The sequence below is a fragment of the Erythrobacter alti genome, from assembly GCF_037996805.1.
Lineage (GTDB): Bacteria > Pseudomonadota > Alphaproteobacteria > Sphingomonadales > Sphingomonadaceae > Alteraurantiacibacter > Alteraurantiacibacter alti.
This window is the reverse complement of the sequence record NZ_JBBNAX010000007.1, coordinates 165,893-281,235: the sequence shown is the minus strand read 5'-3', so window position 1 is coordinate 281,235 and position 115,343 is coordinate 165,893. Positions and strand designations below refer to the sequence as shown.

Annotated in this window: 108 protein-coding genes, 1 tRNA gene and 1 pseudogene (2 of these 110 running past the window's edge); 52 read left to right on the top strand and 58 right to left on the bottom strand. The window is 59.9% G+C overall.

Features of this window, described 5'->3' with window-relative positions:
- The 4 genes from AAC850_RS09135 to recQ all read right to left on the bottom strand — a co-directional run.
- On the bottom strand, positions 1–360 hold the beginning of the coding sequence (locus tag AAC850_RS09135; protein ID WP_340588414.1) for a right-handed parallel beta-helix repeat-containing protein. Its footprint begins 627 nt before the window's first position; only the first 360 of its 987 coding nucleotides appear in the window; the start codon lies at positions 358–360; its stop codon lies off the left edge, out of view.
- Between the two features lie 52 nt (positions 361–412).
- Positions 413–625, bottom strand: coding sequence for a type II toxin-antitoxin system antitoxin (locus AAC850_RS09130; protein WP_340588412.1), 213 nt, complete (start codon positions 623–625; stop codon positions 413–415).
- Positions 626–644: 19 nt separating this feature from the next.
- The gene (locus AAC850_RS09125; RefSeq protein ID WP_340588411.1) at positions 645–1,553 is read right to left on the bottom strand and encodes an SPFH domain-containing protein; all 909 of its coding nucleotides are present in this window, start codon (positions 1,551–1,553) and stop codon (positions 645–647) included.
- 77 nt (positions 1,554–1,630) lie between these two features.
- Positions 1,631–3,430 (bottom strand): DNA helicase RecQ, encoded by a 1,800-nt coding sequence (gene recQ, locus AAC850_RS09120; RefSeq protein WP_340588410.1) that lies wholly within the window; start codon positions 3,428–3,430, stop codon positions 1,631–1,633.
- A 120-nt stretch (positions 3,431–3,550) separates the two neighbouring features.
- Between recQ and AAC850_RS09115 the strand changes: the two genes are divergently transcribed.
- The 3 genes from AAC850_RS09115 to phhA are packed head-to-tail and all read left to right on the top strand — an operon-like array spanning position 3,551 to position 5,064.
- Complete coding sequence (locus AAC850_RS09115; RefSeq protein WP_340588409.1) at positions 3,551–3,865, top strand: hypothetical protein; 315 nt, start codon at positions 3,551–3,553, stop codon at positions 3,863–3,865.
- A 5-nt stretch (positions 3,866–3,870) separates the two neighbouring features.
- Entirely contained in the window at positions 3,871–4,077 is a 207-nt protein-coding gene (locus AAC850_RS09110; RefSeq protein ID WP_340588408.1) for a hypothetical protein, read from the top strand.
- Between the two features lie 39 nt (positions 4,078–4,116).
- Positions 4,117–5,064, top strand: coding sequence for a phenylalanine 4-monooxygenase (phhA, locus tag AAC850_RS09105; protein WP_340588407.1), 948 nt, complete (start codon positions 4,117–4,119; stop codon positions 5,062–5,064).
- Between the two features lie 81 nt (positions 5,065–5,145).
- Here the strand turns inward: phhA and AAC850_RS09100 are convergent, their stop codons facing one another.
- The 5 genes from AAC850_RS09100 to AAC850_RS09080 form a co-directional block, all read right to left on the bottom strand.
- Positions 5,146–5,397: a hypothetical protein gene (locus AAC850_RS09100; protein WP_340588406.1), complete on the bottom strand. Its 252-nt coding sequence runs from the start codon at positions 5,395–5,397 to the stop codon at positions 5,146–5,148.
- Between the two features lie 81 nt (positions 5,398–5,478).
- Positions 5,479–5,751: a GlsB/YeaQ/YmgE family stress response membrane protein gene (locus AAC850_RS09095; RefSeq protein ID WP_340588405.1), complete on the bottom strand. Its 273-nt coding sequence runs from the start codon at positions 5,749–5,751 to the stop codon at positions 5,479–5,481.
- Between the two features lie 95 nt (positions 5,752–5,846).
- Positions 5,847–6,692, bottom strand: a complete 846-nt coding sequence (locus AAC850_RS09090) for an undecaprenyl-diphosphate phosphatase (RefSeq protein WP_340588404.1) — start codon at positions 6,690–6,692, stop codon at positions 5,847–5,849.
- Positions 6,693–6,812: 120 nt separating this feature from the next.
- Positions 6,813–8,921: a M13 family metallopeptidase gene (locus AAC850_RS09085; protein WP_340588402.1), complete on the bottom strand. Its 2,109-nt coding sequence runs from the start codon at positions 8,919–8,921 to the stop codon at positions 6,813–6,815.
- Between the two features lie 149 nt (positions 8,922–9,070).
- Complete coding sequence (locus AAC850_RS09080) at positions 9,071–10,855, bottom strand: ABC transporter transmembrane domain-containing protein (RefSeq protein ID WP_340588401.1); 1,785 nt, start codon at positions 10,853–10,855, stop codon at positions 9,071–9,073.
- A 232-nt stretch (positions 10,856–11,087) separates the two neighbouring features.
- Here AAC850_RS09080 and AAC850_RS09075 point away from each other — a divergent pair, with 232 nt between their 5' ends.
- Positions 11,088–12,308: a polyhydroxyalkanoate depolymerase gene (locus AAC850_RS09075; protein WP_340588556.1), complete on the top strand. Its 1,221-nt coding sequence runs from the start codon at positions 11,088–11,090 to the stop codon at positions 12,306–12,308.
- A gap of 261 nt (positions 12,309–12,569) precedes the next feature.
- Here AAC850_RS09075 and AAC850_RS09070 read toward each other — a convergent pair whose 3' ends face one another.
- Genes AAC850_RS09070 through AAC850_RS09060 form a run of 3 tightly spaced genes read right to left on the bottom strand, consistent with a single transcriptional unit; the run spans position 12,570 to position 14,756 of the window.
- Positions 12,570–13,187, bottom strand: a complete 618-nt coding sequence (locus tag AAC850_RS09070) for a DUF4126 domain-containing protein (RefSeq protein ID WP_340588400.1) — start codon at positions 13,185–13,187, stop codon at positions 12,570–12,572.
- A 50-nt stretch (positions 13,188–13,237) separates the two neighbouring features.
- Positions 13,238–14,605: a putative O-glycosylation ligase, exosortase A system-associated gene (locus AAC850_RS09065; protein WP_340588399.1), complete on the bottom strand. Its 1,368-nt coding sequence runs from the start codon at positions 14,603–14,605 to the stop codon at positions 13,238–13,240.
- Positions 14,598–14,756, bottom strand: coding sequence for a hypothetical protein (locus AAC850_RS09060; RefSeq protein ID WP_340588397.1), 159 nt, complete (start codon positions 14,754–14,756; stop codon positions 14,598–14,600). Before AAC850_RS09060 ends, AAC850_RS09065 begins: the two co-directional genes overlap by 8 nt.
- Before the next feature lie 85 nt (positions 14,757–14,841).
- On the opposite strand from AAC850_RS09060, the gene AAC850_RS09055 reads away from it, so the two are divergent.
- The 5 genes from AAC850_RS09055 (at position 14,842) to AAC850_RS09035 (ending at position 23,946) form a co-directional block, all read left to right on the top strand.
- Positions 14,842–16,071, top strand: a complete 1,230-nt coding sequence (locus AAC850_RS09055; RefSeq protein ID WP_340588396.1) for a TIGR04063 family PEP-CTERM/XrtA system glycosyltransferase — start codon at positions 14,842–14,844, stop codon at positions 16,069–16,071.
- A 44-nt stretch (positions 16,072–16,115) separates the two neighbouring features.
- Positions 16,116–17,639 carry a hypothetical protein gene (locus tag AAC850_RS09050; protein WP_340588395.1) on the top strand — a complete coding sequence of 508 codons (1,524 nt, stop codon included), beginning with the start codon at positions 16,116–16,118 and terminating at the stop codon, positions 17,637–17,639.
- Positions 17,640–17,711: 72 nt separating this feature from the next.
- Entirely contained in the window at positions 17,712–17,876 is a 165-nt protein-coding gene (locus tag AAC850_RS09045; RefSeq protein ID WP_340588394.1) for a hypothetical protein, read from the top strand.
- 28 nt (positions 17,877–17,904) lie between these two features.
- On the top strand, positions 17,905–22,497 hold the full coding sequence (gltB, locus tag AAC850_RS09040; RefSeq protein ID WP_340588555.1) for a glutamate synthase large subunit: 4,593 nt from the start codon (positions 17,905–17,907) through the stop codon (positions 22,495–22,497).
- A gap of 12 nt (positions 22,498–22,509) precedes the next feature.
- The gene (locus AAC850_RS09035) at positions 22,510–23,946 is read left to right on the top strand and encodes a glutamate synthase subunit beta (protein WP_340588393.1); all 1,437 of its coding nucleotides are present in this window, start codon (positions 22,510–22,512) and stop codon (positions 23,944–23,946) included.
- Positions 23,947–23,963: 17 nt separating this feature from the next.
- Here AAC850_RS09035 and AAC850_RS09030 read toward each other — a convergent pair whose 3' ends face one another.
- From AAC850_RS09030 to ung, 3 genes are read right to left on the bottom strand one after another with little or no spacing between them, the layout of a single operon-like run.
- The gene (locus tag AAC850_RS09030) at positions 23,964–24,503 is read right to left on the bottom strand and encodes a hypothetical protein (RefSeq protein ID WP_340588392.1); all 540 of its coding nucleotides are present in this window, start codon (positions 24,501–24,503) and stop codon (positions 23,964–23,966) included.
- Complete coding sequence (locus AAC850_RS09025; RefSeq protein WP_340588391.1) at positions 24,500–24,826, bottom strand: TraR/DksA C4-type zinc finger protein; 327 nt, start codon at positions 24,824–24,826, stop codon at positions 24,500–24,502. Before AAC850_RS09025 ends, AAC850_RS09030 begins: the two co-directional genes overlap by 4 nt.
- A 52-nt stretch (positions 24,827–24,878) precedes the next feature.
- Complete coding sequence (ung, locus tag AAC850_RS09020; RefSeq protein WP_340588553.1) at positions 24,879–25,568, bottom strand: uracil-DNA glycosylase; 690 nt, start codon at positions 25,566–25,568, stop codon at positions 24,879–24,881.
- A gap of 178 nt (positions 25,569–25,746) precedes the next feature.
- Here ung and AAC850_RS09015 point away from each other — a divergent pair, with 178 nt between their 5' ends.
- The 4 genes from AAC850_RS09015 to AAC850_RS09000 all read left to right on the top strand — a co-directional run bounded on the left by AAC850_RS09015 (position 25,747) and on the right by AAC850_RS09000 (position 28,326).
- Entirely contained in the window at positions 25,747–26,205 is a 459-nt protein-coding gene (locus AAC850_RS09015; protein ID WP_340588390.1) for a hypothetical protein, read from the top strand.
- A 210-nt stretch (positions 26,206–26,415) separates the two neighbouring features.
- Positions 26,416–27,033, top strand: coding sequence for a ribonuclease D (locus tag AAC850_RS09010; protein WP_340588389.1), 618 nt, complete (start codon positions 26,416–26,418; stop codon positions 27,031–27,033).
- Between the two features lie 25 nt (positions 27,034–27,058).
- On the top strand, positions 27,059–27,730 hold the full coding sequence (locus tag AAC850_RS09005; RefSeq protein WP_340588388.1) for an LPS export ABC transporter periplasmic protein LptC: 672 nt from the start codon (positions 27,059–27,061) through the stop codon (positions 27,728–27,730).
- 50 nt (positions 27,731–27,780) lie between these two features.
- The gene (locus AAC850_RS09000) at positions 27,781–28,326 is read left to right on the top strand and encodes an LptA/OstA family protein (RefSeq protein ID WP_340588386.1); all 546 of its coding nucleotides are present in this window, start codon (positions 27,781–27,783) and stop codon (positions 28,324–28,326) included.
- On the opposite strand, the gene AAC850_RS08995 is transcribed toward AAC850_RS09000, so the two are convergent.
- From AAC850_RS08995 to AAC850_RS08980, 4 genes are all read right to left on the bottom strand, one after another.
- Positions 28,323–29,030 (bottom strand): hypothetical protein, encoded by a 708-nt coding sequence (locus AAC850_RS08995; RefSeq protein ID WP_340588385.1) that lies wholly within the window; start codon positions 29,028–29,030, stop codon positions 28,323–28,325. The two genes, AAC850_RS09000 and AAC850_RS08995, sit on opposite strands and share 4 nt — an antisense overlap.
- Entirely contained in the window at positions 29,027–30,307 is a 1,281-nt protein-coding gene (locus AAC850_RS08990; protein WP_340588384.1) for an O-antigen ligase family protein, read from the bottom strand. The genes AAC850_RS08995 and AAC850_RS08990 overlap by 4 nt, the downstream gene beginning before the upstream one ends.
- Before the next feature lie 91 nt (positions 30,308–30,398).
- On the bottom strand, positions 30,399–30,671 hold the full coding sequence (locus tag AAC850_RS08985) for a hypothetical protein (RefSeq protein ID WP_340588383.1): 273 nt from the start codon (positions 30,669–30,671) through the stop codon (positions 30,399–30,401).
- A gap of 158 nt (positions 30,672–30,829) precedes the next feature.
- The gene (locus AAC850_RS08980) at positions 30,830–31,222 is read right to left on the bottom strand and encodes a lasso peptide biosynthesis B2 protein (RefSeq protein ID WP_340588382.1); all 393 of its coding nucleotides are present in this window, start codon (positions 31,220–31,222) and stop codon (positions 30,830–30,832) included.
- Between AAC850_RS08980 and AAC850_RS08975 the strand changes: the two genes are divergently transcribed.
- From AAC850_RS08975 to AAC850_RS08955, 6 genes are all read left to right on the top strand, one after another.
- A complete protein-coding gene (locus tag AAC850_RS08975; protein ID WP_340588381.1) occupies positions 31,221–32,279 on the top strand; it encodes a hypothetical protein in 1,059 nt (352 codons plus the stop codon). The two genes, AAC850_RS08980 and AAC850_RS08975, sit on opposite strands and share 2 nt — an antisense overlap.
- A gap of 25 nt (positions 32,280–32,304) precedes the next feature.
- Positions 32,305–34,173 carry an asparagine synthetase B family protein gene (locus AAC850_RS08970; RefSeq protein WP_340588380.1) on the top strand — a complete coding sequence of 623 codons (1,869 nt, stop codon included), beginning with the start codon at positions 32,305–32,307 and terminating at the stop codon, positions 34,171–34,173.
- Positions 34,174–34,197: 24 nt separating this feature from the next.
- Entirely contained in the window at positions 34,198–34,341 is a 144-nt protein-coding gene (locus AAC850_RS13975; protein WP_422723189.1) for a lasso RiPP family leader peptide-containing protein, read from the top strand.
- Between the two features lie 169 nt (positions 34,342–34,510).
- Complete coding sequence (locus AAC850_RS08965) at positions 34,511–35,638, top strand: 50S ribosomal protein L11 methyltransferase (RefSeq protein ID WP_340588379.1); 1,128 nt, start codon at positions 34,511–34,513, stop codon at positions 35,636–35,638.
- An 11-nt stretch (positions 35,639–35,649) separates the two neighbouring features.
- Positions 35,650–36,483: a hypothetical protein gene (locus tag AAC850_RS08960; RefSeq protein ID WP_340588378.1), complete on the top strand. Its 834-nt coding sequence runs from the start codon at positions 35,650–35,652 to the stop codon at positions 36,481–36,483.
- Complete coding sequence (locus AAC850_RS08955) at positions 36,467–36,769, top strand: PqqD family protein (protein WP_340588377.1); 303 nt, start codon at positions 36,467–36,469, stop codon at positions 36,767–36,769. Before AAC850_RS08960 ends, AAC850_RS08955 begins: the two co-directional genes overlap by 17 nt.
- Here AAC850_RS08955 and AAC850_RS08950 read toward each other — a convergent pair.
- A complete protein-coding gene (locus tag AAC850_RS08950; protein ID WP_340588376.1) occupies positions 36,766–38,421 on the bottom strand; it encodes an ABC transporter ATP-binding protein in 1,656 nt (551 codons plus the stop codon). The genes AAC850_RS08955 and AAC850_RS08950 overlap by 4 nt on opposite strands.
- Positions 38,418–39,569, bottom strand: coding sequence for a nucleotidyltransferase family protein (locus AAC850_RS08945; protein WP_340588374.1), 1,152 nt, complete (start codon positions 39,567–39,569; stop codon positions 38,418–38,420). Before AAC850_RS08945 ends, AAC850_RS08950 begins: the two co-directional genes overlap by 4 nt.
- Before the next feature lie 234 nt (positions 39,570–39,803).
- Between AAC850_RS08945 and rfbA the strand changes: the two genes are divergently transcribed.
- From rfbA to AAC850_RS08900, 9 genes are all read left to right on the top strand, one after another.
- A complete protein-coding gene (rfbA, locus tag AAC850_RS08940; RefSeq protein WP_340588373.1) occupies positions 39,804–40,664 on the top strand; it encodes a glucose-1-phosphate thymidylyltransferase RfbA in 861 nt (286 codons plus the stop codon).
- Positions 40,664–41,209: a dTDP-4-dehydrorhamnose 3,5-epimerase gene (rfbC, locus tag AAC850_RS08935; protein ID WP_340588372.1), complete on the top strand. Its 546-nt coding sequence runs from the start codon at positions 40,664–40,666 to the stop codon at positions 41,207–41,209. Before rfbA ends, rfbC begins: the two co-directional genes overlap by 1 nt.
- Complete coding sequence (gene rfbD, locus AAC850_RS08930) at positions 41,206–42,054, top strand: dTDP-4-dehydrorhamnose reductase (RefSeq protein ID WP_340588371.1); 849 nt, start codon at positions 41,206–41,208, stop codon at positions 42,052–42,054. The genes rfbC and rfbD overlap by 4 nt, the downstream gene beginning before the upstream one ends.
- Positions 42,047–43,099, top strand: a complete 1,053-nt coding sequence (rfbB, locus tag AAC850_RS08925; RefSeq protein ID WP_340588370.1) for a dTDP-glucose 4,6-dehydratase — start codon at positions 42,047–42,049, stop codon at positions 43,097–43,099. Before rfbD ends, rfbB begins: the two co-directional genes overlap by 8 nt.
- Before the next feature lie 63 nt (positions 43,100–43,162).
- Positions 43,163–43,942 (top strand): glycosyltransferase, encoded by a 780-nt coding sequence (locus AAC850_RS08920; protein ID WP_340588369.1) that lies wholly within the window; start codon positions 43,163–43,165, stop codon positions 43,940–43,942.
- A 36-nt stretch (positions 43,943–43,978) separates the two neighbouring features.
- The gene (locus AAC850_RS08915; RefSeq protein ID WP_340588368.1) at positions 43,979–44,614 is read left to right on the top strand and encodes a class I SAM-dependent methyltransferase; all 636 of its coding nucleotides are present in this window, start codon (positions 43,979–43,981) and stop codon (positions 44,612–44,614) included.
- A gap of 23 nt (positions 44,615–44,637) precedes the next feature.
- Positions 44,638–46,107, top strand: a complete 1,470-nt coding sequence (locus AAC850_RS08910) for a flippase (RefSeq protein ID WP_340588367.1) — start codon at positions 44,638–44,640, stop codon at positions 46,105–46,107.
- 116 nt (positions 46,108–46,223) lie between these two features.
- Positions 46,224–47,279, top strand: coding sequence for an acyltransferase family protein (locus AAC850_RS08905; protein WP_340588366.1), 1,056 nt, complete (start codon positions 46,224–46,226; stop codon positions 47,277–47,279).
- A gap of 254 nt (positions 47,280–47,533) precedes the next feature.
- Entirely contained in the window at positions 47,534–48,844 is a 1,311-nt protein-coding gene (locus AAC850_RS08900) for an O-antigen ligase family protein (RefSeq protein WP_340588364.1), read from the top strand.
- Between the two features lie 88 nt (positions 48,845–48,932).
- Here the strand turns inward: AAC850_RS08900 and AAC850_RS08895 are convergent, their stop codons facing one another.
- The 5 genes from AAC850_RS08895 to AAC850_RS08875 form a co-directional block, all read right to left on the bottom strand.
- The gene (locus AAC850_RS08895; RefSeq protein ID WP_340588363.1) at positions 48,933–49,760 is read right to left on the bottom strand and encodes a glycosyltransferase; all 828 of its coding nucleotides are present in this window, start codon (positions 49,758–49,760) and stop codon (positions 48,933–48,935) included.
- Between the two features lie 33 nt (positions 49,761–49,793).
- A complete protein-coding gene (locus AAC850_RS08890) occupies positions 49,794–50,792 on the bottom strand; it encodes a glycosyltransferase family 2 protein (protein ID WP_340588362.1) in 999 nt (332 codons plus the stop codon).
- Complete coding sequence (locus AAC850_RS08885; protein WP_340588361.1) at positions 50,785–51,981, bottom strand: glycosyltransferase family 4 protein; 1,197 nt, start codon at positions 51,979–51,981, stop codon at positions 50,785–50,787. The genes AAC850_RS08890 and AAC850_RS08885 overlap by 8 nt, the downstream gene beginning before the upstream one ends.
- Before the next feature lie 50 nt (positions 51,982–52,031).
- A complete protein-coding gene (locus AAC850_RS08880) occupies positions 52,032–54,149 on the bottom strand; it encodes a GumC family protein (protein WP_340588360.1) in 2,118 nt (705 codons plus the stop codon).
- Between the two features lie 116 nt (positions 54,150–54,265).
- Complete coding sequence (locus tag AAC850_RS08875; protein ID WP_340588359.1) at positions 54,266–55,126, bottom strand: polysaccharide biosynthesis/export family protein; 861 nt, start codon at positions 55,124–55,126, stop codon at positions 54,266–54,268.
- Between the two features lie 51 nt (positions 55,127–55,177).
- On the opposite strand from AAC850_RS08875, the gene AAC850_RS08870 reads away from it, so the two are divergent.
- Complete coding sequence (locus AAC850_RS08870; RefSeq protein WP_340588358.1) at positions 55,178–55,792, top strand: hypothetical protein; 615 nt, start codon at positions 55,178–55,180, stop codon at positions 55,790–55,792.
- Here AAC850_RS08870 and AAC850_RS08865 read toward each other — a convergent pair.
- Together AAC850_RS08865 and AAC850_RS08860 are read right to left on the bottom strand one after the other, a co-directional pair.
- Complete coding sequence (locus tag AAC850_RS08865; protein WP_340588357.1) at positions 55,734–56,975, bottom strand: glycosyltransferase family 4 protein; 1,242 nt, start codon at positions 56,973–56,975, stop codon at positions 55,734–55,736. The genes AAC850_RS08870 and AAC850_RS08865 overlap by 59 nt on opposite strands.
- Complete coding sequence (locus AAC850_RS08860; RefSeq protein ID WP_340588356.1) at positions 56,972–58,237, bottom strand: nucleotide sugar dehydrogenase; 1,266 nt, start codon at positions 58,235–58,237, stop codon at positions 56,972–56,974. Before AAC850_RS08860 ends, AAC850_RS08865 begins: the two co-directional genes overlap by 4 nt.
- 150 nt (positions 58,238–58,387) lie before the next feature.
- Between AAC850_RS08860 and gmd the strand changes: the two genes are divergently transcribed.
- Positions 58,388–59,464 (top strand): GDP-mannose 4,6-dehydratase, encoded by a 1,077-nt coding sequence (gmd, locus tag AAC850_RS08855; RefSeq protein WP_340588355.1) that lies wholly within the window; start codon positions 58,388–58,390, stop codon positions 59,462–59,464.
- On the top strand, positions 59,464–60,402 hold the full coding sequence (fcl, locus tag AAC850_RS08850; RefSeq protein WP_340588354.1) for a GDP-L-fucose synthase: 939 nt from the start codon (positions 59,464–59,466) through the stop codon (positions 60,400–60,402). Before gmd ends, fcl begins: the two co-directional genes overlap by 1 nt.
- Positions 60,403–60,408: 6 nt before the next feature.
- Here fcl and AAC850_RS08845 read toward each other — a convergent pair whose 3' ends face one another.
- Together AAC850_RS08845 and AAC850_RS08840 are read right to left on the bottom strand one after the other, a co-directional pair.
- On the bottom strand, positions 60,409–61,887 hold the full coding sequence (locus AAC850_RS08845; protein WP_340588353.1) for an exopolysaccharide biosynthesis polyprenyl glycosylphosphotransferase: 1,479 nt from the start codon (positions 61,885–61,887) through the stop codon (positions 60,409–60,411).
- A gap of 266 nt (positions 61,888–62,153) precedes the next feature.
- Positions 62,154–62,836: pseudogene (locus AAC850_RS08840) on the bottom strand (IS6 family transposase).
- 351 nt (positions 62,837–63,187) lie between these two features.
- Here AAC850_RS08840 and AAC850_RS08835 point away from each other — a divergent pair.
- The 5 genes from AAC850_RS08835 to AAC850_RS08815 all read left to right on the top strand — a co-directional run bounded on the left by AAC850_RS08835 (position 63,188) and on the right by AAC850_RS08815 (position 65,788).
- The gene (locus tag AAC850_RS08835; RefSeq protein ID WP_340588351.1) at positions 63,188–63,763 is read left to right on the top strand and encodes a helix-turn-helix domain-containing protein; all 576 of its coding nucleotides are present in this window, start codon (positions 63,188–63,190) and stop codon (positions 63,761–63,763) included.
- A 68-nt stretch (positions 63,764–63,831) separates the two neighbouring features.
- Positions 63,832–64,161 carry a hypothetical protein gene (locus tag AAC850_RS08830; RefSeq protein ID WP_340588350.1) on the top strand — a complete coding sequence of 110 codons (330 nt, stop codon included), beginning with the start codon at positions 63,832–63,834 and terminating at the stop codon, positions 64,159–64,161.
- 45 nt (positions 64,162–64,206) lie between these two features.
- Positions 64,207–64,680: a hypothetical protein gene (locus AAC850_RS08825; protein WP_340588349.1), complete on the top strand. Its 474-nt coding sequence runs from the start codon at positions 64,207–64,209 to the stop codon at positions 64,678–64,680.
- Positions 64,656–65,240, top strand: coding sequence for a JAB domain-containing protein (locus AAC850_RS08820; RefSeq protein WP_340588348.1), 585 nt, complete (start codon positions 64,656–64,658; stop codon positions 65,238–65,240). The genes AAC850_RS08825 and AAC850_RS08820 overlap by 25 nt, the downstream gene beginning before the upstream one ends.
- Positions 65,237–65,788, top strand: coding sequence for a hypothetical protein (locus AAC850_RS08815; protein ID WP_340588347.1), 552 nt, complete (start codon positions 65,237–65,239; stop codon positions 65,786–65,788). The genes AAC850_RS08820 and AAC850_RS08815 overlap by 4 nt, the downstream gene beginning before the upstream one ends.
- Before the next feature lie 17 nt (positions 65,789–65,805).
- Here the strand turns inward: AAC850_RS08815 and AAC850_RS08810 are convergent, their stop codons facing one another.
- The 5 genes from AAC850_RS08810 to AAC850_RS08790 all read right to left on the bottom strand — a co-directional run bounded on the left by AAC850_RS08810 (position 65,806) and on the right by AAC850_RS08790 (position 71,143).
- Positions 65,806–66,342: a hypothetical protein gene (locus AAC850_RS08810; RefSeq protein WP_340588346.1), complete on the bottom strand. Its 537-nt coding sequence runs from the start codon at positions 66,340–66,342 to the stop codon at positions 65,806–65,808.
- Between the two features lie 269 nt (positions 66,343–66,611).
- The gene (gene holA / locus AAC850_RS08805) at positions 66,612–67,646 is read right to left on the bottom strand and encodes a DNA polymerase III subunit delta (protein ID WP_340588345.1); all 1,035 of its coding nucleotides are present in this window, start codon (positions 67,644–67,646) and stop codon (positions 66,612–66,614) included.
- Positions 67,643–68,140, bottom strand: coding sequence for an LPS assembly lipoprotein LptE (lptE, locus tag AAC850_RS08800; protein WP_340588344.1), 498 nt, complete (start codon positions 68,138–68,140; stop codon positions 67,643–67,645). The genes holA and lptE overlap by 4 nt, the downstream gene beginning before the upstream one ends.
- Entirely contained in the window at positions 68,137–70,656 is a 2,520-nt protein-coding gene (gene leuS, locus AAC850_RS08795; RefSeq protein WP_340588343.1) for a leucine--tRNA ligase, read from the bottom strand. Before leuS ends, lptE begins: the two co-directional genes overlap by 4 nt.
- Before the next feature lie 19 nt (positions 70,657–70,675).
- A complete protein-coding gene (locus AAC850_RS08790; RefSeq protein ID WP_340588340.1) occupies positions 70,676–71,143 on the bottom strand; it encodes a DUF3576 domain-containing protein in 468 nt (155 codons plus the stop codon).
- On the opposite strand from AAC850_RS08790, the gene AAC850_RS08785 reads away from it, so the two are divergent.
- From AAC850_RS08785 to AAC850_RS08770, 4 genes are all read left to right on the top strand, one after another.
- Entirely contained in the window at positions 71,143–71,409 is a 267-nt protein-coding gene (locus AAC850_RS08785) for a hypothetical protein (RefSeq protein ID WP_340588339.1), read from the top strand. The two genes, AAC850_RS08790 and AAC850_RS08785, sit on opposite strands and share 1 nt — an antisense overlap.
- A 101-nt stretch (positions 71,410–71,510) precedes the next feature.
- The gene (locus AAC850_RS08780; protein ID WP_340588338.1) at positions 71,511–72,275 is read left to right on the top strand and encodes a hypothetical protein; all 765 of its coding nucleotides are present in this window, start codon (positions 71,511–71,513) and stop codon (positions 72,273–72,275) included.
- 122 nt (positions 72,276–72,397) lie between these two features.
- Complete coding sequence (gene phbB, locus AAC850_RS08775) at positions 72,398–73,120, top strand: acetoacetyl-CoA reductase (RefSeq protein ID WP_340588337.1); 723 nt, start codon at positions 72,398–72,400, stop codon at positions 73,118–73,120.
- 24 nt (positions 73,121–73,144) lie between these two features.
- Positions 73,145–73,390 carry a ribbon-helix-helix domain-containing protein gene (locus AAC850_RS08770; protein ID WP_340588336.1) on the top strand — a complete coding sequence of 82 codons (246 nt, stop codon included), beginning with the start codon at positions 73,145–73,147 and terminating at the stop codon, positions 73,388–73,390.
- A gap of 9 nt (positions 73,391–73,399) precedes the next feature.
- Here AAC850_RS08770 and AAC850_RS08765 read toward each other — a convergent pair whose 3' ends face one another.
- Positions 73,400–73,642, bottom strand: a complete 243-nt coding sequence (locus AAC850_RS08765; RefSeq protein ID WP_340588335.1) for a hypothetical protein — start codon at positions 73,640–73,642, stop codon at positions 73,400–73,402.
- Between the two features lie 116 nt (positions 73,643–73,758).
- On the opposite strand from AAC850_RS08765, the gene galU reads away from it, so the two are divergent.
- A complete protein-coding gene (galU, locus tag AAC850_RS08760; protein WP_340588333.1) occupies positions 73,759–74,634 on the top strand; it encodes a UTP--glucose-1-phosphate uridylyltransferase GalU in 876 nt (291 codons plus the stop codon).
- A gap of 86 nt (positions 74,635–74,720) precedes the next feature.
- Here the strand turns inward: galU and AAC850_RS08755 are convergent, their stop codons facing one another.
- The 4 genes from AAC850_RS08755 to glnE all read right to left on the bottom strand — a co-directional run bounded on the left by AAC850_RS08755 (position 74,721) and on the right by glnE (position 79,509).
- Complete coding sequence (locus AAC850_RS08755) at positions 74,721–75,386, bottom strand: M23 family metallopeptidase (protein ID WP_340588332.1); 666 nt, start codon at positions 75,384–75,386, stop codon at positions 74,721–74,723.
- A gap of 149 nt (positions 75,387–75,535) precedes the next feature.
- A complete protein-coding gene (locus AAC850_RS08750; RefSeq protein ID WP_340588331.1) occupies positions 75,536–76,327 on the bottom strand; it encodes a ferritin-like domain-containing protein in 792 nt (263 codons plus the stop codon).
- Positions 76,328–76,354: 27 nt separating this feature from the next.
- Positions 76,355–76,852, bottom strand: a complete 498-nt coding sequence (locus AAC850_RS08745; RefSeq protein WP_340588330.1) for a peroxiredoxin — start codon at positions 76,850–76,852, stop codon at positions 76,355–76,357.
- Positions 76,852–79,509 (bottom strand): bifunctional [glutamate--ammonia ligase]-adenylyl-L-tyrosine phosphorylase/[glutamate--ammonia-ligase] adenylyltransferase, encoded by a 2,658-nt coding sequence (gene glnE, locus AAC850_RS08740; protein WP_340588329.1) that lies wholly within the window; start codon positions 79,507–79,509, stop codon positions 76,852–76,854. Before glnE ends, AAC850_RS08745 begins: the two co-directional genes overlap by 1 nt.
- A 107-nt stretch (positions 79,510–79,616) precedes the next feature.
- Here glnE and AAC850_RS08735 point away from each other — a divergent pair, with 107 nt between their 5' ends.
- Entirely contained in the window at positions 79,617–81,260 is a 1,644-nt protein-coding gene (locus AAC850_RS08735) for a M28 family metallopeptidase (RefSeq protein ID WP_340588328.1), read from the top strand.
- Entirely contained in the window at positions 81,241–82,248 is a 1,008-nt protein-coding gene (locus AAC850_RS08730) for an agmatine deiminase family protein (RefSeq protein ID WP_340588327.1), read from the top strand. The genes AAC850_RS08735 and AAC850_RS08730 overlap by 20 nt, the downstream gene beginning before the upstream one ends.
- 168 nt (positions 82,249–82,416) lie before the next feature.
- On the opposite strand, the gene AAC850_RS08725 is transcribed toward AAC850_RS08730, so the two are convergent.
- From AAC850_RS08725 to thrS, 3 genes are read right to left on the bottom strand one after another with little or no spacing between them, the layout of a single operon-like run.
- Positions 82,417–83,154: a sulfite exporter TauE/SafE family protein gene (locus AAC850_RS08725; protein WP_340588326.1), complete on the bottom strand. Its 738-nt coding sequence runs from the start codon at positions 83,152–83,154 to the stop codon at positions 82,417–82,419.
- A 3-nt stretch (positions 83,155–83,157) separates the two neighbouring features.
- On the bottom strand, positions 83,158–83,901 hold the full coding sequence (locus AAC850_RS08720; protein ID WP_340588325.1) for a TSUP family transporter: 744 nt from the start codon (positions 83,899–83,901) through the stop codon (positions 83,158–83,160).
- 15 nt (positions 83,902–83,916) lie between these two features.
- On the bottom strand, positions 83,917–85,944 hold the full coding sequence (gene thrS / locus AAC850_RS08715) for a threonine--tRNA ligase (RefSeq protein WP_340588324.1): 2,028 nt from the start codon (positions 85,942–85,944) through the stop codon (positions 83,917–83,919).
- An 86-nt stretch (positions 85,945–86,030) separates the two neighbouring features.
- Here thrS and AAC850_RS08710 point away from each other — a divergent pair, with 86 nt between their 5' ends.
- The 3 genes from AAC850_RS08710 (at position 86,031) to AAC850_RS08700 (ending at position 92,923) form a co-directional block, all read left to right on the top strand.
- The gene (locus AAC850_RS08710) at positions 86,031–86,771 is read left to right on the top strand and encodes an alpha/beta hydrolase (RefSeq protein ID WP_340588323.1); all 741 of its coding nucleotides are present in this window, start codon (positions 86,031–86,033) and stop codon (positions 86,769–86,771) included.
- A gap of 141 nt (positions 86,772–86,912) precedes the next feature.
- Positions 86,913–91,643 (top strand): NAD-glutamate dehydrogenase, encoded by a 4,731-nt coding sequence (locus AAC850_RS08705; protein WP_340588322.1) that lies wholly within the window; start codon positions 86,913–86,915, stop codon positions 91,641–91,643.
- A 56-nt stretch (positions 91,644–91,699) separates the two neighbouring features.
- Complete coding sequence (locus AAC850_RS08700; protein WP_340588321.1) at positions 91,700–92,923, top strand: NAD(P)/FAD-dependent oxidoreductase; 1,224 nt, start codon at positions 91,700–91,702, stop codon at positions 92,921–92,923.
- Here AAC850_RS08700 and queG read toward each other — a convergent pair.
- On the bottom strand, positions 92,907–93,968 hold the full coding sequence (queG, locus tag AAC850_RS08695; RefSeq protein ID WP_340588319.1) for a tRNA epoxyqueuosine(34) reductase QueG: 1,062 nt from the start codon (positions 93,966–93,968) through the stop codon (positions 92,907–92,909). The genes AAC850_RS08700 and queG overlap by 17 nt on opposite strands.
- A gap of 51 nt (positions 93,969–94,019) precedes the next feature.
- Between queG and AAC850_RS08690 the strand changes: the two genes are divergently transcribed.
- From AAC850_RS08690 to msrB, 3 genes are read left to right on the top strand one after another with little or no spacing between them, the layout of a single operon-like run.
- Positions 94,020–95,009 (top strand): ABC transporter ATP-binding protein, encoded by a 990-nt coding sequence (locus AAC850_RS08690; RefSeq protein WP_340588552.1) that lies wholly within the window; start codon positions 94,020–94,022, stop codon positions 95,007–95,009.
- Positions 95,006–96,274, top strand: coding sequence for an ABC transporter permease (locus AAC850_RS08685; RefSeq protein ID WP_340588318.1), 1,269 nt, complete (start codon positions 95,006–95,008; stop codon positions 96,272–96,274). The genes AAC850_RS08690 and AAC850_RS08685 overlap by 4 nt, the downstream gene beginning before the upstream one ends.
- A 10-nt stretch (positions 96,275–96,284) precedes the next feature.
- Positions 96,285–96,785: a peptide-methionine (R)-S-oxide reductase MsrB gene (msrB, locus tag AAC850_RS08680; protein ID WP_340588317.1), complete on the top strand. Its 501-nt coding sequence runs from the start codon at positions 96,285–96,287 to the stop codon at positions 96,783–96,785.
- Positions 96,786–96,798: 13 nt separating this feature from the next.
- On the opposite strand, the gene AAC850_RS08675 is transcribed toward msrB, so the two are convergent.
- From AAC850_RS08675 to AAC850_RS08645, 7 genes are all read right to left on the bottom strand, one after another.
- Complete coding sequence (locus AAC850_RS08675) at positions 96,799–98,544, bottom strand: hypothetical protein (RefSeq protein ID WP_340588316.1); 1,746 nt, start codon at positions 98,542–98,544, stop codon at positions 96,799–96,801.
- Positions 98,545–98,556: 12 nt separating this feature from the next.
- Entirely contained in the window at positions 98,557–98,958 is a 402-nt protein-coding gene (locus AAC850_RS08670) for a GtrA family protein (RefSeq protein ID WP_340588315.1), read from the bottom strand.
- Positions 98,959–98,960: 2 nt separating this feature from the next.
- Entirely contained in the window at positions 98,961–100,544 is a 1,584-nt protein-coding gene (locus AAC850_RS08665) for an NAD(P)/FAD-dependent oxidoreductase (protein WP_340588314.1), read from the bottom strand.
- 90 nt (positions 100,545–100,634) lie between these two features.
- A complete protein-coding gene (locus tag AAC850_RS08660; RefSeq protein ID WP_340588313.1) occupies positions 100,635–101,261 on the bottom strand; it encodes a PilZ domain-containing protein in 627 nt (208 codons plus the stop codon).
- Positions 101,262–101,512: 251 nt separating this feature from the next.
- A tRNA-Leu gene (locus AAC850_RS08655) sits at positions 101,513–101,599 on the bottom strand.
- A 91-nt stretch (positions 101,600–101,690) separates the two neighbouring features.
- Complete coding sequence (locus tag AAC850_RS08650; RefSeq protein ID WP_340588312.1) at positions 101,691–101,972, bottom strand: integration host factor subunit beta; 282 nt, start codon at positions 101,970–101,972, stop codon at positions 101,691–101,693.
- Between the two features lie 181 nt (positions 101,973–102,153).
- Complete coding sequence (locus AAC850_RS08645; RefSeq protein WP_340588311.1) at positions 102,154–102,492, bottom strand: GntR family transcriptional regulator; 339 nt, start codon at positions 102,490–102,492, stop codon at positions 102,154–102,156.
- 182 nt (positions 102,493–102,674) lie between these two features.
- On the opposite strand from AAC850_RS08645, the gene AAC850_RS08640 reads away from it, so the two are divergent.
- From AAC850_RS08640 to AAC850_RS08630, 3 genes are read left to right on the top strand one after another with little or no spacing between them, the layout of a single operon-like run.
- A complete protein-coding gene (locus AAC850_RS08640) occupies positions 102,675–104,342 on the top strand; it encodes a peptide MFS transporter (RefSeq protein WP_340588309.1) in 1,668 nt (555 codons plus the stop codon).
- A gap of 8 nt (positions 104,343–104,350) precedes the next feature.
- Positions 104,351–105,754, top strand: a complete 1,404-nt coding sequence (locus AAC850_RS08635) for an amidohydrolase (protein WP_340588308.1) — start codon at positions 104,351–104,353, stop codon at positions 105,752–105,754.
- A complete protein-coding gene (locus AAC850_RS08630; protein WP_340588307.1) occupies positions 105,751–107,043 on the top strand; it encodes an amidohydrolase family protein in 1,293 nt (430 codons plus the stop codon). The genes AAC850_RS08635 and AAC850_RS08630 overlap by 4 nt, the downstream gene beginning before the upstream one ends.
- A 9-nt stretch (positions 107,044–107,052) precedes the next feature.
- On the opposite strand, the gene AAC850_RS08625 is transcribed toward AAC850_RS08630, so the two are convergent.
- From AAC850_RS08625 to rpe, 7 genes are all read right to left on the bottom strand, one after another.
- A complete protein-coding gene (locus AAC850_RS08625; protein WP_340588306.1) occupies positions 107,053–107,859 on the bottom strand; it encodes an alpha/beta hydrolase in 807 nt (268 codons plus the stop codon).
- Between the two features lie 9 nt (positions 107,860–107,868).
- A complete protein-coding gene (gene dxs, locus AAC850_RS08620) occupies positions 107,869–109,803 on the bottom strand; it encodes a 1-deoxy-D-xylulose-5-phosphate synthase (RefSeq protein ID WP_340588305.1) in 1,935 nt (644 codons plus the stop codon).
- Between the two features lie 75 nt (positions 109,804–109,878).
- Entirely contained in the window at positions 109,879–110,343 is a 465-nt protein-coding gene (locus tag AAC850_RS08615; protein WP_340588304.1) for a Fur family transcriptional regulator, read from the bottom strand.
- Between the two features lie 46 nt (positions 110,344–110,389).
- Positions 110,390–111,064: a peptide-methionine (S)-S-oxide reductase MsrA gene (gene msrA / locus AAC850_RS08610; RefSeq protein WP_340588302.1), complete on the bottom strand. Its 675-nt coding sequence runs from the start codon at positions 111,062–111,064 to the stop codon at positions 110,390–110,392.
- Between the two features lie 266 nt (positions 111,065–111,330).
- Positions 111,331–112,920, bottom strand: coding sequence for a bifunctional phosphoribosylaminoimidazolecarboxamide formyltransferase/IMP cyclohydrolase (gene purH, locus AAC850_RS08605; protein WP_340588301.1), 1,590 nt, complete (start codon positions 112,918–112,920; stop codon positions 111,331–111,333).
- 10 nt (positions 112,921–112,930) lie between these two features.
- Entirely contained in the window at positions 112,931–114,844 is a 1,914-nt protein-coding gene (locus tag AAC850_RS08600) for a heparinase II/III family protein (protein ID WP_340588300.1), read from the bottom strand.
- Positions 114,841–115,343 carry the 3' portion of a ribulose-phosphate 3-epimerase gene (gene rpe / locus AAC850_RS08595; protein WP_340588299.1) on the bottom strand. The gene runs 163 nt beyond the window's last position, so the window shows 503 of its 666 coding nt (coding positions 164–666); its start codon lies off the right edge, out of view; the stop codon is at positions 114,841–114,843. The genes AAC850_RS08600 and rpe overlap by 4 nt, the downstream gene beginning before the upstream one ends.

Genomic DNA, 115,343 nt, shown 5'->3' with positions numbered 1-115,343 from the left:
TGACACCTCCGCGCCGCGCCCGCGCAGCACGAGTGCGGCCTTGCCCTCGCAGGTCACGCCATCGAAAATCACCGAACCCGGCTCGCTGGCGAGATAGCTGATGTTACCCGATGTCTGGACCGCGCATTGCGTGTGGCGGCCCGGCGCGATGTTTATCGTCCCGCGCGCATTGCCAATCGCGTTGACGGCATCCTGCAGCCTGTCGAACCCTCGCCCGGTTTCAGCGATCGTGTAAGGCGCCCCACGTTCTTGCGCGAGCAAGGCTGCGGTCGGGATCGCAGCGATTGCCAGAGTGGCGACAGTCCATGTCAGCCGGACAGAGAGGCACGTGTGCAACGAACGCGAATGGACTTTTGTCATGTACGCATGCCTAGCCGGAGATTGATTAATGCCAGTTCAACACATTCGCTTTTCAGCTCTCCTTGGGTCGCCCACGCTTGGGCCGCTGGCTAAGCGGGACTTCGATCCCGCGCCGCTTCATCGCCTCGCGTATCAGCACCTCAAGCTCGGCATTGACCGAGCGCAGCTCCTTGGCCGCGAGGCGCTCCACCGCATCGTGGAGCGCCGGATCGAGGCGTAGCGCGAAGGCCTTCTTCGCTGGCGCTGGCTTTCTTGCCTGGGGCATGATCGTTCAGTGTGTAACCTTACTGGTAGAGCGAACCGGCGTTTACGACCGGGTTCACATCCCGCTCCCCGCACAGCACGACCATCAGGTTTGATACCATCGCCGCACGGCGTTCGTTGTCGAGGTCGACAATGCCGTCGGCAGAGAGCTTTTCGAGGGCCATTTCGACCATGCTGACCGCACCGATCACCAGCTTGGTGCGCGCGGCAATCACGGCTTCGGCCTGCTGGCGGCGCAGCATGGCACCGGCAATTTCGGAGGCGTAGGCAAGGTGCGTCAGGCTGGCTTCGTCGACCACCACGCCGGCGGCGGAAAGCCGTTCGTTGAGTTCGGCCTGCAGTTCGGAATTGACCACATCGGGGCTGCCACGCAGCGTCGTCTCGTCTTCCTCGAAATCATCGTAAGGATGGCGCGCGCCAACGGTGCGCAACCCTGCCTCGATCTGGATGTTCACGAATTCCTTGTAGTCGTCGACGTCGAACACGGCTTGCGCAGTATCCTTCACACGCCATACGACGTTACATGCCACATCAATGGGATTGCCGCGCTTGTCGTTGATCTTGATGCGTTCGGAATGGATGTTGTGCGAGCGCACGCTGACCTTGTTCTTGCCCATCCACGGCCACACCCACCGCAGGCCCTCGGTCCTGTCGGTGCCGCGATATTCGCCAAACAACGTGATGACCACGCCCTGGTTGGGCTGGATCATGTAAAAGCCGATCCACAGGATCAACGTGAGGACACCGCCCACGATCGACAACAGCACCGTAGCCGGGGATCCGCCCGCGTCGGCAATTCGCACACCGTTGATTACGCCAAATGCGCACAATCCCAGCAACACCAGCGAAACAAACAGCATAAGAAAGCCGTTGAAACCGCTGGCCGCTTTCTCGTGACTGCGCACCATCGGGATATGTTCTTCACTCATCGAAACCCTCCTGTTGATATAATTATGATATCATCTTTATATCAATTCGGGCCTGCGCGCAATCAAAACCGTAGCGCTCAGTTTTGCTGGATTGCCTTGAGGAAGGCGTCGCCATAGGCGGCGAGCTTCTTCTCGCCGACACCGGGTATGCCGGACATCTTCGAGAGGGAGGCGGGTCGCTGGCTCGCCATGGCGCGCAGGGCGGCATCGTGGAAGATGACATAGGGCGGCACACCGGCCTCGGCGGCAAGGTCGCGGCGAAGCCCGCGCAATGCCTCGAACAGCGGATCGCCAACCGGGTTGGGCGTCGCATCGCGCCCCCCGCGACGGGTGCGACGCTGGCGGGGCGGGGGAAGCACGATCTCGACCGCCTGCTCACCTTTCAGGATGGCTCGCGCATCGCCGGCCAGCTCCAGCCCGCCATGCGCGTTGGAGACAAGCGCGCCGGTAGCCTGCAGGGCGCGTGACAGCGGCCGCAGCATGGCTGCATCCTCGCCATCGACGATCCCGAAGACCGACAGTTCATCGTGCCCGCGCTGGCGCACGCGCTCGTCGGCATCGCCGGTCAGCACCTTGGACAGATGGCCGAAACCGAAGCTCTGCCCCGTGCGATAGGCGGCGCTGAGCAGCTTGCGCGCAAGTTCGGTGGCATCGGTGACTGCGGGCGGATTGCAGCAATTGTCGCAATTGCCGCAAGATTCGGGCGGGTCCTCGCCAAAGTGGCGTAGCAGTACAGCGCGGCGACACCCCGGCGTCTCGACCAGCCCCGCCAAGGCATCAAGCCGCGCATGTTCGCCCTTGCGGCGGTGCTCTTCCACTTCGGACAGGCGTTGGCGTGCGGTGGCAAAATCGCCCGCGCCCCACAGCATCACCGCCTGCGCTGGATCACCATCGCGCCCGGCGCGGCCCGTTTCCTGATAGTAGCCCTCGATCGATTTCGGAGTGGCTGCGTGGGCGACAAAGCGCACATCGGGCTTGTCGATCCCCATGCCAAAGGCGACCGTGGCCACGATCACCATGTCCTCGCTGGCGACAAAGGCGGCTTGGTTGTCGCGGCGAACCTCGGGAGCCAGCCCTGCATGGTAAGGCAAAACGCGCCGTCCCGTACGCTGTGCCAATTGCTCGGCCAGCTTTTCGACCTTGGCGCGGGTGGGTGCATAGACGATGCCCGGCCCCGGCTCCTTGGCCATAAGGTCGGTCAACTGTGTAACGGGATTGTCGCGGTGGGTGATGGTGTAACGGATATTGGGCCGGTCGAAGCCTGCCAGCACCAGTCCGTCATCGGGGATGCCAAGCTGGGCAAGGATATCGCTGCGGGTATGCGCATCAGCGGTTGCAGTCAGCGCCAGTCGTGGCACTTGCGGAAAGGCATCGAGCAGTCCGCGTAGCTGGCGGTAATCGGGCCGGAAATCATGACCCCATTCGGAAACGCAATGCGCCTCGTCCACCGCGAACAGGGCAACCCGTGCCGAATCCAGCAACTCGCGGAAGCCCGGCTGACTTGCACGCTCTGGCGCGACATACAGCAGGTCGAGCTGGCCACTGCGGAAAGCGTCGATCGTCTCGCGCCAATCGTCATCGACACTGGTGAGCGTGGCGGCGGCAATGCCATTGGCGCGGGCGCTGCGAAGCTGGTCGTGCATCAGCGCGATCAGCGGAGAGATCACGACGCACGTCCCCTCCAGCATGGTGGCGGGCAATTGGTAGGTTAGCGACTTGCCCGCGCCCGTGGGCATCACCGCCAGCGTCGATTCGCCTGCCAGTACGCGCGCCAGCACCTGTTCCTGTACGCCGCGAAAGCTGTCGAACCCGAAAATCCGGCGCAATTCGGCACGTGCGGCGGGCAAATCGGGACGGGTGGAGGGAAGCGAAGCCATTGCCGCCCGTCTGGCAGATCGCACCGCGCGCCACCACCCGCGATAAAGCGCATTTCCACGTGCGCCTTACTGCGCTAATATGCGCACTTCCGATATTCTTGAGACAAAGGGTCAATCCCCATGAAGAAACTTGCTTTCGTTGCCGCCACCGCGGCATTCGCTCTCGCTGCCTGCGGTGAAACCACCGATGCTTCCGAGGAAGCGGTGGCGGACACGGTCGAAGTCCCTGCCGATGAAGCGATGGCCGATGTGCCCGCGCCGGTCGTCGACGAAGAGGTCATGACCGAAGAAGAGGCCGAAGAATCGATGAATGTGACCGAAGAAGCGGCCCAGTCCGCTGCCGACCGTGCAGAAGCGACCGCGAACCGCGCACTCGACGCTGCTGCGGCGGCCGAAGCGGCAGCAGCCGAGCTGGAAGCTGCCGAGGCCGAGTAAGGCCGATGACCGGGAAGGTGCGCGCCGGGATGCTCCTGGCAACATGCGGCGCGCTTTCCGCCTGTGGTAGTGGCGGGGGCGAGCCAGAGCCCCCGCCCGTCACATCGAACGAGCAGCAAGCCATTGCCGAAGCTGCCGAGATGCTCGACGAACGCCTTCCGGAAGTTGAAGCGGACAGCGCCGAAACTCCCGCGCCAGATGGTAACGAGTGAAACTGGATTGCCGGCGCGCTCTGTGGTATGAATCCGCCCATGACGCAAACCGCTGAAATTTCGCGCGAGACAGAGGACTTCTCGACGCTTCCCGAAGTGTCCTCCGATGTCTTTACAGCCCCGCTCAAGCGGCCCGCACACGTTGGCACCGACTGGCTGGAGCCTGCGCAGACGCAATACACTTCCGAAGACGATCGAATCTGGGACGATTTGTTCGCCCGGCAGATGGATATCCTGCCCGGCCGCGCCTGTTCGGCCATGCTCGACGGGCTCGAAAAGCTGGATCTGGGCAAGGGCGGCGTGCCCGATTTCGGCGAATTGTCGGAAGAACTGGGCAAGCGCACCGGCTGGAGCGTGGTGCCCGTGCCCATGCTCATCCCCGACCATGTGTTTTTCTGGCACCTCGCCAATCGTCGTTTTCCGGCGGGGAATTTCATCCGCACCCGCGAAACCTTCGACTACATCCAGGAACCCGACGTCTTCCACGACGTGTTCGGCCACGTTCCGCTGCTGACCGATCCGACCTTTGCCGACTACATGCAGGAGTATGGCCGCGCCGGCTGGAAAGCGATGCGCTACAACCGGCTGAAGGCGCTGGGCGCGCTTTACTGGTACACGGTCGAATTCGGCCTGATCATGGAACAGGGCGAACCGCGCATTTTCGGTGCCGGCATCCTGTCCGGCCCGACCGAAGCGGTTTTCGCACTCGAGGGGCAGTCGCCCAACCGCATCATGCTCAATGTCGACCGGGTCATGCGCACCGATTATGTGATCGACGATTTGCAGCCGACCTATTTCGTGATCGAGAGCTTCGAGAATCTCTATCGCCAGACGGTGGAACGCGATTTCGACAAGTTGTATAACAACCTCGGCCCCAGCTTTACCTATGCCAATTCGGCGGTGATCGATGTCGACAATGTCGTGCATCGCGGGACGCAGGAGTATTTCCTGCGCGGTGGCCGCGGATCGAACGCCGCGCCAGTCTAACCACGCACCAGCCGATACCAAGAAAAAGGCCGGCCCTCCCGAAGGAGGACCGGCCCTTTTTCGTTCCGAATGGAAAGCGTCTTAGTTGACGGCTTCTTCCATGTCTTCGGTCATCGCATCGGTGTCGCCTTCGGCGGCATCTTCGATGTTGTCAGCCTGGGCTTCCATGGCGTCGGCTTCTTCGTCCGAGATCATGCCGGCGTCTTCCATGGCGTCAGCCTGGTCTTCCATGGCTTCAGCTTCTTCTTCAGCTGCTTCTTCAGCAGGGCTGTCACAAGCGGCGACACCAAGGCCGAGAACGGCGGCGGATGCAAAAGCGATAATCTTCTTCATTTTGAATTCCCCTTCATGAGATAGGGCGACCACATGGATCGCCCCCGGAAAGAATGACCCTTAAGTGCATTCGCGACTCGCTTAACGCAAAAATCGCCATTGCAACAGGTTTAGTGGAAAAAGCAGCGCTAACGACCCGATCATGCACACCATGATTGCGCCTACGCTGTAGTGAGAACCGAGCAAGGTGCCGGCCCCGACCGCGGGACTGACCGCCAGCCCCCCGATCAACGCACCGATTATTCCGCCTACGAAATTGATTCGCAAACCATATTCCACCTTGTCCGCGCGCACCACGAACGCCACCAGCCATCCAAGGACGGCTCCGACAACGATCATGAATACAATGCCCACGGGCGGGTTTCCTTGCTAACTGTGCGTTACTTCATTGAACCCACAAGGTTCGCCTTGGTTCCGCCACAATTTAACGAATCGCGGTCGACCCCAAGTCAGAACAGGGCGAGCAATGCCACGCCCATCGCCACGCGGTAGATGACGAATACGAGCATCGAGGCGCGCTTCAGGAAATTCATCAGGAAGGCCATGGTCGCGAAAGCCGCGATGAAGGTCAGCACGCCCGCAATAAGCGCTTCCATCGCCAGCCCGCCACCTGCTTCGAAGATCTCGGGCACGATCAGCACGCCGGCACCCGCCACGGCGGGAATCGAAAGGAGGAAAGAGAAGCGCGCGGCTTCGACCCGGCTGTAACCCAAGGCGCGCGCCGCCGTCATTGTGACGCCCGACCGGCTGGTGCCCGGAATGATCGCAAGCGCCTGTGCAATGCCGACCAGCAGGCCGTCACGCCAGGTCATGTCCTCGAAGCTCTTGTGCTCCTTGCCGAAGAAGTCCGCGATGCCCAGCGCAACGCCGTAAACGATAAGATTGACCGCGATGAGGTCCGTAAAGCGGATCGAGGACATCAGGTCATCATCGACCACGGTAATATTGAACCATGTCTCGGCAATCGTGTTGAACGCGCCCAGCTTGATCGCAAGACCGAACGCGACGGCAGGGATCGTGCCCAGCGCGATCCACCAGAACAGCCGCCGTTCAGCCGGGGCCGAACCGATACCGATGGAGGCAAAGCCTCCGCGCGCCAGCACGACCACGTCCTTGAAGAAATACACGATGATCGCCAGCAGCGATCCCACATGAACCGCGACATCGATCAGTGGTCCCTGGTCGGGAAAATCGGTCAGGTGCGGGATCAGGATGAGATGCCCCGACGAGGAAATCGGCAGGAACTCGGTAATCCCCTGGACAATGGCGATCAGCAGCAGCTGGAGGATAGTCATGCGGACATCCCCATGCCGCGTGGCTCTCGCAAGTCAAGCGAATGACGCGGCGCGGGGCATGAAAAAACCCGCCCCCGTCGGTGTGACGGAGGCGGGCAATTTCTCCTCTTGCGCAGATGCTTACCAGATGCGCACGCGCTCTTCCGGCGGCAGGTAGAGGGCATCATCTTCGGTGACGTTGAAGGCATCATACCACGCGTCGAGATGGCGCACGGCGTTGTTCACGCGGAATTCGCCCGGCGGGTGGTTGGCGGTCATCACTCGGTTGCGCAGGCTTTCCTCGCGCTCCATCCCGCGCCAGATCTGGGCGAAACCGAGGAAGAAGCGCTGGTCGCCGGTCAGGCCGTCGATCACCGGAGCTTCCTCGCCGTTGAGCGAAAGGCGATAGGCGCGATACGCCATCTGCAGGCCGACCACGTCGCCCAGTGTCTCGCCCATCGACTGGCCGCCGCGCAGGCAGACCGGGCCCTCGGGGCTGTCGACCGGGCAATAAGCTTCGATGAATTCGGCCATGCGCGCGGAGAACTGTTCGAACCCTTCGCGGTCCGAATCCTGCCACCAGTTGCGCAAAGTGCCCGTGGCATCGAATTGCGAACCCTGATCGTCATAGCCGTGACCGATTTCATGGCCGATGACAGCGCCAATCCCGCCATAATTCACCGCAGGATCGGCTTCGGCATTGAAGAACGGCGGCTGCAGGATCGCGGCCGGGAAGACAATGCGGTTGGTCAGCGGCGAGTAATAGGCGTTCACCGTCTGCGGCAGCATGCCCCACTCGGTCGGATCGACCGGCTCGCCAAGCTTGCCGAGATTATCCGCAATGGCCCAGCGGATCGCGCTGATGCGGTTGCCCAGCGGATCATCGGCAGCGATTTCGAGGCCTTCGTAAGTCTCGAATTCCTCGGGGTAGCCGACCATCGGCACAAAGCCTTCCAGCTTGCCACGCGCCTCGGCAATGGTGTCCGGCGACATCCACTCGTTATTGTCGAGCGCGATGTTCATCGAGCGGGACAGGTTGGCGACCAGCTCTTCCATCTGCGCCTTGCTTTCGGGCGGGAAGTACCGCTCGACATAAAGCGCGCCCAGCTGCTCGCCCAATTGGCCCTGCACGGCTGCTATGGCACGCTTCCAGCGTGCCTGCTGCTCTTCGGCACCGTTGATCGTACGGCCGAAGAAATCGAATTGCGCCTCGTCCAGCTCGCTCGACAGCACAGCTGCGTTCGAGCCAAGGAAGCTGACAGCCATATAGGCCTTGATCGTCGCCAGCGGCGTTTCGGTCAGCAGTTCCATCATCGCCGGCAGTCCGCCACCGATCATGCCGAGCTGCGCCGGGGTCAGGCCGAGCGCGGCGATCTCTTCTTCGGTGGGCGGCAATTGCGATGCGAGAAAACGCGTCTGGTCAGAGAACTGGCCCGCTTCGAGCAATGTGTCGATCGGGAAATCGCCAGAAAGCGCGCGCAAATCGTCCCGCGACAATTCATTGTAGGTCAGCTGCGGCATGCGCAGCATCTGGCGTGCCCATTCCAGCTTGGCGACATCATGTTCGAACGCATAGACCGCGCGCGCGGCACCTTGCGGATCGGTATAGCCAGCCGCGCCCAGCATCGTGGCGAGATATTCCATATAGGCTTCGCGAATCGCGATATTGCTTTCGGAATCGACCAGGTAATAGTCGCGATCGGGCAAGCCCATGCCGTCGAAACCGATGCTGACGACATGCTGCGTGGGGTTGCGTGCATCGATGCCGACGCCAGCGCTCACCAGCCCCGGATAACCGGGTTCTTCGAACAGCTCAACCAGGCGGTTGAGGTCGGGAGCCGAGAAAATCTCGTTCAGGTAAGGCTGTGCGGGAGCGAGGCCCGACGCATCGATAGCCTCGACATCGTAGAAAGCATTATAGGCATCGACAATACGGCGTGCGGTGGTGCCGGGCGCCGGGTTGGAAGCGACAAGGTCGTTGATCAGCGTACGCACGTCATCGCGCGATTTCTCACCGAGGACATCGAACGCGCCGAACCGCTGGCGGTCGGCAGGAATGGTGTTTTCACGCACCCACTTGCCATTGACATAGGCGTTGAAGTCATCGCCGGGATTAACCTGCGTATCGATGCCTTCAAGGCCAACGCCCCATGTGCCGAAGTCCATCGTCGGCGTATCGGACGCCTCATCCTGCGCCATGGCGGGCGCGGCGAGTACCAGCCCGATGGCGGATACAGTTGTAGCAAGCATTGTGCGAATCATGCGATGTCCCCAGAAATTTTGAAATTGCGACGCCTCGTCCAGAACGGACTGACTGTTTCTGTCGTTACCAACTCGATTAAGAGCCGATTCCCCTCGACGCAAGACTTGGCTGCGCCTCCTCGCCGAAGGAAAGGCCTTCAGGCGAGCGCCGCGTCGTCGAATTGCAGCGCTGCCAGCCGCGCATAAAGGCCGCCGGCAGCTGTCAGGCTGGTGTGGTCGCCCTGTTCGACGATACGCCCGCCATCCATCACGATGATCCGGTCCGCCGCGCGCACGGTTGCCAGACGGTGGGCAATAACAAGCGTAGTCCGGTCTTGCATCAGGTGCTCCAGCGCATCCTGCACAAGCCGCTCGCTTTCGGCATCGAGCGCACTGGTCGCCTCGTCGAGCAGGAGGATCGGGGCATTGCGCAGCAGCGCACGGGCAATGGCGACGCGCTGGCGCTGTCCGCCCGAAAGCCGCGCCCCGCCCTCGCCGAGGAAGGTATCGAGGCCGTCAGGCAAATCGCGCAGGAAATCTTCGGCATTGGCGGCGCGGGCCGCATCCCAGATCGCCTCTTCGGACGCTTTCCATGCACCGTAGCGCAGATTGTCGCGCGCGCTTGCGGCGAACAATATGCCTTCCTGCGGCACCAGCGCCATGCGGCGGCGGATGTCCGCCGGATCGGCCTGCGTCAGCGGCACGCCATCGAGCTTGATCGCGCCTTTCTGCGGATCGTAGAACCGCTCCGCCAGCTGGAAGATCGTTGATTTGCCCGCGCCCGACGGGCCGACGATGGCGACTGTTTCGCCTGGTTCGATCGTGAGGCTGAAATCGGCAATCGCCCTTTCGCCGGGCCGTGTGGGATAGCTGAAGCTGACATTGTCGAACGCCAGGCTGCCGCGCGGTGGCTGCGGCAGGGCCTGGGGCCGTGCAGGCGGAGCAATGGCGGGCTGTTCGTTCAGCAATTCGTTGAGGCGTCCCGCTGCACCGGCGCCGCGCAGAAGATCGCCATAGACCTCGGTCAAGGACCCGAACGCGCCTGCCGCGATCATTCCCCCCACAACGAAGGAGGTAATAGTGCCGCCGGTAATTGTCCCTTCGCTGACAAGGATCGCGCCGCGCCACAACAGCAGCGTGATCGACCCGAAAATGAGCGTCATGACCGTGGCGGTCATCACCGCGCGGATCAGGATGCGCTTCTTGGCCATTGCGAAGGTTTCATCCACCGCCACGCGGAAGCGACCCGCTTCGCGCTCTTCCTGGTTGAAGCCCTGCACGATCTTCATGGCGGAAAGGATTTCGGTGGTGATCCCGCCAACTTCGGCAACACGGTCCTGGCTGGAGCGGCTGACATTGCGCAGCCGCTTGCCGAACAGCGCAATCGGCACGATGACGACCGGAATTCCCGCCAGCAGCCAGACGGTCAGCTGCGGGGCGAGCCAGAAGAGGTAGCCGGTGCTCAGGACAGCCATGATCAGATTGCGCAAGGCGACCGATACCGTCGTGCCCACGACCGTTTCGATGATCGCGGTGTCCGATGTCATCCGGCTGCTGATTTCCTTAGGGCTGTTTTCCTCGAAGAAGGAGGGCGAGAGCCGCAGGAGATTGGTGTAGACCGCCTCGCGAATATCGGCGACGACGCGTTCACCGATCCAGCTGACGAAATAGAAGCGCAGCGCGGTCCCGATACCCAGCACGCCGACCAGCAGCAACAGGTAGCGAAACCAGCGGTCGATATCGCCGTCACCGCCGAAGCCGCGGTCGATCACCAGCTTCAGGCCATAGGGTATTGCAACCGACATCACCGCTGCCGTGACCAGCAAGGCAATGGCCGCAAGGGCGATCTGGACGGGGTATTTCATGGCCTGGCGGAAAATCATCCGCAGCGGGCCGAGCGTCTTGGCGGGGTTGGCCTGATCGATGGGATGAAGGTCTGCCATGCGTGGATGTCGCCCTACCCCAATCGCCGTTCTGGTCAAGCCAGCCCGCCACCGCCCTACGTATGCATTGGCAAATGGAACTCATGCCGCGTTGCAACATTGGGTAAAACAGGGCATGTCCAGCCCACACAGCGCCGCAGGCTTGCCGCAGAACACACGATAATGGCAGCAGCAGGCACCATCTGGCCACCGTTGCGACAGGCGGCCACTACTTACGTTGGGACGCAAACACTTGCTCTATTCCGCTTACGAAATGCAAAAGGCCTGGTTCACCTCGGCCAGCAATTGGGCCACGGTGGGCGCCAATTTGCTGGACAATCCGGCCCTGCCTATGGGCTATTTCGGCATGGGTCCGGCCGCTGCCAGCGCGCTGAAGGTCTTTGCCCACGTCTATGAGGATCGCGGCAAGCCCGATTTCGATCTCGATCCGGTCGAAATCGATGGCGAAATGAAGCCGGTGTCCGAAAGCGTGGTGTTCGAAAAGCCGTTCGGCAATCTGCGCCGTTTTGCGCGTGACGATCTTCCCGAAGATGCTCCCAAGCTGCTGATCGTTGCCCCGATGAGCGGGCACTACGCCACATTGCTGCGCGGAACGGTGCAGCGGATGGTCGAAAACCAGCAGGTGTGGATTACCGACTGGGCCGATGCGCGGCAGGTCCCCATGTCAGCCGGTCGCTTCGATCTCGACGATTACATCGATTACCTGATCGAATTCCTGCAATTCATCGGTCCGGGTGCTCATATGCTGGCTGTCTGCCAGCCGTCCGTACCCGCATTCGCGGCGACTGCCGTGATGGCTGCCGAGGATGATCCGTGCCGTCCCAAGTCGCTCACCATGATGGGCGGCCCGATCGACACGCGCGCCAGCCCGACCAGCGTGAACGACCTGGCGATGGACAAGCCGCTGAGCTGGTTCGAGAACAACGTCATCGCCACGGTGCCGTTCAACTATCCGGGTGCCGGACGCGAAGTCTATCCCGGCTTCCTGCAGCTCGCTGGCTTCATAAGCATGAACCTGTCCGATCACATGATGAGCCATTACGAGATGTTCAAGCACATGACGCTTGGCGACCAGGACAGCGCCGACCGCACCAAGCAGTTCTACGACGAATACCTCTCGGTGTGCGACATGACGGCGGAATTCTATCTCCAGACGATCGAGCATGTGTTTCAGGAGCATTCGCTGCCCAAGGGTGAATTCGTGCATCGCGGCAAGGCCATCGACCCCGATGCGATCAAGGATACCGCATTGCTGGCTATCGAAGGCGAGCTGGACGATATCTCCGGCATTGGCCAGACCCGCGCCGCGCTCGACCTTGCAGAGCACCTGCCGCTAGCAAAGAAGAAGTATCACCTCGCCCGCGATGTCGGCCATTACGGCATCTTCAACGGCAGCAAGTGGAGAAACCGCATCGCTCCGGTGGTCGAGGAATGGCTGCGGGCGAATAGTTGATTTCGGCCCGCCCATCCGGGCGTGCCATCCTCGGTGCTGTTCCCTCCGCTCCGCTGCGGAACACCTGCGGGCGGCCAGTCGGCCTTTGTCGTTCGCTCGACGCGCCCGAGGCTAGCGCTAAAAAGCTATTGTTATGCCAGAACCGTCGCTCTTGCGACGGCAAGTGCGACTGCGCGCCCGCAGCGGGGCCAGCTTGCTGGCCATCTAGCGAGGACGAAGTCGCGGATGCGACTTCCTGAAAAGAATCCCTTCCCCCGGGAGCTATCCCTCTGCCTTCTTCTCCCGCCCAAAGACCTTCCGGAACAGCCTGCGGACCGCGAGCATCAGGCCGATGGCGAGCGCCAGCAGCAGAGCCGCCACGCCCGCTGCGGCCCAGGGATATTCGTAGACGAACCACATCAGCCCGACGGTCGCGACATCCTCTGCCGTGGACATGGCGATGTTGCTGACAGGTTCGGGGCTGGTGTTTATCGCCGCGCGCGCTCCGGCCTTGCCGCCGTGCGCCAGCAACGCGCCGCCTCCGCCAAGCAGGAAGGCAATCACCTGCATCGCAGGATCGCCCGGATCGACGATGGCAAGCGCCAGCATGGCTCCGCCCACTGGCCGGACCAGAGTGTGAACCGTGTCCCAAGCGCTATCGAGCCACGGCACCTTGTCGGCGAAAAACTCTGCCAGCGCGCCGAAACCGGCGATGCCCAGCACCCAAGGATTGGCGAGCACCTGCAGCGATTCGAGATGCTCGGGTAGCGGCACAACACCGCTGCGCATGGCCAGGCCAGTTCCCAGGATAACGATGTAAAGCCGCCATCCCGCAAGCAGGCTGGCGCTACCGGCTATGCCGATGATTTCCATGATGCCAAGGCTTGCTGCGGTGTCCATGGTGCGGGACTATCCCGCAGCCGCGCCTGCTTGTCGAGGGCGGCGGCGGTTCAGGTGGCGGCAGGCTGCTGTATGGATGCGATCTTCGTGGCAGCCGGAGAAGGATCGGACCCCTCGCGTGCCAGCTTCCATTGGCTCCACACTGCACATTGCATGGCGATCAGGATGAAAACGAAGGACTGGAACGCGATACCTACGAACAGCGCGCCGACAAGGAATATGATCTGCGCGTGCTGCAGCGCAGTGGCGAGATCATGCATGAATGCGTCACGATCGCTGCGATGCGCCTTCTCCCGCCACCGGATGCGTTCCATCTGCCACAGGCCAAGCCCTTGCAAGGCGAGCCAGAGAAACAGGCCGAGCCAGCCTTGCTCGCCCAGCACTTCGAAATAGGAAGAATGGTAGGCGCGCGCCTCGTCTGTCACCTCGCTATAGGTAATCTGCCGGTTGCTCCCCTCTCCAGTGATGGCGGGCAGGTCATAGGTAAAGCTGTTGCCGCGATAGGCATCGAAGCCGCCACCAGCCGGATTTTCGAGCGCGTAATTGTAGGTCCATTTCCACACTTCGATGCGGGTCGAGGCGCTTTCGTCAGTCCGGAAACCGGTGATCGTCTGCATCCGCTCGACATATTCGCTCGGCAGGAACGGAACGGAAGCGATCATGGCGATGCCCGCCAGCCCGGCGAACAGGAAGCGATGTCGCACCTGCCGCAGCATCAGCACGCCAAGCACCGCGATGCAGACGAGGCCGGTGCGCGCATTGGCACCTATGGGGATCAGCAGGCAGGCGAATATGAGCGCGACGGAAAAAATCCACACGGTCCAGTGCGGCTTGAAGATCGTTCCGCGACGGGCAAGGAACAGCACCAGCGGGATCGTCGCGATGGCGGCGGTCGACATGATGGACCCTTCGTAAAGGCCCGAATCCTGGTCCACGAGCATCGTGAACGAGCCGTATCCGCCACCTCCGAACACGGTTTTCATCCCGCCATTGATTGCATTGGCCCCGATCGACAGCACGAACACCAGCACAGCAGCTTCCAGTCGCAGCCTTGTGCGCAAGGTGAGCGGGAGGAAGGCGGCGAAGAACATGCCCTTCCACACCCAGTCCCATTTTTGCCAAGCGAATTCCTGGAATACCGCGCCCAGCGTCGTGTAACCGCACCACGCCAGCAGCGCGACGATCAAGCCTTGTCGCAAGGTAAAACGGCTGCCTTCCTTGCTGTCGAGCAAGACATATCCGGCAAAGGCGGCGACAAAGACGACCAGCGACAGATGCAGGCTGCGGATCAGCCCCCAGCCGATCAGCTGGGGCGAGACGATATCGACATAGATATAGAGCAAGACCCAGAGAAACGGGCGCTTGAGGCCCATCAGCAGGATGGCGCCGATAAATCCGAGGAGGACAAGATCACGCATCGCCGGTCCCGCTTTCGCGGTTCTTCAGCCACGGCCTGTCCGGTTCCGCTTGCACCGCTTTCTCGTCATCGAGCTCGGCACGGAACAGCAATCGCCAAACGGCGACCATGATCAGGCCGTGTGTCAACACAATGGAGAAATAGTCGATCAATGGATACGTCCGGCAGTTGCTCGATCTTGCCATAGGGACAAGCTCTTGACGGCCCGTTAAGCACAATATGGCAGGGGGAATGTCGATGACCCGGATTCTGCACGTTCTCGACCATTCGCTGCCGCTGCACAGCGGCTACACCTTCCGCACGCGCGCCATACTGACGGCGCAGCAGGCGCTGGGCCTCGAGGTGCGCGGCATTACCGGGCTGCGCCATGGCGCCGATGGCCCACCGGTCGAAAAGGTGGACGGTTTCACCTTCCATCGCACGCCGGGCGAGGCGCACGGACCAGCGGGCCTGAAAGAATGGCGCGAAATCGGTGCCTTGGCCGATGCGATTGTTGCCTTGGCACAGGATTGGCGCCCCGATGTGCTGCACGCACATTCGCCGGCGCTTGACGGGCTGGCCGCCGTTCGCGCTGGCAAGAAACTCGGCATTCCGGTCGTATACGAGATCCGTGCATTCTGGGAGGATGCCGCTGTCGGCAATCTGACCTCGCGCGAAGGCTCGCTCAAATACCGCCTAACCCGCCATTTGGAGAACATGGCTGTAAGGGGCGCGGATGCTGTCATGACGATTTGCCAGGGCTTGAAGGACGATCTCGTGTCGCGCGGCGTTGCTGCAGCCAAGATCGGCATCATGCCCAATGGCGTCGACCTGACGATGTTCGGCGAAACGGCTGCGCGCGACGATGCTCTGGCGGCGGAACTTGGCTTGGGCAATGGTCCGGTGATCGGCTTCATCGGCAGCTTCTACGATTACGAGGGGCTGGACGATCTGATCGCCGCCATGCCCATGCTGGTCGAGCGCCACCCCGACGCACGCTTGCTGCTGGTCGGCGGGGGGCCGATGACCGATATGCTGCAGGCACAGGCCGAAGCCTCGCCCGTCGCCGATGCGATCCGCTTTACCGGACGTGTGCCGCATTCCGAGGTCGAGCGGTATTACGCGCTCACCGATATCATGGCCTATCCGCGCAAGCGCAGCCGCCTGACCGATCTTGTGACCCCGTTGAAGCCGCTTGAGGCCATGGCGCAGATGAAGCTGGTGGCAGCGAGCGATGTCGGCGGACACCGCGAGCTGGTGACGCACGGCGCGACCGGCGCGCTGTTTGCGCCCGACGATTCCGCCGCCTGCGCCGCCGCGCTTGCCGACCTGATTGACCGGCGCGGAGAATGGTATGCCATCCGCACCCGCGCTAGAGCCCACGTGCAGGACGACCATGACTGGCACAAAAATGCCAATCGTTATCTTGGCGTTTACCAAACCCTGCTAGCCAAAGCGCCGAATGGCCTCATTTCCGACGCCGCCTGAGATTTCGGGTGGTTTCGCACAGGGGCGCGGAACAGGATATTATCGTGGCGACACTCCCGATGGACCAAGCTGGGCACAATAGCGGCGGAGGCAAGCCTCCGGTCAGCGCGCACCGGCTGTTTCCGGCAATTGTAGGCCTTTGGTTTGCTGCCCTTCTGGGCCTTGGCAGCCTTATCGCGCCAATGCATGTGATAGAGCGGCTGGTCGGCATGACCGGCCTCGCCAATATGCTCCCCGCGGCCCAAGCTCCGCTCGGCGGAACTGCGGTTGCGATCGTGGCACTAGTTGCCGCGATTTTCGGCGGCCTCGCCGGTTTCGCGATTGCGCGCCGGATACAGGCGCGGATTCTGGAGTCCGCCATGGCAGACGATGATCCCTATGACGACGCCGACACGCTCGACCTCGTCGTGGCCGAAACGGCGGATGATGTGCAGGACGAGCCCGTCGAAACCATCGAAGCGACCGAAGACGACGCTGATGATCGCCCGCGCCGGCGTCGCCCGCTGACCCTCGCTGAGAATGCTCCCGAAAGTGACCTCCTGCTCGTCGTGCCGCTTCCCGGTGACAGCGACCAGGATGCCGCGTTTGACGAGTATGCCGAGGTCGAAGTGCTTGACGCTTCCGAGATCGAAGCTCCGGTCGAGTTCGAGAATGAACAGGAAGACGAAGCCGGTTACGAGCACTCCGGCGAGGACGCCTTCGCTGAAGACGAGATCGACGAGGTCGACCCCTTCCCGGGCGCCCTTGATGACTATTTCGATGGCGAGCCGGATGATGCACCGGAAGACGACGCCGCTGCCGAAATTCTCGCCCCGATCGCAATTACACAGGAGGACATGGTGCCGCCCGTACAGGATGACGAGGCTGCACCGCCGCTGGCATTCTCCCCGCCCTCACTCGCACGTACCGGCGATGAACCGGTGGAAGATGGGCAGGAACCCGTCGAAACCAATGACGAGTGGCCCGAGGCCGAAGCGGCATCAGTGCCTGATTCAAGCGATGTCGAAGACGTGCCCTTAGAGCCGGTCAGCACGTCCACGTCGGACGATCTGGCCGAGATGGGTCTGGTGCAGCTCGTCCAGCGGCTCGAAAAAGTACTCGACGAGCACCGCGCATGGAGCGCTGCGCGTGCTGCCGAGCGGGAAGCGGGCACACCTGCCGAGCAACCCGTTGCACGCGAAGTGGCGCCAAGCTTCACGCCCGCACCGCCAGATGAGGCTGCCTGTGCGATGGCTGAATATTTCGGTCGCGCGCAAGGCACTCCCGCTGCCGTTACTTACAACGAGCAACCGGAAAGCGTAGTCGAACCAGAAAACACCGCCGACGCGGAGATTGCAGAGCCGGCGGACGCCCCCGATCCGGTCGAAGGCACTGCAATTTCGGAACGCGATGCCAGCTATCGCGCCTTGTCATCGATTGACAATCCCTTCAGGCCGCAGGCCGGAACGGTGCAACATGCCCGCGCACAGCAAGTCTCGCATACAAATGCGCAAAAGGCGCCGGCGGTGGCCGACAATGACGTGGCGCTCCGCGATGCGGTGCTGAACCTCCACCGAATGCTGGATTAAGGCACGCTCGCCGCGCCTGCGAAGCTGTCTTGTGCGGCGCACAAGACCTTGCAATATTCCCTTCCTGTCGCCATGAGGTCGTTTCGCGACATTTTCGTGCAGCTTTGGGCTGTTGATTCGCGTTTCGTTACCGATGAAACCGGTTTCGAGGCGCGCTTCACATCCGGCCCGGGACTGGACGAGCAACAGGAAGAGTTGAAGATTGACCGAGTATCCCGCGCCACGTGGCCTGTATGATTCCGTAAACGAGCATGACAATTGCGGCATGGGCTTTGTCGCCCATATCAAGGGCGTCAAATCGCACGGAATTATTACACAGGCGCTGGAAATCCTCGCCAATCTCGACCACCGCGGAGCGGTCGGCGCGGACCCCTTGCTGGGTGATGGCGCAGGCATTCTGGTGCAGATTCCCGACCGGCTCTATCGCAAGTGGGCGGACGGCGAAGGGCTGACCCTGCCGCCAGCGGGCGATTACGCGGTAGCCATGTGCTTCATGCCGCAGGATGATGCGGCACGCGAATTCATCAGCAACCAGTTCGAAAAGTTCATTGCCAAGGAAGGCCAGAAGCTGATCGGCTGGCGCGATGTGCCCACTACGCAGGACGGACTGGGCAAGGCCGTGCTCGATTCCATGCCGGTGATCCGCCAGTGCTTCATCGCGCGCGGCGACAATTGCGCCGACCAGGACGCGTTCGAACGCAAGCTGATCGTAATCCGCAAGCAGACGCAGAACCCGCTCGCCGAGCTGGCCGAAAAGCACGACATGCCGGAGCTGACCAAGCTCTACATGCCCAGCTTCTCCAGCCGCACCGTGGTCTACAAGGGCCTGCTGCTGGCAACGCAGGTCGGCAGTTTTTACGACGATCTGCGCGATCCCGATTGCGAGAGCGCATTGGGCCTCGTCCACCAGCGTTTCAGCACCAACACCTTCCCCAGCTGGCGGCTTGCCCAGCCGTTCCGGCTGATCGCGCATAATGGCGAGATCAACACCGTGCGCGGCAATGTGAACTGGATGAACGCCCGCCGCCGCACGATGGAAAGCGACCTGCTGGGTGCCGATCTCGACAAATTGTGGCCGATCGTGCCGCACGGCCAATCGGACACCGCTTGTCTCGACAACGCGCTCGAATTGCTGCTGCTCGGCGGATACAGCCTCGCCCATGCGATGATGATGCTGATCCCCGAAGCCTGGGCACGCAACGAGCTGATGGAGCCGGGGCGCCGCGCCTTTTACGAATATCATGCCGCGCTGATGGAACCATGGGATGGCCCTGCCGCCGTCGCCTTTACCGATGGCCGCCAGATCGCCGCCACGCTCGACCGCAACGGCCTGCGCCCGGCGCGCTACTGCGTGACCAAGGACGATCTGTGCATCTGCGCTTCGGAAAGCGGCGTATTGCCGGTGGCGGAAGAGGATATCGTGCGCAAATGGCGGCTCCAGCCGGGCCGCATGTTGCTGATCGACCTAGAGGAAGGCCGCATCATCGAGGATGAGGAGCTAAAAGCCCAGCTCGCCGCCGCGGAACCTTACGAGGAATGGCTCGACCAGGCGCAATACAAGCTGCGCGACCTCGAAGCGATCGAGACCGACCGCGAGGCGGTGCAGGAAAATCAGGTAAGCCTGCTCGATCGCCAGCAGGCCTTTGGCTACACGCAGGAAGATATCTCCCGCTTCCTCGAACCCATGGCAGTGACGGGCGATGATCCCATCGGATCGATGGGCACCGATACCCCGATTGCCGTGCTCTCCAAGCGTCCGCGCCTGCTGTACGATTATTTCAAGCAGAATTTTGCGCAGGTCACCAATCCGCCGATCGACCCGATCCGCGAAGAGCTGGTGATGAGCCTGCTGACCATGGTCGGCCCGCGCCCCAACCTGCTCGGCCGCGATGCCGGCACGCACAAGCGGCTCGAAATCAGCCAGCCGATCCTGACCAATCGCGGGATGGAAAAGATCCGCTCGGTCGAAGCGAGTCTCGATGGCGCGTTCCGCACCGAAACGATCGACATCACCTGGGATGCGGAAAGCGGGGCCGAAGGCCTCGACATGGCGATCAAGGAAATGTGCTGGGCGGCAACCGAAGCGGTGCTGCAGGACAAGAACATCCTGATCCTGTCGGACCGCAAGCAGGGCCCGGACCGTGTTCCCATGCCCGCACTGCTGGCCACCGCCGCCGTGCATCACCAGCTTACCCGCCAGGGTTTGCGGATGCAGACCGGCATCGTGGTCGAAACCGGCGAAGCGCGCGAAGTGCATCACTTCTGCGTGCTGGCGGGTTACGGCGCCGAAGCGATCAACCCCTATCTCGCCTTCGAAACGCTGGAGGACATCCGCCAGAAGAAGGCTCCCGAACTCACCGTCGAGGATGTCGAGAAAAATTACATCAAGGCGGTCGGCAAGGGCATCCAGAAGGTCATGTCCAAAATGGGCATTTCGACCTACCAGTCCTATTGCGGCGCGCAGATCTTCGACGCGGTCGGCCTGTCCACCGCGTTTGTCGACAGCTACTTCACCCGCACTGCCACCACGATCGAGGGCGTCGGCCTGGCCGAAGTGGCGCAGGAAACCGTGCGCCGCCACGCAGCGGCCTATGGTGACAATCCGATTTATCGTAACATGCTCGACGTTGGCGGCATCTACCAATACCGCCTGCGCGGCGAGGAACACGCCTGGACGCCTGCCAATATCGCGCAATTGCAACACGCAGTGCGCAGTGAACAGGGTGGCGATGCGAAGGATCAGTACGATGCCTTCGCCAAGAGCGTGAACGACCAGGCCGAACGCCTGCTCACGATCCGCGGGCTGATGGAATTGCACAAGGCGGACGAGCCGATCCCGCTCGATGAGGTCGAACCCGCTGCCGAAATCGTCAAACGCTTCAGCACCGGCGCGATGAGCTTCGGCTCGATCAGCCATGAAGCGCATTCGACGCTGGCCGTGGCGATGAACCGCATCGGCGGGCGCTCGAACACCGGCGAAGGCGGCGAGGAACCGTTCCGTTTCAAGCCCCTCGACAACGGCGATTCCATGCGCAGCCGCATCAAGCAGGTGGCGTCTGGACGCTTTGGCGTCACGACGGAATATCTCGCCAATTCGGACGATATCCAGATCAAGATGGCGCAGGGCGCAAAGCCCGGCGAAGGCGGCCAGTTGCCCGGTCACAAGGTCGACAAGCGTATCGGCAAGGTGCGCCATTCGACACCGGGCGTGGGCCTCATCAGCCCGCCGCCGCATCACGACATCTATTCGATCGAAGACCTCGCGCAGCTGATCCACGATCTCAAGAACGTGAACCCCGGAGCGCGCGTATCGGTCAAGCTGGTGTCCGAAGTGGGCGTGGGCACGGTGGCCGCAGGCGTTTCCAAGGCGCGTGCCGACCATGTGACGATTTCCGGTTATGAAGGCGGCACCGGCGCTTCGCCGCTCACCAGCCTGACCCATGCGGGCAGCCCGTGGGAAATCGGCCTTGCCGAAACGCAGCAGACGCTGCTGCTCAACGATTTGCGCAGCCGCATCGCGGTGCAGGTGGATGGCGGGCTTCGCACGGGCCGCGACGTGGCCATCGGCGCGCTGCTTGGCGCGGACGAATTCGGCTTCGCCACCGCTCCGCTGATTGCCGCGGGCTGTATCATGATGCGCAAGTGCCATCTCAACACCTGCCCCGTCGGCGTCGCCACGCAGAACCCGGAACTGCGCAAGCGGTTCGTCGGCACGCCAGAGCATGTGATCAACTATTTCTTCTTCGTGGCAGAGGAACTGCGCGTCATCATGGCCGAAATGGGCTTCCGCACGGTCGAGGAAATGATCGGGCGCGTGGACCGGATCGACATGAAGCGTGCCATCCGTCACTGGAAGGCCGACGGCATCGATCTGACGAAGCTGCTGCACTCGGTGGAAATCCCCGAAGGCAAGAAGCCCTACCAGACAGAGGTTCAGGACCACGGCCTTGGCGCGGCGCTGGACAACCAGCTGATCGAAGCGTGCCAGCCCGCGATCCAGCAGGGCGAAAGCATCCAGCTCGACCTGCCGATCAAGAACCTCAACCGCACGACAGGAGCCATGCTGTCGGGCGTGATCGCCAAGGCGCATGGCCATGCCGGCCTGCCGGTCGATACCGTCCGCGTGAACTTCACCGGCACCGCCGGGCAGAGCTTTGCCGCATGGCTGGCACACGGCGTGACGCTCGACCTGGTCGGCGATGCCAATGACTACGTCGGCAAGGGCCTGTCAGGTGGCCGCGTGATCGTACGTCCGCCCGAGGGCGTGGACCGCAACCCGCTCGAAAACATCATCGTCGGCAATACCGTGCTCTACGGCGCGATTTCGGGCGAGGCATTCTTCAGCGGCGTTGCCGGTGAACGCTTCGCCGTGCGCAATTCGGGCGCGGTCGCGGTGGTCGAGGGCACAGGCGATCACGGCTGCGAATACATGACCGGCGGCGCGGTCTGCGTGCTCGGCCCCACGGGTCGCAATTTCGCTGCCGGGATGAGCGGCGGTGTCGCCTACGTCTACGATCCGGACGGCACTTTCGCGCAGCACTGCAACATGGCGCAGGTCGATCTCGAGCAGATCAATGCATCTGCCGACGACCCCGAAGGCATGGGCCTGCCGCAGCAGCGCCCCTCCACGGTGGACGATCTGGGCATGGGCGATCCGCTGTATCACGATGCCACGCGCATCAGGATATTGCTGGAACGGCACAAGCTGCATACCGGCTCTGCCCGCGCCGCCGCGCTGCTGGAAGATTTCGACAACACGCTGGGCCACTTCGTGAAAGTGATGCCAAAGGATTACCGCCGTGCGCTGGAGCAGCTCGAAGCAGAGCGCGATCAGGCCGCCTCGGTCGCAGCGGAATAAGGGTCAGGACTGATGGGTAAAGAAACAGGCTTCCTCGAAGTCGACCGCGAAGAGCTGGAATATGCCGATCCCAAGGAACGGGTGAAGCATTACAAGGAGTTCGTTATTCCGCCGAGCGAGGAGCGGCTGAAAAACCAGGCCTCGCGCTGCATGAATTGCGGCATTCCCTACTGCCACAACGGCTGTCCGGTGAACAACATCATCCCGGACTGGAACCACCTCGTTTACGAGGGCGACTGGCGCAATGCACTGGAAGTGCTTCACTCGACCAACAACTTCCCCGAATTCACCGGTCGCATCTGCCCCGCGCCATGCGAGGCGTCGTGCACGCTCAACATCACCGACGAGCCGGTGACGATCAAGAACATCGAATGCGCGATTGTCGATCGCGGGTGGAAGGAAGGCTGGATCAAGCCGCAAGTGCCTGCTCGCCAGACGGGCAAGAGCGTGGCGGTGGTCGGTTCCGGCCCGGCAGGTCTCGCCTGTGCCCAGCAGCTTGCCCGTGCAGGCCATTCGGTCACCGTGTTCGAAAAGGCCGACCGCGTCGGCGGACTGCTGCGTTACGGCATCCCCGACTTCAAGATGGAAAAGAGCCAGATCAATCGCCGTGCGGTGCAGATGGAGGCCGAAGGCGTCACCTTCCGCACCAGCACCGAGGTTGGCGTCGATATCTCGATCAAGTCGCTGAAGGAAAATTTCGACGCGGTCGTGCTCGCCGGCGGTGCCGAACATCCGCGCGTGCTGGAAATTCCCGGCGCAGAATTGCCCGGCGTACGCCTCGCGATGGAATTCCTCACCCAGCAGAACAAGCGCAATGCAGGCGATGACGAAACCCGCGCCGCGCCGCGCGGGACGCTGACCGCGACCGGCAAGCACGTGATCGTGATCGGCGGCGGCGATACCGGCAGCGACTGCGTGGGCACGTCCAACCGGCAAGGTGCTGCCTCGGTCACGCAGATCGAGATCATGCCCCAGCCACCCGAGAAGGAAAACAAGCTGCTGACCTGGCCCGACTGGCCGATGAAGCTGCGCACCTCCTCCAGCCACCAGGAAGGCGTGGACCGTGACTGGGCCGTGCTGACCAAGGAAGTTGTCGGCGAAGATGGCGAGGTCACCGGCCTCAAATGCATGCGCGCCGACTGGTCCGAAGGCCAGCTCAAGGAAGTGCCCGGCAGCGAATTCACGCTGAAGGCCGACCTGATCCTTCTCGCCATGGGCTTCCTTGGGCCCCGCAAGCAGGGCATGATTGACCAGTCAGGCGTCTCGCTCACCGATCGCGGAAATGTCGATGCCAACACGCAAGACTATCGCACGTCGGACGATCACATTTACGCTTGCGGCGACATGCGGCGCGGCCAGTCACTGGTCGTCTGGGCCATCCGCGAAGGCCGCCAGTGCGCGGCCAGCGTGGATGAGGCGTTGATGGGTGTCACAGAGTTGCCGCGCTAGGCGCGGGCGAACGCGGATCAGGAAATCACGCCAGTTTTTGGCAGGCGCCTAAAACGCGATCCGATGGCAAGGACAAGCTTCACCAGAGAAGCTACCAGAAGCCCAATGAGCGGGATGGTGGCGAGGAGCTCTTTCCACCATGGCGTCCAGCTGCCGCAACCATCCAATATGAGAAATTCCGGGTCAGGAAACCGCTCGGGGCACCCCAGATCATTCAGGAAGCTAGATTGGTTGAAGAAAGCAGCTGCATCGTGAAAACAGAGCAGCCCCAATGGCAGTCGGTAACTGGCGGCAAGCTTTAGTGCGTGGTTCCTGCTCTCACCGCGCTGGATGAAATCCCCCAAGTGCCAAAGCCAGAGCAACGCGAAGAGGAGAATATATACTTCGATTGATTGGTTTATCGGCCAAATCCAGATCGAAGAATTTTCAGAGCTCAGCGGAAGATCAGGAAGCGCTCGGGCGAACCACTGAAACCCGGCGAAGGTCAGCACGAACAGGTGCAGTACCAACATGCTCATCAGCCAATGCCGCAGCTTGCACCGATAGGCTGCGCTCATGCTGCACACTTCACGCAGCGCGCAAGGCTCGGGTCGCCGCTCAGACGTCCTTCCGCGATCTCTTCGCCGCAGCCGGCGCAATAGCCCCACTCGCCTTCGTCGAGCCGCTTGAGCGCCGCGCCAATCCGGGCGCGTTCGGCTTGGCGGCGGCGCTCTTCGGCCTGCGCCATCGCCTGCTGCTGCATCGCGTCCATGCGCGACAAGCGCCCGACGCTATCCTGTTGCAGCGTGACAGGCTCGCGCGATTGACCGCTCAGCGCGTCGAGCCGGTCCAGCTCTTCAAGGCGCGCGGTGAGCGCGGTGCGGGCGTCGTCTACGTTCATGCGGGCACATGGCCGTTTTTTCGCATCAGGACTGTGCTCCATGTGCTCCACATTAGCTTTCCAATCGCCAGTCGATGCCGCCCCGGCCATGCTCCTCCAAGAAAGCATTGGTGCGGCTGAAAGGCCGGGAACCGAAGAAACCGCGATAGGCCGACAGCGGGCTGGGGTGCGGGCTTTCGATGAGCAAATGCGGCCCGTCCTTGCGCAGCGACGCAATCCGCTTGCCCTTGGCCTGTGCATGGCTGCCCCAGAGGATGAAGACGCTCGGAACGCTACGCTCGGCCACCGCAGCCACGCAGGCATCGGTAATCGTATCCCAGCCGCGCCCGGCATGGCTTCCCGCCTGCCCCTGCTCGACTGTCAGCGTATTGTTGAGCAGCAGCACGCCCTGCCTCGCCCAGCGTGCCAGATTCCCGTGATCGGGCCGCGCCATTCCAAGGTCGGTTTCAAGCTCCTTGAAGATATTGGCGAGCGATGGCGGCGGTTTGACGCCTTCGGGTACCGAAAAGCACAAGCCGTGTGCCTGGCCCGGCCCGTGATAGGGGTCCTGCCCGAGGATCACGACTTTCACGCTGTCCAGCGGAGTCAGTGCGAGCGCCTTCAAGCGGCAGCCGCGCGGCGGATAGACCTGCTTGCCTGCATCCTCCTCCGCGCGCAGCCAGCTTCCCAGTTGGCGTGCTTGCGCGGTTGCCAGCACAGGCTCCAGCGCGCCGCGCCAGCTATCGGGAATGGTTTCGAACATTTGAGCAGTCATACGCAGCAAATCATTAGTTCACAAAAACGGAATTTCGTTTGGAAATACGGACAATTTCGTTTGGAAAAAGTCTCATCTCATTCGCTTACGTGCAAAAGTTCTTGCAACCGGTTGCAACCAAAGACAGTCGCCGACAGTCGATTAAGCAGTTGGAAAGGATAGTTAAATGATATCAAACGCTGGAGATAACGACGGCAGTCCGAATACACCTCCTACGCCGAGGGTGCGCCAGCGCGTGCGCACGTTAGTCGGGAGACAGCAAAGCGCCAGAAATGCCACCCGTCACGGCGCATTGAGCCAGCAAATCGTTGGAGAGCTCGAGGAGATGGAGGCCTACGACGAGTTGCTCAATGAGCTTGAGAATGAATACGTCCCTGAAACAGCGACGGAATATTCGCTCGTTCAGCGGCTGGCAACTTTGATCTGGCGGGAACGCAGGCTTGCTAAATCAGAGGCGCAAAAGTTGCGGCAGTATGAATGCGAAATAGTTCCGGGCGGCCAACGAACACCATTCCCGATAGAGCAACAATTACTAGTCGGAAGATACCAAACGATGTTATCTAACCAAATAACGAAAACAATTGAGCAGATAATAGTAATGAAGGACGCTCGCAGAAACACCTAGTTAACGCGATTTTTTAAATGAGGGATACCTTCAAGTGATAACATAGATTGAGTTCTAATTTGGAAAACTTCCGCTTTTTGCTCGCGGTTTTAAGGCCATCCTATCTGGGTGATTTGTTTTGGCTTGCTGTTGTAGCGGTCGCGATCTGTCTTGTATCCTCTTTGGTCGCTCTTCCCTCCAACCCCCAATCCGCCTAAGAGCTTTCCCACAATGGCTGTACATTATCACGAAGAAGACCTTCCCGAAGGCGTGCTCGCCGATGGCCCCGTGGCTGTCGATACTGAAACCATGGGCCTGATCACCGCGCGTGATAGGCTGTGCGTGGTGCAGATCAGCGATGGCAATGGCGATGAGCACCTGGTGCGCTTTGCCAATGGCAGCGCCTATGATGCTCCCAACCTTAGAGCCGTGCTGGCCGATACGTCGCGGGTGAAGATCTATCACTATGCGCGCTTCGACCTTGCTGCGATCGAATATTACCTTGGCGTCGAGGCGGGGCCGGTGTTTTGCACCAAGATCGCCAGCAAGATGACCCGTACCTATACCGACCGGCACGGATTGAAGATGATCGTGTCCGAATTGCTGGGCGAGGATATCTCCAAGCAGCAGCAATCATCCGATTGGGGCGCGCCCGAACTGAATGACGCGCAGCGCGAGTATGCCGCTTCCGATGTGCGCTATCTGCACCGTTTGCGCGATGTCTTGCAGGAACGGCTCGAACGCGAAGGGCGCTCTGACATGGCGCAGGCCTGCTTCGATTTCCTGCCGACCCGCGCGCGGCTCGACATTGCGGGCTGGGCCGACAAGGACATTTTCAGCCACGAGTAATGCGCTCGTGCGTTAAGGTAAGGATATGACGCTCGCCGCCGACCAGATGCGCACCAAGCGCCAAGCATTTGCCGCACCGGGCAGCGCGCTCGACCGGATCGTGCGCCTGCTTGCCGTGGGGCTTCCTGCACTGGTCGGCGTGATCGCCGCGCTGATGATCATCACGCCGCTCAGCCCGCGCGGCGAAGTAAGCTTCTTGCTCGATCGCAACAAGGTGGCAATTGCCGATGACCGGTTGCGCGTGGACGATGCCATGTACCGCGGGCAGGATGACAAGGGCCGCCCGTTCTCGCTGATGGCAGGTTCCGCCGTGCAGCGCAGCAATTCGGTCCCGGTCGTGGCAATGGAAGAATTGATCGCCCGGATCGTGCTGCCCGATGGGCCAGCGGTGCTATCCGCCGCTGCCGGATCGTACGAAATGGATGACGACAAGGTTCGCATTCCCGGCATCGTGCAGTTCACCGCTGCCGACGGGTATGAAATTGGCGCAAACAACGTGACCCTCGACCTCGCCAACCGCGTCCTGCTCGGCGAAGGTCGGGTTAGCGGGGTTATCCCGGCAGGCCGGTTCCAGGCGGACATGATGAGCGCGGACCTTTCCGCACGCACATTCTCGCTGGTCGGCAATGCGCGGCTGGTGATGGTGCCGGGGCAACTGCGCTTGCCCAGCGGCATGACTATGAGCGATTTCGAATGAGACGGCACGATATGATGGATAAGACAATGCAGCAGCATAGCAGCACCCGAATGCCACTCCGCAAACTCGCGCTGCGCGGGCTGTGCGCCGGACTGCTGGCTGGTGCCGTTTCGGCAGTCGGGTTCGGATCGGTTGCCGGAGCGCAGAATATCGCCGGTTTCAACTCCAACCAGCCGGTATCCTACGCCGCGGACCGGATCGAACTGCAGGACCGACAGAACCGCGTAATCCTTTCGGGCGATGTGGTGATCCAGCAGGGCGATCTGCGCCTCACGTCGGCACGCACGACCGTTGCTTATACCGACGCTGGGACCCTGCGCATCCAGCGCATCCAGGCGAGCGGCGGTGTGGTCGTTACCCGCGGTAGCGAACGGGCGCGCGGCGATGTGGCGGTCTATGATTTCAACCGCCGCGTGATCATCATGTCGGGCGGCGTCTCGATCAACCGCGCGGGTGATACGCTCGACGGCGGTCGGCTCGTGATCGACCTCAATTCGGGTGTCTCAAGTGTCGATGGCGCAGGATCGCGGCCTGCCAACGGTCAGGATGCGGGCCGAGTGTCGGGGACTTTTGCGATTCCTGAAAGCGGCAACTAGGCCGGGCAGATTTCGCGCAAGCGTGCGGCTGCGGAGTCTTCGTTCTCAAGTACGTAGTTTTGGATTACACGTTCAACAATTCTGCAATCGAGGGTGGCTCCCTGCTTCGCGGCGAGCACCAGTGTGGTGGAATACTTGTCCGGCGGCACAGTCCCGGCAAGCGATCGCAGGGCATTGTCCTGCCAATGGCCGGGCGCGGCAAAACGCCGGGCGAGCGCAACTTGACCGTCGGGCGTAGCGACAAGCTGACCGGCTAGGACTAGCGCAGCTTCGCGCATTTCTCCGATGGAAAGCAGCGCGCTGATGCGTTGCGCTGCAATGTCGTGATTGCCCTGTTCGATGGCGGCCTGCGCAACTGCCTGTTGGATGATGGGCGCACGCCAACCGCGAGTACTGGCCGCTTCGATAGCTGCGATCGATTGCTCATTGCGCTCACTCAAAGCGGCCGCAATTGCCAGCAATTCGAGATTTTCGGCTGGGAGGGGCCGAGCCGTCACCAGTGCCTCAGCCTCGGCGATTGCACGCTCGCCCTGCTGCGCCGCGATGGCCTGACGTGTACGCTGCTCTGCCGCGAAGCCGGAGAAAGCCGGGGGCACAAATCGGGCAAGGTGCGGTGCAAAGCGCGACGACCGGTCGAGCTGAGCGAAGCTGGCGACAACAAAGACTGCGGCCAGTAAGCCCCACCAGAGGAACCGCCCCATCATGGCAACGCCTTTTTCTCGCGCACGAGCATTACGATGAGCAAGGCAGCAAAGCACAGCAGAGTCTGATTGCGCAACGGATAGTCGAACGCAGATTGAAGCGCGATGCAAGCGACTCCTGTGCCCGCAGCGAGCGGCGGCCAAACATTAGCCGACGCTCGGCGCGGGATTGCCGAGACTAGAGACCATATCAGCCAACCGGCAGCCAGCAAGAGCGAGCCGAGGCCACCCTCGATGGCAATCTCCAGCCAGTCGCTGTGCGCTCGTCCTGCCTTTCGCGACGAGACATATTCCAGCGATTCATGCAGTTGGAAGACTTCGTCAAACGTACCCATGCCGCTGCCCACGGGCCAATATTGGCCTACTGTGTATGCGCCATCTTCCCATATCTCGGGTCGATCAGCCGCCCCGGTTGAGAACCGCTTAACGCTGTCAGCAACGCGTCCCCCTGACACGAAGGACGCGCCTAGCGCTCCGCCGAGCAACGCGACGCCCGCCAAGGCGATAACGAGCGTCCTGACCTTTGGCGCGTCGCTGCCATTGCGTCTGGACAAGTGACTATATGCCAGCCGCATGAGCCAGAGGACGGCGACTAACAGCAACAGTGCCATTCCAGTGCGTGACTGCGTCAAGACCACGCTGAGGGCAAACAAGAGTGCTACCGCGCCAACTCCCCAGGACCAGATCACGTTGCGCGGGCGAGGCAGGGCGGCGAGCAGCGCCGTTGCCATCACAAACAGCAGAGCAGTCGAGTTACGATTGGTGAAGGTTGCATAGAATGTGTTTGGCGAGGTGCGCTCAGCATACAGGAGGCCTACGTTATTCGCTGAAGCCAATTGTACGGCCCCCAGCGCAAATGCGGCAAGAGACGCCCACAATGCAGCGCGCACAAGAGACAACTTCTGCTCCTGGGCAAGAAGACTACCAAGAATGATAATCGTTGCGGGTGCTAATGTGCCGCAGAAGGCGACCAGCGTGCGCGCCGGATCGACGCTGGCGGGGAACCAGTCCTGTGCGCCGGTCCCGACAAGGTTTAAAGTGGCAGAGATGGGCTCGCGGCCGGGCAGGTTTTGCCAAATTAACGGCGGAAGCGGAACGAGTTGCACCAGCGGGAGCGCAACGCTTGCAAAAACCAGCGCACGAAGTGCCGTGGGCGCCTCTCGCACGAAGCGAAGCACCTGATCGGGATGCACCGCAAGAATAATCAACGCGCAAAATTGGATCGCGAGATTGCGCAGGCCATAGGCCACGCCCCCGCCGCCGAGGAACAGCGAAAGCACTATCAGAATGTGAAGATGGAGAAGCGGGGAGAAAAATCCTCCCCCGATATTCGCAGGCAGTCGAGCAGGAGCGACTTGCACCCTTGCTGGATCAGCCACCCGTACCCGGCGAAGCATCATTACCTTCGGACGCATCACCAGCAATGATAAAAGCGATCCCCGCCCCGATCAGAAGCAGTGTGAGAAGCAGGTAAATGCCTGTATCGTCATCATCATCGTTGGCAAGCAATTCGCTGCTCGAAACAGCGGTTGGCGCACGATCTATCATCACACCGGCCTCCATGGCGCGAGTGTTGGCTTGCGCCGCAATCGGCGCGAAAACCAAACCAGCAGCGGCAACGGACGCTAGGAATTTCTTCATCATGTAAAACCTCATACGGAGCGCTTGCAGCGTCCCTAGACTATAAATTACACTGGCCGAATATCGGAACGCAGCTTGCATGACAACACCTAATAAGCACGATACGTAAAGAGTTTCTTTTCATGGGCTTGGCTGTTGTACTGCAGTCACACCCTGTGCGCCTAGCCGAGGATGGGTCTGAAAGCATCAACCATTCCACCGGTGACTACATTCGGCCCATAAGTCAGCCACGCATGCGATTCAAAGGGGCGGTCTTCACTGCTTACCACTCCGATGACAATGCGGCTGGCTATGCCACGACCGAGTAGCCAGTCTTGCGCTGCCATTGCTTGGACAAGGCAATCGGACCGGAAAGGCATTCGGTGCGCTACACGCGGGATCACCCAAGCAACATGAAGCACCATGGTTTGGTCATGAGGGCGAGCATCGGCGAGAGCGCGCCCCAGCGCGGCCGCTTCTGAATTGCGCTTATCGACGTCACTTGTTTGAAAACCTTCGTGCTGCAATCGGGCGGAAACGAGGCGTGTGAAGGCATGCCAGGACAGCTTTGCCATGCCAATCGATCCCAATGTCGGCCTTGGTGCCCGCAGGGGTCGCGGCGTCGCTTCGCTCGGAATCTCAGAACGCATACGTCGCCTATGTCATGCGTTGCCACGCGGGCCAAGTATCGACATTCGCGCATCAATGTCTCACGAGTGGCAAGAGCCCGAGCATTTGGCCAATAATCGGCAGGAGAAACCAATGTTGTCGCACGCAATGAGAGAGAGGTTGGCCGATCCCGCCTATCTCGACCTTCATCTTGTTGCCTCGTCAATCCTGCGCGATATTCAAAAAGTCCCATGGTACGATGCCCACTTCTTGCGCCGTTTCGCAGCCGCGCGCCAGTACTTGCAAATTGTCAAGCCTGAAGCGCTGGAACGCTTTTCGGCGGGTTTTGCCAAGCTCCAGCCGCCGCGGGATTTTAGTCCGATAAAATTGGAAAGATTATTTTCAGATGAAGTCCACCAGCGCATCCGCGATACGGCTGCATCCATACCGCGTGACGATCTGAAGGACTATGAAACCAGTGATTTCGGAAGGCTAATCTACCACGATCAGCCCTATTTTCTCGAGTTGCAAAGGGAATTGGTTCCGTTAGTGTCGAAGCTGGTCGGTCAGAAGGTCGAAACGGGCTACAATTTCCTGAGCCTTTATGGCGGCAGCGGCAAATGCGATCCACATATGGATGAGCCTGTATCAATGTACACGCTCGACTTCTGTATCGACCAAGGCGTTAACTGGCCTATCTATTTCAGTCAGATCGTTGACTGGCCAAATGTCGAGAACCTTGCCGACTGGCACCCGCGTCAGTTGTTGCAGGACCCGAAGATAACCTTCTCGTCCTTTGAACTCCATCCGGGCGAAGCACTAATTTTCGCTGGCAGCTCGCAATGGCATTATCGCGATTCCATCCCAGCAGGCGGCTATTCCAACTTGTTGTTCTTTCATTATTATCCGGACGGCACGCACGATCTGGTGAACTTTGAACATTGGCCTCGCCATTTTGAAATTCCCGAGCTTGCCCCTCTTTGCGATCTCATCGCTGAATCAAGCTCAGATATGGCCAAATGATGCAGGGGCTAATGCTGTGAGTGGATTGGCCGGCATTGTCAGGTCGGGCGGCGTGACAACTGTAGAAGCTGTAGCCCGCACCATGAGCGCTGCGTTGCCTGCACCCTCCAACATTGTTTGCGGCTTATGGAAAGGCAATGATGTCGCCATGAGTTACCGCGGCCTTTGCACGACATCACAGTCGTTGGGGGCAGTTCAGCCAATTGTTAGCGAGGATAGCAGGCTGGTTGTAATATTCGACGGGTATTTGGCGAATTATTGCGAACTGCGCACCATGCTTGAGCAAAGTGGCGCGCGTCTGCGCAGTGATGCCGACGCAGAACTTGTGTTGCACGCTTTTTCTTTATGGGGGCGAGCCTGTCCGCGCCAAATTGATGGCGAGTTTGCCTTTGCCATCTGGGATACAAGCCAACGCGAGCTGTTCTGCGCGCGCGATCATCAGGGTTTGCGCCCGTTCTATTACCATTATGACGATACTCAAATCGCATTCGGTTCGAGCACTGGCGCGGTGTTGGCAGCGTTGGCTCGCAAGCCACATCCAAATGCCGGGTTCATGGCGGAGATCATGTCGGATCGCTGGTACACTTTAGATGAGACGGTGTGGCGCGAAGTCAAACGGCTTCCACCTGCCCATAGTCTGCATTATTCAGGCGGACGCCTTACGTTGGAACGATACTGGACGCTATCGACCGAGGTGACCCTGAACTATCGCCGCGACGAGGAATATTTCGAGCACTACCGCGAAATCTTTGCCGGTTGCGTAAAGAGTGCGTCACGCACTAACTCCACGCTGGCCGTGGAAGTGAGCGGTGGCCTCGATTCCTCGGCTGTATTCGCGATGGCTGATGCGCTACACTCGGCTGGCGAATTGGGCGCGCCCGATATCAAGGGGTATTCCATATATGGCCCCCCAGGCTCAGCGTCGGATGAAAGACATTTCGTCGATGCTGTCGCGCGTAAGACAGGCCGTACGATATCTTCCTTCCCGCTGTTCATCCCTCCGCTTGCCTGGTTCAACCGGCAGATTGAGGAACACATCGATGTTCCAACCTATCCTAACGGGGCGATGTCAATTAATCTTGACCGCCAGTTGATAGCGGACGGCTGCCGTGTGAAGCTTACAGGGATAGGCGGGGACCAGTGGCTGGATGGATCGCGCCGCTATTATGACGAGGCCTTGGCGCGCGCCGATCCAGCCGCATTCCTGACCAGCCTGCGCGCCGACCTACTCGAGCTTGGTGTGGTGCAAACCGCACCCCTGCTGTTGCGGGCGCTTGTCAGGTCCTTTGTGCCCAAGACAATACGCGCATTGCTGCGACCGCACTCTATACCCGAGCATGGCGGTAACACGACGGATAGCTTCTGGCTCGACGGCGATTTGCAAGAGGAACTTGATCGCCGTAAGGCAGCTTACCTCGCTACGCTCCCGGGTTCGGATAGAGACCGCTATAAAATTCGGAAATTGGCGTTCCCTAATCTTCCGCACGCTCTTGAGTTATTGAGCCGGCAATTGACAAGTTTTGGCGTTGAAGCCCGCCATCCGTTACTGTCGCGTAGATTCATCGAGTTTTCCGCGACTACCCCGGAACGCATGCGTTTGAGGGGAAGCACTGGAAAATATATGCACAGAATGGCGCTGACCGATCTTTTGCCGAGCGAGGTGTCTCGACGCACAGACAAAGGTGAATTTAGCGTTACTTTTGAAAAGCTTTTGCCGGTTATGTGCAAGCGATTGTCCTGCGAACGGGCCACCGCATTTAACTCCTTGGTGAATGATGACGCCTTGCATAAGCTGATCGACAACTGCCGCAAAGCAGCATTTGACGACGCGCCCTTTTGGGAGCTATGGGGATATTACGTAATTTCAACACTGTTCAACCAGTTAGAGCGATGATCACTCAAGTTAGGAATACGTAGAATGACTAGTGAGCAAAATAGCTGCAGTAAGAAAGCTTCATATAAAGCGCCACGGGTCACGGAATTTGGCTCGGTCCGCAACCTTACAGGTGGTAGCGGGGGCCAGGCTTCCGATGGTGGCGGCCTTATGACCATGATGTTATAGTTAGTCCTGCTCGACATTTTAAGTATTCGCGCAATGAATTACGCTGCGCCTTCTTAAATTGGGTCTTAACTTCCGGGTGGTTACAAGGCCTTTCTGGAAACAATTCGTTGGCTCTCGCTGTTCCGGAATCCTGGCGCAGGCAAGAGACACTTGCTAAGCAAGGCAAAGCATGTCCAGCACCCTTGCAGAACATCTCAGCTATTTAAAACTTCCACGGCGGCACGATGCCTATTCCCAGGCTATCAAGTGTGTGCTGTCTGGCGGCGAGACTGTTGCGGACCTTGGTTGCGGCGTTGGCGTCCTAGGTATTCAGTGCCTCCAACATGGTGCTGCTCATGTTTGGGGAATTGACCATTCCGACGCGATAGAAATTGCTCGAGAAACCGTGGACCGCGAAGGCTTTTCTGATCAATATACTTGCCTACGCGATGCCACTTTTCGCGCTAAGCTCCCTGATAGGGTCGATCTGATAATCTGCGATCACGTGGGATTTTTTGGGATTGACTACGGCATCATCGACATGCTGGAAGATGCCAAAGCGCGCATGTTAAAACCCGGCGGTACGGTGATGCCCCGGTGCATCGCGCTAAAGATTGCTGCCGTGTCGTCAGAGGAATGTCATCAGCTCGCGCACAGCTGGACAAAAGAACCGATTCCGCAAGAATTTGCTTGGTTGGATCAGTACAGCGTCAACTCTATCCACCCAGTCAAACTGAAACTCGAAGATCTGTGCGCGACCGAAACCGCATTGGGCGAAGTGCGTCTTGATCAAAGAGTGGATGATACCCTCTTGCTTTCAGCCAAAATCATAGCGACACGAGACGTAACGATTAATGGCCTTGCCGGGTGGTTCAATTGCGAGCTAGCCGAGGGTGTGTGGATGACCAATTCACCAATAGCCGCGGAAAGCATCGAGCGACCGCAGGCATTCTTCCCATTCAGCAATCCGATCGAGGCCGCGAAAGGTGACAGCTTCGATGTGTCTTTTCGCATCCGCCACGACAAGTCGATCTTCGCTTGGACTGTGACCCCCTGCAACGGATCTCCTGCGCAACGTATGACGAATTGGAAAAGCCTAATTCTAACTGGGAAAGACCTCGAAACGCGGCTTGATGTGCCGTTGGCGCTAAATGCACAGGGCGATGCACGCCTCAAGATACTTTCTTTGGTAGACGGCAAACGCACCGCTCGGGAAATTGAAGCGCTTGTGCTTGAACAGTATCCTGATCTTTTTGCATCTGGAGCTGCAATCACGCGTTTTCTGCGTTCCGAACTCGGCGATGGAGCCGACTGTTGACGCCTTTTTCCATGTTGAATCAACAGCCGCAGGATGAAATTCCTGCATCACCTTATGATTGTTGGGTCACGCCCGATGGGGACGAGACTGCGCAATTCTATCGTACCGCCACCGGATATTGCGTGCGTTTTCCTGACCAGGCTGATTTCCTGATTGATGTCGACAGTCTGAGCGTGCAATGCATCCCGGCTGATGGCATGGCGCAGGACGATGCGCTCATCCTGTATTACAATTCGATCCAGCCGATGCTCGGCAACTATCGCGGGCAATTACACATGCATGCCAGCGCAGTTCGGTGCGGCACAGGCGCCATCGGATTTCTTGGCTTATCTCGCCGTGGCAAGACAACCCTTGCAGGTGCATTTGCAAGTGCAGGACACCCCTTCCTCACCGAAGATGTGCTTTCGATAACAATTAGCGAAGATGGCTATTTGGTCCAGCCGAGCCGCCCGGTTTTGCGGCTATTCAGCGACAGCGCTGCTCTGCTAGCCCCTCACGAACCGGAAGCAGAAAGCGGCAAGAAGATCTCATTCTCGGCGCAAACCAGTCTGCCGCACTGGTCCCGACCATGCCCGCTGACGGCGCTGTTTTTGCTAGGCCCCGGCGAAAGCGAGATCACGAGCATCGAGAGATTGCAGCCAGCTGATGCGCTTACGCAGCTCATGCGGCACTCATTCATACTCGATGTCGAGGACCGCCCGCGCCTGAAGGCGCATTTCGACCGCATTGCCGCGCTTGCAAGAGCAACAAGTTGCTTCGCGCTTGACTATCCGCGTCGTTATGGCGAACTGCACAAGGTGATTGAGACGGTTTCAACCATGGTGACAGGTGAGCAAATTGACTAAGGTTTTTGATTTGCAAGACCGATTTGCGCCGGGGGCAGATGTTGTTGCTCGGGAAGTTGGTGGCGAAACTATCCTGCTCGATCTCGGCACTGGTACCTATTTCGGCTTAAACGAAGTTGGAGGGAAGTTGTGGCAATCACTCGAAGCCGGGCAACGCTCGATCTCCGAACTGTGCGACACAGTTGAGCAGACCTTCGATGCAAAACGCGATATCATCGAGCGTGATGTTGTTGCTTTGGTTCAGGATCTCGCCAACCGAAATCTCATAATACTAGAATCAACCTAGAGGGTAGGAATTTCCTCAAAGCGCCCATCAACCATTCTCACAATGCGATCGGCCAAAGCCAGCAAAGCTTTACGGTGGGTTATGATGATGATGGTATGTCCCGATAGAGAACCCTTGATTGTCTCCACTAGAAGCGCCTCATTCTCGAGATCGAACATGGATGTGGCCTCGTCAAATATGACGACCGGTGGATGCATAATCAGTGCGCGGGCGAGAGCCAGTCTTTGACACTGGCCGCCCGATAAGCGCACCCCGTGATCGCCAATCTGCGTCTCTAGACCTTTTGGCAAAGCCGCGACAAAATTCTTCGCCTGGGATAATCGAAGCGCGCTGGCAATTTGCTCATCGGTGGCCTCAGAGTTGCCGAACACAATGTTATCTCGCACACTGCCACTGAACAATAGGCTACGCTGAGGAACATAACCAATCAGGCGGCGAAGCGATTGAACCTGAAGTTCTTCAATGGGTGTTTCGTCAAGCGTGATCTCGCCCGCATCAGCTTCGTAAAAGCGCAGAAGCAGATTGACGAGCGTCGACTTACCAACGCCGTTTTCGCCTGTCACTCCGATAACCTCGCCTGGTCCTATTTCCAAGCTTGCGCCCTGCAACGTTGGCGCGCGACCAGAATAAGAGAAATGGATATCCTTGAAGGCTATGGCACCGCGTACTATTTTTGGCTCCGCGCCTTGAAAATAGCCCGGTTCAGGCTCCTCCGAAATCACCGCGTGTAAGCGCGCAAGTGCTCCCCGCGCCATTTGTAGTCGGCCATACATTTCTGCCATCGCGCCAACAGGTCTGGTGAGGAGTACTGCATAAAGGAGAACGGTGAAAAGCTCGCTCGCCGACCGATCGCCCTCACCGATCTGCAGACCTGCTACAAGAATGACAGCCAATGCTGCCAAGGCGGCTATCAGCCCCACTACCGGTCCTATTGCCGAATGTATTTGCTCATTCAGCACACTTAATCGCCGTGAATTATCGACTGCCGCCGAATAGCGATCAAATTGCGCGTCCTCGACCGCGAAAGCCTTGGTTGCGGGCAGCATCTCTAGATGGGCTTCCGCCTCATTGATCACTTTTGACTCAGCGTCTCGCATGCTTGCAGCGCCCACGCGGAGCCTCCGACCAGCCAACCGCAAGACAATAAAAAAGATAGGTACGAGGATTGGAAGAATGACAGCAAGCATGGGGTCGATCACAAATAGCATGATCACCGAACCAACCACTGTAAGCATCATTGCTGGGACAGTAGCAATGGTATTGGTCAAAAAGTCGCTGAGACGCCCAATCTCGAATGTCATAAGCGAAAGCAATTCGCCCTGATCGCTGCGATTGTGAAACTTCATCGGCAATCGCTGGACGCTGCGGTAAGTATCGAGCCGCAGCTGACTGAAGATGCGCCCAGATGTCTTGACAGACACCATAGCGCCCGAAATTTTGAAAGCCGTAGCCAACACAAGAAGGGCTACCAGCGCCAAGACAATCGTGGAGGTGTTGGCGATGTCTGCCTCCGCTACGCCGCCTAGTAATTGCCCCGCCAGCCAGGGAAGTGCCAATGTGGTGAGTGCACCCAAAGCCTGCAGGATGCTGATGCGGATGAGTCCTCCGCGATATTGCAGGGCTCGTTCCGTAAGAAAACTGCGCTGCGTCATGAAGAATAAGGCTTCACATGACGGCTAATTGTGCGCGCGAGCCAGCGTAAGCGCAACGCAAAAGTAGGCCATTTTTTCGCTTCAGGGAATGTAGCGCGCAGATGGTCATCATCCGGCAGTGCCAGACGGGCGATGAAGGAAACTTTTTCGCCAGCCCCCTTGCACGCAGCGAGGTCACTCGCAAAGCGGCGGCGGCGGCTGGTTTTGGAAAGATAAGCCATGACATTGCCGCTCCGCCGACTGTCCAATTGCGCGAGTGCCACCAGTGGTACACAATCCGCACAAAGCGCCTGCGCTGTCTTCAGAACCGAGCTAATCAGCTCGGCAATTTTATGTTGATCCGCGAGCTGAACGAGCCGCTGCCAATGGTGCTCATCCATGGCCCTGCACAGATACCAATAGTCCATGGCCCAGATCAGCCGATCGCCTTCCGGTTTTGCTTTGCCTTCCACGCCGTAGCCGAACAGACTGTGTTCGCGCTGGTTGAAAGCGCCTTGCACAAGAGCGCGCACCGGATCGACTGCACGCGCCACCGGATGCAAACGGGTAAGAGGTATACTGTGGTGAAGCACGTCATCGACTTGAAGAACAGTCTGAAGTCTGGGTGAGTCCAGCACCCGCCAATGAAGATCTACGACATGTTCAAACCCGATCCCCGTGTCAAAATACCAGCTTTCCTGAAAAAGGAGGCCGTGTGGAGGCTTCAACAATCTAAATCCAAGGGCCTGCAACACGGATCGTGCGTCGTCCAACCGGTCTTCGGAAACTAGCAAGTCGGTGTCTCCACGCCGCCGCCATGCGGGATTGGCGTAAATACTATAGGCGAGGGCAGTGCCCTTCATAGCGGCAGTGCGAATATCGTTCTCGGCCAACCGATCAAACATCGACACAAGCGTACGGCGGTGCGTTTCCTCCCAAAGAGCCTGCATCTGCGCTTCGTCCACAGTTGTTTCGCGAAGAGCCGCAGGCCAACCGTCGAGCCCAACCCGGGTTTCAACCAATGCTAGGGCAATTCCATGAAATCTAATCCGGCTGCTGGCCAGCTCCGCGAAGTCAGAGCGATCGGCCTGCATTGGCAGAGCAGCTCCTCTCCCGACAAGCTCTCTGGCAAGCCAATTGTCGATTTCCAGCACGACGCTCGTTTTCATCTGACATCCGCTAACCCGGCAGACCGTCCCGCCCTGCGCATCTTCACTGCAATGCACGAAATGTATTTGCAAGCGGCTTACGTGAGGCACCAGATTTCGTTATGCGCCTAATTAGCGGTTGACGCAGAGGTAAGCCATTGCGATGCCGCCTGCGGATTCCACCCCACAATCAAAACACTATTATTCTTCTTAATTTTCAAAGGGCGATAAGGTTTGCAACGCAAGGGCATCATTTTGGCCGGAGGGTCTGGAACGCGGCTCTATCCGCTGACGCGCGGTGTCTCCAAGCAGCTTATGCCTGTCTACGACAAGCCCATGATCTACTTCCCGCTGTCCACGCTCATGTTGGCGGGCATTCGCGACATTCTGATCATCACCACGCCCGAAGATCAAGCGCAGTTCCAGCGCCTGCTCGGCGATGGTTCGGATTTAGGTATCTCAATTAGCTATGCAGTTCAGCCCAATCCGGAAGGCTTAGCGCAAGCTTTTCATATTGGTGCTGACTTTGTTGGCAGCAATCCTAGCGCGCTTGTATTGGGCGATAATCTTTTCTACGGACATGGCCTACCTGAACTTCTCTCCAGCGCAGCTGGCCGCGAGAGCGGGGCGAGTGTTTTTGCTTACAGGGTGAACAATCCGAAAGAGTATGGTGTTGTTGCCTTCGGCGAGGATGGCCGCGCCTCCTCTATCGAAGAAAAACCTGCCATGCCCAAATCGCATTTTGCGGTCACCGGCCTGTATTTTTACGACGAAACCGTAGTCGACCGCGCGCGCGACCTGAAACCCTCGCCGCGTGGAGAATTGGAAATCACCGACCTTAATCGTCTCTATATGAACGAGGGGCAATTGTCGGTTGAGATCATGGGCCGCGGTTTTGCATGGCTCGATACAGGCACCCATGCTTCGCTGCTCGATGCCGCCACATATGTGCGCATCACCGAGGAACGGCAGGGGCTCAAGATCTGCTGCCCCGAAGAAATCGCATGGCGCAAAGGCTTCATTGACGGAGCGCGGCTCGAAGCGATTGCAGCGCCGCTGCGGAAATCCGGATATGGAGATTACCTGATGGCCTTGCTGCGCGAAGGCCAAAGCTGATGGATATCATCGAATGTGACATTGAAGGCCCTCTGATCATAGAGTCCAAAGTGTTTGGCGATGAACGCGGCTTTTTCATGGAAAGCTGGAATGCGGCCGCTTTCGCTGCTGCCGGGCTGGATATTTCTTTTGTCCAGGACAATCACTCCCGTTCGCAGAAGGGCGTGCTGCGGGGCATGCATTTTCAGCAGCCCGGACCACAGGGCAAGCTGGTGCGCGTGGTCGCTGGCGCCGTGTATGATGTGGCCGTTGACATGCGCCGGTCGTCCAGCACCTTTGGCAAATGGGTGGGCGTTGAACTGTCCGCCAAAAACAAGCGCATGTTTTGGGTGCCACAGGGTTTTGCGCACGGCTTTTTGACATTGGAAGACGACACCGATTTTCTTTACAAGTGCGATGCGCCCTATGCGCCCGATACCGAACATTCGCTGGCTTATGACGATCCCGACGTGGGCATTGAATGGCCGCTGGCAGGACTGGAGGTAAAGCTTTCGGCAAAGGATCGGGAAGGCAAGCGCCTAGCGAATCTGGAGCCATTCTCGTGAAAGTCTTGATTACCGGCGCGAATGGACAATTGGGCGGTGCCCTCACGGCGTCCGCGCCGGAGGGCGCCTCTTTGCACACGGTCGATATCGACGATTGTGATTTGACCGATGCCGGCGCAATCAAGGAACTGGTGGAACAAGCTGCACCCGATCTTATCGTCAATGCCGCAGCCTATACCTCTGTCGACAAGGCCGAAGGCGATGAGGCTGCAGCACGCGCGATTAACTCGGGCGCGGTCGCGGCGCTGCGGCAGGCCCATGCGGGCAAGCTAGTGCATATCTCAACCGATTTTGTATTTGATGGCACGTCCAGCCGCGCCTATCGTCCCGAAGACGAGCGCAGGCCGATTTCCGCCTATGGTCGCACCAAAGCCGAGGGTGAGGATCATTTGGCCCACGGTGACATCTTGGTGCGGACGGCATGGGTGTACACGGCCGGAGGTGTCAATTTTGTTCGTGCCATGTTGCGTCTGATGCAGGAAAAGCCTGCGCTTGGCGTTGTAGCTGACCAGATTGGCGCACCGACCTGGGCATCCGATCTCGCGCGCACGATCTGGGCCTTGGTCGCCGCAGAAGCCACCGGGACATTCCATCACAGCGACGCCGGCGTTGCTAGCTGGTATGATTTCGCGGTCGCAATCCAGGAAGAGGCGCTCGCGCTCGGTTTGTTGAAGAAGACCATTCCCATTACGCCGATACCGACAAACGCCTATCCCACGCCCGCTGCCCGCCCTGCTTTTTCCCTGCTCGACTGCAGCAAAACGCGAGAGCTGTTGGGCGATGGCCATACACACTGGCGCGTAAACTTGCGCCGGATGCTCGAAGAGGAAAAAAATCTTGTCTAATTTGCTCGTCACAGGCGGGGCCGGCTTCATCGGCGGAAACTTTGTACATTATTGGGCCGATAACTATCTTGATGACGCGGTGATCGTGCTGGATTGCCTGACTTATGCCGGCAATGAATCCACTATTGCAGGGATCGAGCAGGCCGAGCTGGTGAAAGGCGATATCCGCGACACTGATCACGTCGAAAAATTGCTGCGAGAGCGCGACATTGAAACAATTGTCCACTTCGCCGCCGAAAGCCATGTGGACCGCTCGATCAGTGGGCCTGACGCCTTTATCGACACCAATATACTTGGCACCAACAGTCTTCTCAAAGCTGCACGCGCAGTATGGCTGGACGAGGGCAGTGGCCGCCCTCACAGGTTCCATCACATCTCGACCGACGAGGTTTACGGTTCGCTTGGTCCGAACGATCCGGCATTCAGCGAAACAACGCCTTATCAGCCCAATTCGCCATATTCGGCGTCCAAAGCTTCGTCTGACCATCTGGTGCGTGCGTATCACCACACCTTTGGGCTGGAGGTAACGACCAGTAATTGCTCGAACAATTACGGCCCCTATCAATATCCTGAAAAGCTCATTCCGCTTTTCCTTCTCAACGCACTACATGGCCGCGCCCTGCCGATCTATGGCGATGGGATGAACGTGCGGGACTGGCTGCATGTAGAAGATCACTGCCGCGGCATCGAGGCATGTCTTTCCTACGGCAGAAATGGGGAAACCTACAATATCGGCGGCGGTGCTGAACTGCCGAATATGGCTGTAATCGACCGCATCTGTGCCGAAGTTGACCGAGCATTTGTCGAGATCGACGGATTAGCCGATCGCTATCCCGATGCGCCTGCGGCAAAGGGCAGGCCGACCAGCGAGCTGAAGGAATTCGTTATCGATCGCAAGGGCCATGATCGCCGCTATGCCATTGATGAAACCAAGGCGCGCGGTGAGCTTGGCTATGCGCCTTCACACGATTTCGAAAGCGGGCTTGCCGGAACGCTGCGCTGGTATCTCGATAATGAGGGCTGGTGGCGGGCATTGCAGCCCTAGGGCGCTTGGAGATGTCGAATAAGATTATGCCAATAGCGTCATCAGCATTTGCGGTGGGCCAAGATGCAATATAGCCCGGGTGACTTCTGCGTAATCGCTGCAGTCGACGATGATGCGGTCCTCGAACAATGTCTGGCTCGATCGCCTGACATTGCCGATGGAACCTTGCGCCTAATCACCCTGCGCAATGCCAAATCCATGGCTCAAGCCTATAATGACGGGCTAGGACAGACCTCGGCAACCATTTGCATTTTCGCTCATCAGGACGTTTATCTACCTCTTGGATGGCTTGATCGCACCGTAAAAGTGCTTTCGGACCTTTCAAACTCCCATCCCGACTGGTTGGTGTGTGGACCGTATGGTGTGCGCAAGAATGGTAATCATGTTGGGCGGGTCTGGGATGTGAACATGGGTCGCGAACTGGGGGAAGCTGGATTCGCGCCAACTGCCGTGGAGTCGCTGGATGAGCTCCTGCTCATCCTTCGCCGAGAGCCGCAGTTCCGCTTCGATTCCAAGCTCCCGCATTTTCATCTTTACGGCACAGATCTGGTGCAGACGGCCTGGACAACCGGACATAGCGCACTCGCGGTCGAACTGCCGGTGGTTCATAACAACCGGCCGTGGGCCTCCTTGGGAGGCGGATATGTCGATGCATATCGTTACGCTGTGAGGAAATGGCGCAAGCGGCTGCCAGTCTTTACCACTGTCTGCGAGCTTTCACGCAACCCCCTCCCTTTGCTACGCGTGCGTTGGCGGCGCAGACACATTAATTCGCGTGGCGAGGGACTTTTGGGTGATGCTAAAAGCGTAGCGTGTGAAGCGGGATATGAGCGTGAGAAATAGACTTTAATCACAAGTAACTAGAAAGGGGTAAGGCTCTTGACATCTACCTACCATTCCAACGTCAGAACGGATATTATACCGCTGGTCTTGCCAAGCAAGCGACTTCTGGATGTTGGCGGTGGCATTGGTACTACTGCTTTACACCTCAAGGAGATTGGTCGCGCAGAGCAGGTCGGGGTTATCGATGCGGTGATCAAGCCGGGTACTGCTGGTGTGGACTTTCAGTCCAACGCCAATTTGGATAAGCGCTCCGAGGTCGAACCATTTCTCACGGAAAATGGGCCGTTCGATACAATCCTCTTGCTCGACGTTCTGGAACATCTTGTCGATCCTTGGGACCGCGTTGATCAATTCGCAAAACATCTTTCCACTGGCGGAGCACTGATCGCCAGCATTCCGAATGTGCGGCACATTTCGCTTTTGCGTGACCTCATTTTTCGTAACCGCTGGAATTATGCGGATGCTGGTTTGCTCGACCGGACGCACTTGCGGTTTTTCACTAAAGAATCTGCGCTAGAACTGTTGCAGCGCGCCGGACTTACAATAGAGACGGTACGATCCTCTGCAATTGGCGCCCCCAAACAGCGTCTGTTCAACAAGCTAACCTTTGGTCGCTTTAGATCATTCTTTACCACGCAATACCTGATCGTCGCCCGGCGCGAGCAATCCTGACGTGATGGCTGGGGGTTTTGACGATGAAACTCGTCGGTAATGTCCTTTATTCCCTTACTGGCACTGCGGCGCCAGCAATTCTCTCAATAGTCACAGTCCCTTTTTACATAGCCCAGATCGGGGCTGATCGCTATGGAACGCTGGCAATCGCGTGGGTGCTTCTCGGTTATTTCGGAGCGGCAGATTTCGGTATTGGCCGTGCGATCACTCAGCGTATTTCGACGCTTCGACAAGCCGATACTCAGGAACGAGTAAACGCGGTATGGTCAGCTCTGACAGTCATGGTCGGTTTTGGTGTGATCATTACGGCGGTCGTTTACTTTTTTGCCAAATGGTATTTCGCTGGTCCGTTTGACGTAGATAGCGAAATCAGACGCGAAGCTGGCTCTGCCGTCCTTACGCTTGCACTGTGCACTCCTGTCGTGGCAATCGGCGGAGTGCTGTCCGGGTCGCTCATGGGATTGGAACGGTTCCGCGCAGTTTCCTTCGCGACGCTGATTGGCAACCTCGGAGTGTTGCTCCTACCGCTTGCCGCCTCCTATTTAATATCGGTTGAGATATCTGTTTTAGTGCTCGCTTCGCTGCTGGCACGGCTTGTTGGCGTGATAGTGCTGGCGATAAATGTATGGGCGACTTTTTTCCGAACCTCGCTGCCATCTTTTTCGCGCGCTGATGTTAAAGCACTCTTCAATTTTGGTGGCTGGGTAATGGTCAGCGCGCTCATGGGACCATTAATGCTGATCGCGGATCGATTTGCCATCGGCATCATGCGCGACGCAGCAGCAGTCGCCGCATTTACAATCCCGTTTCAGGTTGCCAATCGGACCCTATTATTTCCGATAGCCGTCGGACAGGCGCTTTTTCCCCGGTTCGCCTCACAGGGGGATGTCGAGTCACGAAGCGACTGCCTGCAGTATGCCTGTTTTTTAGGGCAGATTTTCGCTCCGGTTATCGTTGCGCTTATCTGCCTCGCAAAGCCTCTACTAGAGCTTTGGCTGGGCAACCAGCTTGACCCTCGCTCTATTTCAGTCGCCCATATCGTGCTCGCAGGATGTTGGGTGAACGCCATTGCTGTGGTTCCGTTCGCTTTCGTCCAAGCGCGCGGCAACCCACGCTTCACGGCATTGCTTCATACTGCCGAGTTGCCGATATTCATCGTCGCCATGGTGATTCTTGGTTGGAACTTTGGTCTGTCGGGCTTCGCTGCTGCATTTGCCCTCCGTTGCCTGATCGATTGTTTGATTCTCCTTCGCAAAGCGGGCTTTAGTCACCGCGCGGCGTTTACTGGATTAGCAGTGCCGGCCTTATTGGTGATACTGGCATTAAGTGTCGGAACGCTGGTTACGGATCTTCGTGTATTGCTTGCGTTCGCCGCGGCTCTATTTCTTCTGACGAGTACGACGGCGTGGCTCCAGTTACCTGATCAGGTATGGCAACGGGTGCAGTCACATCCGTTGACAGCTAAGATCTGCGCGCTTTCGTCGCGACAGTAAGCAGTTGTCGCGTCACTAATTGACAGGCATGGCGAGTTCGCAGGGTCGTGACCAAAAAAACGAGCCCGCCGATAGCCTTACTTGCTAAGGGTCGGCGAAAGGGGCAGAGGGGACGAATGGTAAAAGTCGGTGAGATCAGGGAGCTTACGTTCCTTCGCGCAATTGCCGCATGGTGGGTTGTAACATACCATTTTAAAGCGTTTCTACCGACCTTGGACAGTACCCGAATCTGGGTGATTGATTCAGGCTCGCTTGGCGTTGATATCTTTTTCGTCCTTAGCGGTTTTGTCCTCGCCTATGTTTATGCGACAAAGGTGCTCGATCGCACCTTCAATTATCGCGAGTTTCTGATTAACCGGATAGCAAGGGTGTATCCCCTGCACCTTGCAACAATGTTCGCCCTTTTGCTGCCACTGACATTGTTTCATGCATTAGGGCTACAAATTTCCGGGACCCAGCAGTTGGATGGACGCGGTAGTTATGATCCTGTGCTGACCATTTTCACGCATCTTTTTGCAGTTCATGCGTGGGGTTTTGACCCGATTACTTATTTTAATGGTCCTTCTTGGTCGATTAGTGCTGAATGGTTTGCCTATCTGCTCTTTCCCGTGTTTGGTGTTGCATTTTTGCGGACAGGTTTGATGGCGAGCACAGTGATGGCGAGTGCCTTGTTGATCGCAGTATCAAGTGTAGCGTTCGGGTGGCTAGGGGTCAGTCCCGCAGCTTTGCCATCAGGATATGGGATATGGCGGATTTTGCCTGAATTCGCTATTGGGTTAGTTGCCTATCGGTACTGGCGCGAAGCGAAATCCTCCTGGGGATGGGTTTTGATAGGATTAGGATTTGCTACGCTCATTCTCGATCCCACTAAATTCACGGTGCCGCTCGGTGCTGCTGGCGTTGTGGTGGGTTTCGCCATGGTCAGGTTTGATTCAAGGGTTCTGCATTTCCTAGGCAAGATTTCTTATTCTACCTACATGATCCATGCGCTGGTTATATTCGCGCTTCTCCCGGTGATAAGTCGGTTCCCGACATACCAGATTGGCGTGCTAGCCTCAGCGATAGTCGTCACGCTGATCGGCTCCATCGCTTCATATTATTGGGTGGAGGTGCCGGCTCGAAATTTACTACGCAATATAGTCCGGGCGCGAGCAATTTCCTCACCAGCTTGATCAAGGCATTTTCATAGTGTTCCACTATCTTGTTGCGAGAGTTAAGTGCGGCAAATCCATCTATCGCCTGCGAAGGACCGTCCAGCTTTCCCAAAAAGGCTATCAAGCGAAAGCTCTTCAATCTGTTGAGCAAATCGAGTGCCTTCGTTTCTGGGTGCTATGTGCAGGACAAAAGAAAAATTTAGGTATTGGTCTATCCAAGCTACGGCGCGTAATCTAATGCCTCGCACACGCAATAATTTCCGGATAATCTGATGATTTCTATGCCGCAACAGCTGCCGGCCGCGAATATTCCTTTAGCGGTCAGCGCGGCCAGTACATCAGGTGGGAAAGCAATCTTTTTGGCGGTTGCACTCATTTACAGCTTGTTGCTCCCCCCACAGACACATCTCAACTTGGGCGGGTTTGTACTGCCGCCTTACCGATTGCTGCTTATACCTGCGACCATCTTCATCATCAGGGAACTTCTGACGGGCCGAACAAGGTTCAGATCGCCCGACATGCTCGTAGTCATCGCGGTATTATGGATTGGTATTGCCCTCATCAACACGATGGGCATGAACAGGATGGCTCCAGGTGCTGGGGCGCAGTTTATCGACATTGCGCTGGCATATTTTCTCGCTCGAACAACCATCAAGTCGCCCCGGGATATGAGGTTGTTGCTGATCTATTCTGTGCCCGGACTGTTTTTAGCGGCTATGTCAATCATCGCCGAGTCGGTGTCTCATCGCATCATAGTACAGTCCTTTGCGGGATCACTTCTCGGTGGCGGCTTTCTTGGTGAAAATACTGTGCGCCTGGGATTACTAAGGGCCCCTGGACCCTTTCCTCATGCCATCCTCGCTGGCCTGTTTCTTTCCAGCTTCCTTCCACTCTTCTTTCTTTCGCGCCTGAGAGGAATGCCAAGATTCCTAGGGATCCTCGCCGCCCTTGCAAGCTTCTTCACCGTCAGTTCTGCAGCTATCCTTGCCCTTGTTGTTGGCCTTGTATTGCTAGGATATGACTGGATCACGCGGGTCGTGGATTTTCTGACATGGCGTATTTTCCTGATATTCGCTGGCATCACATTTTTTGTATTGGAATTTGCGACACAGGGCGGAGCGATCAGTATTATTTCACGAGTTGCAGCGCTCAATTCATGGAATGCTTTCTATAGAACTCTCATCTGGCGCTATGGCTCAGAATCGGTCCAAAATTATCCAATCTTCGGCATCGGATATAATGAATGGGTCCGGCCGATGTGGATGACCTCGTCGGTCGACAATTTCTGGCTAATGCTGGCTATGCAATATGGATTGATCACTCCCATCGCGCTTTTGGTAGCTGTTCTAATTGCCACGGTCACAGTCGCACGGAGTTCCCCCCACTTGAATGAGGCCGATTTAATGATGAAACGGGGTGTCGCTATGGCCTTAGTGATTTTCACTTTCGGGATTTACTCGGTTTCCGTATGGCTTTCTGCGCAGGTCTGGTATTTCATGCTGTTGGGCATTGCAGTCACTCTGGGGATAGACGGGCTCCAATCGGCCTCGCCTCAACGTCTTCAAAAATCCCGCAAACGATGAGAATTCCTCATTAAGGTTTTTGTAGGCATGTCTCTATCCCTGAAAGTTAATGCGCCACGTGCTGAACATCGGCAAACGCAATTCTCCGCTAGCTGCGCAAACTGTCGCCCCTAATTAGCACCCGGACAGGTTTCAGCGTGGTGATGATCAGTTCGCGCAAGCTGCGCAAGGGATAGAAGACGAGCCTATCGAGCAAAATTGCTCCCCTGTCTGATCTAACCAGAGGGGTGGATGGCCGCATGTTAAAGCTGGCAAGAACTTTTGCGCTTCCAAGCCGTTTGCCTTTGATCCGATTGGTAACATTGTCGCCATGCACGACCTGAAGCCAAAGCGGCTTGGTGTTGACCTGCTTTACCGAGAAGGTTTTGGACAGGAGATGGTGCGGGACGGACCAGATCGTGCGCAAATCATCAACCTTTTCGACGAGAGAGGCAAATGGGTTGCTATCGTCTGCTGCCCCGTAAACGCGTCCTGCACGAAGCGCGACGCCGTGCCGAAAATTAATGACAGTCCCATCTCCAGCATCGTCAGCCGCAATTCGTACTTGAGCGAGATAATCTTGTGAAATAGCATCGTCATTGTCGAGACGGGTCGTGACAACGCGCCGCGTGCCTGGCTGGAGAAGTGCTGCGATATCTCCCGCAACTTGCGACATTTCCCGCACTCTGACGAAATGTGGAACGAAAGGCGTCACGATTTGCGCTGCCTTGATGCGGCGGCGGAACTCGTCAGGCGTCGCTTCGTCGAAATAGATCAGCCATGTAAATCCCTCAGCGTTTTGTGCCGCCATGCTTGGTAGGCAATATCTTTCAAAGAGGTCAAACCTGCGGGCTAGCCAACCCGGAGAATTTCGGATGGCCATTTCGCGTCCGGGCGTTGCAATGTTGAACCGGGTGAGGACGAAATGTTCAAGCACGCAGACACGCTCCTTGCAAATTTTGTCGCCACGTCATGTAGACACGGACCTTCCAGTTTCCAGCGCCCCTTCAGAAAGTCTGGCGGTCAGGCCGCGCTGCGGATCATAGCCTGCCAACCAGAGCTCGGGGCGTGTAGCCATCAATCGATACGCTTCGCCCAAGCGCGCCAGATCCGGCCTTAAGCGTCCCAACAGTTTTCCAGCAAAGTACCGTTCAAACGCCGCCAGCCAGAGCAAGCCTGCCCCCAAAAAACGGGCCGGGGGCGACCAGTGTTTGCGCAGAAATTGCATCGTACCCGCAGAGCGATAGAGCAAGCGCCGAGCGGAAAGATGATCCCCATGAGCCATCTCATGCATGGCTCTAGCATGGCTGATATGCCAGAGATCATACCCTTGGCGTTCAAGGCGGTAGAACAGATCGACCTCTTCGCAATAAAGAAAAAACTTCCCGTCGAGACCCCCCGCTTCGTCCCATGCCTCCCGACTCAACATGACAAAGCCGCCTGAAAGCACCCTCACCTTGCGGTCTTGGTCATAGTCATGGCTCGCGCGGTGTCCCGCCAAGGAGTGTCCGAGGGCTGCTGAGGCGAATTCGAGTAAGGACGGTATGGCTATTGCATTGCCAACGTCGGGTTGCCCGGCGTCATCCATCGTCACCCCGCCCCACGCAGCAGCTTCGGAGTGCCGTCGTGCCGCATCGACGAGGATATCTATCGCTTCTTCGCAAAGAAACATGTCTGGGTTGAGCAACAGCAGATATGGCGCGCAAGCATGCTCGGCGAGTAAATTATTGCCTCGTGCAAATCCAATGTTCCCCTGGCTTGTTATGATGCGAACATAGGGAAAGCGTTCTTCTACAAGCGCCTGTGATCCGCCATCGCCATTATCGACAAACAAGATTTCAACACGCGTCCGCTGCGATGCATGCGCAACAGCTTCGATACAGCGCTCGATAAGCTTCTGCGAATTGTAGGCTACTACCAGAATTGATACTTCCGGCACGTCAAGCGGTTGATCGTGAGAATCAGACACTGCCTTCCCCCACAGCTTCCATCAGTGCGCGGGTGTAGTTCTGCTTTATGGATGTACGGGCGAAAATCTGCGGCCCGCCCGCATCCTGCCACCTTCGCAGCGCGGACTTTGTCTCAGCTTCGTGATCAATCATGCGCTCAATCGCTGCTGCAATCTGATCCGCTTTCATCGGGTCGACAAAAAGGGCGAATGCACTGTCTTTGAAATATCCGTCAACGGCCCTGCCTTCGGGATATATGATCGGACATCCGGCGAACAGCGCCTCGGTGAAGACGAGACCGAAGGATTCCCTTCTTGAAGGCAAGACAAAGGCCGAAGCAGAGTTGAGCCTTTCGCCAATCGCATCGCGAGACAATGCGCCTTCGAAAGTCACGTTTTCGAGATCGCCCACCAGCGCTTTAGCAGCGGCACGATCGGCATCGTTTCCGTCTCCCACAATAGCGAGAGATATTTTTCGTCCCCGTCGCTCAAGAATGTGCAACGCAGCTACCAGCCCAGAGAGGTTCTTGTTCTTCAACCCGTGCAGATGGAAGATCGTGAGAAGGCCATTACCGCCTGTCTTTGGAGGCAGAATTGCATCGAGTTCGGTCGGAGGGGGAACGATTGTGCTCGAACCGGCTCGCGAACCAAGTCGCGCCTCAATCGCCTCAAGCGACCATGGCGCGAAACTCATGACCTGCGCCGCACCATGAAATATCCGTCGGAACAGGGGGCGCAAGTCCGGCCGTGCGCGCAGGATCTTCACATCCGTATTGCCCTGGATTGTCAGGGCGTAAGGCCGATCAACTATGGCGGCGGCGTGCGCAACCGCAATACCCTCCACCGTCAGCTTGTGTCCGATCAGCAGGTCCGGCAATTGCTTTTCCCGAAGCATGTCTTGGGCGATCACATTTCCAAGCTGGCGCAGCATTGTAGCGTGCATGATCCCGCGCGGAGGAGCACGATAAGACAGCGCGACACCATCGGCAAAAGCACGGCGCTCATATTCGAGTTCCGGCGTACCCGCTCCTTTTATCGCTGCGAGCGCAGTTCGGAAGGGCGCAACGGCCCCGCGGTTGATCGACACGACGCGGTGGGTGAAACTATCCTTCGTCAGTTCGAGCAAGGCGCGAATTACCGGCGTCTTACGCTCGATGAAAGGATCCGGAAAATCCGCTGAAAGGTGCGCGATGATCGGCTGTCGGGTCATGTACATCAGTCGTCCGATAGCGGCCCGAAAGGACCGACGCTTCAGCTACGTCAAGATTTGGAATCGTAGGCGTAGTAGCTGTATTGATAGCTGTAGCTTTGGCCGGCATCGAGCGCGCGGAACTTTGTCACGACAGCACCAACCAGATTTGCATCCACGTCGTTAAGGCGACGCACGGCCGTCCGCACTCCGCGCGATTTTGCCTGATTTGCCTCGACGATGAAAACAACACCCTCGACGAACCGTGTCAAAAGGGGCGCATCGGCAATCCCCAACACGGGCGAACCATCGATGATGATGAGATCGTAATGCGGTCTGACCTTCTTGAGAAATTCAGGGATCAGCCCCGACGAGAGGATGCCGATGGGATCCCCAGGAACTTCGCCGACGGGCACAAAATGGAGATTGTCCACGCCTACATCGATTAGCACTTCGCTTAATTCGACTCGGCCGAACAGGACTTCAACGATACCCTTTTCCTGACGCGATTTCCCAAATAGCGAATGAAGAGCCGGACGGCGGAGATCCATATCAATCAGCAAGACCTTGCGGCCAATTTCGGCATATTTCGTTGCGATGGCAGCGCTTGACGTAGATTTGCCTTCCGCAGCTTGGCTGCTGGTGAACTGGATGATCTTCTTCCCGCTCGAGGAAAAGACATAGTCCAGCGTAGCGCGGATGGACGCGTAGGCTTCGCTGATGGGACTGAAGCTGTTGGTTATCTCGCCCTCGACACCTCTATGGACATAAGGGGTTTGGCCAAGGGCTGTAAGTCCCATGCGCCGCTCAACATCATCGACAGATCGCAACCTATCGTCCAGCAATTCGCGAAGCACAGCCAAGGCCACCGCGAGCGCACTGCCCAACACGAGCGCGATAAACAGGTTCTTGAACAAATTGGGAGATGCCGGGGCATCCGACGGCCTTGCCCTGTCGAGCAAGGTGTAGTCGTTACTGCGCAAATTGGCAGCGGAGGAAATCTGGTTGTTACGCTCCATCAGGTTCTCGAGCTGAGAACGCAGCGCCTGCACTTCACGATCGATAATATTGTATTGAACCCGGCGATCCTGCTCGTCGAGTGACGCATCGGACACCTGAGCAAGTTCGCTACGCAGGGCGTTCTCCTGGCGGGCGGCAATCTGGAACTCATCCCGGATGCTGTTCTTGATCTGCGCACTTGTAGACGCGATCTCTTCCTGGATTGCTTCGATCTCAGACGATACTTCCTGCACCTCAGGGTAATCATCCTGATAGCGCTCGCGCAGATCTGCCAGACGTCCGCGGCGTTCCGACAAACGCGCACGTAACGACTGGATTTCGCCATTGTCGCGCACTGCGGCAATTTGTACCGCGGGAGTGCCGGCAATTGCACGCCAGCGCTGTTCGGCCTGGATGCGCCGCGCCCGCGCGTCCGTATACGCCTCGTTCACCTGCATCAAATTGGAGGCCGTCAGAGTCGGCGAGGTGCCCGATGCGGATGAAGAATCTTCCGCCGGGGAAGCAATCGGCTGCGCGATGATCTGGTTGGCGCGAGCATAGGCGATAGCCCTCATTTCCGCATCGCGCAATTCGGCCCTTATATCGGCAATCTCTCCTTCGAGGAACTCGCGCGCGTAGGAATTGGCTTCGAGTGACTGGTTGATGTCATCGATCAGAAAATTTTCGGCGTAGCCGTTGGCGATTTTAGCTGCGAGCATGGGATCGGGCGAATAATAACCGATTTCAATGATCTGCGTAATATCGAGAACCTGCGTTTCCAGTCCTTCAAGCAAAATGCCCGCTGCCGCCTGACGTCGCTGCTCCTCAAACATTTCTTCACTAACGCCATCAGGACGAGGGGTCGTGGCCAATTCACTCAGAAACGCCTCGTTCTCGTCGAGATTTAACGAGTCTACGACGCGCAAGGCCATATCGCGGCTCTCGATGACCCGAGTAAGTGTGGCCAAAAAAGTGGGGACCTGGGACGGGTTTATGTAGGGGTCGGAAAGGTCCTGCCCTTCAACGATCGTGCTGGTGCTTGTATCGATCCGCACCGTTGCGGATGCGCGATACGTCGGCGTCGTCAACATGGTCAGCACGAGGCCTGCGACAAGTGCAAGCCCGATCACGCCCATCAGCACATAGCGTTGCCGCCACAAGATCGCGCGAACATTTTCCATTTCAAACATGCCGACGGGGCGTGTTTGCTCATTCCCCGTTCGATCACTTTCGGGAAGATAGCGGTCAGCTAGTCCTTCGGCAGGACGCTCTGCGGAGCCTGACTGTGACATCTATTTTCTCGCCATCAAATCTGAGTAAACAATGCGAAGACCGGCAGAGAGCGAAGCACATCCTGCCAGAATTGTGAAAGGCTGTCGGTGCCAACGATTACGCGATCTCCCGGCTGCAGCAATGGGTCGATCGTCCTGCCGGCTTGCACCGCCCGATAATCGAATTTGGCAATCGCAAGGCCTTCTTCATTGTGACGGAATATCGCGATATTTGCTGCGTCGGCTACGCGTGTTGGCCCGCTGGCGAGCGCGATCGCGCCAGACAAACGTGTGCCGGGCTGAAAACTGTAAATTCCCGGGGTCTCGACTTGCCCCTCGACCGTTACGACATGCGATGCAGTTTCCAGCACATTCACGGCGACATTCGGTTCACGAAGATACCTCGCGCCGAGCAGTACTTCGAGGTGCTGTTCCATCTCTCGAGGGCTTTTGCCGGATGCCTGGTACGGCCCCAGAAGGGGCAGCGAAATGAAACCGTCGGAACCTACAGTCACGCGCGGCAGGGAGAGTCCCTCTTCGCGAAACACCGCCACGGACAGGACATCCATGGGGCGAATGACGAAGTCCGATGTTCGCGATTGCTCCAATACATCCTGGCCAAGCGCTGCATTTGCCTGAGGCGATACTGGACCCGACTTAATCTCCGGACCACTGGCACAACCGGCAAGTGCGAGACCCACTGCACAGATCAACGCAAACGATGGCCAGCAGCGCCGTTCTGAAAAGTCGTTGATACTTATTGCCACCCAGGCCACTCCATTTCGGCATTGATTAGAGAAGGCCATTAGCCATAGGTCTGCAACGCGACAACCCGTATCTATAAAGGCGTTGCAACCATTCCGCACTGCAACGAAGCCACGGGGCTGAAATTGCATTCAGTGTGCGAGTCTATTATCTGGCCCAAGCTAGCCATAGGATAAATTGGGATGACACTAACATCGCTCTTCTCGGTGGCGGTCTACCTTGCGGTCATGCTGGTATGTATCGTTGCAGCACTGCTTGCACATCGCGATGGCGCGCCGCATCGACATATCCTGAGCTGGGCGCTAATCGGAAGTTGCTTTGTTATCCTGATGGCGAACAGGATCGGCAATATTGAACATCAATTGCGCGAAACTCTTAGAGCAGCTCTCCGTGACAACAGCCACTTGTCATACAATGACAGATGGGATCTCCAAGCACCGCTCTTCGTGCTTGTCGTCGTGATTGCATTGCTGCTGGTCTATTTCGCATGGCGATCCTGGTCGCGAACGCGGAATTCGAAGAGGATCAGATATCTGCTGGCAGCCCAAATCGCAATTCTCGCCTTTTTACCGCTATTGGCGCTGCGACTGATTTCGCTACACGCAACTGACGAGCTTCTTTATTCAGGGCCTATCAGGTTAAATTGGATTCTGGATGGACTGTTGACCGGAATTGTTGGGCTGTCGGCTTTACTTTACATTCGCAGATTGAGACAAAAACCGCAGGCTCTTCATACTCCTAATCACAAACAGCGTGATAGGCACGCAACAAAGGCTCGATCTGACGAGTCCAATTGAGATCATCTTCGACTCGCTTGCGGCCAAATTCACCCATTCTTGAGCGGCGAACTGGATCATCTAACAATTCCACAATCATCTCCGCCATGTCGATCGGATCGTTAGCCTTGGCATACAATGAGGCTTCCTGCGCCGAGAACCGCCCCTCGGTCACGTCAAACTGGACCATCGCCTTGCCGAGCGACATGTATTCCATAATCTTGTTCATGGTCGACTTGTCGTTCATCGAATTCACTCGGTCTGGATTCACTCCAATGTCCATAGTGGAAAGTACTTCGAACAATTCCTGATCAGGTGCGCGGCCGGTGAAATGAATCCATTCATTCAGACCACAATCCGCGACCATCCGCTTAAGACCGGATAGCGCTGGTCCGCCGCCAACAAGCACAAACCGGATGTCGTGCCGATCCATCTGGTGCACCAGATGGTCCACCGCTTCGATGAGCAGATCAATCCCCTCCTGCTCGCCCATAACGCCGACATAGCCGACCATGAAGCGCTTGCCGTCCTTCAATGCCTGGTTGGGTTCAACGCGCTTCAAACGAGACAAATCAGGGCCGGAGCGCACGACAAACACCTTGTCGGGCTCCATGCCTCCACGCTCGATGGCAATCCGTTTGTAGCTTTCATTGGTAGCGATCGAGGCATCGGCTGCTTTGAAGGTCAGCTTTTCGAAAAGCACCATCAGCTCCCAGAAGAACCCGCGCTTGTCGAACTTGGCTTCATACAATTCGGGATTGATGTCGTGGTGATCAAAGATGTATTTCACACCGAACAGCTTGAACGGCAGTGCGACCAGAAAAATCAGGTCGGGCGGGTTGCAACCTTGAATGACATCCAAACCACGTTTGAAGAAAATCCGCCACGCAAGCACTGTTTCCCAAAACAGCGCAGCGCCATATTCCACCAAGAAGCCCAACGGGCCATTGGCTTCCAGCGGAAGCGGGTGACGATAGATGTGGACGCCTTCAATTTCCTCGTAGCGCTTTTCATATCCCTTACCGATGGGACATATGACGGATACTGTGGCCCCGGCAGCTTTCAACGTCCGCGCTTCCTGCCAGACACGCCGATCGAAGGGCAGGGGCAGGTTCTCCACCACGATAAGCAGGGATTTACCTGCAAGCGGCTGACCTTCAATATGGGACGGGAAAGCGAATTTTTCTTCAGCTTGCGCGGTCAATTGATACTGCTCACATCCATTATCGGCGTGTCGCCCAGTTCCAGCGTATCGGCCAGTCGATTGGTCGCAATAATGCGTGAATAGCCGCCAGCCTCCGCAGTGGTTTGATCGACCAGCAGGGTTTCGATCGCGGGCAGGAAAGCAAAGGTATAGCCAAGGTTCTGCCCGACGAGCTGCTCAGGCTTCAGCGCAGGATCGAAAATATCGACTTCGAAGCCAGCATCGAGAAACTTGCGCGCCAGATCCACCGCCGGGCTTTCACGCAAATCGTCAGTGTCCTTTTTGAAGGCCAGCCCGACCAGCAAGATCCGCGCGCCGGGTTCTAGGCCCTCGGATGCCTGAACAAATTGATGATGTTTATGCGCTTCATTCGTGCGGATCAGCGAATCCACCAAATGGGTGTTGGCACCAATATCGGCCGCGATATGCTGCAATGCGCGCACATCCTTAGGCAGGCATGATCCGCCAAACGGCCCGCCTGGTCGGGTATAATAGGGCGATATATTGAGCTTGGTATCTGCCACGAAAATTTCGTGCACCTGCCGCGCGGAAATATCGAGGTTCTGGCACACTCGGCCAATCTCGTTCGCGAAGGCAACCTTTGTCGCATGCCAAGTGTTGTCGACGAACTTGGTGATTTCAGCCTCGCGCATTCCGACGTGAAACACTGGTGCGTCAATCGCTTCATGCAATCGCTCCATATTCGCGTTCGGCGTGCCATCCAGCGTTCCGAGGACGATCTTGGGCGGATTAAAATAGTCTTGGATAGCGCTTGCTTCACGCAGAAATTCGGGGTTGTAGACAAGCTCTACCAGCGCGTCAGTCCGCTCGCCCAATTTCGCGCGAAAAATTGGACGGATGATCTGATCGGTCGAGCCAGGGCGCATCGTCGAGCGGTAAGCAACCGTGAGCGGACGGGTACGATCGGTTTTGACAGCATTGGCAATATCGCGGGTAACTTGCACAATGTAGCTCATATCGTGCGCCCCATCGATGCCGCTGGGTGTACCCACGCACACAATGGCAATATCGCAGTCGTCGAGTGCGTCTCCAATTTGGCACGCAGCGCTTAGCCTGCCTTCGCTTTGAGCCTTTGCAATCAATTCATCGAGGCCCGGTTCGCGCACCGGCGAACGGCCAGTGTTGACCTGAGCCACCTTGGCTTCGCTCACGTCGAAACCGACGACCGTGTGCCCCTGATGGGTTATGCAGCCGGCTGCCGTGCAACCGACGTAGCCGAGCCCGAATATGGCTATCTTCAAGTGAGTGATCCCTTCATCGGTAATTTTTCCACGCACTAGTGATAGTTACGCGGTGAGCGCAACCGCAATTCTTCCCTTTCGAAGCCCGCCGCCCTTGCGCTTTGCCATTCGATGCGCTTGAGGCTGGCGCAAAGCATCTGAGGAAAACGAATGACCCCTTCGCATTCAGGCAAAACAGCCCTCATTACAGGCGTCACCGGGCAAGATGGGGCTTATTTGGCACCGCTGCTTCTCGAGAAGGGATATGAAGTTCATGGCGTCAAACGCCGCTCTTCATCCTTCAACACCGGCCGTATCGAAGATATTTATCAAGATCCGCATGTCGATAACCAGCGCTTCCACCTGCATTACGGCGATCTGACCGATAGCACCAACCTAATCCGCATAATGCAGGAAGTGCAGCCGGACGAGGTTTATAACCTCGCTGCGCAAAGCCACGTCGCGGTCAGCTTTGAAACGCCCGAGTATACTGCCAATGCAGACGCTGTTGGTACGCTGCGCCTGCTCGAAGCGATCCGAATCCTCAAGTTGGAGGACAAGACGCGCTTTTATCAGGCTTCCACGTCGGAGCTTTATGGGCTTGTACAGGAGGTACCGCAGCGCGAAACCACGCCTTTCTATCCGCGAAGCCCCTATGCCGCGGCCAAGCTTTATGCCTATTGGATTACGGTGAACTACCGCGAGGCCTATGGCATTCACGCGTCGAACGGAATCTTGTTCAATCACGAAAGTCCGATGCGCGGCGAAACTTTCGTGACCCGTAAGATCACACGTGCAGCTGCAGCGATTGCGTTTGGACGGCAGGATAAGCTTTACCTCGGCAATCTCGATGCCAAACGCGACTGGGGTCATGCGCGTGAATATGTGCGCGGCATGTGGATGATGGTCCAGCAGGACGAGTCGGACGATTACGTCCTGGCCACCGGCGTGACCACCGAGGTGCGCGAATTCGTGCGCTGGGCCTTCGAAGATGCCGGCATTCCGGTCGAATTCCGCGGCGAAGGGGTCGAGGAAAAGGGTTATGCGGTCGAAGACGGTCGTCTGCTGATCGAAGTCGATCCGCGCTATTTCCGACCGACCGAAGTGGAATTGCTGCTCGGCGATCCGGGTAAGGCGCACCAAAAGCTCGGCTGGAAGCATGACACTTCGCCGCGTGAACTGGCGCGCGAAATGGTATTGGCCGATCTTGAGCTGATGAAGGCTAAACCCATCGCGGGCGCGGACTGATGGGATATGAGCTTGCCGGCAAGCGCGTTTATGTCGCCGGACACAAGGGCATGGTCGGCTCAGCCATTGTCCGGCGGCTGGCGAGCGAAGGCTGCGACATCCTGACAAGCAACCGCAGCACCGATCTGCGCGAGCAAAGCGCCGTGCGCGACTGGTTTGCAGAGAACCGTCCCGATGCGGTGATTGTCGCCGCAGCCAAAGTGGGCGGCATCCTCGCCAATGACAGCTATCCGGCAGAATTTCTCTACGACAACCTTATGATCGAGGCGAATTTGGTCGAGGCGGCCTACCGTAATGAGGCGGAAAAGCTGCTCTTCCTTGGCTCCTCCTGCATTTATCCGAAAATGGCGCCGCAGCCAATTTCGGAGGATGCGCTGCTTACCGGACCGCTCGAGCCAACCAATCAATGGTATGCGATTGCCAAGATCACCGGGGTCAAGCTGTGCCAGGCCTACCGGAGGCAATATGGCTGCGATTTCATCAGCGCCATGCCAACCAATCTCTATGGCCCCGGTGACAATTTCGACCTCGCCAACAGCCACGTGCTGCCCGCGCTGATCCGCAAGGCGCATGAGGCAAAGGAAGCAGGCGTAGGCAGCATCGAGATCTGGGGCACCGGCTTACCCCGGCGCGAATTCCTGCATGTAGACGACCTCGCCGATGGAGCGGTGTTCCTGCTGAAAGAATATTCGGGAGAGAGCCACGTTAATCTGGGATCGGGTGAAGACCTGCCAATTATTGAGCTCGCCCGGATCGTATGCGACGTTGTCGGCTTTGACGGCAAGATCACGAAGGACATCAGCAAGCCCGACGGCACGCCGCGCAAGCTGATGAGCGGCGATAAGCTCGCCAAAATGGGGTGGGCGCCAAAAATCGGCCTGCGCATTGGGATTGCCGATGCTTACCGCGCTTTTCTTGCCGGAGTGCGCAAAAACTAACTGCGCCTAAAACGCGCGGTCGTGCTTGAGCACGCGGGCGGTCCAAATCAGGATGTGAAGATCGCGCCATAGACTCCAACCTTCGACATATTCCAGATCCGACAACAACCGCTCGGTCAGGTGCGACTCTGTCTCAGTCGCTCCACGATGTCCGCGCACCTGCGCCAGGCCAGTGATGCCAGGGCGCAAACCATGACGCTGCCAATATTTGCGATCGACCTGCCAGAAAAGTTTGCTCCCGACTTTCGACCCCAGCGCATGAGGCCGCGGACCAACCATGCTCATTTCGCCTTTCAGCACATTGATGAGTTGCGGCATTTCATCAATGCTGGTGCGGCGGATGAAGCGGCCGACGCGCGTAATCCGGTCATCATCTTTCGCAGCAGAGCGGGTTCCGTCAATATCGCCTTCGCGCATGGAGCGAAATTTAAGGATATCGAAAAATTGGTTGCCACGACCCACTCGCCGCTGAATGAAAAGGACGGGTCCGCCATCCTCCAGCTTGATCAGCAACGCAGTCAGCATCAGCAACGGTGACAAGATCAGCAATGCCGCGCCAGCGACTACCAGATCGAACAGCCGTTTGATTGCGCGCGCGCGCAAACCTAGCTGCCGCGCAGAAACTTTCAGCGCGGACACTCCGACATTATCATGGTGAACAACCCCCATCGCGCCGATTTCGCGAGAAAGCTGGTGCGTTACTTCTCCGTGTATTCCGGTACCCTTGAGGACTTCTGACCACGCCGCTCGATCCGCTTCGCCGCAGCTGACAATGACCTCATCCATGTTACGAAGATATTGGCCAAGCCGGTTAAGCGACACTGGATCTTCGATGTCCGGCCTCAAGCCATGACGTTCTGCGTGGACGTGGAAAGCAAAGGGCAGGGTAAAGTCCGGCCCGCCGGCCAGAATTACCAACTTGTTAATCGGACTAGGCCCCCAACTGCGGATGATGAGACGCGACGCTAAAATGCGTATGGCGACAATTAGCGAGGAAGAGACAACCAACCCCGTCGCAAAGACAACACGCGAAAACTCTGCATTGCTCTTCAGGAAGAAGGCGAGAAAAATGAGAAGCGCAGCCGAGACAAACAATGCCGCCAATGCCCTGAGCGCAGAGTTTTGCCAGTTTGTTAGGGCACGCCGCGAATAGGTACCATTGTACATTGCGAGGATAACGTAAAGCGGTAAGATACCGTATGCGGTTAACATTCCGCTCCTGAGCCGACCCAAGTCGTCAAAGCTCCCCAAGTAGATGGCTGAGACTGCATAAAAAGCTGTCACGAGGATGGCGAAATCGAGGAGCACCATACCGCAATAGAGCTGGATACGGCGCAGTTCGAGAGACGGAGCAAGTCCATTTTTAGGGGGGGGAGGCAGCCGATCGCTCCTGTCCGAAGCAGGAGCGCCTCGACCAGCGAAAAAGGATGGCGCGGACATCTCTTCACATTCAGATGAACGGTCGATTATGTTCAGATTTTTCAATTTGTGCCTTTAGGAGCAAGTCTTAAGTGCCTGTATCTCATAAATGATTTTTACCAAAGCAAATTGTATAAGAGCGACAAAATTATCATTCCGGTGTCTCAAATCGGCATCAAAGCAATCGAGTTTATCGCAACTGCCATTCGATCGAAAAATCTCGTCGTTGACTTTGAGACTCTGCACGTTTGGCACCAACAGATTGACGAGTGCAGTCAGTCTAATCGCAACTCGTCTCTGATCAGCGCAAGAGCCCTTTGCCCGCTCGGCTCTCAAGCCATCAGGTTTTGCCACTCAACCAGGGCGGCTGAGCGAGAGGTCTTGTAGGTTTGTCGATCGGTGAGGTGGCGTTCTGCGTTGAAACGATTGTGGACGCTTGCATGTACTGAGGCGAACTTTTGCAGTGATCTCAACTGCCTGAAATTGAGCATGGCCCTCTCTCGTCGTCGAAAGGGTAGGTGCGAGTTTTCTACTCGATTGTTCTGCCAGATCCCCATCTCCTGACATTCTAGATTGCCAAGGTCGCGCATCGCTGCCGGATAGGATTTGAGACCGTCGGTTACGATAGTCTTGGCCTTGCTGTGATGCTTGAGCGACTTCTTGAGGAAGTGCAATGCCGCAGACTTGTCTCGTTTCTTGGTGACGTAGCTTTCAAGGATTTCACCTTCATGGTCGACGGCTCGCCACAGGTCATGCGTCTCGCCGTTGATCTTCACAAACACCTTATCGACGTGCCAACGCCAGTTTCTGAAGCTTCGCATCCGGCTGATCCGCTGGCATCGGATATCGGCTGCAAACAGCGGACCAAACCGGTTCCACCACATACGAACCGTCTCATGACAGATGTCGATGCCGCGATCTGCCAGCAGATTCTCGACATCATAACCAGACGGATAATCTCCGGCGATGAGTTGAAATAACGGAACGGACGGGCTGGCTTCTTGGGTCTGGGCATGGCTCTGCCCTCGCCTATCGGCAATATTTCGCTAGCCGGGGCATTTGCTCTGACAGCGCCCGCAATCCCCCGCAATATGTATTGAAATTAATGGAAACTTGGTCATGATGTTACGATAATGCCGAGATTACCTGAAGGAGGGTATTCTGAGCAATACCGATACTCGAAAAGCACCGGATGCAAAAATCGATTCGCTCTCGCTTGCGGAAGAATTGCTGGCCGATCTCGACTTGGCGGGCGAAGCCATGGCAGCAGCGCACATGTCGCGAGTGGTCGACACCCTGAAAGCCCGTTAGTAGCTAGTGCCGGAAAAGCTTGAAATTTTGGAGCGGAATAGCTTATTTTGACTATATGGCTGGCTTTAACTGTTCCAAAATCAGACTCTCTGATCTTCCCGCGAAGCAGCTGGAAACCGCAATCCTTCTTGCCGAAGGATTGACTGGTAAGGAAATCGCTGCGCGCTTGGCGATTTCACATTCTGCTGTAGCACAGCGAATCGAGACGCTTCGCCGCAAGTTTGGCGGCATTACGAAAAGCGAGTTGGCTCGCCTGGCACGCGAAGAACTTTCGAGCACGGAAATAACGCGACCATTCCCCACGGCTGTCGGCGGAAGTGAGACAACGCTCGATGAGAGAGCCTGTATAAAATATACAGGGCAAAAAAATCATCTCCCAAACGCCTCCGATCACGGCGAAGACACCGCTCGGAACCGGCCCGATACCGAGTTGCTATTTTCCGATGCGTTTGCAGTTGATGCAACGCCTCCGTGGATAGGGCGACAGGATGAACGGTTGGTCCCGGAGGTGCTCGACGGGGAAAATGCCACGGTCGCGCGCTGGGCTTACGTCGTTGGCGCGGCGATTGGATTGGCGATTTTGTTGCTTGTCCTTCTCGCCGTGGCCGACACGCTCAGCGACTTGGCCTGAACCTTCTCCGCCTCTGGTCATGATGATCACACCGCCTAATTCGAAGCGGCAGGTGAAGGAGTTGAAATATGAAAATGTCCGTAGAATGCGCCGGACGTCGCGTAGCCGAGAATCTCGCCTTCGCCGAAGATCTCGCCAACCAGAGTTTGCATGCACACGCCAAACTGATGCAGAGCATGATGGAGGTGCGTACGCGGACAGAAGTTGCCCCATATGAAGGCATGACTGCCGTGATGCGCGTTCAGGCAGCCATGTCCAAGCTCGTCGAAGCGCAAGGTGAAATCGCCAAGGCGCACAAATCCCTGCGCAGCGACTTCACAAGGATCACGGCGATCCCTGATGATGGAACCCGGTGCCCGACAGAGCCCTTCATCGAAGCAGTAAAAACAGCGGCGTAACGCGGTCTTGACCAGCAGGCGACTTTATGATCGGGCGGACCATACATGGTAATCCTGCTCATCGAAAACCGCCACTATCTACAATACGGATTGTTCGCCGCGCTGGCGATCTGGGCTTGGTTTCGCGGCGAGGCTCCCGAAAGGCAGATAGGCTTGATCTTTGTCGCAGCGATCGCCCTGCAGATCATCTACCGTCAGTTCGTTCCACAGACACTCTCACGAGAGATAGAAGTCCCGTATCTGATGCTCGACATTTTGATGTTTGTAGCGTTCTCGTCAGTCGCCTTGCGAGCTAACAGGATATACCCTTTATGGATTCTTGCAGCACAATTGATTGCAGTGCTCATGCATTTTCAACGCGGCGTTCTCGAAGAAATGGCACCGCTGGCTTACTGGGTGCTGATCCGGCTTCCATCCTATTTGCAGATGTTGGCTTTCGCAATCGGTGTTTGGAAACAAAGTCGCAGAAAGGCGCGTGGCCTGCAGAGCAGACCTTGGCGGCTTACCTCACGCCCCTGATCGGAGATCAGGCAGGCGTGGTCGCGCGGCAATTGCTGGCACATTTTGGCACGATCGCACGTTCTGTCGATGCATCGCCCGAAGCGCTGGTCGCTGCCTTGCCGCAGCATAACGCTGCAGCCGCGGCCATTTGTGCCGCGCGCGAGCTGATGCGCTTTGCGGCAAACGAGCAATTGGTTGGCCAAAAAGTGCGTTCGGATGACAAACTGCTGCATGGCTACCTGCGGGCTAGACTGCACAACCCGGTAGAAGAACGAATGCACGCGATTTTTCTTAATCAAGACCATATCTTTTTGGCCGGAGAGGACGTGGCCGTCGGTACTCTTGGGGCCATGCTGATGCGTATCAGACATTTAGTCCATCGCGCCCTCGACTTGGGCGCCAATGGCCTGCTGATCGCGCACAACCATCCCTCCGGATCGTGCCGGCCAAGCGATAGTGATTGCAAATCTACCGAAGACTTAATTTCGATCGCCCACGCGCTCGAAATTCAGGTCATTGATCACCTTATAATTAGTACGGACGGAATATTCAGCATGCAAAAAGGGCAGCAAATATGAAACAGGATGAGTCTCATGCGCGCGCAGCCAGGCTACGGGCAGTGGCGCACGACATGCTTGCCCTCGCCAACGAACTGGAGAACAAATACACTGTTCGAAAGGGAGCAATCTTCGCCTACGAACTCGCGTCTTTGCAGGCGTTGGGCGCATGTGCATCCAAGGAATTCGTCGATCGCCAACGACGGCATAAGTCGTTCGACGCCGACGTGTTCGGCGAACCGTGCTGGGACATGCTGCTATACCTCTTCGTGAAGAGTGTCGAGAAGCAGCGTGCGCGGAAGTCGCAGGTCCTGATCGCATCGGGTGTACCGGCATCTACTGCAACGCGCTATTTTTCGGTGCTTCAGGAGATGGGGTACTTGGAATCGGAGTTATCGTTGACCGACAACCGTGTGCAGTTCGTCACACTGACGAATGATGGCATGGCGCGTATGTCGTCCTGCCTTGCAAGGCAAATGCGGGCCGATCAAACAGGCTTTGAAAGCCTTAACGACATGATCGAGGGCAACCGACAACGAACGCCATCCCATGTGATTGCCGACAACTGAGGTCGTTCAGCCATTCGCTAGTTTCGGAACTGCGCCTTAAAGAGGGAGGCCGGTGCGGTGTTGCCGCCTGCCAATTTGATCATGGCTTGCGCAGCCGCACCGATCCGCGCCATAGGCTCACTATGACTTTTAAACGAAATCTCGTCGGCCATGCCAGGGACGACGATCGTACAGATTGTCCGCCCGTCAAGTGAGCGAGACATCATGAACCCGTGCGGTGTATCCCGAAGCAATTCGGCAACAGCGGAATCCGAAGCGCCTAATTCAAGCAATTGTTCGATTCTCGATGTATTTTCCTCGACGTCGACGAAACTCCGAACCTTGCCGGTAGCAAGTTCAAGATGAGCGAGGAGGAAGCCCAAACAGTCAAGCTCATCCTCACGGGTGCGTGCTTCCGCACAAAGGGGGAGCCACGCTTCGAGCTTCTCGTGCCAAGTGTCAGACTGTTTTTGCTGGCGATTGGACCGGCTCCAAAATCGAGTTCTCTCCATTTCCGATGTATCATCAAACTTACGAAAAATGTCAAACGACGAGATTGGATTGGGAGCGACCATCAACCAAATTTCCCCACCGCTTTCTGCTATGCATGAGCTTGAATTTCTAATCCCCTTTTACCCCTACACCCCCCTTGCGCGATATCGCCAGTTGACGCTCAAGGCACCAGAGCAACAGCGCGACTAGAAGCACTCCTTAGACGAGCGGCCAGCACCTTCCAATGAACTGCACCTCCTACGCAGCGATTAGGTCTCCGAGCTCCCCTAGTTATATGACTCATCGAACAGGCTAGTGCTACGCCGATGCCAACATCACGCCTGCCGAGGACTCACCGTCGCGCCGCTGCATACCGCGCAATCTGCGTCAATTCGCGCGCCAACAGCAGCTCGGCAGTCTGGCTGTTGGCCAACAAAGAGCGGTGCAGATCGGCAAGGCGCGGGACGAGGCGTTCCAGCTTGCCTCCGCTCCATCGCATGAGCTGGTCGCCAACTTCGCGGTGCTCCTTGAAAAACACTCCGTTGGCGCGCAGGAATTGCTTCATGTCATCGCCGCGACGCAGCTTTGGCGCGAGAGTAGCCAATTGCGCGGCGCGCCGCTCCATCGCCAGCGCTACGCCCACCGGATTGAGGGAAACCTCGCGCATCCGCGCCAGTTCACGCGGCAATTTGCCAAGTTCACCGCCGAGTGCCGCGTTGACCAGCGGCATGAAGCCATCTTCCTCGGTACTCGCACCCACCGCGTCCCATGCGGCCTGGTCGGCTGTCTTGGGCGCACGCGGCGAAGCATCGAGATAGAGCGCAAGCTTGTCGACTTCGGACTGCGCCAGCCGCACGTCCATGCCCGCCGCACGGGCTATCGTCTCGGCGATCGATCCGTCCAGACGCATCCCCGCCGCATCGGCCATGGCGCGCACATCGCTCGTGACCGACCTGAGGTCCGGCGGATAGAATATCGCCACAAGCGCATCGTCGCGCTTGATCAACAGCTTGGCGCTGCGCGACTTGTCGGTGGCAGAGGTGGCGACGATGAATATCGGCCAGCCGTAAGTGACCTCGCCGCGATCAACCAGCTCGCACCAGCTGGCGATGGCGTCATGCGCCTCCTCACCCGAAACGCGCGCAAGGATATGGCGGACATCGCCGAACAAGGAGGTGGAGCGCGCTTCATCGACCAGACGCGAAGGATCGGATTTCAGTTCACCGCCCGACAGATCGACCCGCTCGCCCGCCTCGGGCAAATGCCCGATCAATTTCGCGACGGCGGCGGAGGCTCCGGCCTCGTCCTGTCCGCAAAAAAAGAACAGGCGGCAATTCGCACCCGCGCGCTTCGCGGCCTGTGCGTAGTCGCGCTGGTTGGCCTTCATTCGCCCTGGTCGCGCAAAACGCGCGAAAGCCGCACCACGATCTGGTCGGCCACATCCTGCGTCAGGTTTTCGAGCGCCGTCTGTTCGGCGGCGATCGTCGCGTACTCGCTGCCGACAACATCGATACCGGCATCGGAACCTGCGGTCGCGTCGACGATGATGGTATCGGTTGAAAGGTCGACGAGTTGATAGCGTGCCCGCAAGGTGCGACGCTCGCGCCCGATCGTATCGTCGGTGAGGAGGCCCAGCCCTTCCAGCTGGTCATCCAGCACAACATCAAGCCGGTATTGAGTCCCACCGCCGCTTGCGCCGCGCCCGAGGCGATCCGAAAGCGCGTTGCGCATCAACCAGCCTTCGTCTCCGGGAATGGGCGCCACATCGATCTGCGCAAGGCTTCTTGCGACCGTGCCGTTCGATCCGCCTGCGTAAATCGGCTGGAGGCCGCATCCACCCAGCAATGCAAGTGCGGCAAGAGGAGCGAAGAAACGTATCATGCGACGATATTCACCAACCTGTCGGGCACCACGATCACCTTGCGAATTTCCGCTCCATCGATTGAACGCTGGACCTTCTCACTAGCGAGCGCAAGCGCTTCGAGTGTCTCTTTCGACGCCCCCTTGGGCGCGGTGAGCGTATCGCGCAGCTTGCCCATGTGTTGCACCGCGATGGTCACTTCGTCTTCGACCAGCAGCGACGGATCGACGTCCGGCCAGGCAGCCTCCGACACCAGTCCGCTTTCGCCCATTGCTTGCCAGCCTTCTTCGGCCAGATGCGGCATCATGGGAGAGGCCATGAGAAGGAGCGAGCGGATCGCGTGGTTGCGATCCTCGGAAGGAGCGGCCTTCTCTGTCGCACTGGTGAGCTCGTAAAGCCGCGCTACTGCCTTGTTGAAGGCGAGCGCTTCAATATCGTCGGCAACCGCCGCGATAGTCTGATGGGTCTTGCGAGCGAGGCCCTTGTCCTCACCACTTGCTGTTGGATCGTAGTGGCCGAACAGGCGCCAGAGCCGCTGGACAAAGCGCCCGCAGCCCTCGATCCCGGCTTCGGACCACGGAAGGTCGCGCTCGGGCGGACTGTCGGACAGCATGAACCAGCGCACCGCGTCGGCGCCGTAATCACGGATGATGTCTTCCGGGTCGACCACGTTCTTCTTCGACTTGGACATCTTGATGACCTTGCCGATCTGCACAGGCTTCCCGTCCGCCTTCAGCGTCGCGCCGTCCCCCGTGCGGTCTACATCGGCGGGCATGAAGTATTCTTCACGCGCGCCGTCTTTCCGGCTGTATGTTTCATGCGTGACCATGCCTTGCGTGAACAGGCTGGCGAAAGGCTCCTTCACATCCAGCTTCCCGCAGCGCGCCAGCGCGCGGGTCCAGAAGCGGGCATAGAGCAGATGAAGGATCGCATGCTCGATTCCACCGATATACTGGTCGACCGGCATCCATTTGGCGACTTCTGCCGCGTCGAAGGGCTTGTCTGCCGGCTGGCTGGCAAAGCGAAGGAAATACCAGGAAGAATTGACGAATGTGTCGAGCGTATCGGTCTCGCGCTGCGCGTCGCTGCCGCATTTGGGGCAGGCGACATCTTTCCATGTCGGATGGCGCAGCAATGGATTGCCCGGCTTCGAGAAATCAACGTCCTCGGGCAATTTCACAGGAAGCTGATCTTGCGGAACCGGCACCACGCCGCAGTCATCGCAATGGATGAAGGGAATGGGGGTGCCCCAGTAACGCTGGCGCGAAACTCCCCAATCGCGCAGACGCCAGACCGTGGTGCCCTTGCCCCAGCCGCCAGCCTCGGCACGTGTGATGACCTCGCGCTTGGCAGCTTCGACTTCCATGCCGCTGAGGAAATCGGAATTGACGATTACACCGTCACCCGCCTCGGCCTCGCCATCGAAAGGCTCGCCGGCATCCTCCACGCTCGCCGCGACAACGCGCGGGATCGGCAGGGCGTATTTGGTGGCGAATTCGAAGTCGCGCTGGTCATGGCCGGGAACCGCCATGATCGCGCCGGTGCCGTAATCCATGAGAACGAAATTGGCGATGAACAGGGGCAGATGCTCGCCGGTGAACGGGTGCTTCGCGCCGATGCCGGTATCAAAGCCCAGCTTCTCCGCCGTCTCCAGCTCGGCAGCGGTCGTCCCGCCGCGCTTGCACTCCGCGATGAACTTTGCCGCCTCGCAATTGTTCGCCGCGACCGCCTGTGCAACCGGATGATCTGCTGCCACGGCGACAAAGCTCGCGCCGAAGATCGTGTCAGGCCGCGTCGTGTAGACGGGCAAGGTCTCGCCGTTCGAAAGCTCGAATGCGAATTCCAAACCCTGCGATTTGCCGATCCAGTTTTCCTGCATCAACCGCACTTTCTGCGGCCAACTTTCAAGTGCCTGCACGCCGGCAAGGAGTTCGTCGGCAAAGTCGGTGATCTTCAGGAACCACTGGTTCAGCTTGCGCTTCTCCACCTCGGCGCCGCTGCGCCAGCCCTTGCCGTCGATCACCTGTTCATTGGCAAGCACGGTCATGTCGACCGGATCCCAATTCACTTCGCTTTCCTTGCGGTAGACGAGCCCGTTCTCGAACAGCTCGATGAAAAGCGCCTGCTCGTGGCCGTAGTATTCCGGATCGCAGGTGGCGAACTCGCGTGACCAGTCGAGCGCAAAGCCCAATTGCTTGAGCTGGCCCTTCATCGTCTCGATGTTCTGATAGGTCCAGCCTGCGGGGTGGACGCCCTTTTCCATCGCCGCGTTTTCGGCAGGCATCCCGAATGCATCCCACCCCATCGGGTGGAGCACTTCGTCACCGCGCATCTTGCGATAGCGCGCCAGCACATCGCCCATGGTGTAATTGCGCACGTGGCCGATATGGATGCGCCCGCTGGGATAGGGGAACATCTCCAGCACATAGCTCTTCGGCTTGTTGCTATCGCTGTCCGCCTCGAAACAGCGCGCCTCGTCCCACGCAGCCTGCCAGCGCCTGTCGGCGACAGACGGATCGAATCTTTCGTTGGTCATGACGGTCCCCTAGCGGGACTTAGTTGACGGTGGAACGTCTAAGGTCGCGCGCCTTGGTCAAAATGATGTCTTCGAGCCGCTGGATCGTGGCAGCCTGCACTTCGGCCTCGACCCATGTGCCGTTCTGGTTGACCTGGCGGCTGGCAGCAACGCGCAAGGCATCAGCGCGCAAATCCTGGTCGAGGATGGAAACCGAGACCTTTACCCGTTCGCCCGGGCTGTTGGGATTCACATACCAATCGGTGATCAGCACGCCGCCCGCACTGTCTGCCGTGGCAAACGGCATGAAAGACAATGTCTCCAGGCTCGCACGCCACAAGTAGGAGTTTACGCCGATCGAGGTGACTTGCGACGCTGCGAGATCTGCCCGCAACCGTTCGTCATTGCCTCCGCCACATGCAGCAAGTGCGAAGCTGGCAAGGCCGACGAGGCCAGCGCCGGCAAGGCGACGGAAACGGGAAACCGGGGCGGAGGTGGATTGGGCCATTGTCAGTCCTATTGATCGCGATTGCGGACGCCATCGCCTGCATTCGCCACTTCGAAGTTCGCCGCTTCTATACAAGCCGCATGGCGCGCGGCAAGGCGAAGCGGCAAGATTGCGCACAAATGCGCCGCAAAGGCGTGAACGCGCGCTTAATGCGGCGCGAAAGCAGATTCGACTTGCTGAACGAATTTGTGCCGCAAGAGCAACAGTATCGCAAAAGACAGCTAAGAGACTCGCATTTAGTGGAAAATTTCATCTGGATAGCCTAGCTATCGAGTCGCAGATGATGCGCCGTAGTGATTCTTTCGTTAATTGGCGGTGCATCGGGCGGGGAGTAGATGGTGTCATTATGGGCAAGGCTCGTAACAGCATGGTAAGCAAGGTGGCGCTCGCAGCGTCCGCCACGCTGCTGGCTGTCGCATTGCCAAGCTCGGTTTTCGCCATCGGCTTTTTCAGTGATGATGGCGACGCGCAGAGCGCCAGCCAGTTCGCCTTCACGCCTGCATCCGCTGATCCCGATATCGCCGAACTGGTCGCGCAGGCGTCTGGTGGACAGGCGCGAATGATGCGCTTTACGCCTGCCAGTGCCGCTACTTCTCGCGTCGAGCGGTCGGTTACGGTCGCAGTTCGCGTTGACCAGCAGACGGCCCAGGCGCTCTCCAGTGCGGTTGTCGGCACATCGCGGGACGGCATGGTCGGCGGACTTCGCGTTGCACCCACACGCTACAATCTTGGTCTGGCACGCGGGTATGGCAGTTTTGCGATGGGCTCTTCGCAGCCTGCCGCTCGTTCTGCTATCGAAACGGGCGCACGTTCGCCGGTTGTCTCGCGTTCGCTGTCTGACGCCAATATTCCGGACCTTTCCTCGTTTGTCCCGCGCACAAGCAAGCGTGACGAGCAAAGCCGCTTTGCTGCGCGCGTTGAGATGGACGACAATGCGCCCATCGGCACCAGCGATTCGCGCGCGACGGTCAGCGATCAGTTGCTCGATGTCGGCGGCAGCTACCGCCTGACCGACAATCTCAACATCACCGCCGGTGTGCGTTACGAGCAGGACCGCGATATCGTTCCGCTGCCTGAAATCGACCAGAAGGACAGCCAGGCTGTCTATATCGGAACGCAGTTCCGCTTCTAGATCCCGGAAATTCGTATTCGAAGCCCCGCCTTGGCGGGGTTTTTCTTTGCGCTTTGCCCCGGCGCTGCCGTAAGAATGCGGCACGACCCGAATCCAAAAAACAGAAACAGTGGAGAGAAGATATGGCCCGTGTTGCAGTCGTCACCGGAGGAACTCGCGGTATTGGCCGTGCAGTCTGTGAAATGCTCAAGGAAGACGGCTTTACTGTCGTCGCAAGCTACGCCGGCAATGACGATGCCGCCCGCGCCTTCACCGATGAGACGGGCATTGCAACCTACAAGTTCGATGTGGGAGACTTCGATGCCACGCAGGAAGCTTGCGCCAAGATCGCGGAAGAAGTCGGCCCGATCGACGTGGTGGTCAACAATGCCGGGATCACGCGCGACGGAACGCTCCTGCGCATGAGCTATGAAGAATGGGACGACGTGATGCGCACCAATCTGGGTGGCTGCTTCAACATGGCGAAGGCCGCATTTGCCGGTATGAAAGAGCGCAAGTGGGGCCGCATCATCAACATCGGTTCGATCAACGGCCAGGCCGGCCAGTATGGTCAGGTCAACTACGCCGCTGCGAAGAGCGGCATTCACGGCTTTACCAAGGCATTGGCTCAGGAAGGTGCGCGTTACGGCATCACCGTGAATGCGATTGCGCCGGGCTATATCGACACTGACATGGTCGCCGCAGTGCCGGAAAACGTGCTCGAAAAGATCGTTGCCAAGATCCCCGTCGGCCGTCTCGGCCAGGCGAGTGAAATCGCACGCGGCGTATGTTTCCTCGCTGCCGAAGAAGGCGCCTTCGTCACCGGGTCGACGCTGTCGATCAACGGCGGCCAGCACATGTATTGATCCAGGCGGGGTGGTGAGTATCCAATGACAGATATTTACCACCCACCCGTCAAACGTTCGGTAGAGATCGCCGGGCACAAGACCTCGATCAGCCTCGAACCCATGTTCTGGGAATTGCTCCAGGGCGTCGCTGCGCGTGATGGTGTGCCGCTCAACGCAGTTGTTGCACGTATCGATGCCGAACGGCTCGAGGCCGAGCATCCGCCCGGCCTCGCAACTTCTGTCAGATTGTGGCTCGCTGCCGATTTACAGCGGGCTGACGGTCAATAGATCGCTGGCCTAGTAGTTGGCGGGCGGATCGCTTGCGGGAAAACTTTCGTCGCTTTCCTCGTCAACCTTGTCCCAGGTGTCTTTCTGGGGCGGGTCCTTCATCGCCTTCGGACCGGAATTGCGAACCTGCGCGAAGTTCGACCCGCCGGCTTCGCCTTCTGCAAAGGCTTCGTTCTGCCGCGACTTGCGATCTTCGTAAAATCGGTACCCGGCGTAACCCAGGGCACCCAGTGCTGCGAGCTTGATAATCATTGAAACCTCCTATGCTTTGCCCGAACAACGCATGACGAGCGCGAAAGTTCTGTGGAATCGCATTGCCAAGAGAATGGCGGTTGACCGCGTGGCTGAGGCCTTCCACTAAGCTGCGCATGAGTATCCGGAAACCAATCCGCAAAGCCGTGTTCCCCGTCGCCGGACTGGGCACGCGCTTCCTCCCTGCTACCAAGGCAATTCCCAAGGAGTTGCTCCCGATCGTCGACCGGCCGCTGATCCAATATGCAGTGGATGAGGCGCGCGAGGCGGGTATCGAACAGATGATCTTCGTCACCGGACGCGGCAAGACCGCCATCGTCGAACATTTCGACGTGGCCTATGAACTCGAAACCACCATGGGGGAGCGCGGCAAGGACCTGGGGGTCCTCGATTCCAGCCGCTTTACACCTGGCGACATGATTACCGTGCGCCAGCAGGTTCCGATGGGCCTGGGTCATGCAATCTGGTGCGCCCGCGCTATCGTGGGGGACGAACCCTTTGCGATCCTGCTGCCCGACGAGATGATGGTCGGCAAGCCGGGCTGCATGGCGCAGATGGTCAATGCATATAACGAAGTGGGCGGAAACCTGATCTCCGTTCTCGAAGTGCCGCACGAAGCGGTATCGAGCTACGGCGTGATCGATCCGGGCGAGAGCCGCGGCGCACTGACCGAGGTGAAAGGCCTCGTCGAGAAACCTCCTGTGGACGAAGCGCCGTCGAACAAGATCATTTCCGGCCGCTACATCCTCCAGCCAGAGGTGATGCGCACGCTCGAAACACAAGGCAAGGGCGCAGGCGGCGAAATCCAGCTGACCGATGCCATGGCGCAGATGATCGGTACGCAACCGTTCCACGCTGTCACCTTCGAGGGCCGTCGTTATGACTGCGGCAACAAGTTGGGCTTCGTCGAAGCGACGCTTGCGCTCGCCTTGGAGCGAGAGGATATGGGCGATGATGTGCGCGCCATGGCGCACCGGCTGCTCGCCGAATAGGCTGCGAGCTCTACACAAATTCCACACGAAAAAGGCGGGCATCGCGGCCCGCCTTTTTCATGTCAGAATTGCTATTTGATACTGCCTTATTCGGGGCCGCCGCGGGCAGCGCCTTCGGCCTCGTCAGCTTCGAGCTGCGCGACCATGTAAGGAATCGGATTGACCGGATCGTTTGCTACGCGGACTTCATAGTGCAGGTGCGGGCCGGTTGAACGGCCGGTCGAACCGACATAGCCGATCAGGTCGCCAATGCGAACCTGCTCACCAGCGCTGACGGTATAGCTCGACAGGTGGGCATAGCGCGTTTCGATATCGCTGCCGTGGCCGATCTGCACATAGTTGCCGTAGGAGCTGTAATATTGTGCCATTTCGACGATGCCATCTGCCGTGGCGTACACCGGAGTGCCGCGCGGAGCGGCGAGGTCGACGCCGTTGTGACGGGCGCGGCGACGCAGGATCGGGTGATCGCGCATACCGAAGCCACTGGTCAGGCGAACACCGTCAACCGGCATGCGCGAGGGAACCGAAACCGCGATGCGAGGCGCAGCGCGAACCGCGCCGGTCGCCGTGACACTGCCGCCGTTCTCAAGCGTTTCCCAGCTGGCAAACAATTCGGTGAATTCTGAATCGACATCGGCGGATGCGACTGCAGATGTATCGATTGCACCTGTCGTTGCGGCATCATCTGCCAAAGCCGGAGTGGCGACGAGCATGGTGGCTGCAGCCATGAAACTGGTGATCTTGACGAGCATGCGATCCCTTTTTCTCGTTGAGGTCAAAGGCATTGTGCCAATAACCGACCCGCGTCTGGTGTTCGAAAACACCGGCGGGAAAAATTTTTTGAGGATTTTCGGAACTCCCGTCCGCCTCATGTATTGTGGGGTATGCGGTCAAAACTTAACTAAGCAATAGCGCTGTAGAATTCGCGCGACAAACCGGCTGCAAGACGCGCCGAGTCGTTGAATGGTGGCCTCAGGCGACCGCGGAAGTGACTTTTTACCAGCATTTTCCAGTGATCTGGCGGATTTCTGCCCTTTTTGGCGCAATATGCGGCAAAATGGGTTGATCCTGCACGGACGTGGCGAATTTCATCGTCAAGGATTCGTTGGAGAATCATCGCGCCGCGCGAATCACCCAGATTGCGCACCCGTTCGAGCGTGGCGGGCGTCACATCCAGTCCACGCGCCTCCAGCACCATCGGCACGATCGCCAGCCGCGCTCCGACATCGTGGGCAGTGTCGCTGGCCGATTGCCACAATCCGTCATGCACCGGCAGATCGCCATACTGAGCGCCCATCGTGGCGAGGTGACGCTCGATAAGGGCAAAATGCATCGCTTCCTCTGCAACAACGCCAAGGAAATCGGCGACGAACGCACGACCCATATCGGCTCCGAACCGTCCGACGATATCGAGCGCGAGATCTATGGCGACGAATTCGATGTGCGCGAGACTGTGCCAAAGCGCGATCCTGTTGCGCTCCGATCCGCCCTTGCCGCGCTTTGGCATTTGCGCAGGCGGAAGAACTACCAGGCCTTCGGGCCAGTTCGGCGCATCGGGCATGGCAACGGAGAAACCGCTGGACAATTCACCTCGTCGCCAGGCGCGGACCAGCGCGCGCGTCCGCATGACCTTGGCGCGTTTATCGCCGGTCAGCAGCGCTGCGCGGATGGCTTGGGAAAGGTCGGAGCGCAAAAGGGCCTCAAACGGGTGGAACGGGTTTCAGAGCGCCTTGGCCGCGGCCAGCACGTCCTCGGCATGGCCCTTGACCTTCACCTTGCGCCAGACCTGCGCGATCTTGCCCTTCGCATCGACCAGATAGGTGGTGCGCTCCATACCCATATACTTGCGTCCATACATGTTCTTCTCGACCCAGATGCCGAGCGCGTCGGCAATCCCGTCCTCGCCGGAATCGGCGGGTTTGTCGGATGCCAGCGGGGCAGCGAGATCGTGCTTGGCAATGAACTTTGCGTGTTTCGCCGGCGGATCCTTGCTTACGCCGAGCAGTGCCACGCCGGCGGCATCGAAGTCGCCCTTGAGCGCGGTGAAGTCCTTGTTCTCGGTTGTGCAGCCGGGTGTATCATCCTTCGGGTAGAAGAACATCACCAGCGGCTTTCCGGCAAAATCGGAGGGTTTGACGCTGGCCCCATCGGGCGCCTCCATCGCCACATCGGGCATGGTGTCTCCGACGTCGGGACGCGGGCTCGTGTCTGCACTCATCACTCTATCTCCAGTGTCTGGTCGAAATGGCGCTGCCATTGCTCGGCTATCCCCTGCCTTGCATCGACCATCGATTGCAACAGCTCCAGATAGCTGGAGTGACCGCATGCTTTCGCCAGCACATCGCAGGCCGCTTCGGAAGGCTCGCTGCCATCGGGCGCGAACAGCCGCTCTGCAACCAGGAACCGCGTGAGCGCCAGGTGCCTACCGGCATGTTCGGGAGGTAGCAGTCCGGCCTCGGCGAGCTGCGCGATCGCCTTTTCCAGCGCCGGGTCTAGCGCGATGCCTTCGCGCAATTGCAGATAGTGGATCAGGAATTCGGAATCGACCAGCCCGCCGCGCAGCAGCTTGACATCGAGCGGCCCCTTGGGAGGCTTGGCATTGAGCACATCGGCGCGCATTTTCAGGACATCTTCGCGTAGCTTGGCAGGATCGCGCTCTTGGCACAGCACGCCGCGAACGATCTCGGACAGCCGCGTCTTGGCCTGCACCGAACCGAACAGCGGCCGCGCGCGGGCGAGCGCCATATGCTCCCACGTCCATGCGTCCTCCTGCTGGTATCGTTCGAACGCGTCGAAACTCACTGCCAGCGGACCCTGCTTGCCCTGCGGACGCAGCCGCGTGTCTATCTCGTAAAGCGCGCCCTCGGCGGTTGGCACGCTCAGCGCAGCCGAGACGCGGGTCGCCAGCCGGTTAAAATACAGCGAGGAGGATAGCGGTCGCGGGCCATCGGATTCGCCTCCGACGCCCCCGGTGAACAGATAGACGATATCGAGGTCGGATGCGTGGGTCAGCGCACCGCCACCCAGCCGCCCAAGACCAAGCACGACGAGTTCCGCGTTCCCGATCTGCCCGTGTTTCTGGCGGAATTCGCGCGTCGCGATCCCAGCCCCCGTCGCAACTGCGGCTTCGGCAATCCGGCACAATCCTTCGGCAATATCGAGCGGGTCCTGACGGCATTCGATCAGTTGCACGCCGAGCGAGAAGCGTTCGTCACCGACCACCTGACGCAACCGGTCGAGCTGCGTTTCGTAATCGGCATCCTCGCTTTGCGCCATGCGCGCGATCAATTCGGGAATGCCCGGAGGAAGGTCGTGCGCCGAGGTGTCGATCAGCGAATCAAGCAGTTCAGGCTTGCGCGCCAGTTCATCTGCCAGCGGCTGCGCCAGCGTCAGCACGCGCAGCACCCGTTCCAGCAGGCCGGGCCGTTCCTCGAACAGGCGGAACAGGTTGATGGCGGTGGGCAGGCGGGAAAGGAATGTCTCCCACCGCGCCAGTGCGCGATCAGGATCGGAGGCATTGGAAAGTGCCTGCAGCAGGTCGGGCCGGATGGCATCGAAGGCCTTGCGCGCTTCGGTGGAACGCAGCGCCCGGATCGTTCCGCGCCATTGCTCCACGCGCCCGTCGAACCGGTCGCGGAATTCCTCCGGCACGTCGACCTGCACCGTGGTGCTGTCATCTTCGCCCAGCAAATCGTCATACCGCGCTGCGACCGCGCCGCAAACTTCGCGCAATTCGGCAATCAGCGCCGTGCCATCGGCAAGGCCATCGAGCTTCGCGACATTGTCAATTGCCGCCTCGCTCGCTGGCAATTGGTGGGTCTGGCGATCGTCGACCATTTGCAGGCGGTGCTCGATCACCCGCAACCGGTCGTAGCTTTCACCCAACACGCGGGCGTCCTCCGCCCCGATCACTTCTGCTGCGGCCAGGGCATCGAGCGCCTCTCGCGTGCCCTTACAACGGAGGGCCGGATTGCGGCCGCCGTAGATCAGCTGGTGCGTCTGAGCGTAGAATTCGATCTCACGAATACCGCCGCGGCCCTTCTTCACGTCGAACCCCGGCCCCGGCTCCAAAGGTCCCTTGTAAGCCGAACGGATGCGCGCCGTCAGTCGACGAATTTCCTCGATGGCGGTGAAATCGAGGCTTCTGCGCCAGACGAAGGGGCGGATATCGTCGAGGAAAGCATCACCCGCCGCGATATCGCCCGCCGCTGCGCGGGCGCGGATATAGGCAGCGCGTTCCCACGCCAGCGCAGAGCTTTCGTAATGCGAGATCGCGCCGCCGACGGGCACCGCCAGCGGGCTGACCTCGCTCGCCGGACGCAGCCGCAGGTCGACGCGCAGGACATATCCTTCGCCCGTTGCCTTCGAAAGCATCTCCACGACATTGCGGGCATAGCGCTGGGCAGCCTCGCCCGGTTCATCGCGCTCGCGCCGGGCGATGCGGGCGGGATCAAACAGCAGGATCGGATCGATGTCGGAGGAGTAGTTGAGCTCGCGCGCACCTTGCTTGCCCAGCGCCAAACCGAAAAAGCCGCTCGTGTCGCCATCGGGTACGCGGCGGCGCACGGCGGCGAGCATAGCCGCATCAAGCGCGCGGTCCGCAAAGGCGCTGAGTTCTTGCATCACCTGGCTGAGTGGAAACGCACCCGACAGATCGCCTACCGCCAGTACCGCAGCAAGCGACAACCGCTCACGCCTCAAAGCCAGCCCCGTGTCCTCGATCCCGTTTCCGCTTGCCAGTGCCGCCGCCAGCGCATCATCGCCGCGTCCCGAAGCGAGCGTGTCGGCAATCTCGGGCCGGCGGTCCAGCGCAAGGCGCAGGAAGGGAGAATGCGCCCGGGCGCGCTCCAGTGCCGATTGCCAATCATTTGCCATCACCGGCATCCCTGCCTGCGCACCGCGCCCCCCGCAAGTGCGCTTGTATCAAACCGCGCGCGGTGCCACATGGTTCGCAACACATTTCGCCTTTTGGAGAGGCTCTTATGCTTCGCTTTATCGCCCCCGTCGCGCTCTTCGCTCTTGCCGCCTGCACCACCGAGCCGCGCGAGCTCGAACCGCAGATCTCGCTTGAAACCATGCAGGAAGTAACGCGCACGCTTTCTTCCGATGCATTTGAGGGCCGCGAGCCCGGAACTCCGGGCGGTGAACGAACGGTCGCTTACCTGATCGAACAGTTCCAGGCCGCAGGCCTGCAGCCGGGCAATCAGGGAAGCTGGGTGCAGGAAGTGCCGCTGGTAGAGATCACCAGCAGCAATTTCGCGCCGCTCACCGTGGGCGATCTCGCGCTTGAACATGGCAGCGAATGGGTTGGCGTGTCTTACCCGCAGGTTGACCGCACCGAGATCGCGGACAGCGAAATCGTTTTCGTGGGTTACGGCGTAAACGCCCCCGAACGCGGCTGGAACGATTACGAAGGCCTCGACATGGAGGGCAAGACCGCGCTCATCCTCGTCAACGATCCGGACTATATGGAGGAAGGGCTCGAAGGCCCGTTCAACGGCCGCGCGATGACCTATTACGGACGCTGGCGCTACAAGTTCGAGGAAGCGGCGAGGCAGGGTGCTGACGCGGCTATCGTGATTCACGAAGACTTTGCCGCGAGCTACGGCTGGACCGTTGTCGAGGGTGGCTGGACAGGCGCGCAGGCCTATGCCGACACCGGCGATGGCGGGATGAACAACACCGCCATGAACGGCTGGGTCCAGTTGGAAGCAGCGCGCAAGATTTTCCGCGAAGCCGGCATGGATATGGACGAGATGATCCTTGCGGCCCGCCAACCCGATTTCGAGGCTGTGCCGCTTGGCGTGACCATGTCGACCGGTTTCGACAATGCCATCCGTCGCTTCACTTCGAGCAATGTGATCGGGATGCTGCCGGGCAACCAGCGTCCGACGCAATACATCCTGCACACCGCGCATTGGGACCATTTGGGCCGCTGCGGCGCGCCGGAGGACGAGGACCAGATCTGCAATGGCGCGGTCGATAACGCGACCGGCACCGCTGCGCTGGTTGCGCTCGCGCAGGCCCATGCCGAAGCCGGCCCTACAGCGCGCACGCAGGTCTTCCTCGCGGTGACGGCAGAGGAATCGGGCTTGCTCGGCTCGGAATACTACGGCGCCAACCCTGTTTTCCCGCTCGACCGAACCGTGGCCGGGGTGAATATCGACGCGCTCTATGTCTTGGGCGAAGCGCAGGACGTGACCGTGATCGGCGGCGGCAAGAGCGAGCTCGACAGCTACCTCGCCGATGTCCTCGCATTGCAGGGCCGCACCGCAACGCCCGATGCCGCACCGCAGGCGGGCCGCTATTATCGCTCCGACCATTTCAGCCTCGCCAAGCGCGGCGTGCCGATGTTCTACATCAAGTCGGGCCAGACACTGACCGAGGGCGGCGCCGAGGCGGGTGAAGCAGGCTACCAGGATTACAACACTAACCACTATCACGCGGCGAGTGACGAATATTCGGAAGACTGGGACTGGGCCGGCGTGATGCAGGACCTCGATCTCTACTTCCGTCTTGCCCGCGCACTGGGCGACACCGGCGAATGGCCGAACTGGAACGAGGGCGACGAATTCCGCGCTATCCGCGACCAGAGCTGTGCATCCGATGCCAATGCGGGCTGCTGACGCGATGGCGTTTTTCATGCCCGGCGAATGGGCAAGGCAGGACTGGATCTGGATCGGCTTTCCCGCCCATGCCGATTTGTGGGAAGACGACCTCGCCCTCGCGCAAAGGCAGATGGCGACTTTTGCCAATGTCGTTGCCGAAACCGGCCAGCAGGTGCGCTTGGTCGTGCGCGACAACGCTGCGGAAGAGGCGGCGCGGGCGCTGGTGTCGGGCGCGGTGACGATAGAGCAGCACCCCTACGGCGACATCTGGCTGCGCGATACCGGACCGCTGACGCTGCTTGGCCCTGACGGCGCACGCCGTGCACAGGGCTTCGGCTTCAACGGCTGGGGCGGGAAGTACCTGATGGAAGGCGACCAGGAAACCGGACCCTCGCTCGCGGTGAGTGGCGGAATGGATTACAGGCGCGCTGACTGGATTCTCGAGGGCGGCGCGATCGAGAGCGACGGCACCGGACTGGTTGTCACGACCGAACAATGCCTGCTCAACCCCAATCGCAACCCTGCGCTCGGCCAAGAGGAAATTGCCGCTAACCTGCAGCGCGATCTCGGCTTCGACCGGATCTTGTGGCTTGGAGACGGGCTGTCGGGAGATCACACCGATGGCCATGTCGACAATTTGGCGCGCATGGTGGCACCCGGCACCATCGCGATACCTGTCGCAAGCGGAGCAGACGATCCCAATGCCAATGTCTACGAGGATGCGCGGCAGCGTTCACGCGACTTCGGGCTGGAGGTGCGCAATGTGCCGTCCCCCGGCCTTGTCGGGCCAAGCGATGATGCCGAGCCCGCCAGCTACATGAATTTTGCGATCTGCAACGATGTGGTGGTGGTGCCTACCTATGGATCGCCGCATGATGCGGACGCGGTTGCCGCGGTCGGTGCGCTATTCCCCGATCGCGAAGCCGTGGGCCTGCGGGCCGACGCGGTCCTGACCGGCGGCGGCAGCTTCCACTGCGCCAGCTGCCACGTGCCGCGCCCTGTTTAACCTTTCGTTAGGGATTTGGGCGGATACTCCGGGCATGGCCCGTGCAATAGCCCTTTCCCAGCTTGCCCTCTCCAGGACAATCGCCCCCCAATTGCGCGAAACCGTGCGCATTGCGGTTGTATCTTCCTGCGGAATTGCTCTCATTGCAGCGGGCCAGTTTCTTCCGGTCTAGGCGACCAGCTTCCAGAAAGCCGCGATAGCCGCCCCGCCAAGGACCAGCGCCGTCGCGACCTGCCACTGCGTTTTCGATACCTTCCCGAAGGCCCGGTGGCCGAACCAGTCGCCCACCAGCACGGCAGGAAACAGCAGCATCGCCAGTTCGAGCTCTTCCAGCCCGCCAACATCGCGCCAGAGGAAAACGGCGGCTGAAATGGGCGTCACAACCAGGAAGATCGCCATCATCGAAGCGCGTGCCACTTTTGGCTCCAGCCGTCCGCGCAAGTAAAAGGGCGCCATTCCCGGCCCCGGCATCCCGGCAAACCCGCCGAAGAACCCGGTGAAGAAACCCGACAGCGCGATGGCAGGCTTGCGCGGCATCGCCACTCTGCCCAGCGGCACTACGACCAGCACGAATGCACCGAGCGACACCAGCGCGATCAGCACGCGCGCCCAATCGATACTCAGCGAGACGAGTGCCCACAGGCCAAGCGGCATGGATGCCAAAGCGACAAGGGTAATAGGTACGGCAGACCGCTCGGCATCGCGGCGAATGCGGCCCAGATCGGTTAGGCCGATGAGGAATAGCAGGACAAGGCCGATCAGCACCGCCGCGGTTGGCGCAATGGCGAGTTGCAGGACCGGCACCAGCACGACCGAAAGGCCGAACCCGGCAAGGCCACGCACGAACCCCGCAGCAGTCGCGGCAAGCAGCGCGACCAGCACGGCTTCAGGCGCAAAGCCGAACATCGCTCAGACCAGCTTCACGAATGCAGCAATGGCAGCGCCGGCGAGGATCAGGCCAACAATGGTGCGCCAGGCCGGGTCGGATACACGGCCCGAGGCCTTGTTGCCCAGCCAGTTGCCGAGCAGGACGGCAGGGAACAGCAGCGCCGCAAGAATGGCGACCTGCCAATCGAGCACTTCGAGCACCGCACCCGAGGCAAGCCCTGCCAGCGGCGCGATGGTGAAGATCAGCATCATCGAAGCCTTGGCCGTCTCGCGCGGGATATCGCGGCCAACGTAATAGGGCACGACCGGCGGGCCGGGCATACCCGCATAGCCGGTCATCAAGCCGCTTACCAAACCCACGCTCCCCGTGGTCAAGGCTCCTGGCGTTGTCGCCGGACGGCGCGGCAAGAGAACGGCGAGAAAGGCCGAAAACGCGATTAGCGCGATGACCAGGCGAGCGATGGCCGGCGTAGTCACCGACAGGGCGAGGAAGCCCAGCGGCGCGACCAGCAGGACGATCCCCGCAATGACCCATGCCGAACGCTCGGCACCGCGCACCAGCCGCACGATCTCGGACAGGCCGATGAAGACCGAGAGGAAATTGGCCAGCAACACCGCGTCGAGCGGCGTCAGCGCCAATGCGAGGATCGGCACCAGCAGGATTGCCATGCCGAATCCGGTCAGTCCGCGCACGAAGGCCGAACCGAGCGCCGCGAAAAGCGCCGCGGCAAGTTGCACGCCCGAATAGGCGGACAAAAGGTCCACCGTCCCGGCCCGCCGTCAGGCTTTGAGGTCGGGCGGCGTGGCCGCGTCGGTCAGGAAGGCCACGGCCTCGTCGAGCGGAAGGAATTGCTGCTCCTTCTCGCCGAGCGTACGCATGGCGACCGTGCCTTCCTCCGCCTCGCGCTTGCCGACGACCAGCAGGTGCGGGACCTTGGCGAGCGAATGTTCGCGCACCTTGTAATTGATCTTCTCGTTGCGCAGGTCGGTCTCGACCCGGATGCCCGCCGCCTCGAGCTTCGCGGCGACTTCGTTGGCATATTCATCGCAATCCGAAACGATCGGCGCGACAACAGCCTGTATCGGGGCGAGCCACACGGGCAGGCGACCGGCAAAATGCTCGATCAATATGCCGATAAAGCGCTCGTACGACCCGAAGATCGCGCGGTGCAGCATGACCGGGCGGTGCTTGTCGCCATCCTCGCCAATATACGTCGCATCGAGCCGTTCGGGCAGCACGCGGTCGCCCTGGATCGTGCCAACCTGCCAGGTGCGGCCAATCGCATCGGTCAGGTGCCATTCGAGCTTGGGGGCGTAGAAAGCGCCTTCGCCGGGCAATTCTTCCCAGCCGTATTCCTCGTTATCCATGCCCGCTTCGGCCACAGCATCGCGCAATTCCTGCTCGGCCTTGTCCCAGTCTTCGTCCGAACCGAACCGCTGGTCGGGGCGCAGCGCGAGCTTGACGTGGTAGGTGAAACCAAAATCCTTGTAGACCGCGTCGGCCAACTTGCAGAAGGCGCGCACTTCCTCGACCACCTGATCCTCGGTGCAGAAAATATGCGCATCGTCCTGCGTGAACTGGCGCACGCGCATCAGTCCGTGGAGCGCGCCATGCGGCTCGTTACGGTGGCAGCAACCCATCTCGCCCAGCCGGATCGGCAGGTCGCGATAGCTGGTGATGCCCTGCTTGAAGACTAGTACGTGGGCCGGACAGTTCATCGGCTTGATCGCCATCCAGTCTGAATCCTGCGCCACGGCGGGCGAGGCATCGCCGCTCTCGGCATCGACCTCGGGCACGATGTCGGGCACGGCGAACATGTTCTCGGCATATTTACCCCAGTGGCCCGACTGGGTCCATTGGCGAACATCCATCAATTGCGGCGTCTTGATCTCGCGGTAGCCAGCGCCATCCATCTTGCGGCGCATATAGGCTTCCAGCTCGCGCCAGATGCGGTAGCCCTTGGGATGCCAGAAGACGGAGCCGTGCGCTTCTTCCTGCAAATGGAACAGGTCCATCTCGCGGCCCAGCTTGCGGTGGTCGCGCTTGGCCGCTTCTTCCAGCCGCATGAGATGCGCGTTCAATTGCTTCTTGTTGAGCCAGCCGGTGCCATAAATGCGCGTGAGCTGCGCATTGTTCTGGTCGCCGCGCCAATAGGCGCCTGCCACCCGCATCAGCTTGAACGCCTGCGGATCGAGCTTGCCCGTGCTCGGCAAATGCGGGCCGCGGCACATGTCGAGCCATGCGCCGTCCGATCCCGGTTCGCCCGACCAGTAGACGGTCAGTTCCTCGTCCTCGGGCAATTCCCTGGCCCATTCGGCCTTGAAGGTTTCACCTTCGGCTTCCCATTTCTCGATCAGCTGCTCGCGGCTCCACGCTTCGCGCACCAGGGGCTTGTCGGCCTTGATGATCTCGCGCATTTTCTCCTCGATCGCGGGGAGGTCGTCCATGCTGAACGGCTCGCGCGTGTCGGGCGCTTTCACATCGTAATAAAAGCCATCGTCGGTCGCCGGTCCGAAGGTGATCTGCGTGCCCGGCCACAGCGCCTGCACGGCCTCGGCAAGGACGTGGGCAAAGTCGTGCCGCGCCAGTTCGAGCGCATCGTCCTCGTCGCGGCTGGTGATGAGTTCAAGCTCGGCATCGCCATCGAACGGGCGATTGATATCGCGCACTTCGCCGTTCACGCGCGCGGCGATGGCGGCCTTGGCAAGCCCGGGACCGATGGCGGCGGCAACATCGCCGGGTGTGCTGCCCGGTTCCATTTCGCGGGACGATCCATCGGGCAGGCTGATCTTGAGCAATTCGGTCATGGATTGCCACCTAGTGCCTCCGGACGAGCGCGCCAAGGGGGATTGCAGCTTGCCGCACATGGGCGCGCACTTCTAACACGCTGTTCATGACGACCACGCAGACTCACCCATCACCGCTCGGCACCCAGCTCGCCTTTCGCCACACGCCCGGCTCCGGCCCAGCAGTCGTGTTCCTGCCCGGCTACATGTCCGACATGGCGGGCGGCAAGGCGACGGCGGTCTTCGATCATTGCATCGCTCGGGGGCGCGAGTGCCTGCTGCTCGATTATTCGGGCTGCGGCGAGAGCGACGGAAACTTTGCCGATGGCACGCTCGGCATCTGGCGGGACGAGGTGCTGGCGCTGATCGCTGCTCAGGTCAGCAGCGAGCGGGTGGTCGTGGCCGGTTCATCGATGGGCGGCTGGCTGATGCTGCTCGTCGGCCTGGAACTGGGCCAGCGGTTGGCAGGCCTTGTCGGTATTGCCGCCGCTCCAGACTTCTCGGATTGGGGCTTTGACGAGAACCAGAAGGCCGGGTTGCGAAACGGCGAAACGATCTACGAAGATAGCGATTACGGATATGATCCGATGCCGACTCACGCCAAGTTCTGGCAGGATGCAGAAACACGCAAATTGCTGGGCGGCGCGATTGATCTTCATTGTCCGGTACGCCTGCTGCATGGGCAGGAAGATAGCGACGTCCCGCCTGATACGTCCCTGCGCCTCGCCGCCGCGCTGGAGAGCGAGGATGTGCAGGTGACGCTGGTCAAGGGCGGTGATCACCGGTTGAGCCGCGAGGGCGACATCGACCTGCTGTTGCGCACGGTGGATAGTGTGGTGGAAATGTAGTTTCCGATGAAACATTTTAAGTGCAATGCTTTCCATGCAGCGATAGAGGCGCGCGGGAACTTCCGCTAGGACCACTCGCTGGGAGTTTGGAGTCGAGGCGCATGGCCCGGAATGGGCAGCGCGGAGGAGAAGGCGAAGGCAATGGCCACCAAGAAGCGTGCATCCGATCCCTATTCCAGCCTCACCAAGGCGGAAAAATCCTTTGCCAAGGTCCTGCGTGGCCGCATTGCCGATTCGATCCTGCCCGGCGAGACGCCGCTCGAGGGAAAGCGGCTGGATGATGCCACCGCTTTTGTTGTCAGCGCCGCGCGCAAGCGCGAGGACGGCAAGCCTTCGATCCTGATCCAGTCCGCTGCCGAAGGGCGCCGCTTCATGCGCATCGCCATCATCAACAAGGACATGCCCTTCCTGGTCGATTCGATCGGCACGGCCATGGCCGCGCACGGCCTGGCGATTGACGTACTGGTCCACCCGATCCTGCCCGTGCGCCGCAAGGATGGCGTGCTGGAAGATGTGCCCGAGGGCGATGGCACCGGCGAGAAGAAGGAAAGCTGGGTCTATATCGAGACCGCTCGGATCGACGCCAAGGAACGCCGCGGGCTGGAAAAGGTCTTGCAGACCGCCATTCTCGATGTGCGCGCGGCAGTGGCAGACTGGTCGCAGATGCGCGCCATGATGGACGATGATGCGGATCGGATTCCCGATGCAGAGGGCGCTGCCTTGCTCCGCTGGCTGTCCGGCGGGATGATGACCCAGCTCGGCCATGTCACGCGTACGCGCGATGGCAAGGAAAGTGACTTGCTCGGCATTTGCCGTCGCTCGACCCCCGACCTGCTCGCGCCCGAAGCCTATGACAAGGCCTTCGCCTGGTTCGATGGCGAGAACGGCAAGCCGGGACGTGCTCCGCTGATCCTGAAAGCCAACCGCATTTCGAAAGTGCACCGCCGTGTGCCGCTCGACCTGTTCATTGCACCGGTGGTGGAGAAGGGCCGCGTCGAGGCGCTGTCAATCCATGCCGGCATCTGGACCAGTGCCGCGCTGGTCGCTCCGCCTGATTCTGTTCCCGTGCTGCGCCAGCAATTGGGCGCGATCATGGACCGGCTCGATTTCGAGACCGGAAGCCATGATTACAAGTCGCTCGTCCATGCGCTAACCGCCCTGCCGCATGATCTGATCATCAGCTTCTCGGATGACGATATCACCCGAGTGGCGACATCGATGATGGGCCTTGCCGATCGTCCGCGCCCGCGCGCAACGCTCGTCACCGCGCCGCTCGGCCGCCACCTGTTCGGCTTCGTGTGGTTGCCGCGTGACATGCTCTCCACCGCCGTGCGCCTGCAGGTGCAGGAGTTGCTCGAGGAGCAGACGGGCGCCACCACGCTGGACTGGAGCCTGATGGTCGAGGGCGGCAATCTTGCACTGCTGCGCTACGTCATGGACTTCCGCGAATCGGAAACAGCGCCCGACAACGAAGCCATCGATACCGCCTTGCAGATCATGCTGCGCGGCTGGGGCGATGCGGTGGAAGAGGCGCTCACCGAAACCGAGGAGCCGAGCCGCGCTGCCGCGCTTGCCATGCGCTATTCGGGCAGTTTCCCTGCCTTCTACCGCACGACCTATGGTGCATCCGAAGCAGCTGTTGACATCACCCGCCTGCGCCAGCTTGCCGCCCATGCCGAGGAAACCGGGCAGGGCCGCGATGTGCGGCTGTACCATTCGGACAAGGACGAAGCCGACCGGATGCGGCTCAAGGTCTACCAGCACCACGGCTCGCTGCCGCTATCCGATGCTGTGCCTGCGCTCGAGAATTTCGGCTTCCGCGTGCTGTCCGAAGTCCCCAGCGTCCTGAGCGGCGAGGATACCGGCACGATCCACGATTTTGTCCTCGGCCTGCCGCCGCGGATGGATCCGATGATGCTGATCGAACGTGCGCCGGTTATCGAAGCCGCGATCGGCAGCGTGCTCAATGAAAGGGCGGAGGATGATGTCTTCAACCGCCTCGTCATCTCGAGCGGGCTGGACGCGCAGGAGGCTGACTGGCTGCGCGCATTCTACCGCTACCTGCGCCAGTCCAGCTTCGCCTTCACCATTTACACCGTGGTCGATGCCCTGGCTGGCGCGAGCGCGGTTACACGCGGCCTCATCGACCTGTTCCGCACGCTGCACGATCCTGAATTCAAGGGCGAGCGTGCCAAGGCCGCAGAGAAGATCGAGGCCGAGATTCGCGAAGGTCTCGCCGAAGTGGTCGCGATCAACGACGATCGCCTGTTGCGCCGCTACTGGGCAATCATCCGCGCCATCCTGCGTACCAATGCCTTTGCCGAAGCATCGGAAGATGCCCTGGCATTCAAGATCGATTCCGCGCTCGTTCCCGGCCTGCCCAAGCCCGTGCCGTGGCGTGAGATCTTCGTCTACTCGCGCCGCGTCGAAGGTGTGCACCTGCGTGCCGGCCCGGTTGCGCGCGGCGGCCTGCGCTGGTCCGACCGACGTGACGACTTCCGCACCGAAGTCCTCGGCCTGATGAAGGCGCAGAAGGTGAAGAACGCCGTGATCGTGCCGACCGGCGCGAAAGGCGGATTCTATCCCAAGCGCCTGCCCAACCCCGCCGTCGACCGCGACGCGTGGTTTGCCGAGGGCAAGGACGCCTACAAGCTGTTCATCCGCACCTTGCTCTCGATCACCGACAACATCGTGGACGAGAAGGTGGTGCATCCCGATGGCGTGGTGATCCACGACGGCGAAGACCCCTATTTCGTGGTCGCCGCCGACAAGGGCACGGCGACATTTTCCGACACGGCCAATGCCATCGCTCTCGAACGAAACTTCTGGCTGGGCGACGCCTTCGCCAGCGGCGGGTCGAACGGCTATGACCACAAGGCCATGGGCATCACCGCGCGCGGAGCGTGGGTGTGCGTACAGCGCCACTTCCTCGAAATGGGCGTGGACATCCAGAAAGACCCCGTCACCGTGGTCGGGTGCGGTGACATGTCGGGCGACGTGTTCGGCAATGGCATGTTGCTGTCGAAGTCGATCAAGCTGGTCGCCGCGTTCGACCATCGCCACATCTTCATCGATCCCGATCCCGATGCCGCAGCAAGCTGGAAAGAGCGCAAGCGGCTGTTCGAACTGGATCGCTCCAACTGGGCCGAATACAATACGAAGTTGCTGTCCAGGGGTGGCGGCATTTATCCGCGCTCGCTCAAGCGGATCGAACTTTCCAAGGCTGCCATCGAAGCGCTCGCAATCCCGGAAGGCGCGCTGGCAGACGGTGCGCTCGATCCCGAAACGCTGATCAGCCACATCCTCAAGGCTCCTGTTGGCCTCATCTGGTTCGGCGGTATCGGCACCTACATCAAGGCGAGCCACGAGAGCCAGCTCGACGTCGGCGATCCGGCCAATGATGGTCTGCGCGTCGATGCCGAGGAAGTCCGCGCAAAGGTGATCGGCGAAGGGGCCAATCTGGGCGCCACGCAGGCCGGCCGCATCGAGTATGCGCTGAGCGGCGGACGGGTGAATACCGACTTCATCGACAATTCGGCAGGCGTCGATTGCTCGGACAACGAGGTCAATATCAAGATCGCGCTGACGGCTGCACGCCGTGCTGGACGATTGTCCGAAGAGCGCCGCAACGCGCTGCTGAAGGACATGACAGAGGAAGTCGCCGCGCTGGTGCTGGAAGACAACCGCCTGCAGGCGCTTGCCCTTTCCATCGCCGAGCAGGGCGGTGAGCGTACGATTGGCGCGCAGGCGCGGCTGATCGAAGTGCTAGAGGAACTGGGCGGCATGGACCGCGCCAACGAAGGGCTGGGCGATTCCGAAGCGCTCGCCCGGCGTGCTGGCGACGGTGCCGGCCTGACCCGGCCCGAACTCGCCGTACTGCTCAGCTATTCGAAGCTGGTGTTGCAGGATGCTGTCGAAGCTGGCGCACTGGCTAGCGACGAGGCTGCCGATCCGCTGGTGCTGGGTGATTTCCCGCCCCAGTTGCAGGAGCAGTTCACCAAGCAGTTGCTCGACCACCGGCTGCGCAATGAAATTGTCGGAACCGTCGTTGCCAACCAGATCGTCAACCGCATGGGGATGCTGCATCCCTTCGAACTGGCAGAGGAAGAAGGTGCCGGGCTGGATGTCATCGGCACGGCCTTCGTTTCCGCCAGCGCGCTGCTGAACATGGAACAGGTGTGGCATTCGCTCGACACCGAAACCATGCCCGAAACCGCGCGTCTGATGCTGTTCGACCAGGCGGCGCTGGCGCTGCGCGGACATATTGCCGACCTGTTGCGAGCGGGCGGGGCGCACAGCTCGCCATCGGCATTACGTGCCGAAATAGGCGACATGGTTCGCGAGCTCGTCGACAATGTCGACAGCCTGCTGGGCGACGAAGCGCGCAAGCATATCGACAGTATCGCGGCCCGCCTCACCAAGAAGGGCGCGAGCACAAAGCAGGCGGATATGGTTGCGCGGTTGTTCGCCGTCGATGGCGCGATCGGACTTGCCCGCCTGTCCAGCGACACCGGGATCGACGCGAAGGACCTGGCCTCGGCTTTCATCGACCTCGGCGCGCTGATCGGTATCGACTGGGCGCAATCGCGCGCTTCGGTGATGAGCCCTGCCGACCCGTGGGAGCGATTGCTGGTGGCTGGCCTGGCCCGCGATTTCCAGCAGATGCGGTTCGATTTCCTGCGCGGCCTTGCTCGCAAGCGCGGCAAGGATGCAGGCGATCCGGCCGCGCTGATCGCCAATTGGGCGGGCAATAAAGAAGCCGCCATTGCCCAGTTCCGCCGGATGATCGCCCGTGCACAAGCGGCAACGCCAGTTGCCCCCGCGATGCTCGCGCAGATCGCCAGCCAGGCACGCAATCTGCTGCAAGGCTGACCGAATACAACCTGCCGCCGCTTGACGCGCCAGCCTTTTTTGCCCACTCCGCGCGCATGACACGTCATGATGTGGTGATTGTTGGCACGGGGCATGGCGGCGCACAGGCTGGAATTGCGCTGCGCCAGCAGGGTTTCGAAGGCTCGATCCTGATGATCGGGCGTGATCGCGTTCCGCCCTATGAGCGGCCGCCATTGTCCAAGGAATATCTCGCCGGAGAAAAGCCGCTGGAGCGGCTGCTGATTCGTCCCGAAACGTTCTGGGCAGACAAGAATATCGAGCTGATGCTCGGACAGACGGTGACGAAAGTCGATCCGATGGCGCATGAAGTCGAACTCGGCTCGGGCGAGCGCATCGGCTACGGCAGGCTGATATGGTCTGCGGGCGGCGATGCACGGCGCATGTCATGCCCCGGCGGGCACCTCGACGGCGTTCATGCGGTGCGCGACATCCGCGATGTCGACCGTATGCTTGAAGACCTGGCCGCGGGCGCGCAGCATTTCGTGGTGATCGGGGGCGGCTATATCGGCCTCGAGGCCGCAGCAGTGCTGCGCAAGCTGGGCCGCAAGGTTACGCTGATCGAAGCGATGGACCGTGTCCTCAACCGCGTGGCGGGTGAGGATTTGTCCGCTTTTTACGAAGCCGAGCATCGCCGCCAGGGGGTAGACCTGCGGCTGGGCATCGGGGTCGAGCGACTGACCGGCGAAGACCGCGTCACCGGCGTTGTGCTAACCGATGGCGAAGAGATCGCCTGCGATGCCGTTGTCGTGGGGATCGGCATCGTGCCCGCAGTCGGTCCGCTGATCGCTGCCGGTGCGGCCGGAGCGAACGGGGTAGATGTCTCGGAAACCTGCCACACAAGTCTCGAGCATGTCTACGCCGTCGGTGATTGTGCCGCGCATCCCAACGTTTGGGCCAATGGCGCAGTGATCCGCCTGGAAAGCGTCCAAAACGCCCATGACATGGCGACCACTGTAGCCAAATCGATATGCGGCGAAGCCCAACCCTACGCCGCTTTCCCGTGGTTCTGGTCGAACCAGTATGACCTGCGCCTGCAAACCGCTGGCCTCAATATCGGCTATGACGAGGCAGTGCTGCGCGGCGATCCGGCAGAGCGCAGTTTCTCGGTGATCTACCTCAAGGACGGGCGGGTCATCGCGGTGGATGCAGTCAACCGGACCAAGGATTACGTGCAGGGGCGCAAGCTGGTGGAAGCGCGGGTCGAAGTCGATCCGGCCGACCTTGCCGATGTCGATAAACCCCTCAAGGACTTCCGCTAAGCCGCCCGCGCGCCCAGACTGCGGCTTCGGCCACCACTGCGTCTGCATCGCCAACCAGCGCCTCGACCTGCGGCAGCAGTGCGCGATTGCCGCTGTTGCCCGCTGCGATCAGGCAATTGCGCACAAAGCGACCCCGCCCGATCCGCTTTATCGGAGAACCCGAGAATTTCGCGCGGAACGCCGCATCGTCGAGCGCGAGCAATTCATCGAGGCGCGGCGCAACGAGGTCTTCGCGCGGTGCAAAGGCGCGGTGGCGCGCAGAGGCCTGCGCAAACTTGTTCCACGGGCACACCGCCAGGCAATCGTCGCAGCCGTAGATGCGGTTGCCGATGGCTTCGCGGAATTCCTCCGGAATGGCGCCCTTGTGCTCGATGGTGAGGTAGGAAATACAGCGCCGCGCATCGAGCCGGTAGGGCTCGGGAAATGCGTCTGTCGGGCAGGCATCCTGGCAGGCCCTGCATGAACCGCACAGATCCGCATGGTCGGTATCCGCCGCCAGCTCGAGCGTGGTGTAAATCGCTCCGAGAAAGAGCCAGCTGCCATGTTCGCGGCTGACGAGGTTGGTGTGCTTGCCTTGCCAGCCCAGCCCGGCGGCTTCGCCCAAGGGTTTCTCCATCACCGGCGCCGTATCGACGAAGACCTTGAGCTGCGTTTCTGGAGCTTCTGCGCACAGCCAGCGCGCCAGCGCCTTGAGCGCCTTCTTGACCGTATCATGATAATCGCGGCCCTGCGCGTAAACCGAAATGCGCGCGTGATCGGGATCACTTTCGAGCGCGAAGGGATCGACTTCGGGCGTATAGCTCATGCCCAGTGCGATAACGCTGCGCGCTTCGGGCCACATGCTTTGCGGGCCTTGCCGCACATCGGCGCGGTCTTCCATCCAGCCCATGTCGCCGTGCATCCCGTCGTCCAGCCATTGGTGCAGCCGCTGTGCACGCAACGCATCATCCTCGGCTGGCGCAATGCCCACCGACACAAAGCCGAGTTCGTGCGCTTTCGCCTTGAGGCGTTGCTCAAGCGACATATTATCCGGCTTATTAACCATAATGCGGGTGTGTCCCGTTCATTCCTGCGCTCTAGCGGCTACACCATGGATATGGCGACAAGTGATTTTTCCCAAGTGAGCGATGCGGCTTCCCCGGCAACTGACCGTCCCCTCGCGATCGAAGCGCGCGGGCTGGTAAAGCGGTTCGATAATACGCTGGCGGTCGACGGGGTCGATATCTCCATCCCCGAGGGCGCGATCTACGGCATTCTCGGTCCTAACGGTGCGGGCAAGACCACGACCTTGCGCATGCTGCTGGGCATTATCGATCCCGATGAGGGCTATCGCCGCGTGCTGGGGGCAGATGATCCGCAGGATGTCGCGCGGCGCATCGGCTATTTGCCTGAAGAGCGCGGGCTCTATCCGTCGATGAAATGTTTCGAGGCGATTGCCTTCATGGGAGCGCTGCGCGGATTGCCGCTGCCCGAAGGGCGCATTCGGGCGAAGGAATTGCTCGAAAACCATGGTCTCGGCCATGCTGTCGACAAGCAGATCCGCCAGTTGTCGAAGGGTATGGCGCAAACCGTGCAATTGCTTGGCACGCTGGTGCATGAGCCGAAGCTGGTGGTGTTCGACGAGCCGTTCAGCGGACTCGACGCGATCAACCAGGGCAAGCTCGAAGTGCTGATCCGCGGCCTTGCGGACAAGGGCACGACGGTGATCTTTTCCACCCACGTCATCGCCCATGCCGAACGCTTGTGCGAAGGCATCGCCATTATTGCAGGCGGCAAGGTGCCCTTTGCCGGTCCGGTTGACGAGGCGCGCGACCGCATTCCCGCGCAAGTGCTGCTGGAAACGCGCAATAGCGACGGTCCGTGGCGCTCCGCCCTGCCCGCCGATGCGCGCCAGGTCGGCCATTTCTGGAATTTCCCGCTGCCCGATAGCGGTATCGAACCCTTGCTCAAGGCACTGATCGATGGCGATGCAGGCATCCAGTCGCTCAGCATCGAACGCGCGGGCCTGCACGATGCCTTTGTCGCCATCGCCGGAGAAGCGGCAGCGCGTGACATGGTGACGCAAGGCGCGGGAGAAGCTTCATGAGCAGCAGCGCAGTCAAGGATGGTGGTCGCCTGTCGATGTGGCGCGCGGCCTGGGTGATCGCCCGGCGCGATTTCAGCGCCATACTGTTCAGCCGCACATTCATATTCTTCCTGCTCGGCCCGCTGTTCCCCGTGGTGGTGATGGGCCTTGCTGGCGGCGTCGGCGCACAGGTGCAGAGCGAAGCCTCGGTCGCCGATGTCGGAATTGCGATGCAGGGCGAAGATGTCGATGCCATGCTGGCAGCGCACAACGAACTGGCAGCGCAAATTCCGCGATCGATGCCGCCCATGGTCGCCTTGGAGCGGCTGGAGCCGGGCCAAACCTATGATGCGCGCGCCGTGCTCGAGGACGGCAAGGGTAGCCTCGCAGCTGTCGTCACCGGAACACTCGACGCACCCGTGCTCACGGCGACCGAAGGCCGGGTTGCCCGCTGGCAAGGAACTGTCGGGCTGATTGCCGCCCATGCTGCCGACCAGCGTGCGCGAACCTATCCTCCTGTCGGCACGCAGATTGTCGGCACAAGCGGCGCTGCGGAAACGTCCGGAAGGCTGCGCACCGCACAGGGCGGGCAAGTCCTGCTGTTCCTGCTCATCATGCTGCTCGCCAGCATGGTGCTGTCCAACCTCGTCGAGGAAAAGGGCAACAAGATCATCGAAGTCCTCGCCGCCGCCATTCCGATGGACGCGGTATTCATGGGCAAGCTGTTCGCCATGCTTGGCGTGTCGGTGGTCGGCATCGCGGTGTGGGGCAGCACCGGCGCAGCAATCCTTTATGCAGGCGGACAGTCACTGTCCGATTTCGCCAATCCGGGTGTCGGCTGGCCCATGTTCTTCCTGCTGTTCGCGCTTTATTTCGGCATGGGATACCTGCTGCTCGGATCGATTTTCCTCGCGGTCGGATCGCTCGCCGCGACGGTGCGCGAAGTGCAGACATTGTCGATGCCCGCCACCATGTTCCAGATCCTGGTGTTCTTTTTCGCCAGCCTCGCTGTAACCGACCGCGGGGGTGTGATCGAATATACGGCCATGGCATTCCCGCTGAGCTCGCCCTTTGCCATGGTGGCACGGGCGGCGGCAGAGGAAGCGCTGTGGCCGCACCTGCTGGCCCTTGGCTGGCAGGCGCTGTGGGTAGCGATATTCATCCACGCTGGTGCGACATTGTTCCGCAAGCGTGTGATGCAATCGGGCCCGCGCGGCACCAAGCGTCCCTCTGTCATAAAGGCCCTGCTGGGAGTGTTCAGGAACAGTTCGGAACCTGCCACATAGAGTCTTTGGTATGAAAAATCAGACGATTAACCGCCGCTCACTTCTCGCCTGGCTCGGCGCAGGCGTCAGCGTTCCCATCCTCGCCGCCTGCGGTGGCAGCGAAGCGCGCGCGCAGCAAAGCTATCCTGTCTCCCGCTCCGAAGCCGAATGGCGCCGCCGGTTGAGCGCCCAGGAGTTCCGCGTGCTGCGCGAAGCGGCCACCGAACGCCCGTTTTCTTCTCCGCTCGACAGCGAAAGCCGCCGCGGCACCTTCGTCTGCGCCGGATGCAACAATCGCCTTTATTCGAGCGCGCAGAAGTTCGACAGCGGCACCGGCTGGCCCAGCTTCTGGCAGGCGATCGATAATGGCTCGGTGGGCTATTCGACCGATCACCACCTCGGTTACCCGCGCCGCGAAGTGCATTGCGCCGATTGCGGTGGGCATCTGGGCCATGTTTTCAACGACGGTCCGCGCCCGACCGGCAAGCGCCATTGCATCAATGGCGTGGCGATGAATTTCCGCCCCTCCTGATCAGCTATTCTGATCAGCGCACGCGGAAAGCGCGCAGCGCCCCGTTTTCAAAGCCTGCGACCGGCTCCAGCCATGACGGCGGATCATCGCTCGCAAGCGCATTGGCGAAATTGTCCGGATCGGCCGTGCGATAGAGCGCAAAATCGCTCGCCGACAGGCAAGCCAGCACATAGTCCGCCTCGTAACCCGCAATGATCGCCCGCGCCTTTTCCGGCGAGCCGGTATAGGCCGCGACCACATCCGCCATGGCGCCTTGATTGCGGTGATAGCTGGCGGCAGTCACATCGTGACGGGTCAGACCGAGCAATTCGGGCGCATCATCCATCGTCGTGACCACCAGTCCCTGATCGAGCGCATCGAGCCGTGCCAGATCGCATGGTTCGCTGACAACAGGTGCCGCAATGCCGCGCGCCATGGTGGCAGTGGGGACCAAAGGGTCGAGCGGCTTGGCAAGCGCGGTCAGGAATATCGGCGTTGCCAGCACGAAGCAGCCGAGTGTTGCCGCCATTCGTGGAACCATGGCCTCGACAGCCCGTGCCTGCGGCAGGAGCAGGGCGAGCAGCACGGCGGCGAAGGGCACGCTGAGCATTTGCGCAAGGACCCCCGCCCGCATCAGCAGCAGCGAATAGGCCCAAGCCGACAGCGTGAGGATCAGCAGCATCAACCAGCGTACACCCGCACCTTCGGCAAAGGCACCGCCGCGTGCGGCCAGCCAATAGCCCGCAACAATCGGCACAAGCGTCCAGATCAGCATGAGCGCGACGGACACGGGCTGCTCCCAGAAAGGCAGGCCCTCGGGAATATAACCGTGCCACCATGTCGCGAGAACCGGATCGAGCTCCGCCATCGGATTGACCGCGCAGGGGCCGAGCAGGACATAGGCAAACGGGACGCTCGCCAGCGGAATAAGCAGCAGCGATGCGAACCGACCTGCGGTAATGTGCTGGAACGGCAGGAATGGACCGATCCCTGCCATCAGCGTTGCCATGGCAAAGGCCGCGATATGGCCGGGGCGGAGCAGATCGCAATACGGGCCAAGCATTTCGGAATAGGGACGCGTGGCGAGCGACAGTCCAAGCGCGAAGATCGTCAGGGCCAGCAGGAACCACGGCAACAGCCGCCGCTCCTCGCCCAGATAGCGCAGGCCATAAAGCGCGGCGATAACAGCGACAAAGGGCAGCGCCTCCAGCGAGATCACGACCCACGCCGCAGCGAAGAAACCTGCACCAACCGCACCCCAGCGCCGCTCGCTGAGCATCAGCGCGGCCGTGGCAAGTCCCAGCACGGCCTGCGGTGTATGGTGATCGATTGCCAGTGGCGCGAAAATTCCCGGGAGCAGGGGAAACAGCACGAACAGCACCAGCCCGATACCCAGCGCCCCGCGCGAAAAGTTCAGCCGCAGCATGATGGCGCGCATGGCGAACAGTGCGGGCAGCAGCCACAAGAGCGGGACTATCGCCATCCCCCAGCGCTCCCCCAGCACACTGATTGCCAGTGCAAGCGGCATGTCGACCAGCCGTGACCAATGCAGCGAGAACCCGTCGGGCGGGTTCATCCGGTACTGGAGGGTATCCCACCAGCTTTGCCCGTCGAGCAGCGCGCGCACTTGCAAAAGACGCGTCCAGTCATCGGGGCCGGGACTATCGAAATCGGTGAATGCAAAAATCAGCAGGCGGGCAGCAGAATACACCGCCCAGACGAGCAACACTGCCCACGCCGTGCGCACAAACGCGTCCTGTCTTGCCCCGGTCCTTGCCATAGGGCGCGGTCCTTAGCGGAAAACGACGCGGCTGCGCACTAGCCAAGTTACAGTAAAACTCACCGCGATGGCGACAAGCTTGGCAAGGCGCGGATCGAAGCCCGAAACATCGCCCGCCCAGACTATGCCCGTGGTGAGCCCGAGGCCGATCAGCGCGGAAATGACGAACAGCGCCTTCTGGCGTGTACGCCCGGCGCCGCGCTCTGCGACATTGCCGATGAAAACCGCACGGCTGCTCATCAGCCAGTGCGCCACGATGCCGAGGCTGTAGCCTATGGCCGAAGCACCCGCCGCCCATACACCAAGTGAAAGCAGCGCAAGGAATGATCCCACATCCACCGCCAGCGCGCCCACGCTGGCGAGCAGGTAGCGGGTGATTCGCCGGTCAACAAAGCGGAGCAACGCTGCCGTCATGCTCAGGCAGCCTTCTGGTCGCTGTCCACGCGGCGCGGCACATCGCGCACCGATGACAGGGCAGCGGCCTGGTCGGCGGTGACTTCGCGAGCTGGAAGGGCTTTTTCCGCGCCCTCGTCACCGGCTTCGTGATATTCTGCGTCCTCGTTGACACACCAGGTGTCGTAGAGGCGCTCGCCGGCGATGATGTTCTCGACCGTCAGCATGGCGGTCATCATCGCGTGATCCTGGTTGTTGTAGCGGTGCATACCGTTGCGTCCGACAAGGTGCAGAGTTGGATGCTCGGCTTCCAGCTCGGCGCGCATGGCCTCGACGTTGGCGGCATAGTCCTCGTCATAGACGGGATAGGCCTTCTCCTGCCGCACCACCGCGCCGCCGATAACCTTGTCGGGCGAGACGAGGCCGAGGATATCCATTTCCTTCTTGGCGAGTTCGACAAGATCGGCATCGTCCATCGACCACAGGCCATCGCCTTCGAAGCAGAAGTATTCGAGACCGACGCAGGCGACATCCTGATCGGGCACCATTTCGGGCGACCAGCTGCGGAAATTCTGCACGCGTCCGACCTGCACCTTTTCGTCATGGATATAGATCCAGTTGTCGGGGAACAGGTCTTCGGACTTGATCATCAGCGCGACGGTCAGGAAGTCGCGATATTTCAGATTGCTGGCTTCGAGCGTCGTGGCGGGCAGCGGATGCAGCCGCGCGCCGAGCTGGCGCATCGGGGCCGAGCTGATCGCGTGGTCGGCCTTGATAACGACCTCGCCATCCGGACCGGCGGCGGTCATGCGCCAGCCATTCTCGCCATCGGCCGCAAGCTGTTTGAGGGCGTGGCCCATGATCACCTGGCCCTTGCCGGTGGCGATGATTTTGTCGCGCGCGGCTTCCCACATCATGCCCGGGCCGAGCCGCGGATAGCGGAAGGTTTCGAGGAGGGTCTTGGCCTGCTTGCCGCTACCGTCGTTGAGCTTGTTGAGGCCGAGGCTACGCTTCAGTCCGTCGATCACCGCGCTCCACAGCGACAGGCCCTTGATGCGTTGTGCCGCCCAGTCCGCGCTCATCTCGTCGCATGGCATACCCCACACCTTCTCGGTGTAGGTCTTGAAGAAGATCGAATAGAGCTTCTTGCCGAACTGGTTGCTCGTCCAGTCCTCGAAACTGCGAATTTCGCGGTTGGGAAAGGCCTTTGCCTTGGCATAGCTCAGCATGCACATGGCGCTGCGCCACAGGCCCAGATTGCCCAGCGCTTCGAATGCGCGCAGCGGGTAGGAGTAGAACTTGCCCTCGTAATAGATGCGGCTCATGCGCGGGCGCTGGATGAAATCGTCGGGCAGGATCTCGTCCCACAGGTCGACAACTTGCTGGCTTTTCGAGAAAAAGCGGTGGCCTCCGATATCGAAACGATAGCCGTCATGCTCGACCGTGCGGCTGATGCCGCCGACGTAGGTTGCGTCCTTCTCGATGATCGCCACGCTTTTGCCGGCCTTGGTCAGCAAGTAGCCGGCGGTAAGGCCCGCAGGACCTGCTCCGATGATGGCTACATCGACAGCGATTTCATTTGCGCTGCCGTTACCTATGTCGTGCATGAAAGCCCCCGGTTGTTGGTACAACCCGGAACTGAAGGAAAATGGTTAGAGGGAAGTTAATTTCAGCCTCAACACCTTGGTGCGCTACGCCTAATCCGGTCGCTGGAGGTTACGGGCGATCCGGGCCAATTCGCCGAACTGAAAGGTCTCTTCGAACACCAGTCCGTAGAAACCGTCTTGCCGCCAACGCACTTTCGCCTGCGTATCGCGCATTCCCGCAGCCCGCAGCTTTACCTTTTCGTCGATTGCAAAGACACCATCGCACGCGAGTTTGGCGCCTTGCTGCGAGATGTCGTGGATCTGGGCCTTTTCAGAGCGAAAGGTGGATTCGATACGCGCCGGGGCCGAGACGTTGATCCGCACCGGGCGTTTGGAGAAACTGCTGGGGCATTCGATGATCGTCTTGACGTTAACAGGCTGCAGGAAGCGAAAACCGGCGCGATCATCCTTCTGCCAGACCAGTTCGGCGTCCAGGCGGTCGCCGTTCTGCAATTCCACCACCATCGTGTTTCCGCGTGGAAGCGGATGGAAGATGCGCGCTGACAGACCCAATTCCGAAGCGTCGCGGATGACGCAGAGGAACTCGCCTGCATCGGTGACCAGCTTGGCCGCCCGGATCAAAAGGGTAAATCGCGGAGCGGCACGCAATTCGCGTTTGTCTCGTTTGACCGGTGCCTTCGCCCTGACGTAATCCCCCCTTGGCAAAAGATTGCCCATTCTCATCCCCATGTCTCACCGCACACGGCCGGGACGGCCGGGCTACCAGGCTGCTAAGTGATTGAATTAGCCAGAGTGGGATGATTTTTTTGCGCGCTCGCCATCAGGGAAAACCGAATGCAGAGATGACCGGCGCGTTTACTTTCCATCTCTGGCACTCTTCCCCCGAGCGGCTTCCTTCAGTTGCCCGGCGCTTCATTTGGGAGTTTTGACGGAAACCCGTCCCCCGGACGGCTTTCTCCAGTGAAAACTGGTGCGGGCGGTGGGACTCGAACCCACACGATCTATAGGATCAGGGGATTTTAAGTCCCCGGCGTCTACCATTCCGCCACGCCCGCACGCGTTTCACGCGCCTAGCGTCAGTCGCCGGCGTTTGCCAATGGCACAAAGGCCAATGTCACTAAATTTAGGAGCTGGGGTTGCCCGCGCTCAGTCCGCGTTGAGACGCTCGCGCATTTCCTTGCCCGGCTTGAAATAGGGCACACGCTTGGCTGGCACCTGCACCGATTCGCCCGTGCGCGGATTGCGCCCCGTGCGCGCATCACGCTGTCGTGTCGAAAACGTACCGAAACCGCGCAATTCGACGCGGCCACCTTCGGCCAGTCTGTTTGCGATCTCGTCAAAGAAGATATCGACAACCTGCTCGACCTCTTCTGGCCGCAGTTCGGGATTGTCCGCAGACAATGCCTGGAGGAGTTCGGACCTGATCATTTTATTCCCCGACCGGGTTATGGGTGCGACCCGCATTACCGCAATCGCCGAACGCAATCGTTCGGTGCAGTTGCAAGATTGCCAGAAAGCGGGCGATTACGCAATGCTCATGGTAATTTATCAGCAAGATCAGTTGTAAAATTTCTGCTGCGCCATGTGGCCAGGCGCGTCACAGTGCCCGTCAGGCGCGCGCGACGAGTTCCGCAGGGTCGAGGCCAAGACGCTCCATCCGCTGGCGGATTGCAGGCCATTCTTCCCGCAGGAATGCTTCCCGCTCGCTTTCGCGCAGCTTGGCAGCCGCTCCTTCGCGCACGAACATTCCGACCCCGCGCTGGACACGGATCAGGCCGTCCGACTGGAACTGCTGGTAGGCCTTGGCCACGGTCAACGGATTGGCGCCCTGATCTGCGGCAAAGGCGCGCACCGAAGGCAACATCGCGCCTTCAGCATAGCGCCCGTCGATGATTGCGGCGGCAATCTGTTCGCGCAGGCGCAAATATACGGGGCGGGTATCGACCATGTCAGGTGCATCAGTGCCATAATACAGCGTGGCAGGTCAAGCGCGGGCGGCACACAAAATCAGTTTCTTATGCAACCGAAGTGGCTTCACATAGGCGAAACAATCGCTAGTGTGCCCGCTTTCATGGAGTATCCGCGCCACTCAGAAGCGGCGGAAAAGATTCAGCAAAGGGTGCATACCGTATGGTTGAGGGACTATTCTTCACATTCGATTCCGGCTTCGAGATGTGGACCTTCCGCGTCGCCGTCGTCGCATTGGCGTCATTCCTGATCGGCGGCCTCGTGCTGATTACCCGACCACAGGAAGAGGTCATCGGCCATCCCAAGGGCCTGTTCCTGCTCTTCATGGCAGAGATGTGGGAGCGTTTTTCCTATTACGGGATGCGCGCACTGCTGATCTTCTACCTCACGCAGCACTGGCTCTTCAGTGACGGTGAAGCCTCGGTCATCTACGGCGCCTATACCGCGCTGGTCTACATCACGCCGGTTGTCGGTGGCTATCTGGCCGACCGCTATATCGGCCAGCGCAAGGCAGTGCTGTTCGGCGCCGTCCTGCTGACCTTCGGCCATTTCTTCATGGCGTTCGAAGGCGATGGCTCGCTTGGCCAGGCCAACCCGATGATCAATGTGTTCTGGCTTGCGCTGGCGCTCATCATCGTGGGTTCGGGCTTCCTCAAGGCGAACATCTCGGTGATCGTCGGCCAGTTGTACTCGCGCACCGATATCCGCCGCGATCCAGCCTACACCATCTTCTACATGGGTATTAACGTCGGCGCCGCGACCGCCTCGATCATCTGCGGTTATCTCGGCCAGACGGTTGGCTGGGAATACGGCTTCGGCCTCGCCGGCTTCGGTATGCTGATCGGTCTCGTTTTCTTCGTCGTCGGCAAGCCATTGCTGCGCGGCAAGGGCGAGCCCAAGAATCCTGAGAAGATCAAGGGCGGCAAGGAATGGGGCATCTATGGTGCCGGTCTTGCCATGGTCGCCTTGTGCTGGGCCGCGATCCAGTATCAGGAACTGGTCGGGTACGTCCTTGGCGCATTCGGCGGCGGCCTCGTGCTGTTCGTCCTGTTCACCGCTGTCACCAAGCTGGCTGCGGAAGAGCGTGACCGTATCTTTGCAGCCATGTTCCTGATTCTCGTGTCGATCGTGTTCTGGGCGTTGTTCGAACAGGCAGGCTCCAGCCTCAACCTGTTCACTGATCGCCATGTCGATACGCAGGGTGTGAACGCATCGATGTTCCAGTCGATCAACGCAATCTACATCGTGCTGTTGGCTCCGGTCTTCGCCATGCTGTGGCAATTCCTCGGCGCGCGCGGTGCGGAACCCAGCACGCCGATGAAGTTCGGCCTTGCCGTCATCCAGGTGGGCCTCGGCTTTCTGGTGCTGGTGTGGGGCGCGCAGAGCGTGGGCGTGAACATCCCGACGCCGGTGATCTTCATCTTCCTCATCTACCTGCTGCACACCACTGGTGAGCTGTGCCTCAGCCCGGTCGGCCTCTCGGCGATGAACCGCCTGAGCCCCGGCCACATGGCCTCGCTGATCATGGGCACGTGGTTCTTCGCTTCGGCAACCGGTAACTTTGCCGCCGGACTGATCGCTGCGGCAACCGGCGCAGAAGGCGTGGGCGAGGAAGCTGGCAAGCAGATCGTGCTCGACGTCTATTCGACCGTTGGCTGGTATGCTGTCGGTATCGGCGTCGCGGTCATGGTCCTCAGTCCGCTGGTCAAGCGCCTGATGCATCTCGACACGCTCAGGGATGACAACGTCGGGGACGATCTCCTCGGCCAGTCCGGCGCAGGTCTCGAAGCGCAGGAAGCTGGCACGCATCCGGAAACCAGGCAGGGGTAATCAGGCACATGGACCGTCACTTGAAAAAGGGCGGTCCAGCCGCCGCACTTGCAACTATTGCCTCGTTGGCACTGGCAGGCTGTTCCGCCGCCAGCGCATCGCAGGACGTGGAAACGACCAGCGCCACGGCTCCGACCGAGGTGCCGGACGTGCCCTACGCCTCGACCTATTCGCGCTACCCCGGCGTGCCAACCGCGCTCGTCGGCGCGACCATTTATGATGGCGCGGGCGGGCGCATCGATAACGGCGTGGTGCTTTTTGCCAATGGCGAAGTTGTCGGTATCGGCGGCGCGGACATGGCCGTGCCCGATGGCTACACGCGGGTCGACGGAACGGGGCGCTATGTTACTCCGGGCATCATCGATATCCATTCGCACCTCGGCGATTACCCTTCGCCTTCGGTGCCCGCGCATAGCGATGGCAATGAAGCGACCAGCCCGACCACGCCTGAAGTCTGGGCCGAACATTCGGTCTGGCCGCAGGACCCGGGCTTCAGCCGCGCACTGGCCAATGGCGGAATCACCAGCCTGCAGATCCTGCCCGGCTCGGCCAACCTCATGGGCGGACGCACTGTCACGCTGAAGAACGTGCCCAGCCGCACCGTGCAAGGTATGAAATTCCCCGGTGCGCCCTATTCGATGAAAATGGCCTGCGGCGAAAACCCCAAGCGGGTCTACGGCGGCCGTGGCCGCATGCCTTCCACCCGCATGGGGAATTTCGCGGTCAACCGTGAAACCTGGCTCGAAGCGCAGGAATATGCCGCCGAGGAAGATCCTGATCGCGACTTGGCGATGGAAACGCTGGCCGGCGTGCTCAATGGCGAAATCCTCATCCAGAACCATTGCTACCGCGCCGATGAAATGGCGCTCGTGATGGATATGGCTGACGAGTTCGGATACCGCGTATCGGCCTTCCATCACGCGGTGGAAAGCTACAAGATTGCCGACCTGCTGCGCGAAAACGAAGTGTGTTCGGCGGTGTGGGCGGACTGGTACGGCTTCAAGATGGAAGCCTACGATGCCATCCCCGAAAACGCTGCGATGATCCACAATGCAGGTGCCTGCGTGGTGATCCACTCGGACGATGCCAACGGTATCCAGCGGCTCAACCAGGAAGCTGCCAAAGCGCAGGCGGACGGTCGCCGCATGGGAATCGATATTGCCGATGCCGATGTCATCAGCTGGATCACGCTCAACGCCGCGCGCGCGATGGGCATCGACCACATGACCGGGAGCCTCGAGGCAGGCAAGATGGCCGATGTGGTGCTGTGGAACGGCGATCCGCTGAGCATCTATTCGCGGCCCGAAATGGTCTGGATCGATGGCGCACTGATGTATGACATGAACAATCCGGCGATGCGTCCGGTTAGCGATTTCGAGCTCGGCCAGCCGGGTGAAGGAGACGTGAAATGAAGCGTCTCCTGACACTCTCCGCAGCCGTTCTTGCCTTCGCTTCGGCTCCGCTTGCAGCGCAGGATATTGCCATAACCGGCGCGACGGTCGCGACCGGCGATGGCAGCGATCCCATCGAGAATGCCACGGTCGTGGTGCGATCGGGCCGTGTGGTTGCCGCCGGGCAAGGCGTTTCCGTACCAGCTGGCGTCCCCGTTCTTGATGGCAGCGGCACCTGGGTCACACCGGGCCTGTTCGCCTCGATCACCAATCTCGGCCTCGTCGATGTCGGCGCGGTGGCGTCGAGTAACGATATTCGGGCTGGCGATTCGCCGTATGATGCCGCGCTCGATGTGGCACCGGCGATCAACCCGTCGGCGCAGGATTTCGGTTACAGCCGTGCTGGCGGCGTTACCAGGGCCACCGTGGTGCCGGATGCAAGCTCGGGAATTTTCGCCGGACAGGGCGCGGTGGTCGACCTCGGCGCCGACTATGACGCGGTGACCCACCGGCGGGCTTTCCAGATCGTCGAGATGGGTGAGCGCGGAGCCTCACTCGCGGGGGGCAGCCGCACATCGGTCCACGCCATGGTCCGCAACGCCCTTTCCGAAGCGGAATATTACGCGCGCACCGGCGACTGGGATGAGGACGGCATGTTGTCGCGGCTCGATGCACAGGCATTGTCGCACGTCGTTACCGGAGAACAAAAGCTCTACGTCACCGTTCACCGCGCCGCCGATATTCTTTCCGTCCTTGCGCTGCGCGAGGAATTTCCGCGGCTCGACATGGTGCTGACCGGCGCGACCGAAGGCTGGATGGTCGCAGACCGCATTGCCGCTTCGGGCGTACCCGTAATAACCTCTGCATTGACCGACCTGCCCGAAAGCTTCGAGCGGCTGGGGGCAACGCAAAGCAATGTCGGGCGCATGGTCGATGCCGGAGTGACGGTCGCCATCGGCGGTTACGAGAGCAGCGGCGACCATCCGCGTAACCTGCCGCAGCAATCGGGCAACCTCGTCGCGCTCAACCGCGTTCCGGGAGCCACCGGCCTGACCTGGGGCGAGGCATTCGCTGCGATAACTTCTGTCCCCGCGCGCATCGCCGGGCTGGAAGGCCGCGCAGGCGTGCTGGCGTCGGGTGCGTATGGCGACCTGGTCGTCTGGGACGGCGATCCGCTCGAAGTCAGCTCGGCACCGCTCAGGGTCTTCATCGACGGGGTGGAGCAACCACTCGACAACCACCAGACGCGACTGCGCGAACGCTATCGCACGCTGGACGAAAGCGAGCTCCCGCCAGCCTATCGGCGATAATTTCTGCGCCTAGTTTTGAGGCTGTTCGAGAAATGCCGCGATCCGGTCCTGCACCGGTTCGTGAACCACAAGGTCGTGACCCCAACCGGGATAGGTCTGGATCACGGTGTCGTCGCGCACCGAAGCCAGCGCCTGCGCCTGCTCCAGCGCGATGAGCGAGTCCTCCTCGCCATGCAGGATCAGGATCGGTTCACCGATCTCAGGCAGTTTCTGGTCGTTGGCAAAGCGATCACTCAACAACAGGCGCACCGGCAGCCAGCGCAGCTTGCGCGCAGCGGTTTCTTCCAGGCTGTCGAAGGGCGAGATCAGCACAAGCGCCCGCGCGCGCACTTCTGTCGCGAGTTGGGTGGCGACACCCGCCCCCACCGAATTGCCGACAAGCACGATATCGTTTTCGGCCAGCCCCTGATCCTCGCGCAGAAAGCGCCACGCACCGCGCGCGTCTTCGTACAGGCCGATTTCCGATGGCGTGCCGGGATTGCCCGAATAGCCACGATATTCCGCTGCCAGAATACCGTAGCCCTGTTCCGCCAACCGCGCTGTCACCATGGTAGACGATTGCCAGCTGGCGGCATTGCCGTGAAAGAACAGCAGCGTCGGCATACCTTCGCGCGCAGGGCGATACCCCGCGGCAAGCTCCAGCCTGTCGGGGGTGGCATAGGTGACGCGGCCAAATCCTGCGGGAATGTCGCCGCGCGCAACGGGTGGTGCGTAAATCAGCCGGTGCTGGTTAAGATAGACGAGCGCAATCAGCCCGCCATAGATAAGCAACAGACCAAGGATGACGTAGCCGATCATCCGCAGGCCCCGCTGCACATTACTCCTCTAGGCCCGCGCTTCTTCGACGCCCGCGCTGTTGTGGCGCAGCGCGCTCAGCACCGTCTCGACAATATGCGGGGCATTGAGCCGTGCTTCGTCATACTGCTTCGCGGGATCGTCATGATCGATGAAGGTATCGGGCAGGCGCATGGTGCGGATCTTCAGGCCACCATCCATCAGTCCTTCGTCGCTGGCCATCGTCAGGACATGCGCGCCCAAACCGCCAATCGAGGCTTCCTCCACCGTCACCAGCACATCGTGCGTCGCGGCGAGCTTGCGGATCAGCTCCTCGTCAAGCGGCTTGGCAAAGCGCATGTCGGCGATTGTCGTGGCAAGCCCCTTGGCCTCGAGCTGGTCGGCGGCCTTCCTCGCTTCTCCGAGGCGCGCGCCGAGTGAAAGGATGGCGACCTTTCCGCCGCTCACATCGCCGCGAACGATACGGCCCTTGCCGATTTCGAGCTTCTGCAGCGTCTCGGGGATTTCCACGCCCACGCCGTTACCACGCGGGTAGCGGAACGCGATCGGGCCGCTGTCGTACTCTACGGCGGTGTAAGTCATATGGGCCAATTCGGCCTCGTCCGCTGCGGCCATGACCACGAAGTTGGGCAAGCTGGCGAGATAGGTCACATCGAAGCTGCCCGCATGGGTTGCGCCATCTGCACCGACCAGACCGGCACGGTCGATTGCAAAGCGCACGGGCAGGTTCTGGATCGCCACGTCATGTACCACCTGATCGTAGGCGCGCTGCAGGAACGTCGAGTAAATCGCTGCGAAAGGTCGCATTCCCTGCGCCGCGAGACCAGCGGCGAAAGTCACGCCGTGCTGTTCGGCAATACCGACATCGAAACTGCGGTCGGGATGGGCGGCAGCAAATTTGTCGACGCCCGTCCCGCTAGGCATGGCGGCGGTTATGGCGCAGATGCGCTTGTCATTATCCGCCAGCTTGGCGAGTGTTTCGCCGAACACGTTCTGATAGGCGGGCGGACCGGCTGCGCTTTTCTTCTTCTCGCCGGTGACGACATCGAATTTGGGCACGCCATGATACTTGTCCGCGCTGTCTTCAGCGGGCGCGTAGCCCTTGCCCTTGGTTGTGACCACGTGGACCAGGATCGGACCCTGCTCGCTATCGCGCACGTTTTCCAGCACCGGGATCAGGTGGTCGAGATTGTGCCCGTCGATCGGGCCGACGTAATAGAATCCCAGCTCTTCAAATAGAGTGCCGCCGGTGACCATGCCGCGGGTGTATTCTTCGGCCTTGTGCAGCGAATTGTGCACACGGCGGCTGATCTTTGCGGCCACTTTCGATGCGAGCGAGCGCAGGCCCAGATATTCGCTCGAGGATACCATGCGTGCCAGATAGGCCGACAGCCCGCCGACGGGAGGTGCGATCGACATGTCATTGTCATTGAGGATGACGATCAGTCGATTGCCTGCCTGCTCGGCATTGTTCATCGCCTCATAGGCCATGCCCGCGCTCATCGCGCCATCACCGATGACAGCGATGGCCTTGCCCGGCTTGTCGTTCAGCTTGTTCGCCACCGCGAAACCCAGCCCTGCCGAGATTGAGGTGGACGAGTGCGCCGCGCCGAACGGATCATACTCGCTCTCGCTACGCTTGGTGAAACCCGACAGGCCGCCGCCCTGGCGCAAGGTCCGGATACGCTCGCGGCGTCCGGTGAGTATCTTGTGCGGATAGGCCTGGTGGCCCACGTCCCAGATCAGGCGATCATCGGGCGTGTTGAAGACGTAATGGATGGCAGTCGTCAATTCGACCACGCCAAGGCCCGATCCCAGATGTCCGCCGGTCGAGCCGACGGCGTCGATCATTTCTGTACGGAGTTCGTCGGAAAGCTGGCGCAATTGCTCGGGCTTGAGCTTGCGCAGGTCTGCGGGTGTATCGACCGTATCGAGCAGCGGGGTGTTCGGGCGTGGAGCTGTCATATGCTGACTCCTACACGCGAAAATCTGGCCTGTCGATGAACGCTTGATCGACAAAAATGCACGGTTGGGCGCTAACTATCCAGCGCAGTCCCGGCATAATCCGCGCAGCTCTACCACCGGACGGACATCGGAATAGCCGTGGTCACGGCCAGCCTGTCGCAGGGCACCTGTCAGAGTGTCATCGTCGAAATGATCGGCCTGCCCGCAATCGTCGCAGATCAGGAAGATGCAATCGTGGCGGCATCCGGGGTGTGCATTTGCCAGATAGGCATTGGCGCTTTCGATCCGGTTGGCGAGATTGGTGCGCACGAACAGGTCGAGGATGCGGTAAACGCTGTTAGCCGCGACGCGCTTGCCGCGTGCCGTGCCCACATCCTCTGCAATATCATAGGCCGAGGCAGGGCGGTCCTGCGCTGCCAGCGCTCGGAACACGTCGGCGCGCATTGCTGTCCATTGTTCGCCGGCCTCGGTCAGGACCGATGCGGCTTCCTCAATCAGCTTGTCGCCCGAATGTTCGTGATGATCATGTTTCGTTGCCATGGGGCCAACATAGGCGCTGCCCCCCCGCTCGGCAATCGCGCAAGGCTCAGCCTGTGCGGAAGCGCGCGCGGTATAGCTGCGGGAAGTTTGCCCGGAGCGCGCGGATCTTGGGTGCATCCCACCGGCGAATGTAGCCGTGGTTCGGATTACGCTGGGCGAAATCCTGATGATATTCCTCGGCCTCGTAGAAGCGGCGGTGATCTTCCACGCGCACGACGATCGGATCGTCCCACACGCCCGATCGGCCCATCTGGCGGATATAGCTTTGCGCGACCGCGCGCTGTTCGGCGGTCACGGGGATGAGCGCAGCACGGTAATGCGCGCCACGGTCAGGACCCTGGCGGTTGCGCAATGTAGGGTCGGCAACAACCGAGAAGAGGATTTCGAGCAATTGGTCGTAGCGCACGACCGAAGGGTCGTAGACAACCCGCACGGCTTCGGCATGGCGGGTATAGCCACCCGAGACTCGGTCATAAGACGCATTATCTGCGGTGTCGCCATGATAGCCGGAAACCGCGCTCGTCACGCCGCGAGTGTGGCTGAAGACAGCTTCGACGCCCCAGAAACAGCCGCCAGCGAAGATCGCTGTCTGCAACCCGCGTTCGTTGGCCTGGCGCGTGGGGGTGGGCGCATCGAAGGTTTCGGCGGAAGCGCCGGTCGATGTCAGCGCAAGGGCACTAGCTCCCAAGGCAATGGAAACGAAAATTTCTTTAAAATGCATCAGGTTCCTCCGAGCTGTGGGACGATATTCGCCACAAGCACGGCAGCGGTTACGCCAAAGCCCAGAAAAAAGGAGCGGAACAGGTCAGAGGAGAAGAAGGTCATGGTCGGGTCGTCCGGCAGGAGGTCAGTTCTAGCAGTATTCGTATTCCGATTAGCATCGGGTTACTTACGAACGACTGAATTCCACTGTTGCCTGCCGTTCAGCCACGACCAATCACCGCGTATGGTTAACATCGCGTCAAAGGAGGGCCTGCGGCAACCCGGTCAGTGCTTGAAGTGGCGCATTCCGGTAAACACCATCGCGATTCCGGCTTCGTCGGCTGCGGCAATGACTTCTTCGTCGCGCATGGAGCCGCCCGGCTGGATCACCATTGTCGCGCCCGCCTCGACCGCGCTCAGCAAGCCGTCGGCAAAGGGGAAAAAGGCGTCCGAAGCCACTGCACTGCCCACGGTCATCGGCGCATCCCATCCGGCGGCCTCGGCAGCTTCTGCTGCGCGCACCGCTGCGATGCGCGAGGAATCGCGGCGGTTCATCTGGCCTGCACCGATACCTGCCGTCACATTATCCCTGGCATATACGATGGCGTTGGATTTGACGTGCTTGGCGACTTTCCACGCGAACAGCGCGTCGGTCACTTCCTGCTGGGTCGGCTGGCGCTTGGTCACAACCTTGAGGTCGGCTTCCCCGATCACGCCGTTGTCGCGTGACTGGAAAAGCATTCCGCCAGCGATTGTCTTCATTTCCAGGCCGGGACGCGCCGGGTCCGGCAGGTCTTCGAGCAGCAGCAAGCGCAGGTTCTTCTTCGCGGCGAAGATTTCCCGCGCCGCGTCATCAACGCCGGGGGCAATGACAACCTCGGTGAAGATCTGCGTAATTGCTTCGGCGGTCGCACCATCGAGCGGCACGTTAGCAGCGACAATGCCGCCAAAGGCCGACACGCTGTCGCACGCCAGCGCCTTCTGCCACGCTTCGAGCAAGGTGGGTGCCTGCGCCACGCCGCACGGGTTGGCATGTTTCACGATCACGATGGCAGGCGTATTGGCGGGGAATTCAGCCACCAGTCCCAGCGCCGCGTCGGCATCGTTGAGATTGTTGTAGGACAGTTCCTTGCCCTGCACCTGTTCGGCCTGTGGCACGCCCGCAGAAGCCGGGCCGTTGGGCTGGTAGAGCGCGGCCATCTGGTGCGGATTCTCGCCATATCGCAGCGTCGAGCCAAGCTGCATGGCGATGCTGAGGGCATCGGGGAACATGGCCTGCTGGTCGGCAAAGGCAAACCAGCTGCTGATCGCCGAATCATAGGCGGCGGTGGCGGCAAAAGCTTTCGCAGCCATGCGCTTGCGAAATTCCAGCGTGGTCGCGCCGTCGTGCCCGGCCAGCTCGTCATACAATCCGTGATAATCTTCCGGATCGGTCACAATGGTAACGTAGGCATGGTTCTTCGCGGCAGAGCGCACCATGCTCGGCCCGCCGATATCGATATTCTCGATGATGGTGTCGCGATCCGCGCCGCTCATCACGGTGTTCACGAAGGGATAGAGATTGACCACGACAAGGTCGATCGCGCCGATATCATGCGTGTCCATCGCCTCGGCATGGTCGGGATCGTCGCGCACCGCCAGAAGGCCGCCATGGATCATCGGGTGGAGCGTCTTCACTCGCCCGTCCATCATCTCGGGAAAGCCGGTCACGTCCGACACGTCGAGCACCTGCAGGCCCGCATCGCGCAGCGCCTTGGCAGTGCCACCGGTGGACACCAGCTCGACCCCTGCCTTGGCCAGCCGGCTGGCGAGTTCGACTATGCCGGTCTTGTCGGACACCGAAAGCAGTGCCCGCTTAATCGCAACGTCAGTCATGCGTGTATTTCTATCCCATTCGCTTGAGCAGCCAGGAGAAGTTGCCACCGCCGCGCGAGGCGAGTCCCTGGATCACCAGCTGCTGTACCGGATGCGGGCGTCCATTTCCATCGACCCACATGCTTTCTTCGATTTCGATCTCGGATGCGCCGGTCACGAATTGCCACAGGCTGCCATCGGGCAGCAGCAGGCTCGCGCCGCGCTTGTTGTCGCTCAATGTCGCCTCGACATGGCGACCAAGGTGGAAGCGGATGGCGAACGGAACCTTGCCGCGCTTGCCCTTGCGACCCGACGGCACGAGCACATCCTCGCCGCGCAATTCGCTGCCGTCATCGCGCAGGATCAGAATGCGCTTGTGGAGCAGGCCGAAGCGCTGGCCGTAACCGTCGTGCGTGGCCTCAAGCCGCCGCGCGCTGCCATTGCCGAGGTCCACCGTGCGCAGGTCGATCTCGACCTCGCCAACGCCGCCGCCCAGCTTGCCGTTGAGCAGCACCGCAGTGGAATTCGCATCGCCCAGAACCAGCGTGGAATGCGCGGCGGTTGCGCGCAGGCCCTGCTCGATTCGGATGGGCACCTGCCCGCCTGCCAGCGCGGCACCGCCGCAATTCACGATCAGGCGATGGTCGCCGTGGCTGAATTCGAAGGCGAGTGTCGATGCGCAACCGGTGCGCGCATGGCGACCCAGCGGCGGCGGGGAGGCATCGACCTGCAGCACGGCAGGCTTCGCGCTGAGGCGCTGGTAGCCCCAGCCGCGCGGCTCGCGCAGGGGGCGAGCGCGCACGCCGCTCGCCTCGATCAGCGCAGCCAGCCGGTCGGCCGGCACCGCCGCACCGCCCTGCCAGCTTCCCAGCCCGCCATCGCCGTGGGTCAGCGCCAGCAGCGGCGGGACGAGCAGCGACAACACGGCTCCGATAGCGTCGGGAATCCCGCGCTTGGCTGCGCGGTAGCAGGCGGACAATTCCACCAGCAGTTCGATCGCCTGCATCTGCGCGACGGGGCTGCGCGACAACACGCCGCCATCATCGCCCACCAGCTCGCCGAGCGCGCGCGCCAGCCCGGCCTCGCCAAACAGGCGGCGCGGCTTGCCATCGGAGAGCAGCAATCCGGCAGCGGTAATCGCGCACCAGCCTGCAATCTCTTCCATGCGTTCAGGCGCACGGGTGACATTGCGATCAAGCCAGCGTGCGGTTTCTTCAATCGTCGCCAGCATGTCCTGGCGAAAGCCCTTGTCCTGCGCCGAAAGGATCAGCGGCGCATGGACCAGCCAGCCAAGCAGCCGCAGTCCGGCATGTTCGATCTTCCATGCAGGGCCCTTGCCCGGACGCGGATTGGCCTTCAGCCAGCTCGCCAGGATGCGCTCGGCAACGGCAGTGCACTGGGGGCGCGGCGCACAGGCATCGAGATCGCGCAGCCAGGTGAAGCCATGCACGACCCGCTCCAATGGCGGGGTAGCCTTGGCGGTCGGACCAAAATCGACCTGCGCGATCGGCGACTTGACCCCGTGGACGAAGAAATGCCCGGCCCGCAAGGCCATGCCCGCCGCGCGCTCGCCCTGCAGGGTGCTTTCTACGGTTGCCAGCAGGCGCGTGCGGGCAGGTTTCCGGAAGGGAGAGGCAAGCGTGCTGCCGGGCACGCCGAGCCGATAGGCCATGCGCACGAACCGTTCGGCTGCAGAGATGGCAGGCGGATCGAAATCGGTGAGCACCAGAGCGCGGTCGGCGGCGATTGTCTCATGCGTATCCGGAGCATCCGGCGCATCCGAAATTTCGAGTGCTGGCGGCAGTTCGGGCGTTTCGATTTCTCGGCGCTCGTCCTCGACCAGCAATTCCTCGCCCGGCATGTCGAGCGGGATCGCCATCTGCCGTGGCACAGTGTTTTCCGCCGCGCGCTCACGGCTTCGCAAGCCGGGCACTTGGGCGTTCATGCAGGACTCCCGCGCAAGGCAGCGATATTGGCGGCGTAGTGTTCCGGACCACCCTTGAACGTGGCTGAACCCGCTACCAGCACATCAGCCCCCGCATCTACGCATTGCCGAGCGGTTGTGGGGTTCACCCCGCCATCGACTTCGATCAGCACATCGTGCCCGCCACGCTCTATCATGGAGCGCACGGCTTCGATCTTGCGCAGCTGCGAGGAAATGAAGCTCTGCCCGCCAAAGCCGGGATTGACGCTCATGATCAGCACGAGGTCGATTTCCTCGAGCAGGTAGTCGAGCCGGTCAACTTCGGTGCCGGGGTTGAGCGAGATGCCCGCTTTCTTGCCCAGCCCGCGTATCGCCTGCACCGTGCGGTGGACATGCGCGCCAGCTTCCGGATGCACGGTGATGATGTCCGCGCCTGCCTCGGCAAAGGCCTCCAGCCAGTTGTCGACCGGCGACACCATCAGGTGCACGTCAAAGGTCTTGGACGTATGCGGGCGCAATG

Bases quoted from the DNA above. Each gene is read 5' to 3' on its own strand.
- AAC850_RS08815 (WP_340588347.1), top strand. From the start codon at position 65,237: ATGAAACAGGATGAGTCTCATGCGCGCGCAGCCAGGCTACGGGCAGTG.
- AAC850_RS08950 (WP_340588376.1), bottom strand. From the start codon at position 38,421: ATGACGCAGCGCAGTTTTCTTACGGAACGAGCCCTGCAATATCGCGGA.
- AAC850_RS08690 (WP_340588552.1), top strand. From the start codon at position 94,020: ATGGCGACAAGTGATTTTTCCCAAGTGAGCGATGCGGCTTCCCCGGCA.
- msrA (WP_340588302.1), bottom strand. From the start codon at position 111,064: ATGCATTTTAAAGAAATTTTCGTTTCCATTGCCTTGGGAGCTAGTGCC.
- AAC850_RS09065 (WP_340588399.1), bottom strand. From the start codon at position 14,605: ATGCGTGATCTTGTCCTCCTCGGATTTATCGGCGCCATCCTGCTGATG.
- AAC850_RS08725 (WP_340588326.1), bottom strand. From the start codon at position 83,154: ATGTTCGGCTTTGCGCCTGAAGCCGTGCTGGTCGCGCTGCTTGCCGCG.
- dxs (WP_340588305.1), bottom strand. From the start codon at position 109,803: ATGACAGCTCCACGCCCGAACACCCCGCTGCTCGATACGGTCGATACA.
- AAC850_RS08730 (WP_340588327.1), top strand. From the start codon at position 81,241: ATGCCAATGCGGGCTGCTGACGCGATGGCGTTTTTCATGCCCGGCGAA.
- AAC850_RS08980 (WP_340588382.1), bottom strand. From the start codon at position 31,222: ATGGCAAAGCTGTCCTGGCATGCCTTCACACGCCTCGTTTCCGCCCGA.
- AAC850_RS08945 (WP_340588374.1), bottom strand. From the start codon at position 39,569: ATGAAAACGAGCGTCGTGCTGGAAATCGACAATTGGCTTGCCAGAGAG.
- AAC850_RS08665 (WP_340588314.1), bottom strand. From the start codon at position 100,544: ATGCACGACATAGGTAACGGCAGCGCAAATGAAATCGCTGTCGATGTA.
- AAC850_RS09085 (WP_340588402.1), bottom strand. From the start codon at position 8,921: ATGCTTGCTACAACTGTATCCGCCATCGGGCTGGTACTCGCCGCGCCC.
- AAC850_RS09080 (WP_340588401.1), bottom strand. From the start codon at position 10,855: ATGGCAGACCTTCATCCCATCGATCAGGCCAACCCCGCCAAGACGCTC.
- ung (WP_340588553.1), bottom strand. From the start codon at position 25,568: ATGTTCGAAACCATTCCCGATAGCTGGCGCGGCGCGCTGGAGCCTGTG.
- AAC850_RS08705 (WP_340588322.1), top strand. From the start codon at position 86,913: ATGGCCACCAAGAAGCGTGCATCCGATCCCTATTCCAGCCTCACCAAG.
- AAC850_RS09005 (WP_340588388.1), top strand. From the start codon at position 27,059: ATGACGCTCGCCGCCGACCAGATGCGCACCAAGCGCCAAGCATTTGCC.
- AAC850_RS08835 (WP_340588351.1), top strand. From the start codon at position 63,188: ATGGCTGGCTTTAACTGTTCCAAAATCAGACTCTCTGATCTTCCCGCG.
- AAC850_RS08960 (WP_340588378.1), top strand. From the start codon at position 35,650: ATGTTGAATCAACAGCCGCAGGATGAAATTCCTGCATCACCTTATGAT.
- AAC850_RS08885 (WP_340588361.1), bottom strand. From the start codon at position 51,981: ATGACCCGACAGCCGATCATCGCGCACCTTTCAGCGGATTTTCCGGAT.
- AAC850_RS08635 (WP_340588308.1), top strand. From the start codon at position 104,351: ATGGACCGTCACTTGAAAAAGGGCGGTCCAGCCGCCGCACTTGCAACT.
- AAC850_RS09045 (WP_340588394.1), top strand. From the start codon at position 17,712: ATGAGGTCGTTTCGCGACATTTTCGTGCAGCTTTGGGCTGTTGATTCG.
- AAC850_RS08615 (WP_340588304.1), bottom strand. From the start codon at position 110,343: ATGGCAACGAAACATGATCATCACGAACATTCGGGCGACAAGCTGATT.
- AAC850_RS08965 (WP_340588379.1), top strand. From the start codon at position 34,511: ATGTCCAGCACCCTTGCAGAACATCTCAGCTATTTAAAACTTCCACGG.
- AAC850_RS08640 (WP_340588309.1), top strand. From the start codon at position 102,675: ATGGTTGAGGGACTATTCTTCACATTCGATTCCGGCTTCGAGATGTGG.
- AAC850_RS08755 (WP_340588332.1), bottom strand. From the start codon at position 75,386: ATGCTCGTCAAGATCACCAGTTTCATGGCTGCAGCCACCATGCTCGTC.
- purH (WP_340588301.1), bottom strand. From the start codon at position 112,920: ATGACTGACGTTGCGATTAAGCGGGCACTGCTTTCGGTGTCCGACAAG.
- AAC850_RS08745 (WP_340588330.1), bottom strand. From the start codon at position 76,852: ATGAGTGCAGACACGAGCCCGCGTCCCGACGTCGGAGACACCATGCCC.
- AAC850_RS08700 (WP_340588321.1), top strand. From the start codon at position 91,700: ATGACACGTCATGATGTGGTGATTGTTGGCACGGGGCATGGCGGCGCA.
- AAC850_RS09100 (WP_340588406.1), bottom strand. From the start codon at position 5,397: ATGAAGAAGATTATCGCTTTTGCATCCGCCGCCGTTCTCGGCCTTGGT.
- AAC850_RS08670 (WP_340588315.1), bottom strand. From the start codon at position 98,958: ATGACGGCAGCGTTGCTCCGCTTTGTTGACCGGCGAATCACCCGCTAC.
- AAC850_RS08875 (WP_340588359.1), bottom strand. From the start codon at position 55,126: ATGCAATTTCAGCCCCGTGGCTTCGTTGCAGTGCGGAATGGTTGCAAC.
- queG (WP_340588319.1), bottom strand. From the start codon at position 93,968: ATGGTTAATAAGCCGGATAATATGTCGCTTGAGCAACGCCTCAAGGCG.
- AAC850_RS09115 (WP_340588409.1), top strand. From the start codon at position 3,551: ATGAAGAAACTTGCTTTCGTTGCCGCCACCGCGGCATTCGCTCTCGCT.
- AAC850_RS08995 (WP_340588385.1), bottom strand. From the start codon at position 29,030: ATGATGGGGCGGTTCCTCTGGTGGGGCTTACTGGCCGCAGTCTTTGTT.
- AAC850_RS08675 (WP_340588316.1), bottom strand. From the start codon at position 98,544: ATGGCAAGGACCGGGGCAAGACAGGACGCGTTTGTGCGCACGGCGTGG.
- AAC850_RS08790 (WP_340588340.1), bottom strand. From the start codon at position 71,143: ATGGCCCAATCCACCTCCGCCCCGGTTTCCCGTTTCCGTCGCCTTGCC.
- glnE (WP_340588329.1), bottom strand. From the start codon at position 79,509: ATGGCAAATGATTGGCAATCGGCACTGGAGCGCGCCCGGGCGCATTCT.
- AAC850_RS09070 (WP_340588400.1), bottom strand. From the start codon at position 13,187: ATGGACACCGCAGCAAGCCTTGGCATCATGGAAATCATCGGCATAGCC.
- AAC850_RS08870 (WP_340588358.1), top strand. From the start codon at position 55,178: ATGACACTAACATCGCTCTTCTCGGTGGCGGTCTACCTTGCGGTCATG.
- galU (WP_340588333.1), top strand. From the start codon at position 73,759: ATGAGTATCCGGAAACCAATCCGCAAAGCCGTGTTCCCCGTCGCCGGA.
- leuS (WP_340588343.1), bottom strand. From the start codon at position 70,656: ATGACCAACGAAAGATTCGATCCGTCTGTCGCCGACAGGCGCTGGCAG.
- AAC850_RS09010 (WP_340588389.1), top strand. From the start codon at position 26,416: ATGGCTGTACATTATCACGAAGAAGACCTTCCCGAAGGCGTGCTCGCC.
- AAC850_RS08880 (WP_340588360.1), bottom strand. From the start codon at position 54,149: ATGTTTGAAATGGAAAATGTTCGCGCGATCTTGTGGCGGCAACGCTAT.
- AAC850_RS08905 (WP_340588366.1), top strand. From the start codon at position 46,224: ATGGTAAAAGTCGGTGAGATCAGGGAGCTTACGTTCCTTCGCGCAATT.
- AAC850_RS08645 (WP_340588311.1), bottom strand. From the start codon at position 102,492: ATGGTCGATACCCGCCCCGTATATTTGCGCCTGCGCGAACAGATTGCC.
- gmd (WP_340588355.1), top strand. From the start codon at position 58,388: ATGACCCCTTCGCATTCAGGCAAAACAGCCCTCATTACAGGCGTCACC.
- AAC850_RS08770 (WP_340588336.1), top strand. From the start codon at position 73,145: ATGACAGATATTTACCACCCACCCGTCAAACGTTCGGTAGAGATCGCC.
- AAC850_RS08825 (WP_340588349.1), top strand. From the start codon at position 64,207: ATGGTAATCCTGCTCATCGAAAACCGCCACTATCTACAATACGGATTG.
- recQ (WP_340588410.1), bottom strand. From the start codon at position 3,430: ATGGCTTCGCTTCCCTCCACCCGTCCCGATTTGCCCGCCGCACGTGCC.
- AAC850_RS09090 (WP_340588404.1), bottom strand. From the start codon at position 6,692: ATGACTATCCTCCAGCTGCTGCTGATCGCCATTGTCCAGGGGATTACC.
- AAC850_RS09055 (WP_340588396.1), top strand. From the start codon at position 14,842: ATGACCCGGATTCTGCACGTTCTCGACCATTCGCTGCCGCTGCACAGC.
- AAC850_RS08780 (WP_340588338.1), top strand. From the start codon at position 71,511: ATGGTAAGCAAGGTGGCGCTCGCAGCGTCCGCCACGCTGCTGGCTGTC.
- AAC850_RS08830 (WP_340588350.1), top strand. From the start codon at position 63,832: ATGAAAATGTCCGTAGAATGCGCCGGACGTCGCGTAGCCGAGAATCTC.
- AAC850_RS09130 (WP_340588412.1), bottom strand. From the start codon at position 625: ATGCCCCAGGCAAGAAAGCCAGCGCCAGCGAAGAAGGCCTTCGCGCTA.
- holA (WP_340588345.1), bottom strand. From the start codon at position 67,646: ATGAAGGCCAACCAGCGCGACTACGCACAGGCCGCGAAGCGCGCGGGT.
- phhA (WP_340588407.1), top strand. From the start codon at position 4,117: ATGACGCAAACCGCTGAAATTTCGCGCGAGACAGAGGACTTCTCGACG.
- AAC850_RS08765 (WP_340588335.1), bottom strand. From the start codon at position 73,642: ATGATTATCAAGCTCGCAGCACTGGGTGCCCTGGGTTACGCCGGGTAC.
- AAC850_RS08685 (WP_340588318.1), top strand. From the start codon at position 95,006: ATGAGCAGCAGCGCAGTCAAGGATGGTGGTCGCCTGTCGATGTGGCGC.
- rfbC (WP_340588372.1), top strand. From the start codon at position 40,664: ATGGATATCATCGAATGTGACATTGAAGGCCCTCTGATCATAGAGTCC.
- thrS (WP_340588324.1), bottom strand. From the start codon at position 85,944: ATGACCGAATTGCTCAAGATCAGCCTGCCCGATGGATCGTCCCGCGAA.
- AAC850_RS08600 (WP_340588300.1), bottom strand. From the start codon at position 114,844: ATGAACGCCCAAGTGCCCGGCTTGCGAAGCCGTGAGCGCGCGGCGGAA.
- phbB (WP_340588337.1), top strand. From the start codon at position 72,398: ATGGCCCGTGTTGCAGTCGTCACCGGAGGAACTCGCGGTATTGGCCGT.
- AAC850_RS08975 (WP_340588381.1), top strand. From the start codon at position 31,221: ATGCCAATCGATCCCAATGTCGGCCTTGGTGCCCGCAGGGGTCGCGGC.
- AAC850_RS09015 (WP_340588390.1), top strand. From the start codon at position 25,747: ATGATATCAAACGCTGGAGATAACGACGGCAGTCCGAATACACCTCCT.
- AAC850_RS08985 (WP_340588383.1), bottom strand. From the start codon at position 30,671: ATGATGAAGAAATTCCTAGCGTCCGTTGCCGCTGCTGGTTTGGTTTTC.
- msrB (WP_340588317.1), top strand. From the start codon at position 96,285: ATGAAAAATCAGACGATTAACCGCCGCTCACTTCTCGCCTGGCTCGGC.
- AAC850_RS09030 (WP_340588392.1), bottom strand. From the start codon at position 24,503: ATGAGCGCAGCCTATCGGTGCAAGCTGCGGCATTGGCTGATGAGCATG.
- AAC850_RS09035 (WP_340588393.1), top strand. From the start codon at position 22,510: ATGGGTAAAGAAACAGGCTTCCTCGAAGTCGACCGCGAAGAGCTGGAA.
- AAC850_RS09000 (WP_340588386.1), top strand. From the start codon at position 27,781: ATGCCACTCCGCAAACTCGCGCTGCGCGGGCTGTGCGCCGGACTGCTG.
- AAC850_RS09125 (WP_340588411.1), bottom strand. From the start codon at position 1,553: ATGAGTGAAGAACATATCCCGATGGTGCGCAGTCACGAGAAAGCGGCC.
- lptE (WP_340588344.1), bottom strand. From the start codon at position 68,140: ATGATACGTTTCTTCGCTCCTCTTGCCGCACTTGCATTGCTGGGTGGA.
- fcl (WP_340588354.1), top strand. From the start codon at position 59,464: ATGGGATATGAGCTTGCCGGCAAGCGCGTTTATGTCGCCGGACACAAG.
- AAC850_RS08660 (WP_340588313.1), bottom strand. From the start codon at position 101,261: ATGGGCAATCTTTTGCCAAGGGGGGATTACGTCAGGGCGAAGGCACCG.
- AAC850_RS08630 (WP_340588307.1), top strand. From the start codon at position 105,751: ATGAAGCGTCTCCTGACACTCTCCGCAGCCGTTCTTGCCTTCGCTTCG.
- AAC850_RS08735 (WP_340588328.1), top strand. From the start codon at position 79,617: ATGCTTCGCTTTATCGCCCCCGTCGCGCTCTTCGCTCTTGCCGCCTGC.
- gltB (WP_340588555.1), top strand. From the start codon at position 17,905: ATGGGCTTTGTCGCCCATATCAAGGGCGTCAAATCGCACGGAATTATT.
- AAC850_RS08810 (WP_340588346.1), bottom strand. From the start codon at position 66,342: ATGGTCGCTCCCAATCCAATCTCGTCGTTTGACATTTTTCGTAAGTTT.
- AAC850_RS08710 (WP_340588323.1), top strand. From the start codon at position 86,031: ATGACGACCACGCAGACTCACCCATCACCGCTCGGCACCCAGCTCGCC.
- AAC850_RS08920 (WP_340588369.1), top strand. From the start codon at position 43,163: ATGCAATATAGCCCGGGTGACTTCTGCGTAATCGCTGCAGTCGACGAT.
- AAC850_RS08910 (WP_340588367.1), top strand. From the start codon at position 44,638: ATGAAACTCGTCGGTAATGTCCTTTATTCCCTTACTGGCACTGCGGCG.
- AAC850_RS09025 (WP_340588391.1), bottom strand. From the start codon at position 24,826: ATGAACGTAGACGACGCCCGCACCGCGCTCACCGCGCGCCTTGAAGAG.
- AAC850_RS09110 (WP_340588408.1), top strand. From the start codon at position 3,871: ATGACCGGGAAGGTGCGCGCCGGGATGCTCCTGGCAACATGCGGCGCG.
- AAC850_RS13975 (WP_422723189.1), top strand. From the start codon at position 34,198: ATGACTAGTGAGCAAAATAGCTGCAGTAAGAAAGCTTCATATAAAGCG.
- AAC850_RS08650 (WP_340588312.1), bottom strand. From the start codon at position 101,972: ATGATCAGGTCCGAACTCCTCCAGGCATTGTCTGCGGACAATCCCGAA.
- AAC850_RS08900 (WP_340588364.1), top strand. From the start codon at position 47,534: ATGATTTCTATGCCGCAACAGCTGCCGGCCGCGAATATTCCTTTAGCG.